Source organism: Marinobacter koreensis (genome assembly GCF_023156285.1).
Lineage (GTDB): Bacteria > Pseudomonadota > Gammaproteobacteria > Pseudomonadales > Oleiphilaceae > Marinobacter > Marinobacter koreensis.
Genome location: NZ_JAKZAJ010000006.1, coordinates 172,111 through 272,135, shown reverse-complemented (window position 1 = coordinate 272,135; position 100,025 = coordinate 172,111). Strand labels below are relative to the sequence as shown.

Annotated in this window: 85 protein-coding genes and 2 pseudogenes (1 of these 87 running past the window's edge); 39 read left to right on the top strand and 48 right to left on the bottom strand. The window is 60.4% G+C overall.

Features of this window, described 5'->3' with window-relative positions; translation table 11 throughout:
• Positions 1-221: 221 nt before the first annotated feature.
• The 17 genes from MLD04_RS16700 (at position 222) to MLD04_RS16620 (ending at position 19,107) form a co-directional block, all read left to right on the top strand.
• Positions 222-1,322, top strand: a complete 1,101-nt coding sequence (locus MLD04_RS16700) for an AI-2E family transporter (protein WP_008937541.1) — start codon at positions 222-224, stop codon at positions 1,320-1,322.
• 116 nt (positions 1,323-1,438) lie between these two features.
• Positions 1,439-2,581, top strand: a complete 1,143-nt coding sequence (locus MLD04_RS16695) for a zinc-binding dehydrogenase (protein ID WP_248160568.1) — start codon at positions 1,439-1,441, stop codon at positions 2,579-2,581.
• The gene (locus MLD04_RS16690) at positions 2,581-3,642 is read left to right on the top strand and encodes a proline racemase family protein (RefSeq protein ID WP_248160567.1); all 1,062 of its coding nucleotides are present in this window, start codon (positions 2,581-2,583) and stop codon (positions 3,640-3,642) included. The genes MLD04_RS16695 and MLD04_RS16690 overlap by 1 nt, the downstream gene beginning before the upstream one ends.
• 141 nt (positions 3,643-3,783) lie before the next feature.
• A complete protein-coding gene (locus MLD04_RS16685) occupies positions 3,784-5,433 on the top strand; it encodes an AMP-binding protein (protein WP_008937544.1) in 1,650 nt (549 codons plus the stop codon).
• Positions 5,430-5,855 (top strand): PaaI family thioesterase, encoded by a 426-nt coding sequence (locus tag MLD04_RS16680; protein ID WP_248160566.1) that lies wholly within the window; start codon positions 5,430-5,432, stop codon positions 5,853-5,855. Before MLD04_RS16685 ends, MLD04_RS16680 begins: the two co-directional genes overlap by 4 nt.
• A gap of 78 nt (positions 5,856-5,933) precedes the next feature.
• Entirely contained in the window at positions 5,934-6,731 is a 798-nt protein-coding gene (locus MLD04_RS16675) for an ABC transporter ATP-binding protein (protein WP_248160565.1), read from the top strand.
• Positions 6,728-7,450 (top strand): ABC transporter ATP-binding protein, encoded by a 723-nt coding sequence (locus MLD04_RS16670; RefSeq protein ID WP_008937547.1) that lies wholly within the window; start codon positions 6,728-6,730, stop codon positions 7,448-7,450. The genes MLD04_RS16675 and MLD04_RS16670 overlap by 4 nt, the downstream gene beginning before the upstream one ends.
• A 79-nt stretch (positions 7,451-7,529) precedes the next feature.
• Complete coding sequence (locus MLD04_RS16665; RefSeq protein ID WP_248160564.1) at positions 7,530-8,741, top strand: ABC transporter substrate-binding protein; 1,212 nt, start codon at positions 7,530-7,532, stop codon at positions 8,739-8,741.
• 60 nt (positions 8,742-8,801) lie between these two features.
• Positions 8,802-9,689 (top strand): branched-chain amino acid ABC transporter permease, encoded by an 888-nt coding sequence (locus tag MLD04_RS16660; protein WP_248160563.1) that lies wholly within the window; start codon positions 8,802-8,804, stop codon positions 9,687-9,689.
• Positions 9,690-9,766: 77 nt separating this feature from the next.
• Entirely contained in the window at positions 9,767-10,687 is a 921-nt protein-coding gene (locus tag MLD04_RS16655; protein WP_379883708.1) for a branched-chain amino acid ABC transporter permease, read from the top strand.
• A gap of 119 nt (positions 10,688-10,806) precedes the next feature.
• Positions 10,807-11,463 (top strand): CerR family C-terminal domain-containing protein, encoded by a 657-nt coding sequence (locus MLD04_RS16650; protein ID WP_248160561.1) that lies wholly within the window; start codon positions 10,807-10,809, stop codon positions 11,461-11,463.
• A complete protein-coding gene (gene hlyD, locus MLD04_RS16645; RefSeq protein ID WP_248160560.1) occupies positions 11,460-12,437 on the top strand; it encodes a secretion protein HlyD in 978 nt (325 codons plus the stop codon). Before MLD04_RS16650 ends, hlyD begins: the two co-directional genes overlap by 4 nt.
• Complete coding sequence (locus tag MLD04_RS16640) at positions 12,434-14,110, top strand: ATP-binding cassette domain-containing protein (protein ID WP_248160559.1); 1,677 nt, start codon at positions 12,434-12,436, stop codon at positions 14,108-14,110. The genes hlyD and MLD04_RS16640 overlap by 4 nt, the downstream gene beginning before the upstream one ends.
• Entirely contained in the window at positions 14,103-15,200 is a 1,098-nt protein-coding gene (locus MLD04_RS16635; protein ID WP_248160558.1) for an ABC transporter permease, read from the top strand. The genes MLD04_RS16640 and MLD04_RS16635 overlap by 8 nt, the downstream gene beginning before the upstream one ends.
• A gap of 1 nt (position 15,201) precedes the next feature.
• Positions 15,202-16,284: an ABC transporter permease gene (locus MLD04_RS16630; protein WP_248160557.1), complete on the top strand. Its 1,083-nt coding sequence runs from the start codon at positions 15,202-15,204 to the stop codon at positions 16,282-16,284.
• A gap of 130 nt (positions 16,285-16,414) precedes the next feature.
• A complete protein-coding gene (locus tag MLD04_RS16625; protein WP_248160556.1) occupies positions 16,415-17,560 on the top strand; it encodes an HlyD family secretion protein in 1,146 nt (381 codons plus the stop codon).
• Positions 17,557-19,107, top strand: a complete 1,551-nt coding sequence (locus MLD04_RS16620; protein WP_248160555.1) for a DHA2 family efflux MFS transporter permease subunit — start codon at positions 17,557-17,559, stop codon at positions 19,105-19,107. Before MLD04_RS16625 ends, MLD04_RS16620 begins: the two co-directional genes overlap by 4 nt.
• 20 nt (positions 19,108-19,127) lie before the next feature.
• Here the strand turns inward: MLD04_RS16620 and MLD04_RS16615 are convergent, their stop codons facing one another.
• The 5 genes from MLD04_RS16615 to MLD04_RS16595 all read right to left on the bottom strand — a co-directional run bounded on the left by MLD04_RS16615 (position 19,128) and on the right by MLD04_RS16595 (position 24,681).
• On the bottom strand, positions 19,128-20,093 hold the full coding sequence (locus MLD04_RS16615; RefSeq protein ID WP_248160554.1) for a zinc-binding metallopeptidase family protein: 966 nt from the start codon (positions 20,091-20,093) through the stop codon (positions 19,128-19,130).
• A gap of 23 nt (positions 20,094-20,116) precedes the next feature.
• On the bottom strand, positions 20,117-20,500 hold the full coding sequence (locus tag MLD04_RS16610; RefSeq protein ID WP_248160553.1) for a DUF2750 domain-containing protein: 384 nt from the start codon (positions 20,498-20,500) through the stop codon (positions 20,117-20,119).
• Between the two features lie 66 nt (positions 20,501-20,566).
• A complete protein-coding gene (gene mprF / locus MLD04_RS16605) occupies positions 20,567-23,128 on the bottom strand; it encodes a bifunctional lysylphosphatidylglycerol flippase/synthetase MprF (protein ID WP_248160552.1) in 2,562 nt (853 codons plus the stop codon).
• An 83-nt stretch (positions 23,129-23,211) separates the two neighbouring features.
• Entirely contained in the window at positions 23,212-24,006 is a 795-nt protein-coding gene (locus tag MLD04_RS16600; RefSeq protein WP_248160551.1) for a COG4705 family protein, read from the bottom strand.
• A 21-nt stretch (positions 24,007-24,027) separates the two neighbouring features.
• A complete protein-coding gene (locus MLD04_RS16595) occupies positions 24,028-24,681 on the bottom strand; it encodes a hypothetical protein (RefSeq protein WP_248160550.1) in 654 nt (217 codons plus the stop codon).
• Positions 24,682-24,866: 185 nt separating this feature from the next.
• Between MLD04_RS16595 and MLD04_RS16590 the strand changes: the two genes are divergently transcribed.
• Positions 24,867-25,538: a winged helix-turn-helix domain-containing protein gene (locus tag MLD04_RS16590; protein ID WP_248160549.1), complete on the top strand. Its 672-nt coding sequence runs from the start codon at positions 24,867-24,869 to the stop codon at positions 25,536-25,538.
• On the top strand, positions 25,535-26,905 hold the full coding sequence (locus MLD04_RS16585; RefSeq protein ID WP_248160548.1) for a sensor histidine kinase: 1,371 nt from the start codon (positions 25,535-25,537) through the stop codon (positions 26,903-26,905). Before MLD04_RS16590 ends, MLD04_RS16585 begins: the two co-directional genes overlap by 4 nt.
• Here the strand turns inward: MLD04_RS16585 and MLD04_RS16580 are convergent.
• The 18 genes and pseudogenes from MLD04_RS16580 to MLD04_RS16495 all read right to left on the bottom strand — a co-directional run bounded on the left by MLD04_RS16580 (position 26,797) and on the right by MLD04_RS16495 (position 43,351).
• Entirely contained in the window at positions 26,797-27,807 is a 1,011-nt protein-coding gene (locus tag MLD04_RS16580) for a DMT family transporter (protein ID WP_248160547.1), read from the bottom strand. The genes MLD04_RS16585 and MLD04_RS16580 overlap by 109 nt on opposite strands.
• A 14-nt stretch (positions 27,808-27,821) precedes the next feature.
• Positions 27,822-28,808 carry an IS30 family transposase gene (locus MLD04_RS16575; RefSeq protein WP_248160546.1) on the bottom strand — a complete coding sequence of 329 codons (987 nt, stop codon included), beginning with the start codon at positions 28,806-28,808 and terminating at the stop codon, positions 27,822-27,824.
• A gap of 130 nt (positions 28,809-28,938) precedes the next feature.
• On the bottom strand, positions 28,939-29,739 hold the full coding sequence (locus MLD04_RS16570; RefSeq protein WP_248160545.1) for a COG4705 family protein: 801 nt from the start codon (positions 29,737-29,739) through the stop codon (positions 28,939-28,941).
• Between the two features lie 65 nt (positions 29,740-29,804).
• Positions 29,805-30,335 (bottom strand): hypothetical protein, encoded by a 531-nt coding sequence (locus tag MLD04_RS16565; protein ID WP_248160544.1) that lies wholly within the window; start codon positions 30,333-30,335, stop codon positions 29,805-29,807.
• Between the two features lie 25 nt (positions 30,336-30,360).
• Positions 30,361-31,116 carry an ABC transporter permease gene (locus MLD04_RS16560; RefSeq protein WP_248160543.1) on the bottom strand — a complete coding sequence of 252 codons (756 nt, stop codon included), beginning with the start codon at positions 31,114-31,116 and terminating at the stop codon, positions 30,361-30,363.
• Positions 31,113-32,039 (bottom strand): ABC transporter ATP-binding protein, encoded by a 927-nt coding sequence (locus MLD04_RS16555; RefSeq protein ID WP_248160542.1) that lies wholly within the window; start codon positions 32,037-32,039, stop codon positions 31,113-31,115. Before MLD04_RS16555 ends, MLD04_RS16560 begins: the two co-directional genes overlap by 4 nt.
• Before the next feature lie 104 nt (positions 32,040-32,143).
• A complete protein-coding gene (locus MLD04_RS16550) occupies positions 32,144-32,542 on the bottom strand; it encodes a PepSY domain-containing protein (protein WP_248160541.1) in 399 nt (132 codons plus the stop codon).
• Between the two features lie 88 nt (positions 32,543-32,630).
• The gene (gene istB, locus MLD04_RS16545) at positions 32,631-33,503 is read right to left on the bottom strand and encodes an IS21-like element helper ATPase IstB (protein ID WP_345799627.1); all 873 of its coding nucleotides are present in this window, start codon (positions 33,501-33,503) and stop codon (positions 32,631-32,633) included.
• Positions 33,443-34,321 (bottom strand): annotated as a pseudogene (locus MLD04_RS16540) (Mu transposase domain-containing protein); the annotation flags it as partial. The gene istB and the pseudogene MLD04_RS16540, both read right to left, overlap by 61 nt.
• Before the next feature lie 59 nt (positions 34,322-34,380).
• Positions 34,381-34,767 (bottom strand): annotated as a pseudogene (locus tag MLD04_RS16535) (FRG domain-containing protein); the annotation flags it as partial.
• Positions 34,768-34,962: 195 nt separating this feature from the next.
• Positions 34,963-35,988, bottom strand: a complete 1,026-nt coding sequence (locus tag MLD04_RS16530; protein ID WP_248160540.1) for a DUF2235 domain-containing protein — start codon at positions 35,986-35,988, stop codon at positions 34,963-34,965.
• Between the two features lie 31 nt (positions 35,989-36,019).
• Positions 36,020-36,736 carry an SGNH/GDSL hydrolase family protein gene (locus MLD04_RS16525; protein ID WP_248160539.1) on the bottom strand — a complete coding sequence of 239 codons (717 nt, stop codon included), beginning with the start codon at positions 36,734-36,736 and terminating at the stop codon, positions 36,020-36,022.
• Positions 36,737-36,751: 15 nt separating this feature from the next.
• Complete coding sequence (locus MLD04_RS16520) at positions 36,752-38,377, bottom strand: phytoene desaturase family protein (RefSeq protein WP_248160538.1); 1,626 nt, start codon at positions 38,375-38,377, stop codon at positions 36,752-36,754.
• Entirely contained in the window at positions 38,374-38,994 is a 621-nt protein-coding gene (locus tag MLD04_RS16515; RefSeq protein WP_248160537.1) for a TetR/AcrR family transcriptional regulator, read from the bottom strand. Before MLD04_RS16515 ends, MLD04_RS16520 begins: the two co-directional genes overlap by 4 nt.
• A gap of 98 nt (positions 38,995-39,092) precedes the next feature.
• Positions 39,093-39,875, bottom strand: coding sequence for a DUF5602 domain-containing protein (locus MLD04_RS16510; protein WP_248160536.1), 783 nt, complete (start codon positions 39,873-39,875; stop codon positions 39,093-39,095).
• Positions 39,876-39,991: 116 nt separating this feature from the next.
• On the bottom strand, positions 39,992-40,993 hold the full coding sequence (locus tag MLD04_RS16505; protein WP_248160535.1) for an aldo/keto reductase: 1,002 nt from the start codon (positions 40,991-40,993) through the stop codon (positions 39,992-39,994).
• Positions 40,994-41,117: 124 nt separating this feature from the next.
• Positions 41,118-42,395 (bottom strand): MFS transporter, encoded by a 1,278-nt coding sequence (locus MLD04_RS16500; protein WP_248160534.1) that lies wholly within the window; start codon positions 42,393-42,395, stop codon positions 41,118-41,120.
• A gap of 185 nt (positions 42,396-42,580) precedes the next feature.
• On the bottom strand, positions 42,581-43,351 hold the full coding sequence (locus MLD04_RS16495) for a PEP-CTERM sorting domain-containing protein (RefSeq protein ID WP_248160533.1): 771 nt from the start codon (positions 43,349-43,351) through the stop codon (positions 42,581-42,583).
• A gap of 273 nt (positions 43,352-43,624) precedes the next feature.
• On the opposite strand from MLD04_RS16495, the gene MLD04_RS16490 reads away from it, so the two are divergent.
• A complete protein-coding gene (locus MLD04_RS16490; protein ID WP_248160532.1) occupies positions 43,625-44,827 on the top strand; it encodes an ADP-ribosylglycohydrolase family protein in 1,203 nt (400 codons plus the stop codon).
• Between the two features lie 65 nt (positions 44,828-44,892).
• A complete protein-coding gene (locus MLD04_RS16485) occupies positions 44,893-45,150 on the top strand; it encodes an HP1242/YdcH family protein (protein WP_248160531.1) in 258 nt (85 codons plus the stop codon).
• A gap of 83 nt (positions 45,151-45,233) precedes the next feature.
• On the opposite strand, the gene MLD04_RS16480 is transcribed toward MLD04_RS16485, so the two are convergent.
• The 12 genes from MLD04_RS16480 to MLD04_RS16425 all read right to left on the bottom strand — a co-directional run bounded on the left by MLD04_RS16480 (position 45,234) and on the right by MLD04_RS16425 (position 60,407).
• Entirely contained in the window at positions 45,234-46,883 is a 1,650-nt protein-coding gene (locus MLD04_RS16480) for a sulfatase-like hydrolase/transferase (protein ID WP_248160530.1), read from the bottom strand.
• 77 nt (positions 46,884-46,960) lie between these two features.
• Positions 46,961-47,680, bottom strand: coding sequence for a methyltransferase family protein (locus MLD04_RS16475; RefSeq protein ID WP_248160529.1), 720 nt, complete (start codon positions 47,678-47,680; stop codon positions 46,961-46,963).
• Positions 47,681-47,876: 196 nt separating this feature from the next.
• Complete coding sequence (locus MLD04_RS16470; RefSeq protein WP_248160528.1) at positions 47,877-48,773, bottom strand: M23 family metallopeptidase; 897 nt, start codon at positions 48,771-48,773, stop codon at positions 47,877-47,879.
• Between the two features lie 162 nt (positions 48,774-48,935).
• Complete coding sequence (locus tag MLD04_RS16465; protein WP_248160527.1) at positions 48,936-50,624, bottom strand: AMP-binding protein; 1,689 nt, start codon at positions 50,622-50,624, stop codon at positions 48,936-48,938.
• Between the two features lie 53 nt (positions 50,625-50,677).
• Positions 50,678-51,253 (bottom strand): peroxidase-related enzyme, encoded by a 576-nt coding sequence (locus MLD04_RS16460; protein ID WP_248160526.1) that lies wholly within the window; start codon positions 51,251-51,253, stop codon positions 50,678-50,680.
• A 145-nt stretch (positions 51,254-51,398) separates the two neighbouring features.
• Positions 51,399-52,307 (bottom strand): hydroxymethylglutaryl-CoA lyase, encoded by a 909-nt coding sequence (locus MLD04_RS16455; protein WP_248160525.1) that lies wholly within the window; start codon positions 52,305-52,307, stop codon positions 51,399-51,401.
• Entirely contained in the window at positions 52,307-54,295 is a 1,989-nt protein-coding gene (locus MLD04_RS16450) for an acetyl/propionyl/methylcrotonyl-CoA carboxylase subunit alpha (RefSeq protein WP_248160524.1), read from the bottom strand. The genes MLD04_RS16455 and MLD04_RS16450 overlap by 1 nt, the downstream gene beginning before the upstream one ends.
• Positions 54,295-55,101, bottom strand: coding sequence for an enoyl-CoA hydratase-related protein (locus tag MLD04_RS16445; RefSeq protein WP_248160523.1), 807 nt, complete (start codon positions 55,099-55,101; stop codon positions 54,295-54,297). The genes MLD04_RS16450 and MLD04_RS16445 overlap by 1 nt, the downstream gene beginning before the upstream one ends.
• A 15-nt stretch (positions 55,102-55,116) precedes the next feature.
• Positions 55,117-56,724 (bottom strand): carboxyl transferase domain-containing protein, encoded by a 1,608-nt coding sequence (locus MLD04_RS16440; protein ID WP_248160522.1) that lies wholly within the window; start codon positions 56,722-56,724, stop codon positions 55,117-55,119.
• Between the two features lie 190 nt (positions 56,725-56,914).
• Complete coding sequence (locus MLD04_RS16435) at positions 56,915-58,081, bottom strand: isovaleryl-CoA dehydrogenase (protein WP_248160521.1); 1,167 nt, start codon at positions 58,079-58,081, stop codon at positions 56,915-56,917.
• Positions 58,082-58,125: 44 nt separating this feature from the next.
• A complete protein-coding gene (locus tag MLD04_RS16430; protein WP_248160520.1) occupies positions 58,126-58,572 on the bottom strand; it encodes a MerR family transcriptional regulator in 447 nt (148 codons plus the stop codon).
• 257 nt (positions 58,573-58,829) lie between these two features.
• Positions 58,830-60,407: a fatty acyl-CoA synthetase gene (locus MLD04_RS16425; RefSeq protein ID WP_248160519.1), complete on the bottom strand. Its 1,578-nt coding sequence runs from the start codon at positions 60,405-60,407 to the stop codon at positions 58,830-58,832.
• Positions 60,408-60,604: 197 nt separating this feature from the next.
• Here MLD04_RS16425 and MLD04_RS16420 point away from each other — a divergent pair, with 197 nt between their 5' ends.
• The 3 genes from MLD04_RS16420 to MLD04_RS16410 are packed head-to-tail and all read left to right on the top strand — an operon-like array spanning position 60,605 to position 63,744.
• Complete coding sequence (locus MLD04_RS16420; protein WP_248160518.1) at positions 60,605-61,366, top strand: SDR family NAD(P)-dependent oxidoreductase; 762 nt, start codon at positions 60,605-60,607, stop codon at positions 61,364-61,366.
• A gap of 24 nt (positions 61,367-61,390) precedes the next feature.
• Complete coding sequence (locus MLD04_RS16415) at positions 61,391-62,542, top strand: acyl-CoA dehydrogenase family protein (RefSeq protein WP_248160517.1); 1,152 nt, start codon at positions 61,391-61,393, stop codon at positions 62,540-62,542.
• Between the two features lie 20 nt (positions 62,543-62,562).
• Positions 62,563-63,744 (top strand): thiolase family protein, encoded by a 1,182-nt coding sequence (locus MLD04_RS16410; protein WP_248160516.1) that lies wholly within the window; start codon positions 62,563-62,565, stop codon positions 63,742-63,744.
• 340 nt (positions 63,745-64,084) lie between these two features.
• Here the strand turns inward: MLD04_RS16410 and MLD04_RS16405 are convergent, their stop codons facing one another.
• Positions 64,085-64,360, bottom strand: coding sequence for an ACT domain-containing protein (locus MLD04_RS16405; protein ID WP_248160515.1), 276 nt, complete (start codon positions 64,358-64,360; stop codon positions 64,085-64,087).
• Complete coding sequence (ilvG, locus tag MLD04_RS16400; protein WP_248160514.1) at positions 64,357-66,054, bottom strand: acetolactate synthase 2 catalytic subunit; 1,698 nt, start codon at positions 66,052-66,054, stop codon at positions 64,357-64,359. The genes MLD04_RS16405 and ilvG overlap by 4 nt, the downstream gene beginning before the upstream one ends.
• A 297-nt stretch (positions 66,055-66,351) precedes the next feature.
• On the opposite strand from ilvG, the gene MLD04_RS16395 reads away from it, so the two are divergent.
• Genes MLD04_RS16395 through MLD04_RS16385 form a run of 3 tightly spaced genes read left to right on the top strand, consistent with a single transcriptional unit; the run spans position 66,352 to position 71,308 of the window.
• Entirely contained in the window at positions 66,352-67,434 is a 1,083-nt protein-coding gene (locus MLD04_RS16395; RefSeq protein WP_248160513.1) for an efflux RND transporter periplasmic adaptor subunit, read from the top strand.
• Between the two features lie 5 nt (positions 67,435-67,439).
• Positions 67,440-70,535: an efflux RND transporter permease subunit gene (locus MLD04_RS16390; protein ID WP_248160512.1), complete on the top strand. Its 3,096-nt coding sequence runs from the start codon at positions 67,440-67,442 to the stop codon at positions 70,533-70,535.
• Complete coding sequence (locus MLD04_RS16385) at positions 70,535-71,308, top strand: pseudouridine synthase (RefSeq protein WP_248160511.1); 774 nt, start codon at positions 70,535-70,537, stop codon at positions 71,306-71,308. The genes MLD04_RS16390 and MLD04_RS16385 overlap by 1 nt, the downstream gene beginning before the upstream one ends.
• Here the strand turns inward: MLD04_RS16385 and MLD04_RS16380 are convergent.
• Entirely contained in the window at positions 71,268-73,127 is a 1,860-nt protein-coding gene (locus MLD04_RS16380; protein ID WP_248160510.1) for a putative bifunctional diguanylate cyclase/phosphodiesterase, read from the bottom strand. The two genes, MLD04_RS16385 and MLD04_RS16380, sit on opposite strands and share 41 nt — an antisense overlap.
• 198 nt (positions 73,128-73,325) lie before the next feature.
• Here MLD04_RS16380 and MLD04_RS16375 point away from each other — a divergent pair, with 198 nt between their 5' ends.
• Complete coding sequence (locus MLD04_RS16375) at positions 73,326-75,206, top strand: sensor domain-containing diguanylate cyclase (protein WP_248160509.1); 1,881 nt, start codon at positions 73,326-73,328, stop codon at positions 75,204-75,206.
• A gap of 88 nt (positions 75,207-75,294) precedes the next feature.
• Positions 75,295-75,903, top strand: a complete 609-nt coding sequence (locus tag MLD04_RS16370; RefSeq protein WP_248160508.1) for a methyltransferase family protein — start codon at positions 75,295-75,297, stop codon at positions 75,901-75,903.
• Between the two features lie 2 nt (positions 75,904-75,905).
• Here MLD04_RS16370 and djlA read toward each other — a convergent pair whose 3' ends face one another.
• Complete coding sequence (gene djlA / locus MLD04_RS16365) at positions 75,906-76,685, bottom strand: co-chaperone DjlA (protein WP_248160507.1); 780 nt, start codon at positions 76,683-76,685, stop codon at positions 75,906-75,908.
• A gap of 50 nt (positions 76,686-76,735) precedes the next feature.
• Positions 76,736-79,564 (bottom strand): HD domain-containing phosphohydrolase, encoded by a 2,829-nt coding sequence (locus MLD04_RS16360; RefSeq protein WP_248160506.1) that lies wholly within the window; start codon positions 79,562-79,564, stop codon positions 76,736-76,738.
• A gap of 81 nt (positions 79,565-79,645) precedes the next feature.
• Between MLD04_RS16360 and alkB the strand changes: the two genes are divergently transcribed.
• Positions 79,646-80,296: a DNA oxidative demethylase AlkB gene (alkB, locus tag MLD04_RS16355; protein ID WP_248160505.1), complete on the top strand. Its 651-nt coding sequence runs from the start codon at positions 79,646-79,648 to the stop codon at positions 80,294-80,296.
• 3 nt (positions 80,297-80,299) lie between these two features.
• Here alkB and MLD04_RS16350 read toward each other — a convergent pair whose 3' ends face one another.
• Positions 80,300-81,580 (bottom strand): MgtC/SapB family protein, encoded by a 1,281-nt coding sequence (locus MLD04_RS16350; protein ID WP_248160504.1) that lies wholly within the window; start codon positions 81,578-81,580, stop codon positions 80,300-80,302.
• A gap of 254 nt (positions 81,581-81,834) precedes the next feature.
• Between MLD04_RS16350 and MLD04_RS16345 the strand changes: the two genes are divergently transcribed.
• From MLD04_RS16345 to cfa, 3 genes are all read left to right on the top strand, one after another.
• Positions 81,835-83,322, top strand: a complete 1,488-nt coding sequence (locus MLD04_RS16345; protein ID WP_248160503.1) for a SulP family inorganic anion transporter — start codon at positions 81,835-81,837, stop codon at positions 83,320-83,322.
• A 68-nt stretch (positions 83,323-83,390) separates the two neighbouring features.
• The gene (locus MLD04_RS16340; protein WP_248160574.1) at positions 83,391-84,242 is read left to right on the top strand and encodes a universal stress protein; all 852 of its coding nucleotides are present in this window, start codon (positions 83,391-83,393) and stop codon (positions 84,240-84,242) included.
• A gap of 203 nt (positions 84,243-84,445) precedes the next feature.
• Complete coding sequence (gene cfa, locus MLD04_RS16335; protein WP_248160573.1) at positions 84,446-85,558, top strand: cyclopropane fatty acyl phospholipid synthase; 1,113 nt, start codon at positions 84,446-84,448, stop codon at positions 85,556-85,558.
• A 20-nt stretch (positions 85,559-85,578) separates the two neighbouring features.
• Here cfa and MLD04_RS16330 read toward each other — a convergent pair whose 3' ends face one another.
• Genes MLD04_RS16330 through MLD04_RS16320 form a run of 3 tightly spaced genes read right to left on the bottom strand, consistent with a single transcriptional unit; the run spans position 85,579 to position 87,932 of the window.
• Positions 85,579-86,772 carry a BaiN/RdsA family NAD(P)/FAD-dependent oxidoreductase gene (locus MLD04_RS16330; RefSeq protein WP_248160502.1) on the bottom strand — a complete coding sequence of 398 codons (1,194 nt, stop codon included), beginning with the start codon at positions 86,770-86,772 and terminating at the stop codon, positions 85,579-85,581.
• A gap of 42 nt (positions 86,773-86,814) precedes the next feature.
• Positions 86,815-87,618: a PhzF family phenazine biosynthesis protein gene (locus MLD04_RS16325; protein WP_248160501.1), complete on the bottom strand. Its 804-nt coding sequence runs from the start codon at positions 87,616-87,618 to the stop codon at positions 86,815-86,817.
• Complete coding sequence (locus MLD04_RS16320) at positions 87,618-87,932, bottom strand: hypothetical protein (protein ID WP_248160500.1); 315 nt, start codon at positions 87,930-87,932, stop codon at positions 87,618-87,620. Before MLD04_RS16320 ends, MLD04_RS16325 begins: the two co-directional genes overlap by 1 nt.
• Positions 87,933-88,135: 203 nt before the next feature.
• Here MLD04_RS16320 and MLD04_RS16315 point away from each other — a divergent pair, with 203 nt between their 5' ends.
• Positions 88,136-89,548 carry an aminotransferase-like domain-containing protein gene (locus tag MLD04_RS16315; protein ID WP_248160499.1) on the top strand — a complete coding sequence of 471 codons (1,413 nt, stop codon included), beginning with the start codon at positions 88,136-88,138 and terminating at the stop codon, positions 89,546-89,548.
• Here the strand turns inward: MLD04_RS16315 and MLD04_RS16310 are convergent.
• Both MLD04_RS16310 and MLD04_RS16305 read right to left on the bottom strand, forming a co-directional pair.
• Positions 89,524-90,198 (bottom strand): response regulator transcription factor, encoded by a 675-nt coding sequence (locus MLD04_RS16310; protein ID WP_248160498.1) that lies wholly within the window; start codon positions 90,196-90,198, stop codon positions 89,524-89,526. The two genes, MLD04_RS16315 and MLD04_RS16310, sit on opposite strands and share 25 nt — an antisense overlap.
• Positions 90,191-91,696, bottom strand: coding sequence for a sensor histidine kinase (locus tag MLD04_RS16305; RefSeq protein ID WP_248160497.1), 1,506 nt, complete (start codon positions 91,694-91,696; stop codon positions 90,191-90,193). The genes MLD04_RS16310 and MLD04_RS16305 overlap by 8 nt, the downstream gene beginning before the upstream one ends.
• A gap of 152 nt (positions 91,697-91,848) precedes the next feature.
• On the opposite strand from MLD04_RS16305, the gene MLD04_RS16300 reads away from it, so the two are divergent.
• The 5 genes from MLD04_RS16300 (at position 91,849) to MLD04_RS16280 (ending at position 97,474) form a co-directional block, all read left to right on the top strand.
• Positions 91,849-93,477: an acyl-CoA synthetase gene (locus tag MLD04_RS16300; RefSeq protein ID WP_248160496.1), complete on the top strand. Its 1,629-nt coding sequence runs from the start codon at positions 91,849-91,851 to the stop codon at positions 93,475-93,477.
• 255 nt (positions 93,478-93,732) lie between these two features.
• Complete coding sequence (locus MLD04_RS16295) at positions 93,733-94,566, top strand: metal-dependent hydrolase (protein WP_248160495.1); 834 nt, start codon at positions 93,733-93,735, stop codon at positions 94,564-94,566.
• A 109-nt stretch (positions 94,567-94,675) separates the two neighbouring features.
• The gene (locus MLD04_RS16290) at positions 94,676-95,626 is read left to right on the top strand and encodes a DegV family protein (RefSeq protein WP_248160494.1); all 951 of its coding nucleotides are present in this window, start codon (positions 94,676-94,678) and stop codon (positions 95,624-95,626) included.
• A gap of 145 nt (positions 95,627-95,771) precedes the next feature.
• Positions 95,772-96,806, top strand: a complete 1,035-nt coding sequence (locus MLD04_RS16285) for a hypothetical protein (RefSeq protein WP_248160493.1) — start codon at positions 95,772-95,774, stop codon at positions 96,804-96,806.
• 38 nt (positions 96,807-96,844) lie between these two features.
• A complete protein-coding gene (locus tag MLD04_RS16280) occupies positions 96,845-97,474 on the top strand; it encodes a LysE family translocator (protein ID WP_248160492.1) in 630 nt (209 codons plus the stop codon).
• Between the two features lie 74 nt (positions 97,475-97,548).
• Here MLD04_RS16280 and fdxA read toward each other — a convergent pair whose 3' ends face one another.
• Together fdxA and mutS are read right to left on the bottom strand one after the other, a co-directional pair.
• On the bottom strand, positions 97,549-97,872 hold the full coding sequence (gene fdxA / locus MLD04_RS16275) for a ferredoxin FdxA (protein ID WP_008937661.1): 324 nt from the start codon (positions 97,870-97,872) through the stop codon (positions 97,549-97,551).
• Positions 97,873-98,036: 164 nt separating this feature from the next.
• A protein-coding gene (mutS, locus tag MLD04_RS16270; protein ID WP_248160491.1) for a DNA mismatch repair protein MutS crosses the window boundary here: on the bottom strand, positions 98,037-100,025 show its 3' portion. Its footprint extends 645 nt past the window's final position; only the last 1,989 of its 2,634 coding nucleotides appear in the window; the start codon falls outside the window, past its right edge; its stop codon occupies positions 98,037-98,039.

Genomic DNA, 100,025 nt, shown 5'->3' with positions numbered 1-100,025 from the left:
AACTGCTGCAGCCGGCAAGCGACAGTGCCAGCAGAAGCGCTGAGACGCGATGCATGGAAACTCCATTTCCTGTTAACCGATATCCTTTTCGGCGACCAGTCTACCAAAAACCCGATTCGGCGTCCCGGTAGCACATTACGGTTGTCTCATCCTGAACAGGGTGGCAAACGGGCTTGTCTAGGCACTACACTGGCCGGTCTACCGGCAGAAGGGTAAGCATCATGGACGAACAGGAATCATCACGCTCATCGCAGGAAGCGGAAAACCGGCTGATCCCCGCTGACCTGTCCATGCCGATCTATGGACTGTTCGTTCTCGGCATCCTGTACACCCTCTATGTGGCCCACCAGATCATCCTGCCGATTGTGATCGGTGTCCTGACGAGCCTGCTGCTTGCCCCCGTGGTGAAAAAGCTTTACCTGAAGTGGCGGATTCCACGCATGGTCAGTTCGCTGGTGCTGGTGTCGACAGTCCTCGCTATCCTGGTGGGCGTGGGTATGGCGGTCGCCACGCCGGCCCTGGAATGGGCGCAGAAAGCACCGGAGGGCCTGTCCAGGCTCCTGGTGGGTGACAACGAAATCATGCAGCAGATCGACAAGGTCAACCGCTCGGCGCAGCAGGTCGAAAAGTCGGTCAAGAAGCTGTCCGAGGGGGAAGCGGCAGAGCCGAATACCGTTGTCCTGCAGACAGATTCCTGGCGTAGCCAGCTCATGTCCCAGGCCCGGAATGGCATCGCTGGCCTCGCGCTGACACTTGCGTTGACCTACTTTCTGCTGGTGAGTGGTGACTCGCTGATCCGTAACTTTGTCCGGCAGTTGCCCCGAAAGCATCGCAAGACGGTGTTGAGGATCACCCATGGTTCTCAGCGGGAAATCGCCCGTTACCTGGCCGTGGTCAGCCTCAGCAATGGTTCTGTGGGCGTGCTGACCGGCCTGATCTGCTGGGCCGTAGGGCTGCCTGATCCCTCTGTCTGGGGGCTCGTGGCCGGCCTGGCCCGGTTCATTCCCTACCTGGGCAACATGCTGACCATCGCCTTGCTGGCCACCGTCTCGGCCACGACGCTGGACGTTGCCTGGATGATGCTTCTGGCACCTGTGAGTTTCATTGTACTGACCACCATCGTCGGCTTTTTCCTGGAACCCTGGATTCACGGTTTCCGCATGGCCATTAATCCGGTCATTATCTTCGTCGCGATCTTCTTCTGGGGCTGGCTCTGGGGACCTCTGGGCGTGCTCCTGGCGGTGCCGCTGATGACGGTGATCCAGGTGGTTCTCAAGCAGATTCCATCGCTCCGTCCGGTTTACCGCGTGATCGCCCGCTGACGGCTTCCCGGGTGGACTAATGGATATCCGTAACACCCCCCTGACACTGACGGGCCGGTCACCTATGCTGATCAGAATATCCGACCGTCAACCAACAGAGGGAGGTTTCGTTCCCAATGATCCCGAACACCATGAAAGCCATGGTTCTGACCGGCCACGGTGGCATCGAAAAGCTTGAGTACCGGGACGTCGAGACACCTCGCCCGGGGCCCGGTGAGGTCCTGGTTCAGGTAACGGCAACGGCCAAGAACAACACCGACCGGAAGGCAAGGGAAGGGCTCTATCCCACCAAAAAAGGCGAAATGACGTCGTTCCAGATGGGCGGCAAACCGACCCTGACGTTTCCTCGCATTCAGGGTGCGGATATCGCCGGGCGGGTGGTCGCCGTGGGTGACGGCGTTGACGAGGGCCGGGTTGGACAGCGCGGGCTGCTCGATTTCAACATCTATGCCGATGGCCGTCGGGACATCAACCTGACGCCGGACTATTACGGCCACGGCGCCGATGGGGGCTACGCCGAGTATGTAGCCCTGCCATCGGATCAGTTTCATCACATTCCCAATCCGGAACTGCGCGATGCGGAAGTGGCCTCCATGGGCATGTGTTCCTACCAGACCGCCATGCACATGCTCACCTCGGCCAATGTCCGCGCCGGTGAGCGGGTCCTGGTGACCGGCGCCAGCGGTGGCGTCGGGACTGCTCTGATTCAGCTCTGCCGCATTATGGGGGCCATTCCCTACGCCCTCAGCAAGCAGGACAAGGCACAGGCTCTGCTGAACCTGGGGGCGGAGGCCGTGCTGGATCGCTCCGACATGGGCAGCTTTGTGGAACGGGTCAAGTCGGAAACCGGTGGCAAGCCGATCGACGCGGTCATGGATCTGGTGGGCGGTGAAATGACGGATATCTTCATCGACACCATGATCTTCGACATGAATGCCCGCGGAACCTATCCGCGGCTGAGCATCGCCGGCGCCAGTGGCGGCAACATCAGCGAAATCCTCTGGACGCGCATCTACCTGTATCAGGTGCAGATCTTTGGTGTCTCCCACGGCACCCGGGAAGAGGCGGAGCAACTGATGGCCTGGATTCGCGACGGCCATCTCAAGCCGGTACTTCATGGTGCGTTCCGACTGTCGGACCTGCATCACGCGGAGGAATACTTTGTGAACCGGGGCAGCAACTACCTCGGCAAGATTGTGATCGTTCCCGATGCCCAGTGGGACGAACACGGCCAACCCTTCGCCCTGGAGACCGCCTGATGAAACCGGAACTGACCATTCAGCTCATGGACACCCACGCCGGTGGCGATGTCAGCCGGATCGTGACGGGCGGTATTGACCTGCTGCCCGGCGACTCGGTTCGCGCGCAGATGGAATACCTGAGGGACGATGCCGACGGATTGCGCAAGCTGCTGCTGGAAGAGCCGTATGGCATTCCGGAAATGTCCGTGGACCTGCTGGTGCCGGCCACCGATCCCCGTGCTGCCGCGGGCTACATCATCATGGAGGTGATGGGGTATCCGATCTACTCGGGGTCGAACACCATCTGCACCGCAACTGCCGTGCTCGAAGCCGGCATTGTGCCCAAACAGGAGGGGCGACAGCAGTTCGTGCTGGAATCCCCCGCCGGCCTGGTGCAGATCGAGGCCACCGTGCACGACGGTGTTGTGGAAGCCATTACCTGTGAGGGCCTGCCCAGTTACATCCACACCTATCAGGCGCAGATCGATGTGCCTTCGATCGGTCGGGTGACCTACAGCGTGGCCTACAGTGGCGGATTCTACGCGCTGGTTGATGCCTCCGAACTGGGGTTTGATCTGACCCTGGACGAGGAGCGCCGGCTGGCGGAAACCGCTCATGCGATTGTTGAGGCCATCCAGGCGGAAAGGGGGTTCTCCCACTACACGCTGGGGGACGTCGGGCCACTGCCATTCCTGCATTTCATGGGGCCGGTGGAGCATGTGGCTGACGGCTATTACCGTTCCCGGTCGGCCACCTACGTTCATCCGGGGGTGATCTGTCGGAGCACCACCGGAACCGGGACGTCGGCGAGACTGGCGCTGATGAATTACCAGGGGTTGATCCGCCCTGGCGACAAGCTGGAGACGGTCTCGCTCCGCGAAACCGGATTCATCGGTGAATTCACGTCCATACAGGAAGAGGGTGAGTACCAGGTGGTGAACAACACCATTACCGGCAAGGGCTATGTGATTGCCCGGTCGGATATCGTGGTCAATTGTGACGATCCGATGGTCGACTGCGACGGCCTTCATCATATTCTGTCCAGCCGGAAAAAAGGAGACGTCGCGCCGAGCGGCTGATTTCAGGGCCCGTAGGCCGGAATAGACTCAGATTCCAGTCTACGGGTTTTCTCTTATTCTAAAGTTGACCTTTACGTAAAGTGAACCCTGTGCTAAATCTTCAACTCGTGAATCTGATGATAAAAACAACAGGAGTTGACGATGAGCCTTCCGCAATACACCGAGGTGTACAACAACTTTGATGCGGCCGCACTGGAAGCGGACATCCTGGACGGACGTCTTGATAGCGGTCTGAACGTGTGCCACGAGATCTGCGACAAGTGGGCCACAGATCCGAACAAAGTTGCACTCTATTACGAGAAGACCGATGGCGGCGACGGCACAATGACCTTTGCCGAGCTGAAAGCGGCTTCTGCGCGATTTGCCAACTATCTCGCCAGCCAGGGTGTCGGGAAAGGGGATCGGGTTGCCGGTCTGCTTCCCCGGGGGCCGGAGCTTCTCGTGGTCATTGCGGGGGCGCTGCGTCTGGGAGCCGTCTATCAACCCCTGTTCACAGCGTTCGGCTCCGGTGCCATCGAGTACCGGCTTGAACGAGCCGGCACAAAGCTGGTGGTGACCGATCCCGTAAACTATCCGAAACTGACCGAGGTCAAAGATTGTCCACCGGTCCTGTGCGTGAATGCATCTGATACAGGGGCAGAGGTGGCGGACTTCGAGGCCACCCTGGCGTCGCAATCGGATGAGTTCGAGCCGGTCATGATCAAGGGAACCGATCCATTCCTGCAGATGTTTACCTCCGGCACGGTTGGCAAGGCCAAGGGTGTTGCGGTTCCGGCCCGTGCGCTGCTGGCGTTCTACGTGTACATGAAGTACGCCATCGACCTGCGCGAAGACGACAAGTTCTGGAACGTTGCGGATCCGGGCTGGGCCTACGGCCTCTACTACGCCGTGGTCGGGCCATTGCTGATGGGGCACGCGACCCACTTCAACCCCGGTGCGTTCACGCCCGAATCCACTTACGACATGATCCGCAAGTACAAGATCACCAACCTCGCGGCGGCGCCCACGGCTTACCGGCTGCTGAAGGCCAACGATCAGGTCCTGCCGGAGGGTGAGAATCTCGGGTTACGTGTGGCCAGCAGTGCCGGCGAGCCGCTGAACCCGGAAGTGGTCAACTGGATCAGGAACCGTCACTACTGCCCGGTCAAAGACCATTATGGCCAGACCGAGACCGGCATGACCTGCTGCAACTTCCATGCGCTGGAACATCCGGTCCGTCAGGGTTCCATGGGGTATTCCTCCCCCGGCCACCGGGTGGTTGCCCTGAACGAGAAGAACGAGGAAGTGGGTGAGGGCGAAATCGGCCAGTTGGCCGTCGACGTCAAAGCGTCGCCGCTGTTCCACTTCGACGGCTACACCTGGGGCGAGAAAGACCCGTTCGTGAAGGGCTACTACCTCACCGGCGACATGGTGATCTCCCACGGCGATGGCAGCTACTCCTTCAGCGGTCGTGACGACGACATCATCACCACTGCCGGTTATCGAGTCGGTCCCGCCGACGTTGAAAGCACACTGCTTGAGCATGCGGCCGTGGCAGAATCCGGTGTGGTTGCCAAGCCGGACGAAAAACGTGGCTCCATCATCAAGGCCTTCGTGGTGATCAAGGCGGGTCAGGAACCGGCTGACGAGCAGGCGTTGAAGGACGAACTCCAGGAGCTCGTGCGGCACCGTCTGTCCACCCACGCGTTCCCTCGTGAGATCGAATTCGTGGATGAGCTGCCCAAGACGCCCAGTGGCAAGATCCAGCGGTTTGTATTGCGGAATCGGGCCAAGGACGAAGTTAACGCATGATCATCACGTTTGAGGAGCTCCAGGCTTTCCTCGACGAGCAATTTCCGCAGGGGGCCGCATTCGGCTCCCTGCAGAAGCTCGGGGATGGCTGGGCGGAAATGAAGCTGGAGGTGGATGAAGAACATCTCAGGCCCGGCGGCACGGTGTCGGGCCCGGCGATGATGGGGTTGGCGGATGTCACCATGTACGCTGCACTGCTCAGCAAGATCGGGCTGGTGCCGTTGGCGGTGACCACCAATCTCAACATCAACTTCCTGCGGAAGCCGGTGGCCCATGCGCCCATCTGGGCACGCGCCAACCTTTTGAAGGTGGGGCGCACCATGGGAGTGGGGGAGGTGTTCGTGTATTCCGAAGGCGTGGAAGAACCGGTCGCCCATTCCACGATGACGTATTCCATTCCGCCGGAAAAATATCGCAATTAGGTATTGACGTTTACGTATACGTCAATCTAATCTTGGGATAGTTAAGAAATACAACAATAACAAAAGGCAAGAATGCCCATGAGTGAACAGTACGTTCTCGAAACCCGTAACCTGGTCAAGGAATTCAAAGGCTTCGTCGCTGTCGACGACGTCAATCTCAAGATCCGCCAGGGCGACATACATGCGCTGATCGGCCCTAATGGCGCCGGCAAGACCACGGTCTTCAACCTGCTGACCAAGTTTCTCATCCCGACCCGGGGCAGGATCCTGTTCAAGGGTCAGGACATCACCGCGATGAAATCGGCCGCCATTGCCCGCAAGGGCGTTGTGCGCTCCTTCCAGATTTCAGCCGTGTTCCCCCACATGACGGCGCTGGAGAACATCCGCATCGCACTGCAGAGCTTCGAAGGCAATTCCTTCAGCTTCTGGCAGTCCGGCAACCGTCTCAACAAGCTCAATGAGCGGGCCATGGAACTGCTTGATGCGGTTGGGCTGACCCGCTACGCCAATACCACGACCGTCGAGCTGGCTTATGGCCGCAAACGGGCGCTGGAGCTGGCCACCACACTGGCGATGGAGCCGGAGCTGCTGCTCCTGGACGAACCGACGCAGGGCATGGGCACCGAAGATGTGGACCGGGTCGTGGAGCTGGTGCGCAAGGCCGCACAGGGGCGCACCGTCCTGATGGTGGAACACAACCTGAGTGTGGTGAGCAAGCTGTGTGACCGCATTACCGTGCTGGCCCAGGGTGCCGTCCTGACCGAAGGCGACTACGAAACAGTGTCGGCGGATCCACGCGTTCGCGAAGTCTACATGGGCACCGATGCCAGTGGTGAACGTGGTGCGCCGGCGGCAACAACGGAGACCGAAGCATGAGCCAGGGAACGGGCAGGGAGTACGAGCAGTTGCGCATTTCCGGGCTGCACGCGTTTTACGGTGAATCCCACATCCTGCACGGGATCGATCTGGTGGTGAACCGCGGCGAGCTGGTGACCCTGCTCGGGCGCAACGGCGCCGGCCGCAGCACCACCCTGAAAGCCATCATGAACATGGTGGGCCGCCGCACCGGCTCCATCATGATCAACGGGGAGGAGACCATGTCGTGTGCTCCCCATCATATTGCCAGGTTGGGTGTCGGGTATTGCCCCGAACATCGGGGCATTTTTTCGTCACTCAACGTCCAGGAAAACCTCACCCTGCCACCGGTGGTGCGTAGCGGAGGAATGAGCCTGGAAGAGATTTACACCATGTTCCCCAATCTCTACGAACGTCGTTTCAGCCAGGGCACCAAGCTCTCCGGGGGCGAACAACAGATGCTGGCCATGGCCCGCATACTGCGCACCGGCGCCAACATGCTCCTGCTGGACGAGATCACCGAGGGCCTTGCCCCGGTAATCGTGGAGAAACTCGGGGATGTCCTGATCGCTCTGAAGGAAAAAGGGCTGACGATTGTGTTGGTGGAACAGAATTTCCACTTCGCGGCGCCTTTAGCCGACCGCCATTACGTGGTCGAGCATGGTCAGATCATGGAAGAGATACGCGCCGACGAGCTGAGTGCCAAACAGTCGGTGCTGAACGGCTATTTGGGGGTCTGACCCCGGATAGAAATGCTAGCGCAAGCTAAAAAAGCAACAACAACCCGAACCGACGCAAGACAGTAGCGGAGATACAACAATGACAATGATGAAAAAGCTTCTGACCTCAGCCGTTGCATCCGCCCTCATGGTGAGTGGCGCCCAGGCGGAGATTAGCGACAACATGGTAAAAATGGGTTACCTGGCGGATATGTCCGGTACCTACCGGGACCTGGCCGGCCCGAACGGCCTGAAGGCCATGGAAATGGCCATCAAGGATTTCGGTGGCTCGGTCAAAGGCGCCAAGATCGAAGTCGTCAGTGCCGACGACCGGAACAGCCCGGACGTGGCCTCCAGCACAGTTCGCCGCTGGGTTGAGAACGACAAGGTCGACATGATCGGCGGTATGGTCGCATCGTCTGTGACCATCGCGGCCACCAAGATTCTGGAAGAGAACAACAAGCTGGGCATCGTATCCGGCTCTGCCGCATCCAGCATCACCAACGAGCATTGCACGCCGAACCATATCCACTATGTCTATGACACCTACGCGCTGTCCATCGGTACCCCGACAGCGATCGTGCAGGAAGGCGGTAAAACCTGGTTCATCCTGACCGCTGATTACGCCTTCGGCCATGCCATGGAAGCGGACGTAACCCGCGTTGTGGAAGCCAACGGCGGTGAAGTGGTTGGCAGCATTCGCCATCCGTTCCCGACCCCGGACTTCTCTTCCTTCATCCTGCAGGCGCAAGCCTCTGGCGCTGATGTGATCGCCCTGGCCAACGCCGGTGCCGACACCACCAACGCCATCAACACCGCCAGTGAGTTCGGCGTTACCCAGGGCGGCCAGACTCTTGCCGCATTGGTTCTCTTCCTGAGCGACGTTCATGCACTCGGCACCGATGTGGCCCAGGGCATCCAGCTCACCACCGGCTGGTACTGGGACATGAACGATGAGACCCGCGCCTGGTCCGATCGGTTCATGGAAGCGACCGGAGCCCGTCCGACCATGGTTCACGCGGGTATCTACTCCAGCACCATGCAGTACCTGAAGGCCGTGGAAGCGACCAATTCCGACGACTCCCAGACCGTGCGCAAGTACATGATGGAGCATCCGATCAACGACATGTTTGCCAAGAACGGCGTGATCCGCGAAGACGGTCGCATGGTGCACGACATGTACCTGGCTGAGGTCAAGACCCCCGAGGAATCCTCCGGCGAATGGGACCTGTACAACATCGTACGGACCATCCCGGCCGATGAGGCCTTCCGTCCACTCTCCGAGAGCAAGTGCAAACTGGTCAGCATGTAATCCGGAAGGTAACAAAGGCTCCCCGTGCGTCGCACGGGGAGCCAGAGTGGAGTTAGCAACATGTCCATGATTTTCGGCGTGCCTGTGGCAGTGCTGTCGGGCCAGCTTCTGATTGGAGTCATCAACGGTGCCTTCTACGCACTGTTGAGCCTGGGCCTGGCGGTTATTTTCGGCCTGCTCAAGATTATCAATTTCGCCCACGGCGCCATGTACATGCTTGGTGCCATGGTCACGGTCATCATGTTTGATGCCATGGGTGTCAATTACTGGGTGGCCCTGTTCCTGGCGCCTGTTCTGGTCGGTGTCTTCGGGATGCTCATCGAGTACTTCCTGCTCCGGCGCATTGCCGGCCAGGACCACATCTACAGTCTGCTGCTGACGTTTGGCGCAGCGCTGATGATCCAGGGAATCCTGACCAACATCTACGGCGTGTCCGGCCTGCGATATTCCATACCGGATCTGTTCAAGGGTGGGGTCAACCTCGGTTTCATGTTCCTGCCGTACTACCGGGCGTGGGTCATCGCGGTGGCCCTGGTTGTCTGCTTCGGCACCTGGTTCATGATCGAGAAAACCAAACTCGGTGCCTACCTCAGAGCGGGCACCGAAGATGCCCAGCTGATGCAGGGCTTCGGTATCAATGTGCCTTTGCTGATCAGCCTGACCTACGGTTTCGGCGTCATGCTCGCGGCATTCGCCGGTGTGCTGGCGGCACCGATCTACTCGGTCACTCCGGTGATGGGATCACACATACTGATCGTGGTGTTCGCCGTGGTGGTGATCGGCGGCATGGGATCCATCGGTGGTGCCATCATTACCGGCGTGCTCATGGGGGTCATCGAAGGCCTGACCAAAACCTTCTATCCCCCGGCTTCGTCCGCTGTCATCTTCCTGGTGATGGTGGTGGTTCTGATGTTCCGGCCTGCCGGCCTGTTTGGTAAGGAGGCCTGACCATGAACGAAACCGTCAAACAGACCGATATACAGAAGGCGATTCTCGAACAGCAGCAATCCGAGCATCGCAAGAAGATGATCCTGAACGGGGTGCTGCTGGTACTTCTCGTGTTGGCACCGCTGGTTATGTACCCGGTCTTCCTGATGAAGATTCTGTGCTTCGCATTATTCGCGGTGGCATTCAATCTCCTGCTGGGATACACCGGCCTGCTCTCCTTCGGCCACGCAGCGTTCCTGGCCACCGGGGGCTACACCACCGGCTACCTGCTGAGTAATGTTCCCTGGCTCACAACGGAGTTGGGAATCCTGGCAGGCACCCTGATGGCTACAGCACTTGGGTTCGGCTTCGCGTTGCTGTCGATCCGCCGGCAGGGTATCTATTTCGCCATGGTCACCCTGGCGCTGGCCCAGCTGGTCTTTTTCTTCTTCGTCCAGTCCTCCTTTACCGGCGGCGAGGACGGCATGCAGGGGATCCCCAGGGGGGAACTGTTCGGGCTGATCGACCTTAACGACAACCTGAATCTGTACTACTTCATCCTTGCGGTATTCCTGGGTTGCTACCTGCTGGTTCAGAGGACCGTTGGCAGCCCGTTTGGCCAGGTGCTCAATGCCATCAAGCAGAACGAGCCCCGGGCCATCTCGCTGGGCTACAACGTCAACCGCTACAAGATCCTGGCGTTTGTGATCTCCGCCGCCCTGGCCGGGCTTGCGGGTTCCATGAAGGCGGTGGTGTTCCAGTTGGCATCATTGAACGATGCCCATTGGCACACCTCTGGCGAGGTGATCCTGATGACCCTCGTGGGCGGTGCTGGCACCCTGTTGGGGCCGGTCGTAGGGGCCACCTTTGTGGTGAACGTGGAATACCAGCTTGCCCAGGGGCCACTCCGGGACTGGGTGGATCCGATTCTCGGTGGCATCTTCGTTCTGACGGTTATCGCCTTCCGCAGTGGTATTGTGGGCGAGATCCAGAAGTTCATGAGGAAAAACCTGAGCTGAGTCGATCGATCCGGGAAGTGCTCATAAGGGCCGCGCAATGCGCGGCCCTTTTTTGTTTGCGCCCGCTGGAAAACAGGGTTAACCTCATAGTTAATCAATCGATTAAATAAACGAGCGTCATGCCTCAGGATTCCCGTAAACAGCAGGGTGATACCACCCGGGACACTTTGATAAAAACCGCCACCCGCGTCTTCGCGGAGCTGGGCTATCACGGTGCCAGTACCCGTGCCATCGCCAAAGCGGCGGACGTCAATCAGGCCCTGATTGGCTATCATTTTGGTGGCAAGGAAGATCTCTATCAGGCGGTTTTCGTGGCTATAGCAGAAGCGCTTGAGCAAAGAATGACCACCAGGCTGGAACAGCTGAAGGTTTTGCTGGCCGAACCTGATCCGGCCCCCGAGGAATGCCTGGTGGCTCTGGAAACATTTTGCGGCGGGCTGGTCGAACTGATGTTGCAACCGGAAACCGAATACTGGTCCCAGCTGATTCTCCGGGAGCAACAGCACCCCGGGCCTGCCTTTGATGTCCTGTATGAGCGCTTCATGGGGCGGGTGCTGGGAATCACCACTCGCCTGGTCGGACATCTTCGGCCGGACCTTCAAAGTGACGAGGTCAAGACGCTGGTGATCACGGTACTCGGGCAGATACTGGTCTGGCGTTTTGCCCGCACCGGCATTCAGCGTCATATGGGCTGGAGCAGTCCGGATATCGAGGCCATAAAACATCGCGTGTTCACCAACATCCGCCTGTTGCTGACTAAGGAGCCTTTGGAATGAAGAAACCCCTGATTGCGCTGGTTGTTCTGGCCATTCTGGCGGGCGGCGGATACGCCTGGTACCGCAGTCAGCAAACGGAAAGCGGTCCGTTGACCCTGTATGGCAACGTGGATGTGAGGGAGCTGTCCCTGGGCTTCCGCCAGGGCGGTCGGGTGACGGCGCTGCACGCGGACGAGGGTGACAGGGTCAAAGCCGGAGAACTGCTGGCCGAGCTGGATGACGAACCCCTGCAGAATGCCGTGGCTGCGGCCCGGGCGGGTGTGGATCAGGCGCAGGCGACCCTGGCCCGGCTGGAAGCAGGCAGCCGGCCTCAGGAAATCGAACAGGCCAAGGAGGCAGAGCGTCAGGCGGCCGCGGTTTTTTCCAGCCGGCAGTTGGAATTCAACCGGCTGAAGGAATTGGCCAACACCGGCGCCACCAGCCAACAGGCACTGGACAGTGCACGTTATGCCCTGGATGAAGCCCGGGCGCGACTGGGCGCTGCCAGAGCAACCCTGTCTATGCTGGAAGAGGGTCCCCGACAGGAAGATATCAGCGCTGCCCGGGCGCAACTGGAATCCGCAAAAGCCCACGCGGCCCAGGCGGAAACCGCGCTTTCTGATGCCCGTCTGGTTGCACCGAGCGACGGCGAAGTGCTCAGTCGGGTGGTAGAGCCGGGCGCCATGGTCCAGCCGGGCAGTCCTGTGTTCAGTCTGGCGTTGCGTGACCCGGTCTACGTGCGCGCCTATGTCAGCGAGCCCCATCTGGGAGAGGTGTCACCCGGCACTGCGGTGTTGGTGACGGCGGACGGTAATGACCGTCAATACCATGGGCAAGTCGGCTTTGTGTCGCCCCGGGCCGAGTTCACCCCCAAGACCGTCCAGACGGAGGAGCTGCGTACTGAGCTGGTCTACCGGCTTCGCATTGTGGTCAGCGACGCCGATGACCGCTTGCTGCAGGGTATGCCGGTCACCATCACCCTTGACCAGCCATGACCGCGATTGCCCTCGACGACGTCCATAAGGCGTTCGGAAAGACCCGGGCACTGAAGGGCATTTCCGGAGAGATCGCCGCTGGCCGGCTGACCGGCCTGGTGGGCCCGGATGGCGCCGGTAAAACCACGCTGATCCGGATGATGGCGGGCCTTCTGAAACCGGACAGTGGCACGCTCCGGGTTGCAGGTCTCGATCCCGTCCATCAGGGCATGGCGCTGGCGGAATCGGTGGGTTACATGCCCCAGCGTTTTGGCCTGTACGAAGATCTCTCGGTCCAGGAAAACCTGAAATTGTATGCCGAACTCCGGGGGTTACCCCGGGACGACTATGATGCCACGTTCGAAAAGCTGCTCGATTTCACCCGCCTGGGGCCTTTTACAAAACGCCTCGCAGGCCAGCTTTCAGGAGGCATGAAGCAAAAGCTGGGACTGGCCTGTGCATTGATTACCTCGCCCGAAGTGCTTCTTCTGGACGAGCCGGGCGTGGGGGTCGACCCGGTCAGCCGCCAGGATTTGTGGCGGATGGTTCAGGCCCTGACCGGGGAGGGTATGGCGGTGATCTGGGCCACGGCGTACCTGGAAGAGGCCGAGCGATGCGAAGATGTCCTGTTGATGAGCGACGGCCTGTTGCGGTTTACCGGTGAGCCCGGCGAACTGACCCGGCGCCTGCAGGGTCGCTGCTTCCGGCTGAAGGGGCCCCATGAGAAGCGGGCATTGCTGGGCGAGGTTCTTGCCCGTGACGATGTCCGTGACGGCACCATTGAGGGCGACCGAATCCGTGTGGTGATGGATGAGGGCGTCGACGGTGAGGCACTGGCCTCACTGGGCGATGTGGAGTCGGTCGCCCCGCGCTTTGAGGACGCCTTTATCGACCTGCTTGGGGGCGGCCCGGGAGGGCACTCTCCGCTGGCCGATCAGATGCCTGATGTACCGGAACTGAAAGACCCGGTCTCCTGTCACCATCTTACCCGCCGGTTCGGCGAGTTTGTCGCGACGGACGATGTCAGTTTCAACGTTCGCCAGGGGGAAATACTCGGCTTGCTGGGCCCCAATGGTGCCGGCAAATCCACCACGTTCAAGATGTTATGTGGTCTGCTCAAGCCAAGCAGCGGAGAGGCTCGTGTGGCCGGGCTGGATCTGCGCAGCGCCGCCAGTGATGCCAAACTCAAGCTGGGATACATGGCCCAGAAATTTTCGTTGTACGGGCTGCTATCGGTACGCCAGAATCTGACCTTTTACGCCGGCGTCTACGGTTTGCGAGGCGGGGAGAAGCAGAATCGCATCAATGAAATGATCGACGGCCTTCAGCTGGGTCCGCTGCTCGACAACGCACCCGACGAGCTTTCCCTGGGCTTCAAACAACGCCTGGCACTGGCCTGTGCCCTCATGCACCGGCCGCCGATCCTGTTTCTTGACGAGCCCACCTCCGGTGTCGACCCGATCACCCGGCGGGAATTCTGGACCCATATCAACGGCCTCGTGGGCAAAGGTGTGACCGTGCTGGTGACCACCCACTTCATGGATGAAGCCGAATACTGTGACCGGGTCGCGCTGATGCACCGGGGGCGGGTCATTGCTCTGGATACGCCGGATAACCTCAAGGCACGGGCGGGGCAGGGAGCCAGCATGGAACAGGCGTTCATTCACTTGATCGAGGAGCAGGACGATGCGTAGCCGCCGGCTCTTTGCCCTGATCAAGAAAGAAAGCCTGCAGATGATCCGTGACCCTTCCGCCATCCTCATTGCGTTCGTCCTGCCGGTGGTGCTTCTGTTCCTGTTCGCCTATGCGGTGTCGCTCGATATCCGGCAGCTTCACCTGGGTGTGGTGCTTCAGACCGACAGTGCCAAGGCCCAGTCCCTGGCGGCGGAATTCAGCGGGACCTCCTATTTTCAGGTGTTGCCGGCCCGCCATCGGGACGAGGTGACGCCGCTTCTGGTCAGCGGTGAGCTGAAAGGGTACGTGCTGATTCCGCCCGATTTCGACCATCGTCTCGCCCGTGGCGAATCGCTGATCCAGGTGGTTACCGATGGCACCCAGCCCAACACCGCCAATTTTGTCGCCGGTTATGCCCGGGGGGTACTGGTGGACTGGCTGGCGGATCGGGGCCTTCGATCCCCGATCAAGCTGGACGCACGGTTCTGGTTCAACCCAGAGGTGGAAACCCGCAAGTTCCTGGTGCCCGGTGCCATTGCCATTATCATGACCATGATCGGCACCCTGCTGACCGCGCTGGTGGTTGCCCGGGAGTGGGAGCGGGGGACCATGGAGGCACTGCTGTCCACACCGGTCCGGATTCCCGAGATCCTGCTTGGAAAACTGCTGCCATACTTCGGGCTGGGGCTGATCGCGACCCTCGGCAGTACACTGCTGGCGATCCATATCTTCGACGTCCCGCTCCGGGGAGGCTGGGGGACTCTGTTACTGGTTTCCGCCTGTTTCCTGGTGCCGGCACTCGGGCAGGGGCTGGTGATTTCGGCGCTGGCAAAGAACCAGTTTATCGCCGCCCAGGCGGCGTTGTTCTCCGGTTTCCTGCCGGCTTTCCTGTTGTCGGGATTCCTGTTCGAGATCGACGCCATGCCAGCCCCGATCCGCTTGCTGACACATATTGTGCCGGCGCGTTACTTCATCGAATCCCTGCACAGCGTGTTCCTGGTCGGCGATGTGTGGCCCCTGCTGATCAAAGACATACTTGCCATGCTCGCCATTGGCGCGGTGATGTTTGCCATCGCCCGCGCCAAAACCCGCAAGAGCCTGGAGTCCTGATATGAACGGATCCCGGTTGCTTGCCCAGATCATCAAGGAATTGCTCAGCCTGCTGCGCGACCCGCGGGCGCGGGCCATCCTGATACTCCCGCCCCTGTTGCAGCTGATGATCTTTTCCTTCGCCGCCACCCTGGAAGTGCGTAACGCCACCGTTGCCGTGTTCAACGAGGACATCGGCCAGCCCGCCAGGGAGTTCGTTGCGGACGTTACCAGCGCCAGCTTCGTAGGCCATGTCATCATGGTGCACAACCGGCAGCAGCAGGATGAGCTGATTGAACAGGGGCGTGCGTTGCTGACCCTTCACATCCCGGAGGATTTCTCCCGCCACCGGCTGGCGGGGCAACCGGCGCCGGTCCAGGTCATACTGGACGGCCAGCAGGCGAATGCGGCCCAGGTGGCACTGAGCTATCTCCAGGCCATTGCCATGGAGCAGGGTAACCGGACCGAACCCATGGTCCTGCGACATGCCTTCAATCCCAATCTGATATACCAGTGGTACGTCGTGCCGAGCCTGTCGGGGATTCTGTCCATGTTAATCGCGCTGGCGGTAACGGCGCTGTCAATTTCCAGGGAACGGGAGCTGGGGACGTTCGACCAGTTACTGGTGTCGCCCACCACGCCGCTGGAAATCATCCTTGCCAAGTGCCTGCCGGCGGTACTGATGGGCTTCGTCATGGGCTCGGTTATGATCACGGCGGCATTGCTGTTGTTCCAGGTACCGTTTACCGGGTCCCTGCTCTGGCTGGCGGGCGCACTCGTGCTGTTTATCATCTCGGTGGTGGGTATTGGCCTGATGGTATCCGCCGTTTCCGAAACCCAGCAGCAGGCCATTCTCGGCGTGTTTGCCCTCGCGGTGCCGATGGTACTGATGTCCGGCTTTGCCACACCGGTGGAAAATATGCCGGATCTGCTCCAATGGATGGCCCAGGCCATACCTCTGACCCATTTTCTGGTGATTGTGCAGGGCAGTTTCCTGAAATCGATACCGGCTGATGTGGTGGTCTCCCATCTGTGGCCCCTGGCCCTGATTGCGCTGGTGACGCTGTCCGGCGCCACCCTGGTGGTCCGAAAACGCCTGCACTGATCGTCCACCCTGTGAACCGACTGCCTCGGAAATCCGTAATTTTTGTTTCATAGAAAAGTGAGCATGCTTATAATGTATGACCTTTAGCCTAGGTTAAAACAAATACGAACCCAGTTTTCGGGAACCGGACATGACAGAAGAGAACAGCCAAGCCACGAACCCCGGCCGCCTTCGGCGCCTTTCCGGGCGTGCCAGCGTACGATTCGTCCTACTGGTAATTGTCCCGCTCATCCTCCTGGTGTGTGCGGGCATCTTCTATCTGGTGGGCGGCCGTTTCGTGGATACAGAAAACGCCTACGTGCATGCGGACATGGTGTCTGTGGTACCCGAGGTCTCCGGCACCATCACCGATGTGGCGGTGCGTGAAAACCAGCCGGTGCACGCCGGGGATCGCCTGTTCACCATCGATCCCAAGCGTTACCGCATTGCGGTAGATCAGGCCGAGTCCGCCCTCGCGGATGTCCGGACCCAGATCGAGACCATGAAGGCCCAGTACGAAGAGCAGAAGCAGCAGTTGCAGATTGCTCGCAGTAACCTCGCGTTCGCCAAGCGGGAATACCAGCGCCAGGTAGAACTCTCCCACAGCCATGCCGTGTCCGATTCCGTTCTCGACAGCTATCGTCACAAGCAGGAACTGGCCGAGCAGAGTGTCCAGCAGGCCCAAAAGGGGCTGGATCGCCTGAAAGCCGGGCTGGCCGGAGACCCTGACATCGCTGTCACGGACCATCCCATGTTCCGCAAGGCCGAGGCGGCCCTGGAGTCTGCCCGTCAGAACCTGGCGGACACGAAGGTCGTGGCCCGGTTCGATGGCATCGCGTCGAAAACCCCCGTTGCGGGTCAATACGCAGGGCCGAGTCGTTCCGCCATGAGCCTGGTATCGGTAGACAACGTATGGATCGATGCCAACCTCAAGGAAACCCAGCTCACCCACGTTCGGGAGGGGCAGTCGGTCGACATCCACGTGGATGCCTACCCGGACCTGGATCTCAAGGGACACGTGGGCAGCATTGCCGGTGCCACCGGTTCCGAGTTCTCGGTATTGCCGGCACAGAACGCCACCGGCAACTGGGTCAAGGTGGTCCAGCGGGTGCCTGTGCGTATCGAGCTCGAGGCGCTTCCGGAAAGCGCGCGTCTCCGGTCGGGGATGAGCGTGACGGTGGAAATCGACACCGGCTGGCACCACCGGGGCCCCGCCTTTCTCGCGCCACTGACCTCCTGGATGCAGGGCGCCGTGGCCACGGCCAAAGCCGACGAACGGACCGGGGCTGACCAGTGAGCCCTCAGGCGACAGAGTCGGGAACCAGCCTCAATCGAGGCCTGATTACCGTGTCGATCATGCTTGCGACCATCATGCAGGCGGTCGACACCACCATCGCCAATGTGGCCCTGCCGCACATGCAGGGCAGCATGTCGGCGACCTCCGAACAGATCGCCTGGGTACTCACGTCCTACATCGTCGCGGCGGCCATCATGACCCCAATGACGGGGTTCCTGTCCGCCCGCATCGGCCGTAAGCGGTTGTTCATCGCCTCGGTCACCGGCTTTACCATCACCTCCCTGTTGTGCGGCGTTGCCGGCTCCCTGGACCAGATCGTCCTGTTTCGCCTGTTGCAGGGTATCTTCGGCGCCGGTCTGGTGCCGCTGTCCCAGTCGGTGCTGCTGGACACCTTCCCGAAGGAGAAACACGGCTCCGCCATGGCCATCTGGGGCGTGGGCGTCATGGTTGGCCCCATCCTCGGCCCCACGCTGGGCGGCTATCTTACCGAATACTACAACTGGCGCTGGGTGTTCCTGATCAACCTGCCGGTGGGTGTTCTGGCCCTGGCCGGTATCCTCATGTTTGTTCCCGAGACGGAGAAGATGAAGCGACGGTTTGACCTGTTCGGTTTTACCGTGCTGTCGCTGGCCATCGGCTCCCTGCAGTTGCTGCTGGACCGGGGGCAGAGCCTGGACTGGTTCTCGTCCACCGAGATCATCATCGAGACCATGGTGGCGGCGATCTGCTTCTACATGTTCATCGTGCACATGATGACCGCCAAAGAGCCGTTCCTGGAGCCCGGCCTGTTCCGGGACCGCAACCTGGTCATTGGCCTGGTGTTCATCTTCATCGTCGGGGTTGTGCTGCTGGCCACCCTGGCGTTGCTACCGCCGTTCCTGCAGAACCTGATGGGCTTCCCGGTGATCACCACCGGTGAGGTACTGGCGCCCCGGGGCATTGGCAGCATGATTGCCATGCTCCTGGTGGGCCGGCTGGTGAACAGGATCGACGTACGACTGCTGGTGGGTTTCGGCCTCACGCTGACCGCCATCTCCCTGTTCGAAATGGCCCAGTTCAACCTTAATATCAGCCCCATGGCTCTGGTGCACACCGGCATCGTTCAGGGGCTGGGGCTTGGCTTTGTATTCGTGCCCCTGAGTACCATCACCTTCTCCACCCTGGACCAGCGCTACCGCACCGAGGGTACGGCCATGTTCAGCCTGATGCGGAACATCGGCAGCAGTATCGGGATTTCCGTAATGGTCGCCTGGGCCGCCCGCAATACCCAGACCAACCACGCCGTGCTGAGCGAACAGCTCACCCCGTTCCGGGAGCCGGTGCAGAAACTGATGGAAGGCCAGGGCGTGGGCATGAGCAGCGACCAGGCCCTGGCCATGCTCAACGGAGAGCTCACCCGGCAGTCGGCGGCGATCGGTTACCTCAACGATTTCCAGGCCATGGCCTGGATGACTCTGGCCGCGATCCCGTTGATCCTGTTGTTCCGGGGCGCCTCCCGGAAAAAACAGGCGGAGCAGGAGCCCGAGGCGGAACCGCAGGAAGCCTGAGTCGTCGAAACCCCCGGGGATTACAGCCCCTGGGCGCCCCGCCGTAGCCAGTTGTGAACGAACGCCAGCTTGCGCTGTGCCGTTTGCGACAGCACAAACGGATAAAGATCCGACAGTCCCATCGAGCGGTTGACGTGGTTGACCCGGATCGCCAGGGAGGCGGCCACGTTGATCAGTCGCGCGGTATCCGGTTCCGAATAGGGATCCCAGTGGGCGTCGGGTATTTCCGGTGACGACAGGCCTGCTGCGACGAAACTGTCGGTGATGTCGGTCAGGTGCAGCAGGTGCGCTGCTGTCTCCGCCCAGTCTTCATGGGGGTGCGCCGACGCGTAGGAGGTCAGGTAATACTCTCGCCAGTCGGCCGGTGGCCCATTGTGGTAATGGTATTCGAGTGCCGCCGGATAATCCCGGCGTTCATCCCCGAACACCGTGCGGAACGCTTCCAGAAAGTCCTCCCGCAGGCTGAGGCGCCACCAGAGCATGTGGGAAATCTCATGGCGCATGTGGCCGACCATGGTGCGGTAGGGCTCCTGCAATGCCTGGCGCCGGGTGGTCCGTACGACCGGGTCCGCCTCCGCGACACTGATGGTAACCACGCCGTTGGCGTGCCCCATGGCCACCGGTGTCAGCCCCTCGGCCAGCATGTGAAACACCGGGCGGGTGCCCGGGTCTTCCGGCCGGAACCAGTGCCAGCGCCCGAGATTATCGAGTGCCCAGCGCTTTGCTGCCTCGGTGGTCGCCCAATTGGGCATGGCATTGGCAATGTCGGGATCCGGCGCCAGCGCCGTCATTTCGCAGGAACGGCAGAAGGCGCCTTCCCGGGGGGCAATCCAGTTGCACCCGATGATCTCCCGGTTGGCACAGAATGGCCGCATGGGCAGGAATTCCCGCGCCTGAGGATCGTAGGCCACCGGCATACCGTCGGCGGTGGTCAGATTATCGAACCAGAGTGATCCGGAACCAAGGGGATTGGAAAATACCTTCATAGTGCACCTGCTCCTCCAGCGGATCAGAAGCTCGACATGTCGTCCTGCAGATCGCGTTTCAGCTCTTCCGCCCCGGTGATCCAGAGCGTGTCATCCACACCCGGAAACACGCCGACTTCAAGCCCGTCCCGGGTCAGCCCCGGCACCCACTTCCGGAAGAAATCCGGCATGGAAATGCTTTTCGGTGAAAGATCGTCTGAGCCCTTGGCATACCCCGCGGCAAGGGCCTCACTGGGCCACACCGGCAGGTAGGCCACGCCGTCTTCCTCCGAGACAATCTTCAGAAAACGGTTGTCCGCATTGACCAGTATCCAGATCTCGCGTTCTTCGAGCACCTGGTTCAGGAAATAGTCGTAGCGGCCCTCGCCATCCATCTCGAGTATTTGGGTTAACGGATCACTGCTCATGGGGGCTCCACGTTTATGAAGAAGGTTGTCGGGATATCTGGCTACCAGCGTAACACGTAGCGGAGGCTAGATGAGTCGCCAGTAACCGCCAGCGGACAGGGCGGCGATGTCCGCCAGAATCAGAAGCAGGGAGGATTCGCCCGGATAGGCGATGTAGCGCGACTCCCAGACCGGGTGGAATTTTGCCTTGAAGGTCCGGATGCCTTCGAAATTGTAAAAGGCCTCACCGTGTCGATAGATGATCCGGCCCAGGCGCGCCCACACGGGGGACACCGGAGACACCTCCAGGCCGGACAGTGGCGCCATGCCGAGATTGAACCACTGGTAGCCCTGCGCCTGTCCCCAGAGAAACAGATGGGCGAACAACCCATCCATCGCGCTCCGGGGTGCGAACGAAGCGAAACGCATAAGATCCACCGAGAGCTCTTCTCCGGACGGGCCGCACAGGAGGTTGGCGAAGGCCAGAATGCGGCCCTCCTGCTCCAGAACGGCCACCGGCATTCGTGAGAGATAATCGGCATCGAAAAAGCCCAGTGAAAATCCCTTCTCGCTTGCCGATTTGCTGGCCAGCCAATCGTCGGAAACGGCCTTGAGCTGAGGCATGATAGCGGGCACCTCGGCGGCATCGACGATCCGGAAGTCCACGTGCTCATTGGCCAACCGGTTGATGGCCAGCCTGAGATCCCGGTATCGCCGGCCCTGCAGTGAGAAGCCCTCCAGTGGGACCCGTGCTTCTTCACCAAGCTTCGCGAAGCTCATGCCGAGCTCTGCGTAAAGGAACAGCTGCTGCGGTTTCACCTGATAGAACACCGGTACGCCGCCAAAATCGTCCGCGTGTTCCACAAAGTCCCGGATCAGAGCCTGGGCCGGAACAGGGGGCCCGACCGGATCGCCCAGAGCCACCCAGGTACGGCCTCGAATACCGTACATCACGAAAGCGGTGTGATCGGGATTGAACCACAGGGCCTTGTCCCGAAGGTAGACCAGCAGAGGCAGGGTGTCTGCCTGGGCATCAATAATGTCGCTTGCGTCTGTGATCGCCTCGTCGGAGGGAAGCTCCGCCACGGGGGACACGGGCCGCAGCAGCCGCCAGAGACCAAAGCCCATCAGCGCCACCGCCGCACCAACGCTGGCACGCAGGAACCGGGGCGCATCCTTGTTCAGCGCCACCTGCCACCAAAGATCGTTGGAATATTCGACATGCCGGAAAGTAAAGAAACCAAGCCAGATCGAACTGCCGAGCGCAGCCACGATGGCGATGATCCAGCCGGGCGAGAAGCGGCCGTTAAACAAAGTCGCTCTTCGATCGAACAGGTTCCGGCAGGGGACCAGCGCGACCATTACACAGGCGAGCACCATGGCTTCTTCCCAATCGGCGGCCTTCAGCAGGCTCGCCAGGATGCCGGCCAGAAGTGCGGCAACGACGAGGTAATAGCCCAGGCGGATGCGACGTGAAATAGCCTGTGCGAGCACCAGTAGAGCGACGCCCACGAGGCTGCCAAGGAAATGCGAGGCCTCGAACAGGCCAACCGGGAGGATGTCTGCCAGCCAGAGAAGCCGTGATTTATCCGCCGGGGTTGCGCCGGATACCAGCAACAAAAGCCCGGCCATGAACGTGAACACGGACAGGGCCCGGGGGGCGAGCCGGGTCGAGTAGCCGCCGAGCGACTTCCCGAACGTGACCAGCTGCTCCCCCCGGTGTTTCGCTTCATCGCCGAGCAACACCAGTAAGGCAAACACCAGAGGAATGACGTAATAGATCAGACGGAACAGGATCAGCGCGGCAATGATCTGATCAACGGGCAGGTAGGGCCCGAGAAACAGGAGCATTGCCCCTTCGAAAACCCCGAGGCCACCAGGCACGTGACTGACCAGTCCGAACACCTGGGCCGCAAGAAATGCGCCCAGCAAGGTTCCGTAGGAGGGTCCACTCTCCGGCAGGAGCGCATGCAGTACGGCGGCGGCCAGGGCCCAGTCCGCCATGGATACCAGCACCTGCTGGAACGCAAGGGGCGGCGAGGGGATACGGATTTCGAAGCCACGCACCTGAAACGGCGCCTTGCGCAACGCTGAAAGGACGAGATAAGCCGACGCAAGGGCCAGACAGAGGCCGCCCAGACACGGCATGCTGGCCTGGAAGAGACCACTCTGAATGGGCGGCTGGAAGGTCAGACTCCACCCGGCCAGGGCGAGCAAGCCGAGCCAGTAGGTGCTCGAATTGAAAACGATGATGCGCGCGAGGTCCGCCGCGGATACGCCCCAGCGCGAGTAGAACCGATGTCGCACGGCGGTTCCGGACAATACCGCGAACCCGACACTGTTGCTGATCGCGTAGCTGGTCAGGGCGGTGAGGGCAATCCGGGCACGGGTCACCCGGCTACCCAGATAACGGAATGCCAGCTGGTCGTAGAGGCTCAGCACCAGATAGTTCAATCCGGTAAACCCCAGTGCCAGCAAGAGGTGGCTGGCAGGGAGTGCGTGGAGCGCCTGGCGGACTTCCCGGTAACTTACCGACTGTAATTCACGGTGCAGAATCCAACCGGAAACAACCAGCAGCAGAGCCCCCGCCAATGGCGGAAGCCAGGCACGTAATCGATTCCTGAGGGCACTGGCCCGGTATGTTTTCAATCGACTCTTATCCATGTTACAGACAGGACGCCCCCGGAGTGTCTGCCACCATCATTGATGGTGGCACGGATTCCGAGAGGTGGCTAGCTGGTGGGTACCAGTTCCCGATCTTTGCCGGTCAGCGTCATCCAGGCGACGACCGCTGCAATGACCCCGAGGAATATCAGGCTGGTATCGATGGTGCCGAAGCCAAGGCCACCATAGTTCACCGGCTGTGAAAGCATGTCGCCAAACGAAGCACCCAGTGGCCGCGTCAGGATATACACCAGCCAGAAAGCAAGAATGGCATCGAGGCCCAGCAGAAAATACCCGATCGAGAGCGACAGGATCATACTCCCGAAAAGAACCCCCGTTGCCATGTAGCCCAGTCCGAACTGCTCGGACACCAGATCACCGGCTGCGGTGCCCAGCGCGAAGGTGAACAGGATCGCCAGCCAATAGAAGGCTTCCCGGCGCGTGGTCACAATCGTGTGGATCGAAAGCGTGCCTTCGCTCCGGTACCAGGCGGCGAACGTCGCGGCCAGCAACGCGCTGAACGCAATGGTGCAGGTCACCAGACTGACCCCGAGGTTGTCGACAAGGTTATCCGTGATCAGGGTGCCGACGATGGAGATCAGGACCACCGCTGACCAATAGGTCCAGGGAACGTATCGCTTCCGGGAGAACTGAAGGGCCAGGGCAGCGATCAGCACGCCTGTCATGATCAGGGATGTGGTAGTCAGGCCTAACCCGAGGTTGACTGCCAGGTAGTCGGCGGCGGTTTCCCCCATGGTCACGGCCATGAGTTTGATGATCCAGAAACCCGCTGTTACCTGGGGGACCCGGTTCGGGCGTAGTTCGTCCGGGTTGATGTGAGCAGTGTCTGTGTTGGTCGCCATGATAGGTGCCTCCGGTTCCTGTTATAGAGATTGCTTGGCCAATGCCAGTGCCTGAGCGGAGAAGCGATCAGACCGGACATCGTCGTCGGCGTTGCAGCGTTCCATGGCCTGGCTCTGCAGTGTCCTGGCCTGCTTGAGATTGGCGTCGGAAAATGCGCCCTGATCGAAGACATCCCGGAGATCCCTCAGCATGGCCTCGCAGGGCAGGGGGTGCCCACCGGCATCCGTCACGGCGATGCCCGCGATCGACTGGATACCGGCGCCGGGGGCGTTGTTCCCGGGATTGGCCAGTGTTTTCGTCAGATTGTCGAGTGCCTGTTTAACCTGTGGCTTTGTCGGGCTGGACGTCCTCAAGGCCGCAAAGGCTTTGTCCGCTGCGGCGTCGACATTGCCCCAGGCTGAGGGTGCCCGGGCGCGAAGCTTTGATTCCTCGTCATCCCATTTGGTCTCGAATCGCGTGATGCGCTTCTCCGCAGCCGTCATGTCACCTTTCGAGGCCAGCTTCCGTGTTTCTTCTACAATGGATTCGTACTCGGAAAGATCCCCGAGCGAGCGGCTGGCCGAATGGCTAGAGCTGTCTGCGGATTGGCTCTCGGTGTGATGCGTCACCTCTATCGTCGAAAACGCAATCACAGGAACCGCGATCAGAAAGGCGGCGAGCAGGAATTGCTTCATCGGATACTCCGTTATGTGTGAATGTCGGAATCAGTTATATCCGCTGTGAAATACCTGCCGCTGAAAGGCGCTATACAAATCTGTATAGAAAGCGAATATCCGGGGCGGGACGCTATATTCGGAGCGGCTTTTCTGGCTAAATCCCGGTCTGTATGACAGCCATTGTGTGAAGGGATGGGTAACCGTTGAAAATTCTGGTAATCGAGGACGATCAGCTCACAGGCCCCTACATTGCCGATGGTCTCAGGGAGGAGGGCCATGTTGTGGATCTGGTCGCCGATGGTTCACAGGGGTTGATGGAAGCGGCGGCCAGGAAATACGACCTCCTGATCGTAGACCGCATGCTTCCCGGGCTGGATGGCACATCCATTGTCCGTACCCTGCGGGGTGCAAAATCCCCGGTGCCTATTCTGATTCTGACGTCACTGGATGGGGTCAGCGACCGGATCGAGGGTCTGAATGCCGGTGCGGATGATTACCTGGTCAAACCCTTCGCGTTCGGGGAGCTCTCAGCGCGGGTAGCGGCGCTGGGGCGTCGCCCGCCGCCGGCTGAAGAACCGGTGGTGCTCGCCGCCGGCGATCTTGAAATGAACCTGCTTTCGCGCAAGGTGACCCGTGCCGGTGTCGAGATTGATCTGCTGCCCCGCGAATTCGCCCTGCTTGAGTGCCTGCTGCGGCGGAAGGGCCGGGTTCAGACCCGGACGATGCTGCTGGAAGCCGTGTGGGACCTCAGTTTCGACCCCCAGACCAACGTGGTGGAAACGCACATCAGCCGGCTCAGGTCCAAGGTTGATAAGCCCTTCCAGCGAGATCTGATCGAAACCGTCCGCGGCTCCGGTTACCGGATAGCAGGATGACCATGCTTCGTTCAACGCCGCTGAAACTCACCAGTACGCTGATCGTTATCTTCACGCTCTTCACCCTGTCCGGCTTTGGTGCGGCTTACCTGTTTACACGCGCGTCCGTCGAGGAGGAGATCTCGGCGGATCTGGATCAGACGGTGAAAGCGGTTCGCTCCGTATCCGAGCAGGACGAGATCGAGGAGCGCGTCTCCGAGATCGCGGCGTCGACAAGCCCGGCAGACATGCTCCTGCGCTACGATGTCCCGGGAAAACCATCGGTCGGGACGCTACCGGCATCGGTCACCGTCAGGCCCGATAGCATCGTGGAAGGCAACCGGCTGCCGATACCGGGCGATGCCGCCGCAGGCAGTTATCTTGCCTGGAAAGGCAGGGTGGGCGATGGCGATCTGACCCTGCTGGTTGGCCGGGATGGCCTCGACGAATTAGGCAACACCTTCGCGCTCGTATTGCTCTGGAGTCTGATACCGGCCCTGTTGCTGGCGACCGTGACCGGCGGCTTTGTGGCCCGTAAAGCCCGTGACCGGCTCGAGGCAATCGAGTCTACCCTGAAGCAGCTGACTTCCGGCCATAACGCGGCCCGGGTGCCGCTGTCCGGCGATACCGGCGACGACCTTGGCCAGATTGCCAACGCTGTGAACCGTATGGCTGAGGCACAGGAGGCCTCGATCGAAGCCCTCCGCCAGGTGTCCGCCGACATCGCCCACGATCTCAAGACCCCGATCCAGCGGGTTGCCGTGTTGCTCGACCGCCTGGATAACGGCACGCTGGATGAGGCGGCAGAGAATACCGTCGGAGCCGCTCGGGAAGAAACCGCACAGATCATCAAGACTTTCCAGACGCTGCTGCAGATTGCCCAGATGGAAAGCGGCCAGATCCGCTCGATGTTTTCCCCGGTGGATCTGGCCGCCCTGACCCGGGACCTGGCGGAAATGTACGAACCCTCCGCGTGTGACAGTGGCCACCGGATCACCGTCGAAGCGGATGACCCGGCGATGGTGACGGGGGACCGCAATCTCCTGGCCCGGCTGATAGCCAACCTCATTGAAAATGCGTTGCGCCATGCACCGGGCGGGACCCTGACCCTTCGAGTTGTGTCCGGTCCGTCCCCGGAACTCGTGGTGGCCGATGAGGGGCCGGGTATTCCTGCATCCGAGCGGGAACGGGTTCTGCGGCGCCTATACCGGATGGAGCGGAGCCGTACCAGCGAAGGCAGCGGCCTGGGCCTGAGCCTGGTGGCCGCGATTGCCGATGCTCATGATGCGGAACTCACACTGGGCGATGCCGGCCCGGGATTGGTGGTCCGGCTCAGGTTCGGGGTCTCGTCCACTGATCCGGCGGATTCTGGCCGAACGCCGGACTGAACCCGCCGCAGGAACAGGTTGTTCAGAACCAGTGCCGTAATCACGAAAAGTGCCCCGATAATTTCCGTCGCCGAGAACGCATGCCCCTTCAGCGCGCCAATCGTGAAGGCCGTAATGGGCACGAAGTTGATGAACAGCACGCCATTCACTGCCCCCAGCATACGGATGCCCGTATTCCAGCTCAGCACGGCGACCACGCCTCCCATGATAATCAGATAGCTCAGGGGCGCGGCGAGATTCACCAGCGTCGTTGCCGAGGGCGTCCGGATAATACCCGCTGCCGTCAGTGTGAGGGATATGGCACCAAGGGTGATCACGCCCAGCGTGCAGGTGATGGCGGTGTAGCGAAGCGGGGACCAGCTCGGAAACCGGGCGCCGCCCATAGTGTAGGTGACCCAGCATACCGCGCCGGCCAGGAAGAGCAGGTCCCAGTGCGCCTCGCCACCGGAGAAGGCTCTGACCGGATCACCGCCGGTAATCACCAGAAAGACACCTGAAAAGGCCAGCAGAATCATCATCATCGTGAACCCGGCGGGTCGGGTGCCCTGGAAGAGCCAGGTCAACAAAACGGTGATCATGGGCATGGTGGCCATGATGACAGCACCATGCTCCGGCCGGGTGTGCGCCAGCCCGTTGAACGCCAGCAGATTGAAACCGGCAAACCCCAGACTGCCCAGAAGGAACAGGGCCGGTAGCCGACCTTCTGTCCTTAAACTGCCCTTGCCCTCGCGGACCATAAGCAGAACGAGAAAAATGATCGCAGCGGCACCGTAGCGAATCCAGGTCATGTAGTACGGGTCCAGAATGGCAAGCGCCGGTTTGGCCACGGGGAACATGCCGCCCCACGACATGGTGGCTGCCAGAAGCAGGAGAATGGCGATAAGGGTTTGACGCGGATTCATGAATGGTGGCGGATTCAACTCGCAAGTGCACCCCGTAGGGCTTCAGCAAAGACATCGTATGGCGCCTGATAGCCGAGGCATTTCCGAGGCCGCTGGTTGATCTTCAGCACGACCGTATCCAGCGCCTCGTCGGACACTGTATCGAAATCGGTTCCTTTGGGAAAATAGCGGCGCAGCAAGCCATTGGTTTGCTCGTTGGTGCCGCGCTGCCACGGGGCATACGGATCAGCGAAGTAGGTATCCAGTGTCAGCGCCCGGGCAATCGATTGGTGCTCGGCCATTTCGCTGCCGTTATCCAGTGTCAGCGTCTTGCGCAGGCTGCGCGGCACCCAGGACAACGCCTGCACGGTCGCCCGATGGAAGCCGTTGGCCGTGCGATCAGCGATCCGCCCCAAGGCCAGAAAGCGGCTGGCGCGATCAACGTGCGTCACCAGTCCGCCCTTGCCTTGGCGTCCGTGGACGCTATCGCCCTCCCAGTCTCCTACGCGTTGTCGTTGGTTCGCGGTTTCGGGTCGATGCGCCATGCTGACACGGCCGGGCAGTTGGAAGCGTAAATGCCGATACTGGCCGCGTGGGCGCCGTCGATGACGCCGTCGCCAAAGATGGCGACGCCAGTGGCCGCCGGTCTGTGCATCGCGATAGATCCAGCGATACAGGGTCTCCGGGCTGACGCGCATGCGTTCGTCCTGCGGATAGTGTTCGCGCAGCTTGGCCTGAATGATCTCGGGTGACCAGTCGCGGGCCAGCCATCGTTGGATTTGCTGCCACAGCGGGGCGTGATCTTGTCTTTTCCGGTGTCGTGCGGCGCTGCGCCGGGTGGCGGCGCGCTGTTCGGCTTTTTCCGGGTCATAAAGATCGACAGAATGGTTCCGCCTGAGCTCGCGACTGATCGTCGTGGAGTGGCGGCCAAGCAGTTGGGCTATCTGCTTCAGGCTGTCACCTGCCGCTCGACGTAGGGCGATGATTTCCCGTTCACTTCGACTAAGATGCCGGTAGGACATTGTGGGCTCCTGTTGTGCTGAAGTCTCGACAACCTCAGCTTATCAGGCTGGCCCACGGTGTCCGCCTTAATCCGCGTCAAACGGTGCACTTTGGAGTTGAATCCGCCTTCCGACCGTACTTAAAACTTTATTAATCGATTTCTGCCTCAACGGACTTGGCCAACAGGGCCTGCTTGATACGGAACAGTTCGTACCCGACGAGCGAAACAATCGCGGTAAGAAAGGCGATGTTGATTGTCATCATATTGACCCCCAGACCACCATCGGCCGGTGCCTGTATCATGAAGTCACCCAGTGAGGCGCCAAGGGGACGGGTTAGCACATAAGCGAACCAGAACGCAGCGATCGCATTCAGCTTGAATACGTAATGGGCTATGGCAACTGCAGCAATCAGCCCGCTAAACAGAAGCAGGGCCTTGTCATAACCCAAGGCGAAGTGCTCGGAAATCAGGTCACCTACCGCGGTACCGAGGGCAAAGGCGAGCAGGATGACAACCCAGTACCAGGCTTCGCGCTTGCCTGTGTCGATGGAATGGATGGACAGGGTGCCTTCCTCCCGGTACCAGAGATAGAACCCACCAAGCATCAATACCGTGAAAACAGTACTCAGGGTACCTAGGCTGACACCAGCCAAGTCGACCAGCATATCGGTGATCAGGGTGCCGATGACGCTCATCAGCACCACCAGTGTCCAATAGTTGGCCGGGACGTAACGCTTGAGCTTGCCGAATTGCAGATAGAGCAGCACAACCATGAGACCGACCATCAGCACAGCGGTGACCGGCATGCCCCAGTTCAGACCAACCGCCAGAAAATCGGCGCCGGTCTCGCCGACAGTGGTTGACAGTGTCTTAATGATCCAGAAAACGAGCGTGACCTCGGGGACGCGCAACAGTGCCTGTTTGAAATTATTGGAAGTGATTGAGTTCATTGTCTGATTCCTTCATGTTGGATGCTGGTGAAAACGCACGTGAATTCATTTTGCAAATACAAGGTTCAACTCACCTTGTGTTGGTGCCGGAATTTCTGCACACCGAACAGCCCGCCAATCAACAGCGGGATGCCCAACGCGACCGGCAGAATCCGGGTTGATTCAACAACCGGTTTCTGTGTCACATGGAATTGCAGTGTCGGGCTGGTAAAGACGGTTTTGTTATTCCGGTCAGTGGTGCTGATCACTACCCGGTAGTCGCCGTTTTGGATCAGGCGCATGGGCCACTGGGTATTCAGTGTGGCGCCGGGTTGAAGCGTGGTACCCGTTACCGCCTTGTGGGCGCTCCAGTCTTCAAGGTCCATGGGTTGTTCCTTGCCGGGCGTGACCTCGACCAGGCTGATCCAGGCCACCAAGCCCTCGATCGGTTGCTGGCCGCTATTGGTTATTACACTGTCGAAGTGCATCCAGTCGCCCATGGTAGGGTGTGCCGGGTTCGCCGGGTCTGGCTGCAGTTGTAGCTGCAAGCTAGCCGCAGAGACCAGGGTGGCTGAGAGCAGCAGGCATCCGGCCAGAAGGTATTTGAGCTGTTTCATCGTCTTTCTCCTGTCAGTAGATGGCTCAGCGGATGGCCGGGCGCCGGGCGCTCAATCGCGCGACACCGAACATGATCCCCAGCCAGAGCAATACCAATACCAGCCGGCCCAGTTGCGACATGAAGGGGTCGCTGTCGATAATGACCGCGTCATAGGTGTTGAGAGCGCCGGAGAATGGATTGATCGCATCCAGCGCCCTGCCAACGGCACTGTTACGCAAACCAGGACCGAGCAGTAGCGGACTGGCCGAGAACAACAAAACAATCAGGCTGGTCAACAGCGAAGACATGACACTGCCACTGCGGGCGGACAGGGCCATGGCCAGGTAGCCAAAGCCCAGCACTACGGGTGTGCCGAACAGGCCCAAGTAAAAGATGGCCTGTCCCAGGTTCTGCCCCCCGGCGCCTACCGCCCAGAGGTAGGGCAGGGCCAGCAGGTACATAATTCCCCAGGCACCGGCCAGGCCGATGGCTTTGCCCATCAGCAGTTCGTTGGTGGATATAGGTGCAGTGAGCAGTGGCACCAAGGTGCCGCGCTCGCGTTCGCCAGCGTAGGCATCGGATCCCATGATCACGGCGATCAGCGCCCCAGCGGCAGTGACCGTACCGGCCATCATGTACACCACCTGGGCGTTGTCGAGCAAGCTGAGTTCCTGATTGCTGATTAATAACAAGGCAAAGGCGGACAGGATGCCCGCGTAGGCCAGCAGCCAGGCCAGCCCGCGTTGGTTTTGCAGCAGGGCGCTACGTTCCTTCTTTGCGATCAGTGATGAGGCGTTCATGCCGCTTTCTCCTGTTGATCTGGCTTATCACTCCCCGTCAGCTCCAGATAGCGTGCTTCCAGTGAGTTGCTCTCGACCTGTATCTCATCGAAGGACCAGCCGTGAACCAGGAGGTCTTCCCAGACCTTGCCGATGTCCCTGCCGTGAGGGAGGTCGATTTCAAAAGACCACCAAGAGCCGTCCCATTCCAGCAGACGAACCAATGGGGGCAGTAGGTGGCCTTCCGGAATATTGGTCATGTGAATGCGGTAACGCGGCTTGCCGGCATCACGCAACAGGTGCTCGAGATCGTCCTCCAGCACCGTTTTGCCGTTGTCGATTATGCCGATGCGCGTACACAACCTTTCGACATCGTCCAGAAGATGGGTGCACAGGAGGATCCCGACCTTATCTTCGTTGGCCAGGTCGATCAGCAGATCGTGAATCTCACGTCGGCCACGTGGGTCCAGGCCGTTGGTGGGCTCATCGAGAATCAGCAACTCCGGGCCATGCACAAGTGCCCGCGCCAGCGCTAGGCGCTGCTTCATGCCGCGTGAAAACTGTACGATAGGCTTGTTGGCAGTCTGTGAAAGGCCGACCCGTTTCAGGAGCGAATCGGGCGGACTCTGCGAGCCGCCGTAGAATCCTGCATACCAGATGAGATATTCCCTGGCACTCATCCATTCGTAAAATCCGGCAAATTCAGGCATGACCCCAATGCGCTGGCGAATCGATACGAACTCGGCATCCTGCCCCGAAAAGTGTGTAAGGCTGCCCTTGTCTGCTCGATAGAGTCCCAGCAGCAGAGCGATGGTGGTGCTCTTGCCCGCACCATTCGGCCCGAGCAGTCCATAGATCTCGCCCTTCTGCATGTGCAGGCTGACATCCTTGAGGATGCTAATTCCATCCAGTTCAAGCGCGAGGTGATTGGCTTCGATCAACATGGGATCTCCTCCTTATGGAGTGTGAGGAAACCGCTGGCGATGCCATGCGGGACGGCACCGTCAGCAGTTGTTTGCTAGAGATCATTCAGTCGCAATTACCTCCTTTATTGCCTTGGTCGGTCTTCCCAGAATTTCCAGCTACCGTGTTTCCCTTCATCCCGGTCTTCACGGTCACTAGCCACTTCGTCACCGTCTCGATCGCCAGACTCCGCGGCCAGCAGGCGACCGTCACCAGCGTCCAGCTTGAGCTGCATCTCTTCACCATCGGCTGTCAACTGGGTCACTTCCCAGATCAGGAAGTCGTTCTCTTCATTAAGCTGGAGTTCGACCACCTTGCCGGGGTTGGCCTCGGTGGCAATCTGGAGTGCATCGAACGCCCCCAGTTTGGCCATGTTCACCATGGTCTGCTCGTTGGCATCGCCGACCTTGATCGATCCGCTTTGGACATCTGTAGGCAGTTGGTCCACCACGATGCCTTCAACCACAATGCTTTCGGAATCCATTGCGTGTCACCGACCGCTCTAATGGAGCCACCCATGATCGGGCTAATGGAGCCACTTGGACGTACCGCTTAAGGGGCTCGAACAGGGGTTAAGATTGCGTGATTTTTCCCTTGTCTGCAACCGGTGATTTTGGGGCCTTGGGCAGGGGCCGCGCCGCACGGTAGCTGTTCCCGTCCAGGACCACGCGGTAAGCACCGTGGCGGAGCCGATCGAGGGTGGCGGCGCCGAGCAACCGGTTGGGGAAGGCATCGCCCCATTCGCTGAAGTCGAGGTTGCTGGTGACGATAGTGGCGCCGCGCTCGTAGCGTTCGGCGATCAGGTCATGCAGGTCTTCGTCCTGCGGCGAGCGCAGGGGCTTGAGGCCGAAGTCGTCGATGATCAGCAGCGGCACGCGGGCGATGGCCTGGAAGCGCCGCTCGAAGGTGTCGGTGGCGCGGGCGGCGTGCAGGTTGCCGAGCAGCTGGCTCTGGGTGGTGAAGAGCACGTCATGGCCCTGGCGCGCGGCGCTGTGGCCAAGCGCCTGGGCGAGATGGCTCTTGCCGGTGCCGCAGGGTCCGGCGATGAGGACGGCGACCCGCTCCTCGATGAAGCGCCCGGTGGCAAGCTCCTGGATCAGGGCGCGGTTGAGCTTGGGGTTGAAGTCGAAGTCGAACTGCTCAAGGGTCTTCTGGGAGCGGAAGTTGGCGCGGCGCAGGCGGGTGGCGAGTTTTTTCTGCTCGCGCCGCGCCACCTCGTCCTGGATCAGCAGGGCGAGGAACTCGGGGTAGGCGAGCTTGTGCTCGATGGCTTGGCGGTTGCGGGTCTCGAGCGAGTCGAGGATGCCCGAGAGGCGCAGTTGTTTGAGCAGGGGGTCAGCTCTGGCATGGGGTTCATGCGGTGTTCTCCTGTGGGTTGGATGGATCAGTTGAGCAGGGTGCGGGTGTCGCGGCTGAAGCGCCCGCGCCCGGTGTAGGTCTCGCACAGCGCATCGAAGGCCTGCTGGGGATCGGGATGCTGATCGAGCCCCTTCTCGAGGATGGTCTTGACGGTGCGGTAGCTGGGGTTGTCGTAGGCGAGCGCGCGGGCGCAGGCCGCCTCCAGGCGCGCGGCACCGTACTTCTTCTTCAGGCCCAGCAGCCCTTGGGCGGCGCGCAGGTTCTCCAGCACCCGGTCGGCGAACAGCCGCTCGATGAGCGCCCGGCAGGCGGGGCCGATCGTCTCGGCGGCGTGCAGGCACCACTGCGGATCGCGCAACTTGTAGGCGAGCGCCTCGGGCGGCATGTGATCGTCCACCGTCGAGCGCTGTCCGGGTCGGTGCAGGCGCGGATGGGTGGCGACGAGCTGATGGTCGCGGTAGAGCTGCACCGTGGTGGCACTGGCCTTGAGCCACAGGCGTTGGCCAACGAGGTGGAAGGGCACCGAGTAGAGGCACTTCTGGTACTGGACGTGGGCGTCACGGTGCACCTTGACCTGGGCCCAGGTGGCCAGCTGAGGGGGCACATCGGGCAGTGGCTTGAGCAGCGCCTTCTCGGTCTGCTCGAAGAGTGCCAGCGGACGCTGGCGGGTCGAGCCGTGCAGGCGGTTGCCGGCGGTCTCGAGCACCCAGTGGCGCAGCTCGGCATTGGCCTCGTCGAGGCTGCGGAACTCGCGCAGCGGGAAGAAGGTGCGCTTGAGGTACTTCACCCCGGCCTCGACCCGGCCCTTCTTCTGCGGCTCGCGCGGCGGGCAGGGATCGATCTTGAAGCCGTAGCCCTCGGCGCACTCGGCGTAGGCGCGCTGCACCTCGGGATCGCGCGTGCAATACTCTTATGAAGGCCATATACGGCTCTGGGGCCTTTGGGTGTAGGTGAAGATTCAGCGAAGGCAAAATATAGAGCTACAAAAGGAGATGCTGTCCAGTCAAGTAAAGGAGTGGCCAACCCATGATGCTGCCCCAACGCCCACCACTCGTTGTCAGAGTTGAAAACGGCAGGATTGGATCCTCTTCGCCCCCTGGTGGCCATTTTAAAGTTCTCAAGATGTTTAGAGGTGCGTGCGGCCCATTGATTTCGAGGATATTTTGCTAGCCTTCGTTCTAACGTAGATTCTAGTTTCCACGATGCCGAACCATGCCCCCGCCATACATAATCCGGGTAATCTAGTGCTTGTTGATGTATAAAGTCGTAATAGTATTTCCAAGAAAACAATTCCAAAGTGCAGAAGCCTCGGTCAGCCTCACCCCATTCCCATCTTTTTTTTCTAGCCATTCACACTTTTCCATCTTTTGAAGCTAACAGTGTTTAGATAGACCGCTTCATGATTGCAACTCTTTGACCGCGTCGTTATTGCGCTTCGTGATTACGTCTTTAGCCACAACGCCTACACATTATTAGCAAGGTATACACTGAATCCCGATACGTCCAATCGTGGTAGGCAAAATACTGCTTTGGTTCTCAAAGTTGTTACTCCTCCCAAATCGGCGGCCATTCCCCATGCGCCTTCCGGAAATTCTCAATCGGCTCACTCGTGTACCCGGTGTCATAACGCTCCTTCACGCTGGCATGCACCCAGGTCTTCTGGGTAGCCGTCGCCGGAATCTCGCGAATCCGCTTGCCCAATAGCTTGTACTTGCCCTTGTACTCGTTGTGCTGTTTGGCGTCCGGGCTGGTCTCCTCCTGTATGAACGGGGCAAACACCAGGCTGTGTTTCTGCGCCTCTTCGGCGAGCCAGAGCAACGGGATGTCGGCGAGGGTGCAGCCGTTCTTGTCGGGCGGGTAGCCGCCGCCGACGTCGGAGTGGACGCCGGCGAACCAGACCTGTTTCAGGTCCACCTCCGGGCGCTGTTCCCAGAGGGTGGGTTCGAAGTCTTCCCGCTGTTCGTCCAGGGAGAGGGCATGGCGGGCGACGCCGATGTTGCTGCCGATCTTGCGGTCGTAGAACAGGTCCTGGTCCTTGATCAGGCCGAAGAAGGTGAAGGGCAGGCCCAGGGCGCCGACGGTATCCCATACGCCCACGAACTTGATGCGGGTGCGTTCGGCCACGGCGTACCGGCGTTTCCAGTCCATGGAGTGGTCGCCGTTGGGTTTGTACTTTTTGGTCTTGTAGAGGCGGAAGCCTTCTTCGATGCGGTTGGCGTGTTCTTTCCGCAGGACGCTGCAGTTGTTGATCATGCCGCACAGGCTGCGGGCGGTGTAGGCACCGCGGCTGAAGCCGAACAGGTAGATTTCGTCGCCGGGGTCGTAGTTGTGGACGAGGAAGCGATAGCCGTCCATCACATTCTTTTCCAAGCCGTAGCCGGTGGCGCCGCCGCGGATTTTGTCGTGGTAGGAGCCGATGCCCCAGTCGTAGAACACCACCTGTTCGGTGCCCTGTCCGTCGGTGGGGCGGATGGCCCGGGCAAATTGCAGAACGTTGGTGGGGTAATCTTCGCCGAGGGTCTGTTCCGGGCGGTTCCAGGTGCCGTCAAAGCAGATGGCGATGCGTTTCATGGGGGTGACCTCCTGTCATGTTCATTCCCTGTTACTCAGTCAACAGGTCTCCTTCGGCCAGCGCCGCGGCGATGGCGCGGTAGCCCTTTTCCCCCGGGTGGTAGCCGTCACGGGCCAGCAGGGTCGGGTCGGTTGGGGCGGGGTAGCATCGGTAAGTAAAGTCGTTTGGCGCTTTTTTCGCCAGTTGGCGGTACACGGTGTCCAGTTGCCGGGCGCGCCAGCCCATCAGGTGACGCAGTGGCGAGGGCAGTGCTGTAAACAGCTGCATGGGCGGTACGCTGAGCAGTTGCAGCGGGGCCGGGTAGCGCGGGGCGAGCGCCTGTCGCAGGGCCAGCAGTTGCCGGCGGAACTTGTACCGTGGGGTAAAGCCGGTGGTGTCGTTCACGCCCATGCTCAGCAGTACGAGGTCTGCCTGCGGCAGGGGCGTGTTGGCGAGTTTGCGGATGAGTTGTCCGAGCCGGATGCCGTTCACGCCGAAGGTGTGCCAGGCGATGGTACGGCCGGTCTTCTCATGGAGCTGCAGGGCCAGCTGGCTGGCCAGCCCCTGGTCGTGGGTGGTCACGCCCACCCCGGCGGCGGTGGATTCGCCGATGACCAGAACCCGGAAGGCCGGATCACCTTCGCCATACTGGCCGAAGGGATCGCCGGCCGCTTCCGGGAGGCGTGGCGTGTCCCGTCTGACCCGCTTGCCCTGAACCATCAGGACTGGAAACAGCAGGACGGTGGTGAGCCAGAACGGGAGGTGCATGATGGTATTCCTCACTTAACCCACAAACATCCGCTTCGCCAGCGGCAGACCTTTCAGGCCGCTTACTGCAACTGTGGTGAGCAGCCCGCCGATCATCGCGCCCACCACGCCGCAGGTCATCACGTCCTGGCCGGTAAGGTACAGGCCGGGGATGCGGGTTTTCGGTTTCAGCCAGTCCTGCTCGAACCGCTCCGGCGTGTGGTCCAGCCCGTAGATTTCGCCGTGCTCATAGCGGCAGAAGTAGTCGGTTGAGAGCGGGGTGGAGAGTTCGTAGTAGTCCACCTTGCCGCGAAGCTGGGGCAGTTTTTCGTAGAGCTTCTCCAGCAGGCGCTGGGCGTAGGCCTCTTTCTTGGCCTCGTAGTCGTCGCCACGCTTGCCCCAAGGTTGGTCGGCCCAGGCTTCGTACCACTCATAGGGGCCGGGGGCGACGATCTCGATGGTGGCCCGGCCCGGGTAGCGTTCGGCAAAGCTCGGGTCCTTGGCGCTGGGGAAGGAGATGTAGGTCAGCGGTATGTCGGTGTGTTCCGGGTCGTCGAGGAAGCGTTGCACCTGGCCCTCGTAGTCCGGCCCCGGATAGATCCAGAGGTTGGTTTTGGGCAGGTCCAGGTTTTCGGCGGTGTCCTGGATGCCAACGTACAGGCACACACTGGCCATGGACCGCTTCACGTGCTGCAGCTTTTCCCGGTAATAGTCCAGGTGAGGGGCGTTCTCCGGCAGCAGTTTGCCAAAGGTGTTGAACACACCGGCGTTGCTGATCACCAGCGGTGCCTTCACTTCCTCGCCATCCTTCATGCGAACGCCCACGGCCTGGCCATCTTCGATCAGGATGTCGGTGACGTCCGCGTAGGTGAAGACTTCGCCGCCGCCCTGCTGAACCACCGGAATGATGGTCTTGGCCATTTCCGAGGCGCCGCCGATGGGGTAGTAGCCACCGTACAGGTAGTGGCGGGCGATCAGGGCGTGAATGATGAAGCTGGATTCCGCCGGCGGCAGGCCGTTGTCGCCCCACTGGCCGGCGAGTACGGCGATCAGTTCCTGGTTGTCCGTCAGGCTCTCCAGAACCTCCCGGGTGGTGCGATTCAGGTAGTCCGGCGCCCGGCGTTTGGCCAGTGCCCTGAAGGGGCCGGAGACCAGGTTGGGCAGGACTTTCCCGAGCACGATGCCGGGCATGGCACCGGCCACCTGCTTCAGGTACTTCAGGTAGGTGTCGATGGCCTGTTCTTCACCCGGAAACGACGCCTTGAGCTCGGCCGCGAAGGCCTCGGGGCCGGCCACCAGGTCGATGTGCTTGTCGCCCAGGAAGATGCGGTCGTAATGGGCGTCCATGGCGGCCCATTTGAGCTGGCCGTCGGTGATGTGGTCGAACAGGCGCTTGCCCAGGGTGTGGTCGGCACCCATGTCGCCGATGTAGTGCACGCCCACGTCCCATTCGTAGCCGTTGCGGTCGTAGCTGTGGGTGAAGCCGCCGGCGGTGTAGTGCTGTTCGAACACCACCACTTTCTTGCCCAGTTTGCTCAGGCAGGCGGCGGTGGTCAGGCCGCCGATCCCGGAGCCGATCACGATGGCGTCGTAGGGGCCGTCCAGGCGGTTGGCGCGGTAGCGACGGCCGACACGAATGGTGCTGGGTTTGGGGCTGCTCATGGGGTGGTGTCCTCTGTGTGGGATTCAGGCTCGTTCCGGGAGCCGTGAAGGAGAAGCGTGAGAACGCTCTCGGCCAATCGGGGTTCGGCGTCGGCACCGGGCAGGTGGCCGTCGATGATGAGTTCGGACAGGCCGTGCACGAGCGACCAGGCGGTGGCGGTCATGAGTGGCAGCGGCAGGGGTTTGAGGTAGCCCTCGCGCTGTCCTCTGGCCAAGGTGCTTTCCAGTACCCGAAACGCCTCAAGCCCGGCTTCATCCAGTCTCGGGTGGGCGCCCTTGGGCAGAATCCTCCCGCCGAACATCAGCCGGTACAGATGCGGCTCGTCCTGGGCGAAGGATACGTAGGCCAGACCAATGTGGAGCAACGCCTTGCGGGGATCGTCCTGTTCCACCTGACGCAGCCGGTCCCGAAGCCACTGGAAGCCGGTGATGGCCAGCTCGGCCAGCAGGGTTTCCCGGTCTGCAAAGTGGCGATACAGGGCGGGGGCGCTGACACCGATCTGCTTGGCAATGGCCCGCAGGCTGATGGCGGTGTCGCTCTCGGCCCGCAGGATGTCCAGCGCCTGCTGGTGGGCCTGTTGGGGGAGGTCGCCGTGATGGTAGGCGGCTCTGCTCATGAAAGGATCCCGGGTGCTGTGATGTTATGTTATCGGTGTTAACAATGTTAACGATAATAACATCACAGCAGGCTCCCGGGTGTCAACCGGTTTGATCCTCAGTCAAACCGCTGCAGGTTCTGGAGGGCGATGGTGTACTCGCCCCTGGCCGCGTCGAATCCGATGCGGTAGGTCGCCGGATACCATCCCGGACGGCTGTAACGCTGGGGCTTTCTGACCGGTGAGGTCACTTCCGGCAATGACTGGAGGAAGGCCAGGGAGATCATCGGCTCGACAAACGTCAGCTCGCCCTTGTAGTAGCCGTAGATGAACGTGTGACTGAACGGCGCCCCGTGGAATTCCCCACCGGCCGGATCGAGGCCGTGCATCCCCATTTTCTCCACCGCCGCATCCGGCGGAACCACATAACCCGCCGGCACCAGCTGCGGGTCAGGCGCGGCCATGGCCACCTGACGACCGTCGCCATGGAATGTGACCGCGGCGCGCTCGCCGTTGCTGATCACATAGAAATGCACATCGAAATGGGGAACAGAATACACGCCGTCCGGCGGGTGGCCGGCAGGATTCCAGTCCAGGACAACATGGTCGAATCCGGTCCTCGGGCCGGTGTCCGGCATTGGCAGTTCAAATTCCCAGGCCATCTGATCGGGCCGGGCGTCGGGCAGCCCATTAAGCGCTTCTTTGGTCAGGACCACCGAGATGGAATCCGGTGCGTTCGATGCGTTGGTCATCACCAACACGCGTGCCGTCCCGAGGCCCACTGTCACGGGGGCGCCGGTGAATGCGGCAGGCTCGGTAGCGAGTGCCAGGCTCGACAGGCTCAGAGCGGCGAACGCAGCAATCGACCGGGCAGGGTGGAACAGACCGGGCAGGGTATTCATGGGTGACTCCTCCATGGCGGGCGCCATGCAGTATGATCATCTGATCAATATATCACCACTGCGAAAAAAAGGAGAGCTTTGTTGGCTCTCCCTTCTGGTTAGCTTTCGGGATCGTCTCAGGCGGCCTCATCCCGGCTCGGCGGCGCCATGAATTCGGGGCCTACCGGATCCTTGATATGCTCCGCCAGGATGTCATCAATGGCTTTCAACGCCTTGGTGTCCAGAGACCAGCCCTCGATTTCACCCACCGGGTCCAGCTGCTCGGGCCGACGGGCGCCCCAGAGGGCGGTGGTCACGCCAGGGCGATCAATCAGCCAACGCAGGGCCAGCGCCAGCACATTTTTCTGGTAGCGCTCCCTGGCAAACTCATCCAGTGCCTGGACCGCATTCAGATACTGTTGAAAGCGCTCGCCCTGGAACTTCGGATCGTTGTTGCGAAGATCGTCGCCCTGGAACTGACTGTCCTTGCTCATCTTGCCGGACAACAGCCCCCGGCAGAGGCCGCCATAGGTGATGGTGGCGATGCCCTGTTCGTCGCAGTAGGGCAGGACTTCCTGTTCGATGTCGCGCTCGAACAGATTGTAGGGCGGCTGCAGGCTGTGCAGCGGCGCGAACTTCCGGAATTCGTCCATCTGTTCCGGAGTAAAGTTGCTGACGCCGATGGCCCGGATCTTGCCGGCTTTCAACAGGTTTTCCATCGCCTTTGCGGTTTCTTCCATCGGTGTTTGCGGGTCGGGCCAGTGCACCTGATAGATGTCGATGTGGTCCGTTTGCAGGCGCCGTAGTGAATCTTCCACCTCTTTTTCAATGCGCGCTGCGGTGGCTTCGCGCCAGACGTTTTCGTGATCGTCCGACCAGTTCATGGCCACCTTGGTCGCCAGCGCCACTTTGTCGCGCCGGCCGCCCGCCAGGGCCTTGCCCACGATTTCTTCGGAACGGCCAAAGCCATAGACCGGTGCGGTATCCACCAGTCCGACGCCCTTGTCGATGGCGGCGTGGATGGTATCGATGGACTGGGCTTCGTCGGTGCCGCCCCACATCCATCCACCGATGGCCCAGGTACCAAGGCCGACAGGTGTCACCTGAATGTCTGTATTGCCAAAGCGACGGGTATCCATAAAACCTCCTGCTTTCGCTGTATTTGCTTAACAACCTAACAATACGGCGCGACGGCGGGCAACCGATCACCGGGCTGTCTGAACAATCGGTAAGTCCGTAAAAACCGGGGGGATATCCGACAATTCAGTCAGCGGGCGCTTCCAGTGGCTTCTCCTGAGCGGGCGCCTCCTCGGTATTCTCATCCGGGACCTGATAGTCGTAAGCTGCTTGAAGGCCGGTTTCCTCCTCGGCTCCTTCTTCGGCCTCGTGATCGAGGTAGCGTGGGTAGAAGGGCGACAGCATCGCAACCAGAATGCCAATCGCGCAGAACGTGGAGAAGGCATCGGCGTAGCCCATGTCATTCACCAGCAGGCCGACCACGGGGGAGCCTGTCGCCTGCCCGAGCGAGACTGCCATGAACGGTAGCACCGGCCCGACCGACAGCCGGCCTGGAAGCAGGCGGATGCCGGTCATCAGGTACAGGCCGGTCAGGCTCATGTAGGCCAGGCCGAAGACCAGTGCGGAAAATACCGACAGCACGAGTTGGCCCGGGCTTGCGGCCAGCAAGGCCAGGCTCGCGGCCAGCATCATCAGCATCAGGGCCTGGGTGATGGGCGGGTTGTTACGGTCCGCCAGGTCGGCCACGACGGCACCGCCTAGGCCCGCGATACCGACGGCCAGCCACAGCCAGCCGGTGTTGTCGGGCGACAGGGAGCCCAGGGTGACCGCCAGATCGGGTGCGAAAATCCAGTAGGCGGACGACACAAAACCCATCGCGAACGCAAACACCGAGAGCCGGCCCAGACGCCACCATTGCAACACGCTGATGCGCGGTGGCGTCGCGATGCTCGCCGGCGTCACCCGGGACACGGAGGGAATCACAAACCAGGTAGCCGCAACGCCAATGGCGGCCAGGATGGCAAAGGAGCCGTAGGCAAAGCGCCAGGCGTCGGTGAGGAACAGAACCGCCGGAACCGCAACTGCAACGCCGATGCTGGTGCCCGCATTCATGACCGAGCTCACACGCCCATGCACCGAGCGATTCACCAGCGCCTGCATGGCGGCCGTCAGCGCCGGCATCATCAGCCCGGTGCAGATACCACAGGCGAATACGCCCACGCCAAGGGAGACTGCGCCGGAGGCCTGGCTGATCAGTGCCAGTCCCACGGCACCGAACGCACCGGACAGCATCGCCGCATTACGGGCGCCGAGGCGAACGGAAGCAAGTGGCGCCAGTGGGGTGGCAAGCAGGAAACTGATCAGGGGCAGGGCGCCAATGATACCGATGACGTCGGGGCTCAGCCCCAGATCATCGCGGATGGGAGGCACAAACAGACCGAAAGCGAAACGCGCGAGCCCGTAACTGATTGCAATCAGTGCTGCACCGAACAACGCGAATTTCGTGCTCGAAATAGACGTCATGCTGCCTCCGCCCGTCCATTGTGGAGGATGTCAGATACTCACAGCCTAGGAGTTGTGTGGGGCGGATTCAATGAGAGGAATGGATGAGCCGGGTTGATAGGGTGGCGAAAAAAAGAAGGCTACCTGCGGTGAGGTAGCCTTCTCAGGTACTCGGCTCAAACAATGGGCTTCAGATCGCGAACCGTTCAGGCCTTCTGCTGGCGACGGGCAAAGCCGAGGCCAATCAGCCCGAGGCCCAGAAGCGACAGGGTGCCCGGCTCGGGAACCGTGTAGGAAAGCGCTTCCACGTAGCTCATGTGTGGTCCCCAGCCGGACGCGGCAACCGCGTAATACTGGTAGGACTCGGACAGCGCGGTGGTGATGTACTCCAGATCCGTTGGCCGGACCTGATTGCTGAACAGGTTGGTGTAGTCTGTTCCGTTGGTGCTGAAGAAGATATTGAACAGCGCGTTCGCCGGATCGGTCACACTGTTTGTGGTGGAGCCATCCACGTGTTCTTTGTGATCGCCGTTAAACCAGATGGTATCCAGTGTCACCGCGTTGTTGAAATCAAAGAACAGAACCTCGTCTTTGCCGGGATCATTGCCGAAGTTGGAGGCAAAGCTGTCTGAATCTCCGCCGCAGCTGGCGTTCTCCGAACAGACACCGAGGCCACCGTGATTGGGGCTCAGATCCTGGTCCAAGTTGAATGAGGTGATGTTATTGCGATTGAACGTTCCGTTGTTCAGATTATCACCTGAGGAACGACCGCCGGAAACGGAAAAATCGCTGAATCCGAGTATGGAACCCCAGCGATCCGGATTCCCGGAATTGTCAGCGGTTGCGGTTTCAACGGTGCCGGCTTTGGCGGTTCCGCCGTTGTTTCCATCGAAAACGATCATGGTCGCGTTCGCGGACATGGCGCCCATTGCGAGTACGGTGCTTAACGCTACAGCTATCCTGGTCTGTTTCATCATGCTCTTCCTTCCAGCAGCACTATTGGCGAAACGCCTTGTTAGAGGAGTTCTCTTCAGTCACAGGCTTTAGAGCAAATACGATGCCGGATTTACGGCTTTGATTTATTGTTCTTATAAATCAGTTGCCTAACTGTGAAAGGCTCGGAACTGTAACGCTCGCGTATCGATATGCGTAAAAAATGTCGACAGGTGCGGTGGGTGACGACAGCCATGGACTTAAGACCGTGGCCGAGTGGTATTGTGGTGGTGAATCGTCTTAAACGGAGGCTTGCCATGAACCAGGAATCTGCATCCACCCGACAATCTCGTCTCGTGGCGGCACTGGCCGGCGGCTGGGTTGCGGACGCGGCGAGCCTTGGGTTGCATTGGCTTTATGACAGCGAACGCGTCCGGGAGGTGGGCGGTGATGCACCCGAGTTCATGGAACCCAGGGAAGCGCATTACAAAGGAGTCTTCGGCTACTTTGCCCACGGCGGAAAGCGCTCGGGCGATATCAGCCACTATGGGGCCGCAACCGGTGTACTCACCGACAGCCTTCTCGCTAGCCGGGGTATCCTGGATGTTCGGGACTATCAGCGGCGTTTCCGCACCTTCTTTGGGCCAGGCGGCCAATGGCACGGTTACATCGATAACCCGACCCGGATCACCCTGGATAACCTGAACCGGAACGAGCAGGCGGCCATCGAAAAGGCGCTGGCAAGTACAACCGTAAACCTGACCGACAGGCAGAAGCGGATTCTCGTGCAGAAGGTGCTTCCCTATACCCGTCACCTGAGTGGTGAGGAGCTGGCGGAGCCCGTAAGAACCGCCATAAACCTCACGTATCAGGATCCGGCGATACAGGATGCGGGTGTTCACATCGCCCAGACCATCGACCGGCAGCTCACACGCCTGAGCGGCGCCGATGACACCCAGCTGCCCGCGATCACCAAATTGCCGCCTCTGGTGGCCTGCTATTGCGGCGACGATGACCTTATGGCTGCGACCGAAGCGGCGGCCCGGGTCACCAATCACAGTGATGAAGCCGTCGCCTGGGCCCGCTGTTCGGCCCGGCTGCTGGACCACCTTTTCCGGGGCGAGCCAATGTCGTCCGCGCTTGAGGCCGCCATCGCCGAAGCCCCGGATCCCGAGGCTCTTTCATTGGCCAAGGCGGTGAGCTCGCTGGACGGCCCCCACGCCGGTGATAGCCACGGGCGCACCTGCTACCTGCATGAGGCCATGCCCGTGATCTTCCACATCCTGGCCCAAGCTAAAAGTTTCACGGAAGCCGTTCGTGCCAACATCCTCTGTGGCGGCGATTCCTGTGGAAGAGCCTGGATCATCGGGCCGGCCATGGCGGCCGTTTATGGCGTTGGGGGAGCGCAAGGCATTCCTCTGAGCTGGCTGGCGAGGCTCAATCACGGCGACAGGATCTTGTCGGATTTGGAAAAATTGGTCGCAACGGAACGTTCGCTGCAAAACGGTGGGGATGATTGACGAATGTCCAAAAGGGCGTAGCCTGAGAGCAGATCCAATCAAACCCAATCACAGGGAATGCCAGTATGCCTCTGGAAAAGCACGATCTTATCCACGAAATGCCCGAATCCAAAGACGCGATCCATGCCCTGAAAACCGGCAACCAGCATTTTGCCAAGTTGTTCGAGGAGTACCATGAGGTGGATCATGACGTTCACCGCATCGAAACAGGCGCGGAGAACGCCGGCGACGAGGACCTGGAAAACCTCAAGAAGCAGCGTCTCCATCTGAAGGACCAGCTGTCTGCGATGATTCGCGACTATGAGGCGTCGGCGGCCGAATAAAAGCCAAGAGCTGATTTCGGGCGGTTGCATATTGATCGATTCCGACTCAAGACCAGCGATTTTCTGGAAAGTGAGCTCGCTGGTCATTTTCTTTCCATTGGAAAGATGGAAATCCATTTTCTGACCGATCCACGGCCAAATGCATCTCCTACAAAAAATTCTGGCGGGGTACCGGGAGACTGGCTAAGAGATGGGCCGTAATGGCTTCTTACCCAAGATTCGTTGTAGCCAGCCAGTTTGAGAAGTGTCGGAAAGATCTGAAAATGGCTGGTTCGGTTATAGCTGGTCGCTTGAGCTGATTTGAACCTGCCAAGGGTCTCCGCGTCGTTGGAAAAGACCATCATAGGCACGACTCCCTCATAACGCGTGGCTCTTGGCCTGCAGTGCGTGGCCAACGTTCCGTCGTCGACGATATTCTGGCCGTGATCACTTGTATAGATGATGACGTACTTCCTGAATCCGCCGCTTTCGGATAGCAAGCTCTTGAACCAATCATCGACGCTCCAACGTATTCCATTCATAAATGAATTCAGGGACTTTTCTCTGTCGTCCATTGGCTCACCTGGCACAAGAGCCGGGGTAAAGAGATTGAACTCCCTGGGATAGCTCCTGAAGTACGGAAAGTGAATGCCGTATTTATTGAGTATGATGAAGGACTTTCCGGGTTGTTTGAGCAGGTCTATTAACCTGTCGCGGACAGCTAGATCGCTGTTATAGGCGATGTCCTGTCGAAGACGTGCTATTTCGTCGATGAAGATGGCTTCGTTTTGGTTCATGAAGTTTTGGTAGTTCGCCCATTCTTCTTCGCTCTGCGCATCCAGGTAAACGTTGTAATAGCCTGCTCTGTGGGTGAATTGCCAGATCGAGGGTGCCTTCAAGCTTGCCTGGTCCTGGTCCGGAATCGCTCCTTTTCTGATCCCGCTCCTGATGATGAGGTTGGAGTAATCACTGCAGTTTGACGCGGAAGCGGCCAAACCGAAATTTACGAGTCCCTTTTGGGATGAGCGGAGGTAGGGGGTCGTATCTTTCTTGTAGCCGTTGATCCCCAAGATATCTGCACGGATGCTCTCGTCGACAATCATCACTATTTTCTCGACGTCCGGTTCTATAGGGCCGGAATAGTTGGCCACTGATCGCTCACCCTCGTAAAGGTCGCTTTGGCCCGCAAAAACAAGCAGGGCTGGAACCCGGAAAAACGAGGGGAATCGATCAAATAGTCCGTTGCTGGTTAGCAGAACAGTTACTACAAGTGGCACCACGCTGACTGGAACCGCAAAGAACTTTCCAGGGATACCGCATGTTAAAAGACTTGGTAAACGCTCGATGAGAATAATGAGCGGTACAAGAATGATAAAAAGCGGAAGTACGGCGAGGCCAATATTTTCTACGACAGCTCCGGCCCACCATTGAAAATAACTGACGATAAGATCTGCCTGCTGGAAGTCGATGGGCGATTTGGAGACGAGGAAGGAGCCGATATTGGAAAGAAAAAAGAAGATAAAAAACGGCAAGGTTATTTTTCGAAATAGACTGCGGCCACTAAAAAACAGGAAAAACACTCCAGCCAGACTCCAGAGTAAAACCGCCACTGACAGGAGAAGCTCGGTTATCCTGTCCTGACTCCAGAGGATCCGAAACGGATATGAAAAGTCCTCGAACATACTGAGTTCGAGGGCTAGAAGAATCGCAACCGACCCGAGACCAATAGCCTTCCTTAAACCGTGATTGGACATGTATTCGCCATTGCATCGGCCGTGTCAAAAAGTCCGACCCTCTGAGCCGGGCGTCACTGTTACGGGGGATATTTCTCTCAGTATATTCCGGGAATTAGCCGATAGCGGACTCGCTGCGCGTAGTCGCGATAGCCTGGCAGCTCGTGCTTGAGAGTCTGGTCTTCCAGCATCGTTCTAATCACCGCCATGATTAGCGCCACCGTCACGGGAATAAGTGTCCACGTGGAGCTGAAAGCCAGCACGATGCCGAAAAGCGCAAAAATATTACCGGCATATCCTGGATGGCGCACAATCCGGTAGGGGCCACTATCACACACCACATGCCCTCGATCCGTCTGAATACGCACAACGCTGGAGAAAAAGCGGTTCTCTACTAATGCCCACGTAGCGAAAGCGTATCCGAGAGAGATTAAAAGGAAGCCGAGCACGGTGAGCCACAGCGGAAATACGGATGACCAGCCAAAACGATGATCCAGTCCGGCCACAATGACCGGTGGGAAACTCACACTCAGCGCCATCAATGGGGCAAGTATTTTGTCCCAGCCCTTCGCGTTCTTGGCCTTTTTCATGTTTTGCCGTTCGGCCAACAACCCCGGGTGTCGTCTTTCCGCCCAAATGCGCCCACCAACGCCGACGGTAACGATCAGTGGAGAGTAGCTCCACGCCTGCCACCAGCCTAGGTCGCCGCCGCACACCAACAGAGCAAGTGGTATCAAGAGATACGCTACAGCCAATCCGATCCAGTGATGTGGAGAGGCTGCTTGAACTGCCGTTGGCCCATCTGCATGTGATGACATGCCGTTGCCTCAAATTGCATGTTTCTTGTCATTGCGCCGACTTTCTTAAACGGCCTCAGATATTTATAAACTCAACAGTACGATTGAGCTAGCCGGAAAAACGCTGGCTTCATCCTGGCAAAAAACAGTCTGACAATAGAGGCTTCAGTCTTCATTGGAAGTCCATATCCGCATTGATTGGATTGTTGTGCATTCTTCACTTCGCCGTTACCAGGCTATTAATTGACAACGATAGTCCGTTAAAGCCAAGCCGTACGGGTTTTCCGTCTTTCGTTGCCTCAATATGCAAGTGTGGCTCAAGGGTATTCCCTGAATTTCCGATTTCAGCCAACGGCTGTCCCATTGTCACGGCGTCCCCCGGCAGTGCCATAATGCTGCCTCGCCTCAGGTGAGCCATTAATATATCCCCCACGAGACACTGAAGCACAAGGTAATTACCTTTGGGATGGCTTGTGTCGGGGTGTGCGGGAGGATTGTCCGGTAGGCTGTCACGAACCTCTAAAATACTACCCTGGCAGGGGCTATGGAGTTTCTCGCCAAAGATTTGGTAGGCGCTCAGTGCTTTGGGGGCTATTCCATTTGCACGATTCCCGAATGAGTTCAGTTTTACGATGTCTACCGCCAGCTTGTTGTTGCCAAGCGCGTGAAATGGATTTGTGACTATGCTGGTTCCACCCTGGAGCACATAATATTTACCGGATCTGAGCGGAAAGGCTACGTCGAGCGATTTCCCGGCGGAGTGATATGAGCCTATGGCCAGGGTATCCAGAACCGCAAAAAGAAAAAAAGCCAATACAGCGGGTAGCGAGACTGCAGCGTTTTGCACTGGAACACCGGCATTCCCTGCCTTCGTTCGGTAATACGACAAAACCGCGATGAATGCGAATAGCCCGAGAACAACGTACCGTAAGTAGTAGCTTGTAAAGGCCCAGGGGCCCGTCATAAAAATAAAGATGATGACCGCAGCACCGGCCAACACCTGGATCGTCCACTCAAACCAATGCTGGTGGCGCCTTTTTAACAGCCAGACAAGAGTGATTCCCGATAGAAGTATCGGATAGATCGCGAATATTATGGGCAGACTGCCACTCATTCTTCACCCATGTGGCTTAATCCCAAGCCTCTTCCAGCCCGAACACACTGGGGGGAATGGAGTTAAGAGAAAGACGTTTCATTGAATAGTACCGCAAACCCAAAACAAAAAACCCCGGCCAAAAGCCGGGGTTCTTTGTGAAAACGAAGCAAACGCTGGCGGTTATTGCTTCAGTCCCATCTCCTCGATCGAGATCTCCCGCATCTTGAACTTCTGGATCTTCCCGGTGACGGTCATCGGGAATTCGTCCACGAACTTGTAGTTCTTCGGAATCTTGAAGTGGGCGATCTGACCCTTGCAGAAGGCCTGGAGGTCTTCGCCGGTGACGGGATCTGCGTCCGGACGCAGTTTCACCCAGGCGATCAGCTCTTCCCCGTACTTCTCGTCCGGAATACCGGTGACCTGCACCTCTTCGATGGACGGATGGGTGTAGAGGAACTCCTCGATCTCTTTCGGGTAGATGTTTTCACCACCGCGAATCACCATGTCCTTGATGCGGCCGACGATCTGGATGTAGCCCTCGTCGTCCATGGTGGCCAGGTCGCCGGTGTGCATCCAGCCAGCGTCGTCGATCGCTTCGCGGGTTTTCTCTTCATTGTTCCAGTATTTCAGCATCACGCTGTAGCCACGGGTACACAGCTCGCCAATCTCGCCGCGGGGGACCACATTGCCGGTGCCCGGGTCGACGATCTTGGTCTCCAGGTGCGGCTGGGTGCGGCCGACGGTGGTGACCTGCTTCTCGAACGGATCGAGGGAGCTGGTCTGGGTGGAGACCGGGCTGGTCTCGGTCATGCCGTAGGCGATCTGAACCTCTTTCATGTTCATCTTGCCGTTGACCTTCTTCATCACCTCCGCCGGGCAGATGGAGCCGGCCATGATGCCGGTACGCAGGGTGGAGAGGTCGTAGCTTTCGAACTCGGGATCGGCCAGTTCGGCAATGAACATGGTGGGTACGCCGTACAGGGCGGTCGCCTTTTCCTGGTGCACTGCCTGGAGCACGGATTTGGGCTCGAAGCCTTCGTCGGCGTAGATCATGGTGGACCCGTGGGTGATGCAGCCCAGGTTACCCATCACCATGCCGAAGCAGTGGTACAGCGGTACCGGAATGACCAGGCGGTCCTTCTCGGTAAAACGCTGGCTTTCGGCCACAAAGTACCCGTTGTTCAGGATATTGTGGTGGGTGAGGGTGGCGCCCTTCGGGTTGCCGGTGGTGCCGGAGGTGAACTGGATGTTGATCGGGTCGTCGAACTGCAGTTCGTCCTGGCGCTTGATCAGTTCCTGTTCGGAGACATCGCCCGCGAAGCCGACGAATTCATCCCAGGTCCACATGCCGTCGTGGCGGTCTTTGTCCACGTTGATGACGGCACGGAGCTCGGGTACCCGTTGGGCCTTGAGTTTGCCTGGTGCGCTGCGGTTCAGTTCCGGCGCCAGTTCGTACAGCATTTCCCGGTAGTTGGAGGCCTTGAAGCTGTCGGCGGTGACGATCACGCTGATGCCGGCCAGGTTCATGGCGTATTCCAGCTCGTGCACACCGTATGCCGGGTTGATGTTGACCAGGATGGCGCCGACCTTGGCGGTGGCGAACTGGGTGACGGTCCACTCGTAGCGGTTCGGGGACCAGATGCCCACCCGATCACCGCGTTTGACGCCAATGGCCATGAACGCGCGGGCGGCCTCGTCCACTTTTTCCACAAACTCTTTGTAGGTCCAGCGGATGTCCTGGTGCAGGCAGACCAGGGCTTCGGTGTCCGGGAACTGCTCGGCCGTACGGTCCAGCATTTCACCGATGGTCATGCCCAGCAGGGGTACCTCGGCGGTTCCGCTGGTGTAGCTTGGGAGAGTCTTGCTCATTGTCTCTGCCTCCGTTGTTGTTGTAGTCGAGGGCTGGCAAGTTCTGCGGCTTGCTAGCGACTCTGGCTGTGATACTCGGGGTTGGGTTGCATGTCGCTGGCGATGGCCACGCGATTGGACATGTTGTAGAAGCCGACCAGGTTACTCACGTCCCAGATGGCGCGGTCGCTCAGACCGGCATCGCGGAGGGCCTGGATGTCCTGTTCGGTGACTGTCGCCGGTGAACGGGTCAGGTGGGATGCGAAATCCAGCATCGCCCGCTGGCGCTTGTCCAGGTTGGCGGTGCGGTAGTTCATCACCATGTGCTCGCCGAGGGCCGGATCGCCGCTCAGTACCCGCACGGCGGCGCCGTGGGCCACCAGGCAGTAGAAGCACTTGTTCTCGGAGGAGACCACCACGGCGATCATTTCCCGCTCCAGCTTGGAGAGTTCGCCTTCGCCGAGCATGAGCTCGTTGTAGAGGCGGGTGAAGCCGTCAAGCTGCTTCAGGTTCTGGCTGTAGGCGGTCAGTACGTTCGGGATCATGCCGAGTTTTTCCTGGCAGATGTCGAAGTACTTGCGGGTGTCTTCCGGCAAATCGCTGATCTCGGGGATAGGGAGATCCAGGGCCACTACACTTTTTTTGCTCATTTTTGGCTCCGAGCCTTCTTGTTTTTGGTGCTATGGCGGACGGGTACAGCTTCCCGGGACACGCTGTGAATACGTCCCTGTACGCTTGACTGCAGCATCCATGCTGCAGACAGTCCCGGGAAGCTGTACCCGCCCGCCAATTCAATCATTGGCAGTTACCGCCTAAGGCCTGGCCGACTTTAGAGCCGTTATGGCGATTAAGTTGCTGGCAAACCCAGTCCCCGGTGGCAACGAGTTTATCCAGATCGACACCTGTTTCGATGCCAAGACCATTCAGCAGGTATAACACGTCTTCGGTCGCAACGTTGCCCGAGGCACCCCTGGCGTAGGGGCAGCCGCCCAGGCCGGCGACGGAGGCGTCGATGACGCTCACGCCTTCTTCCAGCACCGCATACAGGTTGGCCAGGGCCTGACCGTAAGTGTCGTGGAAGTGGGCAGCCAGACGTTCCATGGGAACATGGGCAGCCACTGCTTCCAGCATACGCTTTGCTTTCAGCGGCGTACCTACGCCAATGGTATCGCCCAGGGAAATCTCGTAGCAGCCCATGTCGTAGAGGGCTTTGGCGACCGTGGCGACCTGTTCCGGGGCAATGTCGCCCTCGTACGGGCACCCCAGTACGGTGGAGACGTAGCCACGCACGGGGATGTTGTGCTTGCGGGCTTCTTCCACCACCGGGGCGAAGCGCTCCAGACTCTCGGCAATGGTGCAGTTGATGTTCTTTTTGGTGAACGACTCGGAGGCCGCACCGAACACCGCTACTTCGTCCACCTTCGCCGCCAGGGCGTTTTCAAAGCCCTTGAGGTTGGGGGTGAGGGCGGAGTAGCGCACACCTGGCCTGCGGTTGATGCCGGCCATCACCTCGGCGGCGTCGCCCATCTGCGGGACCCATTTGGGGGAGACGAAGCTGGCGGCCTCGATGTGGTTCAGGCCAGCGTCGGCAAGCCGGTCAATGAGGCCGGTCTTGATGTCGGTGGCGATGACCGGGCCGGGCTCGTTCTGGAGTCCGTCCCGGGGGCTCATTTCCACCAGGCGTACCTGTTTCGGAAAGGCCATTACTCTGACTCCTCGGTGTCGATGGCGATGAGTTCGGCGCCTTCGGAGACCTGGTCACCTTCGGCGAAGAAGATCTCGCTGACCACGCCGTCGGCCGGGGCCTTGATGGCGTGCTCCATCTTCATCGCTTCCATGATCACCAGGGTCTGGCCGGCGGTGACCTTGTCGCCCACTTTGGCCTGCACCGCCACAATCGCACCATTCATTGGCGCTTCGAGGCTGCCTTCGCCGGCCAGTTCCTCGAAACCGTAGGTTTCGCGATAGACGTTGCACTTGAAGGTGTCGCCTTCGTAGAACAGGACCAGTTCCTGGCCGTGAAGGTTCCCGTGTACGCTGATGCGGTGACCGTTGATGACTGCCTGGAGGTAGTCGTCATTGAGTCTGGCGTTGAGGTAGTAGACGCTGCCGCCCACGAAGACCTGGTACCGGTCGTCCCGCTCCAGAATCTTCAGTTCGTGGATGTCTTCGCCCACCTGCAGTTTCAGGGGCTGGGCGTATTCGGAGTTCATGCGCCAGCTGTTCTTGCGGCCGAACGGCGACCAGGGATCGGCGGTGACCGGTTCGACGGACTTGCGCTGCTCCAGCACGAAGCCGGCGGCCAGTACCAGGGCCTTATCGATGTCGAGCCTGGATTTCGGGAACAGCAACTCCTCGTGGGTGGCGATGAAGTTGGTGGTCAGTTCCGCTTCCCGGAATGGCTGGCTGTCGACGGCCGCGTGCAGGAACCGGATGTTGGTCTTCAGGCCTGCAATGCGATAGTGCTCGAGGGCCTGGACCATGCGGTTGACGGCCTGGTCCCGGGTTTCGTCCCACACGATCAGTTTGGCGATCATGGGGTCGTAGTGGATGCTGATGTCGTCGCCTTCGGTGACGCCGGTATCCACCCGCACGTGGGCGGATTCGTCCGGGGTGCTCAGGTAGCGCAGGTTACCGGTGGCCGGCAGGAAATCCTGGTCCGGGTCTTCGGCGTAGATGCGTGCCTCGACGGCGTGGCCGCGGGTTTTGACCTGCTCCTGGGTCAGCGGCAGGGGCTCGCCCCAGGCCACTTTCAGCTGCCATTCGACCAGATCCTGGCCGGTGACCATTTCCGTGACCGGGTGTTCCACCTGCAGGCGGGTGTTCATTTCCATGAAGAAGAAGGAGCCGTCCACGTCGTACAGGAACTCGACCGTGCCGGCACCCACATAGTTGATAGCCTGGGCTGCGCGCACGGCGGCTTCACCCATGGCTTTGCGGGTATCTTCGGACAGACCCGGTGCGGGGGCTTCTTCCAGCACTTTCTGGTGGCGACGCTGCACGGAGCAGTCCCGCTCGGCCAAGTAGATGCCGTTGCCATCCTGGTCGCAGAAGACCTGGATTTCCACGTGGCGCGGCTGGGTCAGATAACGCTCGATGAGCATGTCCGGGTTGCCGAACGCGTTCTTCGCTTCCCGCTGGGCGGCCGCGAGGGCGTCGTCAAACTCGTCCATGTTCTCGACCACCCGCATGCCCTTGCCGCCACCGCCGGCGACGGCCTTCAGCAGCAGGGGGAAGCCGCATTTCTCGGCTTCGGCCCGCAGCAGGTCGGGGGACTGGTCTTTACCGTGGTAACCCGGTACCAGCGGCACACCGGCTTCTTCCATGATCGCCTTGGCGGCGGACTTGGAGCCCATGGCCGCGATGGCGGAGGAGGGCGGGCCGATGAACACGATGTTGTTGGCTTCGCAGGCTTCGGCGAAGTCGGTGTTCTCGGAGAGGAAACCGTAGCCCGGATGCACCGCCTGGGCGCCGCTCTTCTTGGCGATCTCGATGATCTTCTCGCTTCGGAGGTAACTCTCGGAGCTGGGCGCGGGCCCGATGTGGAAGGCCTCGTCGGCCATGGCCACGTGCCGGGCGTTGGCGTCGGCGTCGGAATAGACGGCGACGCAGCGGATACCCATGCGATGGGCCGTCTGGATAACCCGGCAGGCAATCTCGCCGCGGTTGGCAATCAGAATTTTGCTGAACATTAGTCTTCCTCCGGAACCCAGTTGGCCTTGCGCTTGTTAAGGAAGGCGCTGAGCCCTTCCTGGCCTTCGTCGCCCACCCGGATGGCTGCGATGCGCTGGGCGGTGTCTTCAATCACGTCGTCACTGATGGCCTTGTGGCTGACGGCGAACACGAGATCCTTGGCGGCCTGCATGGCCTCGGGGCCGTTGTTGGCCAGCTGGCGCAGCATGTCGTTGCACCGCTGTTCCATGGCTTCCAGGTCGTCGCAGACGATGTGGACCAGGCCATACTCCTGTGCTTCCCGGGCGCTGAAGATCTCGGCGGACAGGAAGTACCGGCGGGCCTGGCGTTCGCCGATGGCCCGCACCACGTACGGGCTGATGACCGCGGGGATAAGGCCCAGTTTGACTTCGCTCAGGCAGAAGCTGGATTTCTCGGTGGCCAGTACAATGTCGCAGCAGGCCGCCAGGCCCACGGCGCCACCGAACGCGGCCCCCTGCACCAGGCCGATGACCGGCTTGGACAGGTGGTTGAGTACGTTCATCAGCCGAGCCAGTTCCCGGGAGTCGTCCAGGTTTTCCTGGTGGGTGTTGTCGGCCATGCGGCGCATCCATCCAAGGTCGGCGCCGGCAGAGAAGTGTTTGCCCTCTGAACGAAGTATCACCACGCGGGTGTCGTGGTCTGTGTCCACTTCCGTCAGCGCGCCGATCAGCTGCTGGATGATCACATCGTCAAAGGCGTTGCGTTTGTCGGGGCGGTTCAGCACAACCTCGGTCACGCCGCCATCGCGGCGTCTGAGCAGAACCGCAGATTCCTGTTCTGACATGGTCTTGATCCTCGGTTACATGCGGAACACGCCGAAGCGCGTGGGCTTCGCCGGCCGGTTCAATGTGGCTGACAGGCTCAGGGCGACCACTTCCCGGGTCTGGGCCGGGTCGATCACGCCGTCGTCCCAGAGGCGGGCGCTGGCGTAGTAGGGGTGGCCCTGGTGCTCGTATTTCTCGGCGATCGGCTTCTTGAACGCCGCTTCGTCTTCCTCGCTCCAGCTCTCGCCCTTGCGCTCCAGGCCTTCGCGACGCACCTGTGCCATCACGCCGGCGGCCTGTTCGCCGCCCATGACGGAGATGCGGGCGTTGGGCCACATCCACAGGAAGTCCGGGCTGTAGGCGCGGCCGCACATGCCGTAGTTGCCGGCGCCGTAGCTGCCGCCGATGAGTACGGTGATCTTGGGTACTTCGGCACAGGCGACGGCCATGACCATCTTGGCACCGTGCTTGGCGATGCCTTCGGATTCGTACTTCTGGCCCACCATGAAGCCGGTGATGTTCTGCAGGAACAGCAGCGGGATGTTGCGCTGGCAGCACAGTTCGATGAAGTGCGCGCCTTTCTGTGCCGACTCGCTGAACAGGATGCCGTTGTTGGCGATGATGCCCACCGGGTAGCCGTGGATGTGGGCAAAGCCGGTGACCAGGGTCTGGCCGTAATAGCGTTTGAATTCGTCGAATTCGGAGCCGTCGACGATGCGGGCAATTACGTCGCGCACGTCGAACTGTTTGCGCAGGTCGGTGCCGACGATGCCGTAGATTTCTTCCGGATCGTACAGCGGCGCTTTCGGTTTCTGGACTTCCACCGGAACCGGCTTGCGGCGGTTCAGGTTGGCAACGCAACGGCGGGCAATTTCCAGGGCGTGGGCGTCGTTTTCGGCGTAGTGGTCCGCGACACCGGAGATCTTGCAGTGCACGTCGGCACCGCCAAGGTCTTCAGCGCTGACCACTTCCCCGGTGGCCGCTTTCACCAGCGGCGGCCCGGCCAGGAAGATGGTGCCCTGGTTGCGTACGATGATGGATTCGTCCGCCATGGCTGGCACGTAGGCGCCACCGGCGGTACACAAGCCCATGACGACGGCGATCTGGGGAATGTCGTCGGCCGACATGCGGGCCTGGTTGTAGAAGATGCGGCCGAAGTGGTCACGATCCGGGAAAACTTCGTCCTGGCGGGGCAGGTTGGCGCCGCCGGAGTCCACCAGGTAGATGCAGGGCAGACGGTTTTCCAGGGCGATTTCCTGGGCCCGCAGGTGCTTTTTGACGGTCAGCGGGTAGTAGCTGCCGCCTTTCACCGTGGCATCGTTGGCGATGATCATGCACTCGGTGCCGGAGACGCGGCCCACGCCAGCGACGACACCCGCGGCGGGGACTTCTTCGCCGTAGACGTTGTAAGCGGCGAACTGGCCGATTTCCAGGAAGGGGGAGCCGTCGTCCAGGAGGCGGTTGATGCGCTCTCTCGGCAGGAGTTTGCCGCGGGCGATGTGGCGTTCCTGGTAGGAGGGGCCGCCGCCTTGCTGGATCTTGGTGACTTTTTCCCGGAGGTCCGCGACGGCTGCCGCCATGGCCTCTTTGTTGACCTGGAACTCGTCAGATCGCGGATTGATTTTGCTTTGGAGTATGGTCATAAGTCTGACTTCCATGCATTCGGGGGCATCGGGCCTGGCGGCGGGGCGGTCCGGGAACCGCTACGAGCACATCCATGTGCGCTTGTTTCAGGCCGTCCTTGGCCTTCCACATTCCCGGACCGCCCCGCCACCAGACCCTCGTCATACATTGGGTGCTGGCATCCGCTCAGGAGCGGTGTTCTTCAGCAAATTACTTGTTCAGGAACAGCTCGCGACCAATCAGCATGCGGCGGATTTCGGACGTGCCGGCACCGATTTCATACAGCTTGGCGTCCCGCAGCAGGCGGCCTGTCGGGTATTCGTTGATGTAGCCGTTACCGCCGAGCAGCTGGATCGCGTCCAGGGCCAGTTTGGTGGCCATTTCGGCGGAGTAGAGGATGGCGCCGGCGGCGTCCTTGCGGGTGGTCTCGCCGCGGTCGGCGGACTGCGCCACCATGTAGACGTAGGACTTGGCGGTGTTCATCCAGGTGTACATGTCGGCCACTTTGCCCTGGACCAGTTCGAACTCGCCGATGGCCTGGCCGAACTGTTTGCGTTCGCGGATGTAGGGTACGACCACGTCCATGGCTGCCTGCATGATGCCCAGCGGGCCGCCGGAGAGGACGAGGCGTTCGTAGTCGAGGCCGCTCATCAGGACGCGGGCACCGCCGCCCACTTCGCCCAGGACGTTTTCCTTGGGCACTTTGCAGTCCTGGAAGACCAGCTCACAGGTGTTGGAGCCGCGCATGCCCAGTTTGTCCAGCTTCTGGTGACGGCTGAAACCCGGGTAGTCGCGCTCGACGATGAACGCGGTGACGCCTTTGGAGCCGCCCTTGGGGTCGGTCTTGGCGTAGATGACGTAAGTATGCGCGTCCGGTCCGTTGGTGATCCACATCTTGTTGCCGTTGAGGACGTAGTGGTCGCCTTCGTCGCGGGCGTGCAGTTTCATGGAGATGACGTCGGAACCGGCATTGGGCTCGGACATGGCGAGGGCGCCGATGTGTTCACCGCTCACCAGCTTGGGCAGGTATTTCTGCTTCTGTTCTTCGGTGCCGTTGCGGTGAATCTGGTTCACGCACAGGTTGGAGTGGGCGCCGTAGGACAGGCCGACGGAGGCGGAAGCGCGGCTGATTTCTTCCATCGCGATGACGTGGGCAACGTAACCCATGTCAGACCCGCCGTATTCTTCTTTCACGGTAATACCCAGCAGGCCCATGTCGCCCATTTTTCGCCACAGGTCCATGGGGAATTCGTTGTTGCGGTCGATTTCCTCGGCACGGGGCGCGATTTCAGCCGCGGCAAATCCGTTCACCTGCTCGCGCAGCATGTCGAGGGTTTCACCGAGACCGAAATTGAGCTCTGAGTATTGTGATTTCATGGTTGCCTACCTTAGTCGTTTGCAAGCGTGGTATTGGGTCACCGTCACCGTGAGGCTACGGCTTCTTCTGTATCCGGGCTGGCGATTCCCTGCTTCTCTTTTTTCTTCTGCAGGTCGGCCAGCGCTTCGCGGCATCGGGCTTCGGCGGTGTCCATTTCCATTTCCGCCTGGGCGATGTCGTTTTTCTGTTGTTCCAGTTGTTCCCGCCGGGCTTCGAGGATTTCCAGCATCTTCAGGAGCTGCTTCTCGTTGCCTGTCAGGGTTTCGTCCCAGAGGTCGAACAGTTCTTTGGTTTCCGCCAGGGAGAAGCCCATGCGCTTGCCCCGGAGGATCAGTTTGAGACGAACCCGGTCCTTGGTACTGAAGATGCGGGTCTGGCCGCGCCGTGTCGGCTTGAGCAGGCCCTGGTCCTCGTAGAACCGGATGCTTCGGGTTGTCACATCGAACTCCTGTGAGAGTTCGCTGATGCTGAACGTGCGTTTCTCGGACATGGCGGTTTTCCTTTTTCGACTAAGGTTAGATAAAGTTTACGTAAACGTAAAGTAGTTTTCCGGGACGAACCGATGATTTTCGACAACCGGAAAGCGGCTCGCCGATGAAATTCAAAAATGGTGTGCGGATTGTACCAGTGAGGGGCGGGGCCTGTGTGAGGGCTGGTCTTCAGGCCGGGCCTTTCGGCCTTGTGTGCCTGCAGACACGTTTCGTTGACGCATCTGCAGGCAGCACCGGATGATCTGCATCATCTATATCACGAGAAGGTTTCCCGCAGTTTTCTCTTGAGAAGCTTGCCGGCGGTGTTCTTCGGCAGCTCATCGACAAACCTGACCTGCTTGGGAATCTTGAAGCTGGCCAGGTTGGCGCGGGCATGGGCGAGCAGACTGTCGGCATCCTGCGGTTGGCCTTCGCGAACCACCACCACGGCGCAGATGGCCTCTATCCACTTGTCGTCCGGCACGCCGATCACGGCCACTTCGGCCACGGACTCGTGCTGGTACAGCACTTCCTCGACGTCGCGACTGGCCACCAGTACGCCGCCGGTGTTCACCACGTCCTTGATGCGGTCCACGATGTAGAAGTACCCCTCGGCATCGCGGTAACCCAGGTCACCCGAGTGGAACCAGCCATTTTTGAACGCTTCGGCAGTGGCCTCCGGCTTGTCCCAGTAGCCCACCATCAGTTGCGGCGACCGGTGGACCAGTTCGCCATGTTCTCCGGGTCCACAGTCGTTGCCGGATGCCGGATCCACTACCCGGGTCATCACGGTCTGGATCGGCCGCCCGGCGGAGGAGGGACGGTCGGCGTGTTCTTCCGGGCGAAGCACGGTGGCAAGCGGGGCGATCTCGCTCTGTCCGTAGCAGTTGTACAGGCCGGCGCCGGGCAGTCGTTCCCCAAGCTCCTTCGCCACCTGGGTGGGCATGATGGAGGCGCCATAGTAGAGCTTTTCCATGTGCTGGAGTTTGCCGCTGTCAAAGGTGTGGTGCCGGAGCAGGCCGATCCAGACGGTGGGTGGCGCGAAGAAGGCATTGAGCTGTTCGCCGGCGAGCAGGTCCAGAATGGTGTCGGGGGTCGGGGTGTCGATCAGTCGCGTATAGCCGCCGGTCAGAAGCATGGGCATGGTAAAAACGTGCATCTGTGCCGAGTGGTAGAGCGGCAGTGCCGCCAGGGAGCGGTCGGTGGGGCGGATGTCCAGGTGATACTGGCAGGCGCCGTATTCGGCGAGCAGGGATCGGTGGGTGTGCATGGCGCCCTTGGGGTCGGAGGTGGTGCCGGAGGTGTAGAGGATCTGCACCACGTCCGTGTCCCGAAGCTCCAGTTCCGGCGCTGTGTCTTCGCCGGCACTGCGCGCCATGGCCAGTATGTCGTTCTGGTCATCGCCGCCGTGAAGCCTGCCCATGATATCGGGAGTGACCCGGTCCCTGACGGCCCGGGCCTGGGCTTCGAGGTCCGGGTCGCAGAACAGGGCCCGTGCGCCTGACTGGTTGAGGATGTAAGCGAGTTCGTTCTCCACCAGGGCGTAGTTGACCGGTACGTGGATCAGGCCGGCCCTGGTGCAGGCCAGCCAGAGCAGCAGGTAGGCGTCGGAGTTCTTGCCGTAGGCGGCTACCCGATCGCCCGGTTGCAGACCAAGATCGAGCAGGCGGTGGGCCAGGCGGTTGCTGGCGGTATTCATGTCAGCGAAGGTCCACTGGCGATCCCTGAAGGTTAATGCGATCCGGTCCTGGTGATCGGCGGCGGACCGGGCCAGGGCGTCGCCGATGGTGTTGCGAAGGGCACGCTGGATGTCCGTTGTGGTTTCTGTGGCGTTGGCAATACTGGCGTCTTGCATGAGCGACCTCGGTTGATTGTTGTTATCAGGGGGCAGCGTTCCGGGTTGTACGGTGCCCTGATGTCTATCTGAATGTAGACGAGCGAGACGGACAATGCCGTTTCCTTTTTGTCTCCTAATTCGATAAAGTTGACGTTAACGTAAAGGTGGGCCTGTTTGCGAATCGGGCCCTGCGCCGTTCCTTATGGGAGAAAACGATGGATTTCAATAACGTACCAGCGATTGTCACAGGTGGAGCATCGGGGCTGGGTGAGGGCGCCGCAAGGGCGCTGGCCGCCGCTGGCTGCAAGGTCGCCATCCTGGATGTCCAGAAAGAGCAGGGTGAAAAAGTGGCCGCCGATATTGGCGGGATCTTCCTGCACTGCGATGTCAGCTCGCCGGACAGCGCCGATGCCGCCGTCACTGCCGCCCGCGAAGCGCACGGCCCCTGCGGCATTGCGGTGAGCTGTGCCGGCATTGCGCCAGCGTCGAAGATCCTCGGCCGTGAGGGTGTGATGCCGCTGGAGAAGTTCAGCAAGGTCATCGAGGTGAACCTGATCGGTACCTTCAACATCCTGCGTCTGGCAGCGGCGGATATGGCAACCCGCGAGCCCAACGCCGACGGTGAGCGCGGCGTGATCATCAATACCGCGTCGGTAGCCGCGTATGAGGGCCAGATCGGGCAGGCCGCCTACAGCGCTTCCAAAGGCGGTGTCGTGTCCCTGACCTTGCAGGCGGCCCGTGAACTGGCCCGCGAAGGCATCCGGGTAAATACCATCGCGCCGGGCATCTTCATGACGCCCATGATGGCGGGTATGCCCCAGGAAGTTCAGGACAGCCTGGCGGCCACACTGCCGTTCCCGAAACGCCTCGGCAAGCCGGAGGAGTTCGGCATGATGGTGGATCAGATGGTGCGCAACCCGATCCTCAATGGTGAGGTGATCCGCCTCGACTGCGCCCTGCGCATGGCGCCGAAATAACGCATTCAACAGCAGGTGAGCACAATGACCAACCCTGTCGATCAAGAAGAACTGGCCCTGTTCCGGGACTCTGTCATCAAGGCCCTGGAAACCGAAGTGGCCCCCGGCTACGAAGCCTGGGAGAAGTCCGGCATCGTGCCCCGCGAATTGTGGAACACGCTGGGTAACGCGGGCATGTTGTGTGTGGATGTGCCGGAAGACTTCGGCGGCTGCGGTGCGCCGTTCCAGTACTCGGTCGTGGTCGGCGAAGAGCTGGCCCGGCTGGGATTCGGCGCACTTTCCACCAATGTGATGGTGCACTCGGACATTGTGGCGCCGTACCTCAGCCACATCGGCAACGACGAGCAGAAACAGCAGTGGTTGCCGAAAATGGTTTCCGGTGAGGCCGTCGGTGCCATCGCCATGACCGAACCGGGTGCCGGCAGTGATTTGCAGGCCATCCGCACCAGCGCGGTGAAGGACGGCGACGAGTACATTCTCAACGGGTCCAAGACCTTCATCACCAACGGCCAGCATGCGGACATGGTGATCGTGGCTGCGAAAACCGATCCGAGCGCCGGTGCCAAGGGCATCAGCCTGTTCCTGGTCGATACCTCGCTGCCCGGATTCAGCCGGGGTCGTAACCTGGACAAGATTGGACAGCACTCGGGGGACACCTCCGAACTGTTCTTCTCCGACATGCGCATTCCGGCCTCCGCACTGCTCGGCGAGGAAGGCCAGGGCTTTGTGTACCTGATGCGGGAACTGCCCCGGGAACGCCTGGTAATCGGCGCCCTTGGTGTGGCTGCCGCCCGTGGCTCCCTGGACATGACCATCACCTACACCCAGGAGCGGGAACTGTTCGGCCAGAAGCTGGCCCAACTCCAGAACACGCGGTTTGAAATCGCCCGTATGGAAACGGACTACCGGGTGAACAAGGCCTTCGTGGATCAGTGCATCCGGGAATACGAAGAAGGCAAGCTCGATGCACCGACGGCATCCATGGCCAAGTACAGTGCCACCGAAATGCAGTGCCGGGTCGCCGACGGCTGTCTTCAGCTGTTTGGAGGCTATGGCTACACCACCGAGTACCCGATTTCCCGGAACTTTATCGATGCCCGGGTGCAGCGTATCTACGGCGGCACTTCAGAGGTCATGAAAGAGATCATTGCCCGCTCGGTCCTGGGCCGGGCGTAACGAATTGAACGAGGTTGGTTATGAGTAACAACGATATCGTGATTGCAGGTTCGGCCCGTACCCCGATGGGCGGCATGATGGGCTCGCTGAGCAGTGTTCGCTCCCCGGAACTGGGCGCCGTTTCCATCCGGGCGGCCATCGAGCGCTCCGGCCTGAAGCCTGCCGACATCCAGGAAGTGATCATGGGCTGTGTATTGCCCGCCGGCCTCGGCCAGGCGCCCGCACGGCAGGCTTCACGGGCCTCGGGTATTCCCGACAGCTCGGGTTGCACCACCGTCAACAAGATGTGCGGCTCCGGCATGCAAGCGGTGATCATGGCCCACGATCAGATCAAGGCGGGCACCAACAGCATCATGATTGCCGGCGGCATGGAAAACATGAGCCAGGCGCCGTACCTTCTGCCGAAGGCTCGCGCCGGCATGCGCATGGGCCACGGCCAGGTGCTGGACAGCATGTTCCTGGACGGTCTGGAAGATGCCTACGAAGGCGGCCTGATGGGCGTATTCGCCCAGCGCACGGCCGATAAGGAAAACATCACCCGCGAACAGATGGACGATTTCGCCATCAGTTCGCTGGAGCGTGCCAACGATGCGATCAAAAACGGCTGGTTCGAGGCCGAGATCGCGCCGGTCACCGTCGCCGGTCGTGGCGGCGACACCGTGGTGGATACCGACGAGCAGCCGGGCAAGGCAAAACCCGAGAAAATCCCCCAGCTCAAGCCCGCCTTCGCGAAAGACGGCTCGGTAACCGCGGCCAACGCCAGTTCCATCAGCGATGGTGGTTCGGCCCTGGTACTGACAACCGCCGGCGAAGCCGAGGCCCGCGGCCTGAAACCCGAAGCGCGGATCCTGGCCCACGCCACCCATGCACGCTTGCCGTCCGAGTTCACCCTGGCGCCCATCGGTGCCATCGAGAAGGTGCTGAAGAAGGCCAACTGGTCGGTGGATGATGTCGACCTGTTCGAGATCAACGAGGCGTTTGCGGTGGTCACCCTCGCGGCGATGAACGCCCTGAACCTGCCGGCAGACAAGGTCAACGTCTACGGCGGCGCCTGCGCCCTCGGTCACCCGATCGGTTCCTCTGGCTCGCGGATCATCGTGACCCTGATCAATGCCCTGAAGCAGCGTGGCCTGAAGCGTGGCGTTGCATCGCTGTGCATCGGTGGTGGCGAAGGAACTGCGGTAGCTATCGAGCTGCTTTGACCGTGGTCTCAGAGTTCTGACCTAGCCTGCCGGTTTGGGGGCGGGTCAGGGGGTGGGGGTACCTTTTCTTCTGGAAAAGAACTCGCTTCGCTCAGACATCTTTTCCTTGCCAGAAAAGGTACCCCCACCCCCTGACCGGCAGAACAGGTTCAGATAGGCCAGGAAAAGAACCCGGTCATTCGGGGACATAACTGCCAAGTTATGACGGGCACGCGGTGGTAAGGCATTGTTCGCCAGAAAAAGATGTCTGAGCGAAGCGAGTTCTTTTTCCAAGAAGAATGCCTTACCACCCCGGGACCAGCCCCCAAAACATGCAGGCTGGGGCCCAAGCCAGAAACCTTCACGCACTCCGCGACTGAAGCACCCCGCCGTCGAGAACAACCTCCGCTACGGTATGCAGCTTCTCCAGCTGTGATTGCAACATCCCGATGGGGCGGGAGCCCTCCAGGGTGAGGGCGATGTCCAGCTTTCCACCGACGCTTTCCATGTTCATCCGGGCAATCCGGAACCCCCGTATGCGGACCACCTGACACAGCCGCTCCAGCGCTGCGGCCTCGTGGGCCATGCGGCAGTTTAATGTGTAACTCGGCATTGCTGACTGGGTTTGAGGGTTCATGCAACTTGCTCCTTCTTGGCGGTGGTGCGTCTTGGTTCGTCGATCATGTCGCGGTTGCTGGCGCCGGGTTTGACGATGGGCCAGACGTTTTCTTCACGGGCGATGGCGACATGCAGCAGCATCGGGCCGTTGTAGGCCAGGATGGTTTCAATGCCCCGGCGGATCTGGTCGGTGCGTTCGATGCGCAGGGCGGGGATGTCGAAGGCCCGGGCCATGGCGACGAAGTCGGGGTTGTCGTCCAGGTTGATCTGGCTTTCCCGGTTGTCGTAGAACAGCTCCTGCTGCTGGCGGACCATGCCCAGGCACTGGTTGTCCAGGACGATCAGTTTGATCGGCAGGTTGTAGCGGCGGATGGTGGCCAGTTCCTGCGCATTCATCATGAAGGAGCCGTCGCCGGTGACGTTGATGACGGTGGCGTTGCGGTCGGTGAACTGCGCGCCGATGGCGGCGGGCAGGCCGAAGCCCATGGTGCCGAGGCCGCCGCTGGTGAGATGGTGGCGGGGGCTGTCGAACCGGTAGTACTGGGCGACCCACATCTGGTGCTGGCCCACGTCGCAGGCAATGACGGTGTCGTCCGGTGCAATGCGGGATAACTGGCGAATGAAGGCCGGGCCGGTGATCGGGGCCAGCGGCTCTTCGTTATCGGCGGCGTGGAAGCCGCTGGTGGTATGCCAGGTCCGGCATTGAGTCTGCCACTCTTTGATGGCCAGTGGGGCGTCTGCCAGTTCGGCGGTGAACGCGGCCAGGATGGCGTTCAGGTCGCCGCGCAGCGCGATGTCGGCAGGGCGGAGTTTGTTGATTTCGGCGGCGTCGGCGTCCACGTGGATCATCTGGGCGTTGGGTGCGAAGCCGTCCAGCCTCCCTGTGGCCCGGTCGTCGAGGCGGGCGCCGATCACCAGCAGCAGGTCGCATTCATCGACTGCCCGGTTGGCCGCGCGGGAGCCGTGCATGCCGAGCATGCCCATGTCGGTGGGGTTGTGTTTACCGGCGTTGCCGAGCCCCTTGAGCGTGGCGACAGCGGGCAGGCCGGAAGTGCGGGCAAAGTCCCGGAAGGCGTCTTCGGCATGAGCGAGGGAGACGCCGCCGCCACTGTACAGCAGCGGTTTCCGGGCCGCACGCAGCAGGGTCATCGCGTCGCGGATGTCGACGGTTTGTGGCGCCTGGGGCTGTATCAACTCCGGGGCGCCGGCCGCAATGTCCGTGAGCAGGATGTCTTTTGGAATGTCGATCCACACCGGTCCGGGGCGGCCACTCTGGGCCAGTTCGATGGCCTCCTCCAGGATGGCCGGAATCTCGTCGGCGTTGTCGACCAGGTAGCTGTGCTTGACGATGCCGAGGCTCATGCCCAGGACGTCGGTTTCCTGGAAGGCATCGGTTCCGATCAGTCCGGCCGGGACCTGGCCGGTGATGACCAGCATGGGAATGGAGTCCCGGTGGGCGTTGGCGACGCCGGTAATCAGGTTGGTGGCGCCGGGGCCGGAGGTGGCAATGCAGACGCCCAGTTTGCCACTGGCACGGGCATAGCCGTCGGCGGCCAGGGCACAGGCTTGTTCGTGGCGGCACAGCACGTGTTCCACACCCACATCGTCCACGAGTGCGTCGTATAGCGGCATAATGCAGCCGCCCGGGTAGCCGAACACGGTGTCGATGGAATGGCGGTGGAACGCTTCAAGAATGTGCTGTGCGCCGTTCATGGTCGTTTTTCCCTTTTTCTTTGCCGCAAAAAAAAGCCCCCGGGACCTTTCGGTGCCGGGGGCTTCTGGTGTCTTGTCAGGTTTGTCGCTATCTCACCCGCTCGTCCACGCAAAAGCCCCCGGATGGCACCACGACCACCAGGACAAGCTTCACAAGGACGATGACTGCGTTGAGATTCATGATATCGACAATCTGCTCTGAATCTGTAAAAGGATTGTGTGTAGAATCTACCCCACGTTTTTAACCGGTTGCAACCGTTAATTTGCGCTTTTTTGAACACGGACAGCGAGCATTCAATGACGAAAGCAAGATGGGGATCCCTGGGCCTGGCGTTGCTGGTGGTGATTCTGCTGGTGGTCTGGATGGTGACCGGGCAGGTGAAAACCGCTTCGGACAAGGCGCCGGAGCCGCGTGGAAACGACGGACGGTCCCTCACCAGAGTGCAGGTTGAGACCCTGACCGCCCGGATGCATGAACCGAGCATTCTGCTCCAGGGGCAGCTCGAGCCCTGGCATTCGGTGGCACTCAGCGCCCAGGTATCCGGAACGATTGAATCGCTGAACGTGGGATTGGGCGAACAGGTCACCCGGGGGGAGGTACTGGCGCGGATTTCCGATGACGGCCGCTCGGCCTTGGTGGACCGTTGGCAGTCCCGGGTCCGTCAGCTTGAGGCGGATTTGTCGGCGGCCCGAAAGCTTCGCTCGAACAATTTTACCGCGGAAACCGATCTGCTGGCGCTGGAAAGTGACCTGGCGGCGGCGAAGGCCGAGCTCACATCTGCCCGGCTGGCTGTGGATCACCTGGCCCCCAAGGCCCCCTTCGACGGCATCATCAACGCACGAAGCGTGGAGCCCGGTTCGCTGGTTCAGGCCGGCGCTCCGCTGTTCGAACTGGTCCAGATCGATCGCCTGAAAGCGACCGGGCAGATTCCGCAGCAATCGGTTGGCGAGGTTGCCATCGGACAACCGGTTCGCATTGATCTTCTCGACGGTGGGCATCTGCAAGGGGTGGTGACGTTCGTCGCCAGTGCTGCCGATCCGAAAACCCGGAGTTTTGCCGTGGAGGTGGCCGTTGAGAACCCCGATCTGAAGCGGGTGGCCGGGGGCAGTGCCAGCCTGCGGATAGCGTTGCCTGCCGTGAAGGCGCTTTTCATTTCGCCGGCTTATCTCAGCCTGGGCGATGACGGTCGTCCCGGTGTGAAATATGTGAATCAGGATGATCGCGTGGTGTTCGCCCGGGTCCGCCTGCTCAGTGTGTCCACCGATGGCGCCTGGGTGACGGGGCTGCCGGATGAGACCCGCCTGATTACCCGGGGTGGCGGCTTTGTCGCCGAGGGGGAGAAGGTGATTCCGGTGGATCGCTCCGACAACAAGGGCTGAAGCGTATGCGGGCTTTGATCTTCGCGGCGATGGACCGCAACCGGACCACTCTGTTGGCGCTTCTTTTCCTGATCCTTGGCGGTATCGCCGCGTTCAACACCATTCCCAAGGAAGCCAATCCGGACGTGACCATCCCCATGATCTACGTCTCGATGACGTTGGAAGGGATCAGTCCGGAGGATGCGGAGCGGCTGCTGGTGCGACCGATGGAGCAGGAGTTGCGCTCGCTGGAGTCCGTCAAGGAGATGCGGGCGACGGCCTCGGAAGGGCATGCATCGGTGATCCTGGAGTTCGACGCTGGCTTTGATGCCGACAAGGCGCTTCAGGACGTTCGGGAGAAGGTGGACACCGCCCGCAACAAATTGCCCGACCAGGCGGATGAGCCAACGGTCAACGAGATCAACGTCTCGCTGTTTCCGGTGTTGTCGGTGGGGCTTTCTGGACCGCTATCGGAGCGTGAGCTGATTACCGTTGCCCGTCGTCTTCAGGACGCCATCGAATCGATTCCCGAGGTGCTGGAGGTGGAGATTGGCGGCGACCGGGAGGATCAGCTGGAAGTGGTGGTGGATCCCCAGGTGCTGGAAAGCTACGGCATCGACTTCGACCAGCTGGCCAGCCTGGTGACCCGCAATAACCAGCTGGTGGCGGCTGGTTCCCTGGATACCGGAAACGGCCGCATGGCCCTGAAGGTGCCCGGTGTGATCGAGAACATCGAAGACGTCATGTCCATGCCGGTGAAGGTGGACGGCGATACCGTGGTGACCTTCGGTGACGTTGCCATGCTCCAGCGGACCTTCAAGGATCCGACCGGTTTCGCCCGCATCAACGGGGAACCGGCGTTGGTTCTGGAAGTGTCCAAGCGATCCGGCGCCAACATCATCGAAACCATCCAGCAGATCCGCACGCTGATCGACCAGGCCCGGCCCAGCCTTCCCGATACCCTGGACATCCGGTACATCATGGACCAGTCCAACGAAGTGCGGGACGTGCTGTCCGATCTGCTCAATAACGTACTCACGGCCATCGTGCTGGTCATCATCGTGATCCTGGCCACCATGGGGCCGCGTTCGGCGCTGCTGGTCGGGCTGACCATCCCGGGGGCCTTCCTGACCGGCATTCTGGTGATCTGGGGCATGGGCCTGACGCTGAACATTGTGGTGCTGTTCAGCCTGATACTGGTGGCCGGGATGTTGGTGGATGGGGCGATTGTGGTCTCCGAGCTGGCGGACCGGAACCTGTCCGACGGGCAGTCGGTGAAAACAGCCTGGGCAGAAGCCGCGAGCCGCATGGCGTGGCCCATTATTGCTTCCACGGCCACCACGCTGGCGGTGTTCGTCCCGTTGCTGTTCTGGCCGGGCGTGGTGGGGGAGTTCATGAAGTTCCTGCCGATCACCGTGATCATCTGTCTCACGGCGTCGCTGGCCATGGCGCTGGTTTTCCTGCCGGTCCTTGGCGGTGTCAGCGGCGGGCGACGTTCCCGCCAGAGTGTCGGGCAGGGCCGCTTCATGCGGATGTATCGGGGCCTGTTGTCCCGGTTGTTGCGGTTCCCGGGCTTTACCCTGCTTGGTGTGCTGGCAGTGATTGTCCTGATCTATGTCGCCTACGGCCGTTTCAATCATGGCGTGGAATTCTTCCCGAGCGTCGAGCCTGATTCGGCGCAGGTCCAGGTCCGTGCCCGGGGCGATCTCTCTGTTTGGGAACGGGATGCGATTGTCCGGCAGGTGGAACAGCGGCTGCAGGGTATGCCCGAGGTCGAGGCGTTGTATGCCCGTTCCATGATCAACACCAGTACCCAACTGGCGCCAGATGTCATCGGGGTGCTGCAGTTCCAGTTCACCGACTGGTACACCCGTCGCCCGGCCAGCGCCATCCTCGCCGATTTCCGGGAACGGACGCGGGATATCCCGGGCATTGAACTGGAGTTCCGCAAGCAGGAAGGGGGACCGGCTGGCGGGAAACCCATCGAGATCCAGATCGGCAGTCGTGACAACGGCGCGCTCAATGGATATGTGGATGCGGTGGAAGCGAAAATGCGGGAACTGGATGGGTTTGTGGAAATCGAGGACGACCGCAGTCTTCCCGGCATCGAATGGCGCCTGAAGGTGGACCGCGAGGCTGCCGCCCGGTTCGGCACGGATGTGCTCAGCATCGGCAGCGCGGTGCGTCTGGTGACCAATGGCCTGACACTGGCGACCTACCGCCCGGAGGACGTCCGGGACGAGGTTGACATTGCGGTCCGCGTGCCCAACAACTGGCGTGAACTGGATCAGCTGGAACGGCAGACCATCAACACACCCCGAGGCCAGGTGCCGCTGTCGCAGTTTGTCTCGCTGGAACCCGGTGACAAGACCGGCAGTATCATGCGGGTGGACGGTCAGCGGACGGTCACGGTGAAATCCGACCTGGTCCCCGGCGCACAGGTGGATGCGATGCTCCGGTCGCTGCAGAAGGTCATGCCCGAACCTCCCGCAGACGTCACGGTGAAATTCGCGGGCGAGAACGAGGATCAGCAGCAGGCTGCCACGTTCCTCGCCACCGCTTTCCTGGTGGCGATCGGCCTGATGCTGCTGATTCTGGTGACCCAGTTCAACTCCCTGTATCAGACCTTCCTGATCCTGTCGGCCATAGCGCTCTCTACCGCGGGCGTCCTGCTGGGGCTGTTGCTGAACAGCCAGCCATTCGGGATTGTGATGGTGGGCATGGGCATCATTGCCCTGGCGGGGATCGTGGTGAACAACAACATCATCCTGATCGACACCTACAACCAGATCCGTCGCGAAGGCGCCGAACCCTATGAGGCCGCGCTCGAAACCGGCTGTCTGCGTTTGCGGCCCGTGTTGCTGACGGCCATCACCACGGTGCTGGGCTTGATGCCCATGGTACTGGGCATCAACGTCGACCTGCTTACGCCGTCACTCGGTATCGGAGCGCCATCCACCCAGTGGTGGACGCAGCTTTCCAGCGCCATTGCAGGTGGCCTGGGCTTTGCCACGATACTCACGCTGCTGCTGACGCCGGCGTTGCTGGTGCTGGGCGAGGGCGCTGGCCGCAGAATCCGAAGCCTGGTGCAGCGGAAATCCCGGAATTCGGACGAGATCTGATGGTGGTGAATCCTCTTACAGAGCTGTTCCGCGATGAGCAGCTGCTCGTGGTCCACAAGCCCGCGGGCCTGCTGGTCCACCGCAGCCCGATCGACCGTCACGAGACCGAATTTGCCCTCCAGTACGCGCGGTCGTTGAACGGGGGCGAGCATGTGTATCCGGTGCATCGGCTCGACCGGCCAACGTCCGGTGTGCTGGTGTTCGCGCGTAATCCGGAAGCAGCCCAAACGCTTGGCAAGGCGATGATGGCCGGCGAGATCCACAAGACCTACCTGGCGATGGTCCGCGGTTGGCCACCGGAAGCCGGTCTGATTGATCATCCTTTGCGGGAGGAAGCGGTGGATCGGCGGTTGAAGGATCAGGTCCAGCCCGTGAAAGACGCCAGGACCCGTTTCCGGACGCTGGCCACCACGGAGATTCCGGTGGCGATCGAACGCTATCCGACCAGCCGCTATGCCCTTGTCGAGCTGTTTCCGGAAACCGGACGCAAACATCAGTTGCGGCGACATCTAAAGCACATCAGCCATCCGATCATCGGCGACGCCAATCACGGTCGCGGACGGCACAATCGCTACTTCGCAGAGCGTTTTGGAGAAGGGCGGCTGATGCTGGCGGCCACTCGTATTGTCTTTCCACATCCGGTTTTGCCAGAGTCCGTGGATGTGCAGGCACCCCTGGAAGCATCGTTCCTGGAGGTGCTTTCAGTCTTTCCCGGGTTCCGGTACGAGCCGGCTAGACCCGGTCTTCAGACGGGGTCAGGAAGCGCTGGATAAACTCGTCTGAGGGAAGGGGGCGACTGTAACGATAGCCCTGCAGGTAGTCGCAACATTCCCTGTGCAGCCATTGTTCGTGCTCTTCCGATTCCACGCCCTCGGCGACAACCTTCAGGCCGAGCCCTCGGGCCAGCCCCAGGATGGAGAGGGTGATGGCGCAGTCGTCCTCATCCCCCGGCAGGTCCCGTATAAACGAACGATCAATCTTGATGCGTGAGAAGGGCAGGCTTTTGAGCCGGGATAGGGAGGAATGGCCGGTGCCGAAATCGTCAATAGCCAGCTCTGCACCGGCCTCCACCAGGCCCTCAAGCACTCTCCGGATAGTGTGGAGTTCGCCCTGGATGGCGTCTTCGGTTACCTCGAACTGGAGCGCGGATACCGGCATGCCGTGGTCGGCACAAAGGTTCCTGACGAGATCAGGTAGCTCCGGAACCAGAACCTGCTCCGCCGCCAGATTCACCGATATGATTGGTAAACGGGTCCCCGAATCGTTGCAGGAACGCCAGAAGGCACAGACCCGCTTGAGAACATTGGTGCCCAATTTGTACATGAGGCCTGCGTTGCGTGCGATATCGAGGAATTCGATGGGTGACATCCACCCGCGCTGCGGGTGGTTCCACCGCACCAGGGCCTCCATGCTCTCAAGGTGGGTGCCGGTGCGATCCATGATCGGCTGGTAAAAGACATCCAGCGCTTCCTGGTCAAGTGTTGCCCGCAGGTCCCGCTCCAGGACGAAGCGCGAGCGGGCGGTCATCTGGATTTCCGAATCGAACCGGATGGAGCGGGCCCGCCCCTCCCGCTTGGCATGGTACATGGCAGCCTCGGCAGCCCGAAGAAGTTCTTCGGCATTGGTTCCATCTGCCGGATACTGGCAGATACCGAGGCTGACGCTGACCACCAGTTCATGATCGTCCAGCCGGACCGGTTCGGCCATTCTTTCATGGATTGCACTGGGCACCGACTCGATCAGGGAGGCCGGATTTTCCGGCTTGAAAAGAACCGCAAATTCGTCGCCGCCGATCCTGGCCAACAGGTCTTCGTCTCCGATATTCATGGTCTTCAGACGCTGTCCCAGCTCGGCAATGACCTGGTCACCCGCTTTGGGGCCCAGGCCATCGTTGATGGACTTCAGACGGTCGATGTCCACCCAGATGAGTGTCAGGTTCCTGGGTTGATAGGCCGACGTTCCCCGGATCAGCTGCTCGATCCGGTCTTTGAGTGAGCTGAGATTGGCAAGACCGGTCATCGAATCGTAGCGGGACATGTAATCGATGGTGCGCTTGGAGCTGAGCCAGGCTTCGTGCGTGTTAATCAGGCTGATGGTGTCGGCAATGGCGACCACCAGTGAGATTTCCGGCAGCGTCCAGGCATGGGGCGCCCGGGTTTCGAGACAGATAACGCCGCTCATTCGCTCGCCGTCGAAAATGGGAGCGTCCAGCATGGCGTGTATGCCTTCCGGTATCAGGTAGGGCGCGCCGAACGACCGGGTACGCTCGTCCTGCCGGGCGTCATCGACGGCGATGACACGCTCCATGATGAGTGCGTCGAAATAGGCAGGGTGATTGTCCCGGAACAGTTCGAGGGGCGGTTCCGGCTGCTCCTGGAAAGCCAGTGAGAGGTCGTGCAGCCACTCGCAGGTGATCCTGTCCCGGTCGGGCGATAGCCGCCATACACTGACTCGTTCGGTATTCAGGAGTTCGGCACACAGGCGGGTCAGCTCCGCGAGTTTCTGTTGCCGGGGTTGATGGATAAAACCCCGCCGATGGCTGAGTTCCATCAGTGTCTTGTGGTAACTGACGAGCGCTTCACTCTCTTGCATGGACGACCCTGAGCCGAATATGTCCAGACGAAAAATATGGCACCTCGCCATAATTATGTCCAACCCGCCGCCGGGGTGTTGCGTTTTGTAGCCTTTTTTATCGATTTGCGTGATTTGGTTCACGCCGCGAGCAAAAACTGAAAAGCTGATTCATAATTTGGCTGGGAATACCTATAACAATACCAACAATCTCCGGGAATGGCCGTGTCAAAAACTCTTCAGTACCTTGTTGCCGTGCTTTTGTGCGTTCTGTCCGCCTCGGTGTCTGCGGAGCCTGCCATGTGGGATTCCCACAGCAAGCAGCTGGAACTGTCCCGGTTTGTCGACATCTGGCAGGAGCCGGCCACACCCGCCACGATTGCCGATGTCCGGTCACTGCCTGACAGTGCCTGGACGAGAAACGGCAGTGACAGTGTCAGCCTCGGATATGGTGATGAGGTGTACTGGTTTCGGGTGAAAATCCGGAATCGGACCGGCGAGGTGAAGAATCCCTACCTGGAGATCGGCTATCCGGTGCTCGACCACATTGAGGTCTATGCCGATTCCCCGGCGATGGATAGCGAACCCCTGGTGCTGGGAGACAAGCAGCCCTTTTACGACCGGCCGATTCCCCACCGAAACTTCATCGTACCCATCGACCTGGCGCCTGAGCAGGAATCGGTGGTGTACCTTCGGGTTGATACCACCAGTTCGATGCAGGTCCCGCTGACCCTGTGGGACCCCAGCGCTTTTTACTCGGCTGAAGAATCAAGGGGCCTTTTCGAGGGGCTCTACTACGGCATTGTCCTGGTGATGATCCTGTACAACCTGTTCGTCTTCATGGCGGTGGGTGAGCGGAGCTTCCTGCACTACGTGGGCTATATCACGGCTATGCCCCTGTTCCTGGCCTCTTTGCACGGGATGGCTTTCCAGTATTTCTGGCCCAATGCCACCTGGTGGAACGATCAGTCGATCATTGTGTTCCTCAACCTGGCAATCCTGTTCGGGGGAACCTTCAGCATCCGGTTTATCAATGTGTCCCGGGCCAACCATCCCTACCTGAACCGATGGACAGTGGCCCTGGTCATGGTGGCGGGCCTGCTGGCTGCCTCGGCGCTTGTGGTGCCATACCGGGATCTCATTCTGCCGACCATTCTGGTGGCTGCGGTCGGTTGCAGCACGATGCTGGTTTTGAGCGTTGTACGATGGATGCGCAAGGATCCGGCGGCGAGGTACTACACCATGGCCTGGGTATTCATGTTGTTTGGCGGGATTGTCCTCGCGCTCAGCAAGTTCACGGTGTTGCCCCGGAATATGTTTACCGAAAACGCAACTCAGGTGGGATCGGCGTTAGGTGTGATTCTCTTGTCTGTTGCCCTGGCAGACCGGCTGAACCGGGAGAAAAGACGGGCGTTTGAATCCCAGCAACGTTTGTTGCGGGAAGAGCGAAAGACCCGTATGGCCCAGGCCAAATCCTTACGCGTCCAGCAGGAAGCCAATGTGATGCTGGAACAGCGGGTCCAGGAGCGTACCCGGGATCTGGAGGTGCTGAACGAGAGGCTGATGGAGCTGAATGCTACCGATGCCCTGACCGGCCTGAAAAACCGGGGGCATTTCGACGCAGAATTCCAGTCTGCAGTGGTCAGGGCCTACCGGTATGAACAGCCCGTCTCTTTGCTGGTTCTGGATATTGATCACTTCAAGAAATTCAACGATGTCTATGGGCATCTGGTAGGCGATGACTGTCTCAAGATGGTGGCACAGTGTGTCAGGCGATTTGCGACCCGCCCGGGAGACCTGGCGGCCCGTTACGGGGGGGAGGAGTTTGTCGTAGTGCTGCCGGAAACACCGCAAGAGGGAGCGGTCCGGGTTGCGGAACGTATTCGGCAGGAGGTCGAAAAAACCGCGTTCAGGGTGTCCGGCGAGGTGCTCCACGTGACGGTCAGTATCGGCGTCTGTACGGCGTTGCCCGCCAGACCCGATGCCACCAAAGAGATCTTCCACTGTGCCGACGAAGCCTTGTATGAAGCGAAGGGCCAGGGCAGGAATCGGGTCGTGCAGGGCCAACAGAACGTGGCTATTCGCTCGGAAACATCCTGACAACCTGACTTCCGGTGGCGCCGGGCGCTTTTCAATCCTTGCGCCAGGGATTAAGCTCGTGGGCTAAACTTTGCTGTAAGTGTGCCCGATGCTTTTGATTGAACCCCTCGTGCGGCATTTCCTGGGTATTTTCTTTCTGATGATCGGCCTGCAGTTTGCCGGCCGGACTCTTGGATTGTATCGCCGACTCCAGTTTTCCCACATCAACTATGGTGAGCGGGGCAGTGCCCCCTGGTGGCATCGCCACACCTTTAACGTGTTCCGGGCCGCGATCCTGGGTGTCTGCGTGGTGCGTATCTTCGTCGACGTGGATCCCTGGCTGGGCGTGTTCGACAGTCTTTACCAGGGCTGGATACTTCTAGCGGGTATGATGCTTTTGCTGGTTTCCTACAGTGCCGTCAATTACCTGCAAGCCTTCATGCACGAGGACTGGCGTTCCGGGATAGATCCGCACGGGGACCGGCAGAAGCTGCTGACAAGCGGGCCCTTTGGGCGCAGTCGAAACCCGCTTTTCCTGGCGGTGATGACAGGGCAGTTGGGCTTTTTCCTGGCTCTGCCGAGCGTGTTCTCGCTCGTCTGCCTGGTGGTGGGTGTGGTTGTGATCATGCGCCAGGCGAGGGAAGAGGAAAAAGCGCTGGCCCGACAGTTTGGCAAAGCCTATGACGACTATCGGGCCCGGGTCCGGCGCTGGTTCTGACGCTACGCCGCTTTGTTGCGGGCTTCCTTGATTACATCGTACGCATGACTGATTTCCCGGGTGCGTTCCTCGGCCATCTCGCGCATGCTCTCCGGTAAGCCTTTACCCGCCAGCTTGTCCGGATGGTTCTCGCTCATCAGTTTGCGGTAGGCCCGCTTCACTTCGGCGTCGGAGGCCGAGGCGGAAACCCCCAGGACCTTGTAGGCATCGTCGATCTGTTGATCGGTGGACCGCTGACTGCCTCCGGCCTGACCCGCATGCGCTCCGCGGAGCATGGCCTCAAGTTGGTCCACCTGGCTGTCTGGCAGACCGAGACGCCGGGCAATCCGCACCAGCATCTGGTGCTCCTCCGGATGAATCACCCCATCGGCGGTGACAGCCGACACCTGAACCTGGAGAAACATCTGCAGCAGCGCTGGTTGCCGCCCGCTGATCCGGAGAAAGTGGTCGAGTTCGCTGTCCAGATCAAAATCCGATGATTTGCCACGATTAAAGGCGTCTTTCGCAGCGGCTTTCTGCTGTTCGTTCATCCGGAAACGGACGAAAATGGTCTCGGCCATCTCGATCTCGTCGCGGGTGACCACACCATCGGCCTTGCACAGTGCGCCCATGACGGCGAAGACGGATTCGATAAAGCCGCTCTGGATATTCTGGAGTTTGCCAATCAGGCGGGTTTTGACTCGATTAAACAGGAACGCACCGATGGCAGCACCGATGATGAAACCGGGAAATCGGCCAAAGGCGTAGCCAATCAGGCCGCCAACAATCATTGCAAACAGCATTAAGTTGTCCTTGGTTCAGCGAAAACACGACCTCAGAATATACGGGTTTTTCAATCACGATTCATGAAAAGGCTTTCATTCACCTGATCCCGCTGTTCTGGCCGCAGGTGTTGTTCAGCATAGTGACGATAGGCGCCCGAGGTGAGGAACAGCTCGAACACGTCCCGGTCGATGTGACCGTCGTCCACCATGCGAGCCATGATAGTCAGGGATTCCGTCAGCGTCTTGCCATCCTTGTAGGGCCGGTCAACTGCTGTCAGTGCCTCGAACACGTCGGCGACCGCCATGATTCGCTCGGGAATTCCCATATCTTCCCCCTTGAGCCTGCAGGGGTAGCCCTCACCATCCATGCGTTCATGGTGGGTGCCCGCAAGCCTCGGGACATTGGCCAGGCGGTCCGGCAGGGGGAGGGCATCAAGCATGCAGATGGTCTGAACAATGTGTTCGTTGATCTTGAAGCGCTCTTCATCGGTCAGTGTGCCCTTGGCGACGGTCAGGTTGTGGATTTCTCCGAGGTTGTAGGCGTACTCGGGGAGTCGCATGTCAAAGCCCCAGCGGTTCCGGGGATCGTCCCGTTCCACGGGCGGTCGACGGTCACCCCAGGGGTGAAGGTGTTCCGGTCGGTCTGACAGTAGCCGCTCCACGGCGGGCAAGTCCGGTTCAGGCACCTCCTTCAGGCGCTGATATTCGTCTGAAGAGAGGCCGAGGCGATCGCTGAAATGGCGTGTCCAGGTTTGATCGCCGATGGCCCGTACCCGTTCACGGTCGGCGTCACTCATGGATTCACCGCCCTTGTTGGCATTCGCCAGGAAGGCAAAGTCGACCTGGAGTTGCGTCTGGCGCTCATCCCGTTGCTGTCGGGCGCTCGCTGCATCTTCACCCGCGCGAAGGGCCTTCAGATAATCGATCTCGGCATCCCGGTACAGCACTTCGAACCGGGTCCGGACTTCGTGAATGCGGTTGTAGAGGGTTTCCAGCTTGACGGCCTTGTCCACGACATACTCGGGGCTGGTGATTTTGCCGCAATCATGCAGCCACGCCGCAAGGTGGAATTCGTAACGTTCTTCATCGGTCATGCTGAAACTGGCAAAGGGACCATGGGTGCTGGCCTCCGCCTGATCGAGGATCATCTGGGCGAGTTTGGGGACGCGCTCGCAGTGTCCGCCGGTATAGGGGGACTTGGCATCAATGGCATTGGCCACCAGCCGAATGATTCCTTCCAGAAGCGCTTGCTGGCTCTCGATCAGCTCCCGGGTTTCGATAGCCACGGCAGCGGAACCGGCGATCTCGTCCACGAACACGATCAGGTCGTCGCTGAGATGCGTGTGTTCACCGTGTTCCATTTCAATGACCAGCACCCCGATCAGCTTTTTCTGGCGATTCCGGAGAATGGCGAACACCGGGTGCCCACTGACACGCTGACGGAGATGACGGATCAGGTCATTGTCGTCGAGCCCCGGGTCCAGATCGTGGAGGCTGTCGGGAAGCGCCGAATGGGTGTCGACGGCGAGATTCAGTCGCCGTTCCTGTCGGTCAAACAGATAGATGCCTCCGCGTTTCTGTCCCAGTATCTGGACGATCTGCTCAAGTATGTCTCGCAGGAGCTGGTTCAGATCCTGACCACGGTTCAGGACCGAGGCAATGTTCTGGAAGCTGTGGATGGTACTCGCCATGTCATCCAGCGCAACGCTCAACTGACGGGCCTCCCGGATGTGGGAATCGGATCGGACGGCCGTATCGAAGCGGAACCGGGATAGCTGGCCAACCTGATCTGTCAGCTTCTCCAGCGGTCGGCCAACCCGGCGACCAAGAAACCAGCCGAGGATCAGCAGAAGCACGGCGAGCCCGCCTGCGATCACGGTTTGCCGGGCCAGTGCCGCCCAAACGTCGGCCAGCAGTTCGTCCGCGGGAATCGCCACGGCTATTCTCAGGTTCTCTTTCGACAGTGCCTTGAGAGGCTCGCTGAAGCCATACCACTCCTGCCCCTGGGCACTGAAGTGGGTGACGGCCGTGTCACCGACGGTTTCCCCACGGCCGTCGAGTGCGGTGGCGATTGGCGCATCCGGCTTCTTGGCGCCGTCGGAATGCGCCAGCAGGGTGCCCTCATCATTCACGATCGCGATGCGGGTGCCCGGCGTCTGGCGCAGCTTCGACAACTGCTGGCTCAGATCGCTGACCGTGACATCGATACCGAAGACCGCTGTTGGTGCGCCGGGTCCACCTGCCGCGCTTCGATGAGAGAGCGTCAGGCCGGTTTCGTGCGTGGTGAAGAACACGTAGGGATCCGACAATTCCGTCTTGTTGGACGGGGTTGCCGCAAGGAACCAGGGTCTTTGCCTTGGGTCGAACTGGTAGTCCGGCTTCTGCAGTCGGGATATCGGATGCAGCTGTTCGTCGTAAAACGTCCACTCGCCATCAATCCCGGCCTGGCTGCGGGTGATCGATTGCAGCAGATAGCGCGCGGGCGGCGGCGCGTCCGGAAACTGCAGGGTGCCGGAACTGCGGATCTTGCGCAGCAGAAAGAAATCGCCGTTGCCCCAACCAACGTAAACGGCACTGACGATATCGCTGGAACGCAGTATATCGGCGAGCATGCCCAGACGCTGGAGTCTCTGCTCGTCCGTTTTTGACAGGGCCAGTGGGTCATGACTGAGAACCGCAAGCGCCGTGGAGGGCGGCGCTGTGATGGCATGGATGCGATCGTCAACGCTGATGGCCAGTTGCTTTGCTGTGGCGCTTGCCGCGCTGACCTTGGCTGTCTCCATGCCGCGGAAGCTCTGGCCAATCAGGATCAGTGCAAGCACCAGCATGCCGACAGTGATGGTGAATGCGATCAGCAGGGCAAGGGAGATCTGTGTCGGCTGGCGCTTACCGTACATTGTTGATCCTTCGTGAAAACCTACTCAAAGGGTAGACTGCCCGGAGGGGTTTTTCCGCTCTGCATTGGGAGGTCGAATTCTATGACCCTGGATCTGTTCGACAGTGACCAGCCCGGTTACGCACAAGAGGCCCCGGCGGAGGGCGTGGTCTTGTTGCGGAGGTTTGCGCTGGAATCGGACCAGTCACTGGTGACGGCGATTGAGTCTGTTGCCCGTCAATCCGCTTTTCGCCACATGGAAACCCCCGGTGGCCACGTCATGTCCGCAGCAATGACGTGTTGTGGCGAGCTGGGGTGGGTGACCGATCGCCGGGGCTATCGCTATACGCAGAATGATCCGCAGACCGGCGAGCCCTGGCCTGAAATGCCGAGGATTTTCCGGGAGCTTGCCGTGAGGGCGGCGGAGGCAGCCGGTTTCCCGGAATTCAATCCGGATGCGTGCCTGATCAACCGCTACCGCCCGGGCGCGAAAATGGGATTGCATCAGGATCGCGACGAACAGGATTTCAGCCAGCCAATCGTGTCGGTCTCGCTTGGTCTTCCCGTGGTGTTCCAGTTCGGCGGGGCCCGGCGCAGCGACCGGCCCATGCGGCTACCGCTTTCGCATGGGGATGTGATCGTCTGGGGTGGAAAGGTGCGACGCCATTATCATGGTGTTCTGACGCTCAGGCGCGGTGCCCACCCGTTGACCGGCGACTGCCGGTACAACCTGACCTTCCGGAAAGCCGGTTAGGGACTACTGGAACCAGGCTACGGCCAGGCCCGCTACGAGGGAAATGACCATCGGTACTGCCACCAGCACACCGGTGCGCCGATTACCAATGCCCCAGGCCATCCCGGATTTCACCAGGTTGTTGACCGAGGCGGCGATGACAATGCCGATGACGGCGGTATCCATACTCAGTGAATTGTTGGACATACGGGTCAGCGACAGGGTGATGGCGTCAATGTCAGCGACACCGGAACTTGCTGCCAGCACGTAGATCCCGGCATCCCCGAGCCAGCTCTGTAAAAATTCGCCCAACAGCAGGATGGCGGTCAGTAAACCGCCGAAGAGCAGCGCAGACGTGAGATCCAGTGGGTTCTGGTTGAGTGTCGGCTGGGAAACCTGTAACGCGCCGGCGTTGGTTCGCCAGATATAAAGTGCAGGTCCATAGAGCAGGAGTGTCATGGTGGCAACCGGCCATATCAGAACGGGCAGCAGCTCCCGGTTGATCACGAAGCAATAGACGAGAATACGCGGAAACATGGTGCCGCAGGCAATCAGGATGCCCGTGGCAAACTGCGGACTCAGCTCGGGTGTGCGGGCAGATTGCCTGGCGAAATGGAGCGTCAGGGCGGTGGAGGAGCTCAGGCCGGCAAACAGACTGGTGAACAGAATGCCTTTCCGGGTGCCGGCGACCCGGATGGCGAAGTAGCCGACGAATGAGATGGAGGCAATCATCACCACCATCCACCAGATCTCATGGGGATTGAGCACCCCCCCCGGGCCCATCTTCTCGTTTGGCAGCAGCGGCAGCATGACCACCGTGATCAGCAGCAGCTTGAGCGCCGCATCCAGCTCGTGGGCCTTGAGTCGGTAGACCCAGCCGTGGATCTCCTGCTTGTTGTCGAGGATGATGGCGGTCACGACCGCGCCTGCGGTTGCCATCACCGGATCTGCGGCCACCGCAATGGCCCCGAAACAGAACGTCAGTACCAGGCCGACCAGACCGGTAATACTGAAGTTCCGGATGTGTTCGAGGCGTTCGCTGAAGGCCACGATGCCGATGGCGACCACGCACACCAGTAACACGGGAAAGGCCCACTCGGTGATGTCTCTGGCCAGCACCGCGGATATGCCACCCAGCAGCCCCACCAGTGCGAAGGTCCGGATTCCCGCAATGCGCTCTCCCGACTTCTGCTCCCGGGCGTCCCAGCCACGTTCGATGCCAATAATGGCGCCCAGCAGGAGGGCAACCGCCAGGTCAATGGTGGTCTGATTGGAGGCAATGAACTGGCTGGCAACGTCGTCCATGGAGGGCCGGGTACTCCTGTCCGGAAGGATTTACTGGAAGTTTTAACGGAAAACCAAAGGTTTGCAAACCTCTGTCCCCTCCTTTAGCCATGTGCCCGGTAGCCGGGACGGGGGCGATCCTTACTTTAAGGCTCCGCTTCTGGTAAGCTTCGCGGCCTTTTTTCGACCTTTAGCAGACACGCCCTCCGCCGCTCCCATCACGGGGCTGGCCCCCATGTTTTCGCTGCAATTAATTTAACTGGACACGCATTTTTATGGTGAATGCCCTTAAAGCCAACTGGTTTTCCAATATCCGAGGCGACGTGCTCGCCGGAATCGTTGTGGCCCTTGCGCTGATCCCCGAGGCCATCGCTTTTTCCATCATTGCTGGCGTCGATCCCAAGGTGGGGTTGTACGCGTCCTTCTGTATCGCAGTGGTGATTGCCTTCGTTGGTGGTCGTCCGGGCATGATCTCGGCCGCAACCGGTGCCATGGCGCTGCTGATGGTGACACTGGTCAAGGAGCATGGCCTGCAGTATCTGTTGGCGGCCACTCTGCTGACTGGCGTGTTCCAGATCCTGGCAGGGACGCTGAAGCTGGGCGGGCTGATGCGGTTTGTGTCCCGTTCGGTGGTCACGGGTTTCGTGAATGCCCTCGCGATCCTGATTTTCATGGCCCAGCTTCCGGAGCTGACCAACGTGACCTGGCATGTCTACGGTATGACGGCAGCAGGTCTGTGCATTATCTATCTGTTCCCGCTGGTCCCGGTGATCGGTCGGCTGATCCCGTCGCCCCTGGTCTGCATTGTCTCCATGACGGCAGTCAGCGTATTCCTGGGGCTGGATATCCGCACCGTCGGAGATATGGGTGAATTACCGGATGCCTTGCCCGTGTTCCTGTGGCCGGAGGTACCCCTGAATCTGGACACCCTGATGATTATCCTGCCTTATTCTCTGGGACTGGCGGTGGTTGGCCTGCTGGAATCGATGATGACATCCACCATCGTGGACGACCTGACGGACACCACGAGCGATCGCAACCGCGAGTGCAAGGGGCAGGGCATTGCCAATATCGGTGCCGGCCTGCTTGGCGGCATGGCCGGATGCGCCATGATCGGCCAGTCCATCATCAACGTGAAGTCCGGCGGGCGCACGCGTTTGTCCACGCTCACCGCCGGTGTCTTCCTGCTGATCATGGTGCTGGTGCTCGACGATTTGCTGGTTCAGATTCCCATGGCAGCGCTGGTCGCCGTGATGATCATGGTATCGATTGGTACTTTCTCCTGGGAATCCATTCTCAACCTGCGGCAGCATCCACTGTCCACCAATATCGTAATGGTGGTTACCGTGATCGTTGTTGTGGCTACCCACAACCTGGCCTTTGGCGTGTTGACCGGCGTCCTGCTCGCGTCACTGTTCTTTGCCAACAAGGTTGGTCACTACATGATGGTGACCTCGGAGCTGGACGAACGCGGCGACACCCGGACTTATCGGGTGGTCGGCCAGGTATTCTTCAGTTCCTCTGAAAAATTCATTGATTCCTTTGACTTCAAGGAAGCAGTGGATAAGGTGGTTATTGATCTTAACCGGGCCCATTTCTGGGATATAACGGCGGTAGGTGCGCTGGATAAGGCGGTCATCAAGTTCCGGCGGGAAGGGGCTGATGTCGAGGTTATCGGTCTGAACGAGGCCAGCGCCACCATTGTCGATCGGTTTGGCGTGCACGATAAACCGGATGCTGTCGACCAGCTGATGGGGCATTGATCATGGCCGGAGAAACGACGAACAACACCGTTGAAAGCCATAATAACAACCACCAGGGCGAGGAAAAGATGTTGCGAGTAGTTGCCTGTATCGATGGATCCCGTGCCGCTCCGGCGGTTTGCGATTACGCAGCCTGGGCGAGCCGGCAGATGGCGACGCCATTGCTGTTGCTCCATGTTCTTGATGAGGAGCGCTATCCGGCGGAACCGGATCTGGCGGGCAGTATTGGACTGGGGAGCCGTGAACAGTTATTGGACGAACTGGCCGAGCTGGATCGCCGGCGTGCCAAGCTGGCCCTGGAACACGGCCACCACATGCTGGATGAGGCCGAGCGTCGCGTGAGGGAGGCCGGTGTAGAGGACGTCATCCAACGGCAGCGCCACGACACGCTGACCGAATCACTGCTTGCCCTCGAAAACCAGACTCGCCTGCTGGTGATGGGGCTCCACGGTGAGAGCAGTTCTGACCGCGATGTCCACATTGGCAGCCAGCTGGAGACCGTGATCCGGAGTGTGCATCGGCCGATTCTGCTGGTGCCCGATGAATACACGGCGCCGAAAAGCGCCATGCTGGCGTTTGACGGCAGCCCCACCGCTTTCCGGGGGGTGGAACTGCTGGCGGGCAGCCCGGTTCTGAAGGGCATGCCACTCCATCTTGTTATGGTCGGGCCGGATACCAACGATCGGTGGGAACAGCTGAATCGGGCGAAGAAAATGCTTTCGGAGCTGGATTCCGAGATCACCCTGGCCATCCGGGCCGGTGATGTCGAGCCGGCGTTGCATGAGTACCAGGAAGAACACGACATCGATATCCTGGTGATGGGGGCCTATGGCCATTCCCGCATCCGTCAGTTCCTGGTGGGCAGCACCACAACGACCATGCTCAAGACCGCCCATAAGCCTCTGGTCATCCTCCGCTGATACTTTCCGGTAGCCGGGGCCTAATGCTCCGGCTATTGATTCGATTGACAGTTTCAACCCCGCCTGCCGTCACAATCGTCTATGTTTAGGATGAAGGCCGTCTGTTTTGACGCCTGTATCGCTTTCCTTGATTTCGAAGGGGAGGGGCCGATTTGACTGACATCGCTTCCAATCACCGAACCGCGCGCAGCGGCGACACCCGCATGCCGGCGTCTGAAAGGTACATGGCAGAATTGCTCACAGAAGCCGGTATCCGTCTGGGTGGGCACCGTCCCTGGGACATCCGGCTCAACAAGCCGGGCGTGGCTGAACGCGTTTTCGGCCGGGGCAATCTGGGCCTTGGCGAGACCTACATGGAAGGCGCCTGGGACTGCGACCGCCTTGATGAATTCTTCCACCGTCTTCTTCGGGCGGGACTGCAACACAAAGTCCGTCCCGCCCGACTGATTTTGCACATGCTGAAAGCCCGACTGTTCAATCGCCAGACCGATCGCCGTGCCTGGCAGGTTGGCGAGCAGCATTATGATTTGGGCAATGAATTCTATGGCGCCATGCTGGACCCTCGCATGACCTATACCTGTGGCTACTGGCGTGAGGCGGATAACCTGGCGGAGGCGCAGGAGGCCAAGCTGGACCTGATTTGCCGCAAGCTGCGGCTAGAGCCCGGGATGCGGGTGCTCGATATCGGATGCGGCTGGGGCAGTTTCATGAGTTACGCGGCGGAACACTACGGCGTTGAGTGCGTGGGTGTCACCATTTCAGAAGCGCAGACCGCCTGGGCCCGCGAGCGTTATCGGGGCATTCCGCTGGAGTTCCGGTTGCAGGATTACCGGGAAGTGGACGAGCCCTTCGACCGGGTGGTCAGTGTCGGCATGTTCGAGCATGTGGGGCACAAGAACTACCGGACATTCATGGATGTGGCGCACCGCTGCCTGAAAGAGGATGGCCTGTTCCTGTTGCACACGATTGGCAGCCACGAACGCTCTCCGGGATCGGACCCGTGGATCGATAAGTACATCTTCCCGAACGGCGAGATTCCGTCATTGGCTCAGGTCGGCGAAGCGGTGGATGGCCGTTTCGTCGTGGAAGATCTCCATAACTTCGGTGCGGATTACGACCGGACACTCATGGCATGGTACGACAACTTCAACAGCGCCTGGCCCCGCTTCCGGGAGCAGCTTGGTGAGCGCTTCTACCGGATGTGGCGCTATTACCTGCTGTCCTGCGCCGGCGCGTTCCGGGCCCGCGATCTCCAGCTATGGCAATGGGTGCTGTCCCGGAATGGCCTTGAGGGTGGGTATCGCCGGGTCAGCTGAGTTGGGCCATTGCCGCTGACTCAGGCGTCGTTCCCGGCCGCCACAGCCGAAGCCCAGGCCCACTGGAAGTTGTGGCCGCCCAGATGCCCGGTGACATCCACCACTTCGCCGATGAAGTAGAGATCGGGCCGGTTCAGGACGGCCATGGTTTTCGACGACAGCTGGCGTGTGTCCACGCCTCCCAGCGTAACCTCCGCGGTTCGGTAGCCCTCCGTCCCTGACGGCTTGATGACCCAGTCTCCCAGCGTGCGGGCGACCTGTTCGATGTCTGCGTTCTTGAAGGATTGCAGGGGGCCGGCCCAGCCGGATAGCTCATTGAATGCCTGCGCAAACCGTTTCGGAAGGTGCTGATTCAGGTAATGTACGACAGTGGACTGTGGTTTGTCCCGGCGAAGGGCCATCAGGTCGTCCTGTATCTGGCAGGCCGGTAGCAGGTTGATGTCGAGGCTGTCGCCGGGGTGCCAGTAGCTGGAAATCTGGAGCATGGCCGGGCCACTCAGCCCCCGGTGGGTGACCAGCATCGGCTCCCGGAAGTGCTGTCCTTCGCAACTCACCTTTACCGGGCAACTGATTCCCGCCAGTGGTGCCAACTGCTCCCTGAGCTCCGGCTGCAGGGTGAAGGGCACCAATCCGGCTCGGGTAGGCAGCACGGCGAGACCGAACTGCCGGGCCACGTCATAGCCGAAACCGGTGGCGCCCATCGTCGGGATCGAAAGCCCGCCGGTGGCAATGACCAGGGACTGGCAGCGGAGTTTGCCGGAGCCGGTTGCGACGACATATCCATCCCCGGATTCCACGATTCCTCTGACCTGTGTCTTCATCCGGATTTCCGCGCCAGCCCAGTCGCACTCTGTCAGCAGCAGGTTCAGGATGTCCTTGGCGCTGTCTTTGCAGAACAGTTGTCCCGGTGCCTTTTCCTCGTGTTCCACCCCGTGGCGATCCACCAGTTCGACGAAGTCCTGTGGCGTGTACCGTTTCAACGCGGAGATGCAGTAGTGGGGGTTATCGGACAGGAAATTGGCTGGCGTGCTGTTCAGGTTGGTGAAGTTGCAGCGCCCGCCGCCGGACATCAGGATTTTCTTGCCCGGCTTGTTGGTGTGATCGAGTACCAGCACCCGGCGGCCCCGGTAACCGGCGGTGGCCGCACACATGAGACCGGCTGCGCCGGCACCGATGATGATTACGTCGTAGTGGGATTCTGGGGATGCCGTCATGACTGCCCGTCGCTGTGAATGAACGGCGGGAGTATACCAGTCTCAGGGCAGGTGGACGGAACCTTCCATATAGAACGCGGCCTGTCCGGCGATGTCAACGCGCTCACGCTTCAGTTCGCACCGCAGCAGGCCGCCACGGGCAGACAGCTGTCGCGCTTCCAGTACCGGTTTGCCAAGTACCTCGGCCCAGTAGGGAACCAGGACACTGTGAATCGAGCCGGTGACCGGGTCTTCATCGATGCCGGCGCCGGGCGCAAAGTAGCGGCTGACGAAGTCGCAGTCATCGCCCGGTGCGGTGATGATCAGGCCCTGATTACCCAGTTCCCGGAGGGCACCGAGATCGGGCCGGGCGTTGCGCACAGCTGCTTCATTGCTCAATACCACCATGTAATTGGTGTCGCTGGGCACGTGGAAGGCCCTGTCTGGTGCGCCCTCCAGGGCTTGATGGATCAGACCCGGTGTCGGCTGCTCCTCAAAGGCCAAGTTGGGGAAGTCCAACACCAGCCAGTCTCCCTCTTTACGGACCCCCAGCATGCCGCTCCGGGATTGGAAGCTTACTTCATCGCGATTCCAGTCGAGGCGGTTGAAGACGACCCAGGCACTGGCGAGGGTGGCATGGCCGCACAGTGGCACCTCCACCGCCGGAGTGAACCAGCGGATGTGAAAGTCGGCGCTTTCATCGCCGGCCAGCGGCACCAGAAAGGCGGTTTCGGAGAGATTGTTCTCCAGGGCCATCGCCTGGAGTGTCTGGTCTTCAGGCCAGCTTTCCAGCGGCATCACCGCGGCTGGATTGCCACCAAATACCCGGTCCGTGAAGGCGTCGATCTGATAGATAGGTGTCTTCATCAGCGTTTCTCCCTGAGTGATTGATCAGCGTAATGACGCGCCCCGCAGGAAGCAAACCGTTCCAGCTCGGCGGTGCCATAGAGGTGGATTTCCGGCAGGGGGGCTCCGGTGGTCAGTACCCAGTGGCCGGGTTCCCGCTGGTTTACTTCAAGCCCAAGCGCCGCCAGTTGATTCCGGGTGGCCTCCGGACCGAGAAGGCCCGCAGGGCCTGCCGGTTCAGAGAGAGCCAGCGCGTCCTTGCGATTACCGAACCGCGTGTTGCACGGCGTTTGAAGTGGCCGTGCTGACTCCGCCGGGATGTTTGCCGCTTTCATGGTGAAACTCCTTCTTCGTTGAACCGGATTCCATTGTCGTCCTCCGATGACGGGCATAACAGATTCAGATAATCTTGTATTGAACCGGTACAGTTTTCGTTTTGAGGGGACTGTACCGGTTTGTTTGTGCCCGAACTGTACTGCCCGGGCGTTGCAGCGATCTGGTGCAATGGCAGGGAGTGTCCATTCGAAAGGGGAGCGTGATGGGGGTTCTTTACAATCAGATTGCTGATCAGCTGCAGGCCCTGATCCTCGAAGGGGTGTATCGGGACGGAGACCGGCTGCCCGGGGTCCGGATCCTAGGCCGGCAATTTGGCGTCTCCATTTCAACGGTGCTCCAGGCGCATCAGACGTTGGAGGCCCGAGGCTACCTCGAAGCCCGGGAGCGCAGCGGCTATTTTGTCCGACTGCCGGCCAGGGACATCCCCGAACCCCGGATGCCAAGGCATCGCAGCCGTCCGGTTCCGGTCACCGCCCGGGAAATGACCCTGGACCTGTGTGCCGATGAGCAAAAGCAGATGGTGCCCCTGGCCACCGCGATCCCCCATCCCGATTACCTGCCGCTGCGGCAGATCCAGCAAAGCACCCTCTGGGCGGCACGGCGCGGCCTGGAAACGCTGGATTATGCCTTTCCCGGAAAGGAGTCGTTCCGCCGCCAGATTGCCCAGCGCATGGCGGCTATTGGTGTGCCGGTTACTCCCGATGACATTCTGGCGACCAACGGGGCCCAGGAGGCCATCATCCTTGCCCTGCGGGCGGTGACCGAACCGGGCGATATCGTGGCTGTGGAGTCTCCGTCTTTCCCCGGCATTCTGCAGGCCCTGGAGGTGGTGGGCCTGCGGGTGATCGAGATTCCCACCCACCCCTCCGAAGGGATCAGTCTCGAGGGATTGCAGCTGGCGCTGGAACAATGGCCCCTGAAGGCTTGTGTGGCGGTACCCAATCACAGCAATCCCATGGGGGCCAGGATGTCCGACGAGCGCAAAAAACAGCTGGTTTCCATGCTGGCCGCCGCCGGCGTGCCCCTGATCGAGGACGATATCTACGGTGATCTCTCACACAACGGACAGCGGCCTCGCCCCGCCAAGGCCTTCGACCGCGCGGACAACGTGATCTACTGCAGCTCGTTTTCCAAGACGGTATCGCCCGGGCTGAGGCTTGGCTGGATGATCCCGGGCCGGCACATGGCCAGTGCCCGGCAGCACAAGTATTTCGTGAACCTGGCTACCTCTTCCATTCCTCAACTGGCCGTGGCGCATTTTCTGGAGCAGGGCGGTTATGACCGTTATCTGCGCGCGGCCCGTCAGCACTACCGGGAGGGGACCGAGCGCATGCGTTCCGCCGTGGCGCGTTCGTTTCCCGAGGGAACGGCGGTGAGCCGGCCCCAGGGTGGCTTTGTGTTATGGGTCGAGTTGCCGGATGGGGTTTCAGGGACGGCGCTGTACCAGCGGGCGAGGGCGGAGAACATCAACGTGGCGCCGGGGCTGATGTTCTCGACGACCCGGAAGTTCGAGAACTGCCTTCGTCTGAACGGCGGTAATCCCTGGACTGAACGACTGGAAGCTGCCGTGTTCAGACTCGGCGCACTGGCTCATGAGGCGGTCGTTGGCGACTGATCGTGCCGGCGAAGATCGAGCGGATCGAGCAGTCCCGCAGCAATGGCGATGCCGGTGACGTCCGGTAGCCGGTCCGCCCCCAGTCGCTTCATGACGCGGGCCCGGTACAGGTCGATGGTTTTAACGCTGACGCCCAGCTGGTTAGCGATTTCCCGGCTGGTGTAACCCTTGGCGAGCGGGAGAAAGACGTCCCGCTCGCGGCGGGTAAGGCTGTCAATCAGTTCGGCGGTATCAATGGTCGCTCCGCCCGGTTGGATGGCCGCCTGGTGTTCCTGCAGGGCCTGCTGGACGCTGTCCAGAAGCAGCTGCTCGTTGAAGGGCTTTTCGATGAAGTCGAAGGCGCCGGATTTGAACGCGCGGACCACGATGGGCACATCGGCATGGCCGGACACGAAAATGATCGGTACTACCTGACCTCGCTTCTGCAGTTCTTCCTGCACGTTCAGGCCACCGAGCCCCGGCATCCGCACATCGAGCACAACGCAACCCGCCGTGGCATTCCCCAGTGCGTCGAGGAACTGCCGGCCGTCGCTGTAGGCTTCAACGCGCAGCCCGACTGACTCCAACAGCCATTGGGTGGACTCCAGCATGCCCGCGTCATCGTCAACAACGTAGACGGTTGGTGGCGTCGGGGTAGCGGATTCAGTCATCTGGGTGTGTCTCCTTGGGTGAGGTGTCAGGCCTGAACGCGGAGGCCGGGAACCGGCAGGTCAGTGTCAGCCCGCCGGTCTCGGCCGGGCGGGCGTCCAGGAACCCGCCAAAGCCCTCAATGATCGAGCGGCTCATGGACAGGCCTATGCCCAGCCCCTGGGGCTTGCTGGTGTAGAAGGGTTGGAACATCTGGCGAATGGCCTGCTCATCAAGGCCGGAGCCTTCATCGGTGACTTCAATCAGGGGTTCACCCTGGCTGTTGATGCTGGATGCGAGAGTAATCGTTGCGGGGGTGTCGCTGGCCCTATCAGGCGTTTCCCGGGCATCCAGCGTTGCCTCGATGCCATTGCGGATAAGGTTGATCAACACCTGTTCCAGCAGGACCGGATCTGCGGTGACGACCGGATTGGCCGGGCTGAGCCGCTCCCGGAGCCGGATGCCCGCTTTGTCTGCCTCCCAGTGACACAGGCGGGCCACTTCACTGATCACATCGTTCAGGGCAACCGGTGCGGTTCGCTTGCGGCCTTTGCTGAGGAAAGCCCGAAGTCGTTTGATCACTTCCGAGGCCCGGTTGGCGTGGTGAATAATCTTCCCGAGGCCGTCGTCGACCCGTTCGAGTGCTTCCGGGCTATTTCCGGCCTGTTTCAGGTAGCGCTGGCTGGCGCTGGCAAAATTGACGATGGTGGCCAGGGGCTGGTTCATTTCATGTGCAATGCTCGAGGCCAGCTCACCCAGCGTTGCCAGGCGTGCGGCCCGTGCCAGTTCGTCCGCCAGTCGCCGGTTGTTCTCTTCCGATTCCACCCGGGCGGTGATGTCCCTCGAGACGCTGACGACTTCAACCACTGCGCCGGTGTAGGTTTCACGAATGGCCCGGCTGGCAATCTCGAACCAACGATGACTGCCATCCCGATGGCGGATGTCCAGTGTCATGGTGGCGTAGCCGTCGTCCCTCAGGCGATTCCGGGCCTCTGCGAGGCGCTCGCTGATTCGGTCATCGGGGAAGATTTCCTCAAGGGTCCTGTTTCGCAGCTCTTCCGGCCAGTAGCCCAGCAGGCGCCAGGAGGCGGGCGTTGCGTCGATGAAACGGCCATCAGGTGCATGCCGTGAAATGAGATCGGTGGTGTTCTCGGTGATCAGGCGATAGAGCCGGCTGGACTGAATGGCTTCGTCCCGCACCTGCATCTCACGGGTTGCATCACGACCGCGTAACAGCACCAGGCCCTGTTGGCTGTCGGGGATCAGGGTCCAGACAAGGGTGTGGCCTGGAATCCGGGATTCGACATCCTCGATGGCCCGATTCTGCTGAAGGCAGGCCTGAATCAGCGAAGCGGTGTTGATCGGCAGGAGGTCCTGGCTGTTGTCCAGTCCGGCGTTACGAGTGAGCGTCAGTGCGCTTTGGTTGGCCTGGCGCACGGTGCCGGCGCGGTCCAGAACGAGGCCCGGTTGGGGGTCGGCATCATGCAGGTTGAACACGGGGTGGGAGGCTTCGTCCGGCATCGGGTTTAATATAGTGGTTGTTCTATAATACGTTGGTTTAGTTTCTAGTATATCTACTATCGAATACTATCTTTGCCAGCGTAAAGTTCAGCCATGTTAGCGATTTTCCTGAAGAGATCACAACAACAACAGTAAACCGAGAGGACCCCATCATGACCTCGATCTTTGAACAGGGCCTGGCCCCTGTCGATGCCAACTATGCCGTTCAGTCCCCGATTGACTTCATTGAGCGTACCGCAAGCGTCTATCCTGAGTTTCCATCGGTGATTCACGGTGCGATCCGTTACACCTGGGCGGAAACCTACGAGCGTTGCCGCCGTCTGGCATCGGCCCTGGCAGGTCGGGGAATTGGCAAAGGCGACACGGTTGCCGTCATGTTGCCCAATATTCCGGCCATGGTGGAGAGTCATTTCGGGGTGCCGATGATCGGCGCTGTGCTCAACACGCTGAACGTCCGGCTTGATGCCGAGGCTATTGCGTTCATGCTGGAGCATGGCGAGGCGAAGGCTGTCATTGCCGATCGCGAATTTGGCGAAGTGATCCGGGACGCGATCCGGCACCTCGAGCACAAACCCCTGGTGATCGACGTTAATGATCCGGAATACGGCGAGGGCGTTCAGGTCAGCGATCTGGATTACGAAGCGTTCCTGCAGGAAGGGGATCCGCAGTTCCAGTGGCAGTTCCCGGACAACGAGTGGAATGCGATTTCCCTGAACTATACCTCCGGCACCACCGGCAATCCCAAGGGTGTGGTCTATCACCATCGGGGTGCCTACCTGAATGCGCTCGGCAACCAGACAGTGTGGTCCATGGGTATGCATCCGGTCTATCTCTGGACGCTGCCGATGTTCCACTGCAATGGCTGGTGTTTCCCCTGGACCGTAACGGCCATGGCGGGCACCCACATCTGTCTGCGTCGCGTGGATCCGGAAAAGATCCTGCAGCTGATCCGGGATCACCAGGTGACCCACATGTGCGGCGCACCGATCGTGCTGAACGCATTGCTCAATGCGCCTGCGGCCGCCAAGGCGGGCATCGATCATGAGGTCAAATCCATGACCGCCGGGGCCGCGCCGCCTGCCCAGGTGATTGGTGCCGTTGAAGAAATGGGAATCCAGGTTACTCACGTATACGGTCTGACCGAAGTGTATGGTCCGGTCACGGTCTGTGCGTGGAAATCGGAGTGGGATGAGCTCCCGCTGGATCAAAGGGCCCGCATCAAGGCTCGGCAGGGGGTTCGTTATCACACCCTGGCCGGCACCATGGTCGGTGATCCCAACACGATGGAGCCGGTACCCCGTGACGGCAAGACCATTGGCGAGATTTTCCTGCGTGGCAACACGGTGATGAAGGGTTATCTGAAGAACCCGACCGCCACCGAGGAGGCTTTCCGGGGCGGCTGGTTCCACACTGGAGACCTGGCGGTATGGCATGAAGACGGCTACATGGAAATCAAGGACCGCCTCAAAGACATCATCATTTCCGGCGGTGAGAATATTTCCACGATCGAAGTGGAAGACGCCCTGTATCGTCACCCAGCGGTGCTGGAGGCAGCGGTGGTGGCTCGCCCCGACGAGAAATGGGGCGAGACGCCCTGCGCGTTTATCACGCTGAAGCCGGAGGCCGGTGAGGTAACGGAAGACGATATTATTGCCTTCTGCCGCGAGCACCTCGCCCGCTTCAAGGTGCCCAAGACCGTCGTGTTCACGGATTTGCCGAAAACCTCCACCGGCAAGATCCAGAAATTCGTCCTTCGCGGACAAGCGAAAGAGTTGTCGTAATCACAGGCCTCCCGATCGGGAGGCGTACCCCTCTGTGTGTCCTTGGGAGGTCTGGCGGCGCTGGCCCCGCCTCCCTTTTTTTGCTTTCTCCTGTTGTACCGGCTCTCCTGCCTTTGTCATTTGATGACAACCTGTTCTGTTTTCGCCATCTCTACCTTTTTGTTCACGTGTCGCGGGAGTAAACTCGACAAGTTGTTCGGTTTTTGGCCATTATTAACGCCACAACAATAAAATTATCAGTGGCAGGAGGCTCACATGACGATCAGTTCCACCCCGGAGGACGTGTCCGTTTTGCCACGGCACATCCGTTTTGATGTCAGCGAAGATCTCAAGAAACTCTGGCATGGCAACGATGCCTTTCGAACGGCGTTTTTCAATGCTCTGTCCCTCCAGTTCCCCGAGGGCGAGCAGCAGTTCATCAGCGCTGTGCGCCACTATCGTGATCGGATCGACGATCCCAAGCTGGCCGGTGAAATACGTGGATTCATCGGGCAGGAGGCGCTGCACAGCCGTGAGCACAAGGGTTACAACGAGGCGCTTAAGGCCCGGGGCTACGATATCGAGGCGATCGACCGGCGCTTCGACCGCCACATGAAATGGGTCCGGAAATTACCGCCCAGCCGGCAACTGGCCGGTACCTGCGGCGCGGAGCATTACACGGCGGTTCTGGCGAATGCGATCCTGAAAAATCCCGAGTGGATGGAAGGCGCGACGCCGACCATGCAACAGCTGTGGCGCTGGCACGCCATCGAGGAAACCGAACACAAGTCGGTGGCGTTTGATGTTTACCGCAACTGTGTCGGTGATGACCGTTTGCGCCGTATTGTCTTCCTGTTCGTGACCTGGAATTTCTTCAAATATACCTTTCTCAATACCTGCAGCCTGCTTCGAAAGGATGGCAAGCTCTGGAGTCTGCGCACGTGGCTGGGCGGCCTGAATTTCCTGTGGGGTAAACCGGGCGTCATCCGTCGGTGCCTGCCGGACTTTCTGGCCTATATGCGCCGGGATTTCCACCCCTGGCAGCAGGACAATCGCGCGTTGTTGCGGGAAAACCTGAAGCAGCTGGAGTCGGGGTACGCCGCCAATTGATACGGATACTGAAATTCCCGTCGGCTTGTGTAAAACTGGGCTTCCCCAGAACAATGACAATAAAGGGTATTCCCGATCGAGGAATGACCCGTAGCCGGAGGCAGCCCTTATGCGAGTAGGTTTGATCGTCGATTCCGCTTGTGATCTACCCTATGAGTTCAGCCGCAAGCATGATCTTTTCATCCTTCCCGTCACGGCCAGGATTGATGGTCAGACCTACATCGACGAGCACGATCCGGTAAGGACCCAGGAATTCTATCAGAGCGGTCTCCTGCAGAAGGGCCACCAGGCGGAAACGGAAGCCTTTTCAGCCGCGCAGATCCATGATCTGTTCATGGAAAAGATCGTTACCCAGTTCGATGTGGCGATCTGTGAGACGGTTACCCGCAGCCGAAGCCTGATTTATCAGAATGCCACGGAAGCCATGAACAGCGTGCTCTCCAATTACGAGCGCGCCCGTTCTGCGGCTGGCCGCGAAGGGAAGTTCTCTATGCGGGTCATCGACAGCCGACAGATCTTTGCGGGGCAGGGGCTGCTTGCCGCCCATACCCTGAAACTGATCGACCAGAAGCTCTCGAAAAATGCCCTGAGGCATGAAGTCGAAACCTTTACCGACAAGATCTACACCTGCGTGATTCCGCGGGACCTGCACTACATTCGGGAGCGCGCCCGTCGCCGTGGTGACAAGAGTGTCTCTGCCCTCGTGGCGTTTCTTGGCAAGGCGCTGAATATTACCCCGGTGATTTTCGGGAAGGGCGCGGAAGGGCAGCCGGCGGCCAAAACCCGGAATTTCGACGCTGCGGTGGAAAAGGTCATGAACTATGCGGCCGCTCGCGTTGAAGCCGGGCTGTTGACGCCCTACGTGAGCCTCTCCTGCGGTCTGACCTGGACCGAAATCGAGGATCTGCCCGGCCTGAACCGGCTCCGGGATGCCTGCGAGCGCAACGGCGTTGAACTGCTGCTTTCCCAGATGGGGATTACCTCCAGTATCTATGTCGGACCGGGAAGCCTGTGCCTGGCTTTGGCGGCAGAGCCTCATACCTTCAACGATTTCCAGTAATCGACGGCCCCTCCTGCACGCGCTGGCTTGGCTGCCATGCGCGCAGGCTTCAGTAGTTTGAGCAAATCCCGCCACGCCGACTTCGTGTTAGCCTCGATTCAGAATTCCACGGACTGCCCTTCCCGGGCTTGAGGACGGAAACGATATGACCAAATCCACAGGCGCTCTGGCCGACGAGTTGTTCGAAGCGCATGTCAAACACGAATTGGCGGCCCTGAAGGGCGCCAAGCTGAAACGGTTTCTTGAAAAGGAGGTCGACGGGCTTCTGGATCATGCCGGCCGCATTACCCTGAATCGGGTGTCCGGCGTTGAACGCGTTATGGGCGTCATCCAGCGGATCGTGGTTGAAATGGAGCTGGATGCCGGGATCCCGGAGCTGGCCGCCGAAATGGCCACCGAGGTGCTCAACGCGCCAGTCCAGTCCGAAACCCGCCTTGGGGACATCCTCACCCGTGAACAGGCCTCTGATTTCCTTGAGCAGGCACTGGAGCTCCGGCAGCAGCGGGAGCGGGTGATCAGCGAGATCATGGCGCATCCGGTATACCAGGAACTGGTATCCAATGTGGTGTATCACGGCCTGGTGAATTATCTGTACGAGGATAATCTGATTACCCGCTCGGTACCGGGTGTCGGATCCATGATGAAATTTGGCAAGAAGATGGCCAATCGGGCGGTTCCGGGGCTGGATGAGACCTTTGAACGCCGGATCAAGACCTGGCTGGCCGACAGTCTGCCCGGTCTGATCGCCCGTAGCGAGCAGTTCCTGAACCGGGCCCTCAGTGACGATGAGCTGCGAGACAGCGTGATGGCCGCCTGGGTGGCCGTGGAGGATCAGACCGTCTCGGAACTCAGGGAGGGGCTTGGTGATGTCCAGCTCCAGGAGTTTGTCGTACTCGGTTATGAATTCTGGCTTGAATTCCGCAAGACCGGCTATTTTGAAGGCTGCGCCAGGGCCGTGGTGGAACACCTTTTTGCCAAATATGGCGACCGGCCCATTATGGATCTGCTGAGGGATGTTGGTGTCACCCGCGAAGTGATCCTTGCAGAGGTCGATGCATACGCACTTCCGGTGATGGACGTGCTGCGCGAAGAGGGTTATGTTGAGGCCCTGTTGCGGCGCCGGCTATCGGCTTTCTATAAATCGGCCGCCGCCCGAAAACTCCTTGAACCGGAGGCGTGAGAACGCCGCCTCCGGAGTGTTTTCCGGAGGCTGTTGTCTTGAGTGACCTGTTCTGGGCCTATCTCCTGGCCATCACATTGCTGACCATTACGCCGGGCGTCGATACGCTGCTGGTGATGCGCAATACCGGTCGTGGTGGCCTCAAAGACGGTTGCGTGACCAGTGTCGGGATCTGCAGTGGGCTGTTTATCCATGCCACGCTGTCGGCATTGGGAATCTCGGTGTTGCTGGTGGAGACAGCCTGGGCATTTCTCTTGCTCAAGGCCCTTGGCGCCTGTTATCTGGTCTGGCTGGGCATTGCCTCCCTGCGCCAGGCATTGAGCCGCCGGACATCCGGTGCTGACCTTGCACAGGCACCGGCGGTGCCCCAGAGTTCGCTCTCCGGCGCGTTTCGTGAGGGGTTGCTGTCGAACGTTCTGAATCCCAAGACGGCGCTGTTCTACATGGCACTTCTGCCCCAGTTCATTGATCCGGCGGGCAACGCCTTCCAGCAGTCACTGGTTCTGGCGTCCGTGCACTTTGTGCTGGCCATGGTCTGGCAATGCGGGCTGGCCTGGGTGGTGGTCCGGTTCCGTGGTCTCAGCGCCAGCCAGAAGCTCCGTCGAGCCCTGCATGGCCTGACCGGTGGCTTTTTTGTCGCAATAGGGGCGAAGCTGGCGGTAAGTTGAGCGGGTACCGAAGAATGAAAAAAGGGAAGCCCTCGGGCTTCCCTTTTGTGTCCTGGGAGGGCGCAGTCGGCCTCTCAGCGCTCGAGGTACTGGAGCTTGTTTGGCTTGCCGTCCCACTCTTCCGCATCCGGAAGGGGATCTTTCTTCTCGGTGATGTTGGGCCACTTGCCGGCCAGATCGGCGTTGATCTCCACGAACTGGACCTGATCCGCCGGGAGCTCGTCTTCCGAGAAGATGGCTTCCGCAGGGCACTCGGGCTCGCACAGGGCACAGTCGATGCACTCGTCGGGGTCGATCACCAGAAAGTTCGGACCCTCGTAAAAGCAGTCTACGGGGCAGACCTCCACGCAGTCCGTGTATTTGCACTTAATGCAGTTATCAGTAACGATAAAAGCCATAGTCAGATCCCTGGTCTTTGAGTGTTCATTCTCATCAGGAGCCCCAGATTGCAAGCCTCCTGCTTATAATTCGGTGCGCGATATTGTAGGGAGCGCCCTTCGAAGGGGCAAGCATTCGCCTGCTATAAGGTTATTACGCAGGCCAGAATCAGGCCAGCCCCAGGCTACTTTTTCATCAGGCCTTTCAGTTCGTAGAGTTGGTTCAGCGCTTCCCGTGGCGTCAATCCGTCCAGATCCAGTTCCCTCAGCGCCTCTTCCACCACGCTCGGTTCCAGTGACGCAAACATATCGGCCTGAAGAACCGGCTCACTGACGCGCCGGGTGTCCGAAGAGCCTGCCTTCCTTGCGGCCGGTGTCGGCTCGGGGCCTGTCGCCGGTGCAGCTGGTGAGGCGCTGCCTTCCAGGTGCGTCAGCTGGGCTTTGGCGTTACGGATCACATCCTGGGGAACACCGGCAAGCTGGGCAACCTGCAGGCCATAGCTCTGACTGGCGGGGCCGTCATGGACGTTGTGGAGGAACACGATGCTGTCGTCATGTTCGGTTGCGGTCAGGTGCACGTTGACGGCGTGCTCCAGGTCCTCTGCCAGCTGGGTCAGTTCGAAATAGTGCGTGGCGAACAGGGTGTAGCAGCGGATGTCCCGTGCCAGGTGCTCGGCGGTTGCCCAGGCCAGCGAAAGTCCGTCGAAGGTGCTGGTGCCCCGGCCGACTTCATCCATCAGGACCAGGCTGTGCTCGGTGGCGTTGTGCAGGATATTGGCGGTTTCGGTCATTTCCACCATGAACGTGGAGCGACCACCGGCGATATCGTCCGAGGACCCCATACGGGTGAAAATCCGGTCCACCGGCCCGAGCACGGCCCGGTTGGCGGGTACAAAGCTGCCGGTGTAGGCAAGCAGTGCAATCAGTGCGGCCTGGCGCATGTAGGTCGATTTACCACCCATGTTCGGACCGGTAATGACCAGCATCCGGCGCCTGGTGTCCATCAGCAGATCGTTCGGGACGTAGGGTTCGTCCAGGAGCTGTTCCACCACCGGATGCCGGCCTTCCTCGATATCGAAGCCCGGGGTATCGGTGAACTCCGGGGCAGCAAAACGCAGGGACGTGGCGCGCTCGGCAAAATTGCTCAGCACGTCCAGTTCGGCCAGCGCCTGGGCGGCATCCTGCAAGGGTGCCAGCTGCTCCGCTACGGATTCGAGCACTTCGTCATACAGGGCTTTTTCCCGGGCGAGGGCTCGGCTCTTGGCACTCAGGGCCTTGTCTTCGAATTCCTTGAGTTCCGGTGTGATAAAGCGCTCGGCGTTCTTCAGGGTCTGGCGACGAATGTAATCCACCGGCGCCTGGTCAGACTGGGCACGGCTGATTTCGATGTAATAACCATGGACCCGGTTGTAGCCGACCTTGAGGGTACTGATGCCGGTCCTTTCCCGCTCCCGCGTTTCCACGTCCAGAAGGTACTGGCCGGCGTTCTCGCTGATGTTGCGCAGCTCGTCGAGTTCCTCGTCGAACCCCTCACGGATCACGCCGCCATCCCGGATGACCACGGGGGGATTTTCAATGACTGATCGTTCGAGCAGATCCGCCAGCTGCGGGTATTCGCCGATGGTGGTGGCCAGTTTCACAACGTGGTGTGAATTAACCGGCTTGAGCGCGCCCTGCAGGTCCGGAAGGGTCTGAAAGGCGTCGCGGAGTCTGGCCAGATCCCGGGGGCGGGCGGAGCGGAGTGCCACCCGGGCAAGAATGCGTTCGATGTCGCCCACCTGTTTGAGCAGGTCATGGACCGGTTCGTAATGAAATCCGTCCAGCAGGGCAGAAACGGCCTGTTGACGCTGGCGGACCACCTCCACATCCCGGAGCGGTCGGTTCAGCCAACGCCGGAGTTCCCGGCCGCCCATGGCGGTCGCCGTGCGATCCATGACCCAGGCCAGGGTGTGCTGATGTCCGCCCATGAGGTTGGTGTCGATCTCCAGGTTGCGACGGCTGGTCGCATCCAGGATGACGGCCTCCTCACGACGTTCCCGGGTCAGCTTTCGTATGTGTGGCAGGGCGGTGCGCTGGGTTTCCCTGGCGTACTGCAACAGACAACCCGCGGCACAGATGGCCAGTGGCAGGTCCTCGCAGCCGAACCCGGTGAGGTCCCGCACCTGAAGCTGCTG

Coding starts and splice junctions, on each gene's coding strand:
- MLD04_RS16580 (WP_248160547.1), bottom strand. CDS start 27,807: ATGAATCCGCGTCAAACCCTTATCGCCATTCTCCTGCTTCTGGCAGCC.
- MLD04_RS16430 (WP_248160520.1), bottom strand. CDS start 58,572: ATGTCCGAGAAACGCACGTTCAGCATCAGCGAACTCTCACAGGAGTTC.
- MLD04_RS16340 (WP_248160574.1), top strand. CDS start 83,391: ATGTTGCGAGTAGTTGCCTGTATCGATGGATCCCGTGCCGCTCCGGCG.
- MLD04_RS16305 (WP_248160497.1), bottom strand. CDS start 91,696: ATGCCGGACGAAGCCTCCCACCCCGTGTTCAACCTGCATGATGCCGAC.
- MLD04_RS16690 (WP_248160567.1), top strand. CDS start 2,581: ATGAAACCGGAACTGACCATTCAGCTCATGGACACCCACGCCGGTGGC.
- MLD04_RS16370 (WP_248160508.1), top strand. CDS start 75,295: ATGCTTTTGATTGAACCCCTCGTGCGGCATTTCCTGGGTATTTTCTTT.
- MLD04_RS16460 (WP_248160526.1), bottom strand. CDS start 51,253: ATGAGCAAAAAAAGTGTAGTGGCCCTGGATCTCCCTATCCCCGAGATC.
- MLD04_RS16670 (WP_008937547.1), top strand. CDS start 6,728: ATGAGCCAGGGAACGGGCAGGGAGTACGAGCAGTTGCGCATTTCCGGG.
- MLD04_RS16665 (WP_248160564.1), top strand. CDS start 7,530: ATGACAATGATGAAAAAGCTTCTGACCTCAGCCGTTGCATCCGCCCTC.
- MLD04_RS16685 (WP_008937544.1), top strand. CDS start 3,784: ATGAGCCTTCCGCAATACACCGAGGTGTACAACAACTTTGATGCGGCC.
- MLD04_RS16315 (WP_248160499.1), top strand. CDS start 88,136: ATGGGGGTTCTTTACAATCAGATTGCTGATCAGCTGCAGGCCCTGATC.
- MLD04_RS16510 (WP_248160536.1), bottom strand. CDS start 39,875: ATGAATACCCTGCCCGGTCTGTTCCACCCTGCCCGGTCGATTGCTGCG.
- MLD04_RS16295 (WP_248160495.1), top strand. CDS start 93,733: ATGACGATCAGTTCCACCCCGGAGGACGTGTCCGTTTTGCCACGGCAC.
- MLD04_RS16380 (WP_248160510.1), bottom strand. CDS start 73,127: ATGCAAGAGAGTGAAGCGCTCGTCAGTTACCACAAGACACTGATGGAA.
- MLD04_RS16595 (WP_248160550.1), bottom strand. CDS start 24,681: ATGAAGCAATTCCTGCTCGCCGCCTTTCTGATCGCGGTTCCTGTGATT.
- MLD04_RS16675 (WP_248160565.1), top strand. CDS start 5,934: ATGAGTGAACAGTACGTTCTCGAAACCCGTAACCTGGTCAAGGAATTC.
- MLD04_RS16500 (WP_248160534.1), bottom strand. CDS start 42,395: ATGACGTCTATTTCGAGCACGAAATTCGCGTTGTTCGGTGCAGCACTG.
- MLD04_RS16485 (WP_248160531.1), top strand. CDS start 44,893: ATGCCTCTGGAAAAGCACGATCTTATCCACGAAATGCCCGAATCCAAA.
- MLD04_RS16650 (WP_248160561.1), top strand. CDS start 10,807: ATGCCTCAGGATTCCCGTAAACAGCAGGGTGATACCACCCGGGACACT.
- MLD04_RS16630 (WP_248160557.1), top strand. CDS start 15,202: ATGAACGGATCCCGGTTGCTTGCCCAGATCATCAAGGAATTGCTCAGC.
- MLD04_RS16515 (WP_248160537.1), bottom strand. CDS start 38,994: ATGAGCAGAGCCGCCTACCATCACGGCGACCTCCCCCAACAGGCCCAC.
- MLD04_RS16600 (WP_248160551.1), bottom strand. CDS start 24,006: ATGGCGACCAACACAGACACTGCTCACATCAACCCGGACGAACTACGC.
- MLD04_RS16330 (WP_248160502.1), bottom strand. CDS start 86,772: ATGACGGCATCCCCAGAATCCCACTACGACGTAATCATCATCGGTGCC.
- MLD04_RS16475 (WP_248160529.1), bottom strand. CDS start 47,680: ATGTCATCACATGCAGATGGGCCAACGGCAGTTCAAGCAGCCTCTCCA.
- MLD04_RS16390 (WP_248160512.1), top strand. CDS start 67,440: ATGCGGGCTTTGATCTTCGCGGCGATGGACCGCAACCGGACCACTCTG.
- MLD04_RS16435 (WP_248160521.1), bottom strand. CDS start 58,081: ATGAAATCACAATACTCAGAGCTCAATTTCGGTCTCGGTGAAACCCTC.
- MLD04_RS16375 (WP_248160509.1), top strand. CDS start 73,326: ATGGCCGTGTCAAAAACTCTTCAGTACCTTGTTGCCGTGCTTTTGTGC.
- MLD04_RS16350 (WP_248160504.1), bottom strand. CDS start 81,580: ATGGACGACGTTGCCAGCCAGTTCATTGCCTCCAATCAGACCACCATT.
- cfa (WP_248160573.1), top strand. CDS start 84,446: ATGCCGGCGTCTGAAAGGTACATGGCAGAATTGCTCACAGAAGCCGGT.
- MLD04_RS16320 (WP_248160500.1), bottom strand. CDS start 87,932: ATGAAAGCGGCAAACATCCCGGCGGAGTCAGCACGGCCACTTCAAACG.
- fdxA (WP_008937661.1), bottom strand. CDS start 97,872: ATGGCTTTTATCGTTACTGATAACTGCATTAAGTGCAAATACACGGAC.
- MLD04_RS16325 (WP_248160501.1), bottom strand. CDS start 87,618: ATGAAGACACCTATCTATCAGATCGACGCCTTCACGGACCGGGTATTT.
- MLD04_RS16360 (WP_248160506.1), bottom strand. CDS start 79,564: ATGTACGGTAAGCGCCAGCCGACACAGATCTCCCTTGCCCTGCTGATC.
- djlA (WP_248160507.1), bottom strand. CDS start 76,685: ATGCTGTTTGCAATGATTGTTGGCGGCCTGATTGGCTACGCCTTTGGC.
- MLD04_RS16470 (WP_248160528.1), bottom strand. CDS start 48,773: ATGAGTGGCAGTCTGCCCATAATATTCGCGATCTATCCGATACTTCTA.
- MLD04_RS16480 (WP_248160530.1), bottom strand. CDS start 46,883: ATGTCCAATCACGGTTTAAGGAAGGCTATTGGTCTCGGGTCGGTTGCG.
- MLD04_RS16290 (WP_248160494.1), top strand. CDS start 94,676: ATGCGAGTAGGTTTGATCGTCGATTCCGCTTGTGATCTACCCTATGAG.
- MLD04_RS16570 (WP_248160545.1), bottom strand. CDS start 29,739: ATGAACTCAATCACTTCCAATAATTTCAAACAGGCACTGTTGCGCGTC.
- MLD04_RS16415 (WP_248160517.1), top strand. CDS start 61,391: ATGACCAACCCTGTCGATCAAGAAGAACTGGCCCTGTTCCGGGACTCT.
- MLD04_RS16615 (WP_248160554.1), bottom strand. CDS start 20,093: ATGAAGGTATTTTCCAATCCCCTTGGTTCCGGATCACTCTGGTTCGAT.
- MLD04_RS16700 (WP_008937541.1), top strand. CDS start 222: ATGGACGAACAGGAATCATCACGCTCATCGCAGGAAGCGGAAAACCGG.
- MLD04_RS16635 (WP_248160558.1), top strand. CDS start 14,103: ATGCGTAGCCGCCGGCTCTTTGCCCTGATCAAGAAAGAAAGCCTGCAG.
- alkB (WP_248160505.1), top strand. CDS start 79,646: ATGACCCTGGATCTGTTCGACAGTGACCAGCCCGGTTACGCACAAGAG.
- MLD04_RS16655 (WP_379883708.1), top strand. CDS start 9,767: ATGATCCTGAACGGGGTGCTGCTGGTACTTCTCGTGTTGGCACCGCTG.
- MLD04_RS16525 (WP_248160539.1), bottom strand. CDS start 36,736: ATGCACCTCCCGTTCTGGCTCACCACCGTCCTGCTGTTTCCAGTCCTG.
- MLD04_RS16395 (WP_248160513.1), top strand. CDS start 66,352: ATGACGAAAGCAAGATGGGGATCCCTGGGCCTGGCGTTGCTGGTGGTG.
- MLD04_RS16505 (WP_248160535.1), bottom strand. CDS start 40,993: ATGGATACCCGTCGCTTTGGCAATACAGACATTCAGGTGACACCTGTC.
- MLD04_RS16405 (WP_248160515.1), bottom strand. CDS start 64,360: ATGAACCCTCAAACCCAGTCAGCAATGCCGAGTTACACATTAAACTGC.
- MLD04_RS16465 (WP_248160527.1), bottom strand. CDS start 50,624: ATGAGCAAGACTCTCCCAAGCTACACCAGCGGAACCGCCGAGGTACCC.
- MLD04_RS16640 (WP_248160559.1), top strand. CDS start 12,434: ATGACCGCGATTGCCCTCGACGACGTCCATAAGGCGTTCGGAAAGACC.
- hlyD (WP_248160560.1), top strand. CDS start 11,460: ATGAAGAAACCCCTGATTGCGCTGGTTGTTCTGGCCATTCTGGCGGGC.
- MLD04_RS16300 (WP_248160496.1), top strand. CDS start 91,849: ATGACCTCGATCTTTGAACAGGGCCTGGCCCCTGTCGATGCCAACTAT.
- MLD04_RS16285 (WP_248160493.1), top strand. CDS start 95,772: ATGACCAAATCCACAGGCGCTCTGGCCGACGAGTTGTTCGAAGCGCAT.
- MLD04_RS16530 (WP_248160540.1), bottom strand. CDS start 35,988: ATGAAACGCATCGCCATCTGCTTTGACGGCACCTGGAACCGCCCGGAA.
- MLD04_RS16610 (WP_248160553.1), bottom strand. CDS start 20,500: ATGAGCAGTGATCCGTTAACCCAAATACTCGAGATGGATGGCGAGGGC.
- MLD04_RS16560 (WP_248160543.1), bottom strand. CDS start 31,116: ATGAACGCCTCATCACTGATCGCAAAGAAGGAACGTAGCGCCCTGCTG.
- MLD04_RS16565 (WP_248160544.1), bottom strand. CDS start 30,335: ATGAAACAGCTCAAATACCTTCTGGCCGGATGCCTGCTGCTCTCAGCC.
- MLD04_RS16345 (WP_248160503.1), top strand. CDS start 81,835: ATGGTGAATGCCCTTAAAGCCAACTGGTTTTCCAATATCCGAGGCGAC.
- MLD04_RS16490 (WP_248160532.1), top strand. CDS start 43,625: ATGAACCAGGAATCTGCATCCACCCGACAATCTCGTCTCGTGGCGGCA.
- MLD04_RS16425 (WP_248160519.1), bottom strand. CDS start 60,407: ATGCAAGACGCCAGTATTGCCAACGCCACAGAAACCACAACGGACATC.
- MLD04_RS16445 (WP_248160523.1), bottom strand. CDS start 55,101: ATGTCAGAACAGGAATCTGCGGTTCTGCTCAGACGCCGCGATGGCGGC.
- ilvG (WP_248160514.1), bottom strand. CDS start 66,054: ATGAACGGCGCACAGCACATTCTTGAAGCGTTCCACCGCCATTCCATC.
- MLD04_RS16575 (WP_248160546.1), bottom strand. CDS start 28,808: ATGTCCTACCGGCATCTTAGTCGAAGTGAACGGGAAATCATCGCCCTA.
- MLD04_RS16455 (WP_248160525.1), bottom strand. CDS start 52,307: ATGGCCTTTCCGAAACAGGTACGCCTGGTGGAAATGAGCCCCCGGGAC.
- MLD04_RS16555 (WP_248160542.1), bottom strand. CDS start 32,039: ATGTTGATCGAAGCCAATCACCTCGCGCTTGAACTGGATGGAATTAGC.
- MLD04_RS16520 (WP_248160538.1), bottom strand. CDS start 38,377: ATGAGCAGCCCCAAACCCAGCACCATTCGTGTCGGCCGTCGCTACCGC.
- MLD04_RS16660 (WP_248160563.1), top strand. CDS start 8,802: ATGTCCATGATTTTCGGCGTGCCTGTGGCAGTGCTGTCGGGCCAGCTT.
- MLD04_RS16440 (WP_248160522.1), bottom strand. CDS start 56,724: ATGACCATACTCCAAAGCAAAATCAATCCGCGATCTGACGAGTTCCAG.
- MLD04_RS16310 (WP_248160498.1), bottom strand. CDS start 90,198: ATGACTGAATCCGCTACCCCGACGCCACCAACCGTCTACGTTGTTGAC.
- MLD04_RS16495 (WP_248160533.1), bottom strand. CDS start 43,351: ATGATGAAACAGACCAGGATAGCTGTAGCGTTAAGCACCGTACTCGCA.
- MLD04_RS16550 (WP_248160541.1), bottom strand. CDS start 32,542: ATGGATTCCGAAAGCATTGTGGTTGAAGGCATCGTGGTGGACCAACTG.
- MLD04_RS16450 (WP_248160524.1), bottom strand. CDS start 54,295: ATGTTCAGCAAAATTCTGATTGCCAACCGCGGCGAGATTGCCTGCCGG.
- MLD04_RS16680 (WP_248160566.1), top strand. CDS start 5,430: ATGATCATCACGTTTGAGGAGCTCCAGGCTTTCCTCGACGAGCAATTT.
- MLD04_RS16410 (WP_248160516.1), top strand. CDS start 62,563: ATGAGTAACAACGATATCGTGATTGCAGGTTCGGCCCGTACCCCGATG.
- MLD04_RS16695 (WP_248160568.1), top strand. CDS start 1,439: ATGATCCCGAACACCATGAAAGCCATGGTTCTGACCGGCCACGGTGGC.
- MLD04_RS16585 (WP_248160548.1), top strand. CDS start 25,535: ATGACCATGCTTCGTTCAACGCCGCTGAAACTCACCAGTACGCTGATC.
- MLD04_RS16420 (WP_248160518.1), top strand. CDS start 60,605: ATGGATTTCAATAACGTACCAGCGATTGTCACAGGTGGAGCATCGGGG.
- MLD04_RS16385 (WP_248160511.1), top strand. CDS start 70,535: ATGGTGGTGAATCCTCTTACAGAGCTGTTCCGCGATGAGCAGCTGCTC.
- MLD04_RS16625 (WP_248160556.1), top strand. CDS start 16,415: ATGACAGAAGAGAACAGCCAAGCCACGAACCCCGGCCGCCTTCGGCGC.